The organism is Aeromonas allosaccharophila (assembly GCF_016026615.1).
Classification (GTDB): Bacteria; Pseudomonadota; Gammaproteobacteria; order Enterobacterales; family Aeromonadaceae; genus Aeromonas; species Aeromonas allosaccharophila.
On the sequence record NZ_CP065745.1, the window covers coordinates 568,498 to 683,840 of the forward strand.

The 115,343-nt window shown below is 58.1% G+C and carries 98 protein-coding genes, 3 tRNA genes and 3 pseudogenes (1 of these 104 running past the window's edge); 59 read left to right on the forward strand and 45 right to left on the reverse strand.

Going from position 1 to position 115,343, the window contains the following annotated elements; translation table 11 throughout:
- Positions 1 to 376 precede the first annotated feature (376 nt).
- The 3 genes and pseudogenes from ltrA to I6G90_RS02565 all read left to right on the forward strand — a co-directional run.
- Positions 377 to 2,074, forward strand: coding sequence for a group II intron reverse transcriptase/maturase (gene ltrA, locus I6G90_RS02555; RefSeq protein WP_101325211.1), 1,698 nt, complete (start codon positions 377 to 379; stop codon positions 2,072 to 2,074).
- Between the two features lie 280 nt (positions 2,075 to 2,354).
- Positions 2,355 to 3,516: pseudogene (locus I6G90_RS02560) on the forward strand (IS3 family transposase).
- Positions 3,517 to 3,526: 10 nt separating this feature from the next.
- Positions 3,527 to 4,345: pseudogene (locus tag I6G90_RS02565) on the forward strand (IS3 family transposase); the annotation flags it as partial.
- Between the two features lie 278 nt (positions 4,346 to 4,623).
- Here the strand turns inward: I6G90_RS02565 and I6G90_RS02570 are convergent.
- On the reverse strand, positions 4,624 to 5,547 hold the full coding sequence (locus I6G90_RS02570) for a hypothetical protein (RefSeq protein WP_408628321.1): 924 nt from the start codon (positions 5,545 to 5,547) through the stop codon (positions 4,624 to 4,626).
- A 262-nt stretch (positions 5,548 to 5,809) separates the two neighbouring features.
- On the opposite strand from I6G90_RS02570, the gene I6G90_RS02575 reads away from it, so the two are divergent.
- On the forward strand, positions 5,810 to 6,685 hold the full coding sequence (locus tag I6G90_RS02575) for a flagellar protein MotY (RefSeq protein ID WP_171971590.1): 876 nt from the start codon (positions 5,810 to 5,812) through the stop codon (positions 6,683 to 6,685).
- Positions 6,686 to 6,768: 83 nt separating this feature from the next.
- Here the strand turns inward: I6G90_RS02575 and gloA are convergent, their stop codons facing one another.
- The 9 genes from gloA to I6G90_RS02620 form a co-directional block, all read right to left on the reverse strand.
- Entirely contained in the window at positions 6,769 to 7,182 is a 414-nt protein-coding gene (gene gloA, locus I6G90_RS02580) for a lactoylglutathione lyase (protein WP_005347113.1), read from the reverse strand.
- Positions 7,183 to 7,238: 56 nt separating this feature from the next.
- Entirely contained in the window at positions 7,239 to 7,880 is a 642-nt protein-coding gene (nth, locus tag I6G90_RS02585; RefSeq protein ID WP_088869309.1) for an endonuclease III, read from the reverse strand.
- 13 nt (positions 7,881 to 7,893) lie between these two features.
- Positions 7,894 to 8,655 carry an electron transport complex subunit E gene (locus I6G90_RS02590; protein ID WP_408628305.1) on the reverse strand — a complete coding sequence of 254 codons (762 nt, stop codon included), beginning with the start codon at positions 8,653 to 8,655 and terminating at the stop codon, positions 7,894 to 7,896.
- 15 nt (positions 8,656 to 8,670) lie between these two features.
- Positions 8,671 to 9,303 carry an electron transport complex subunit RsxG gene (rsxG, locus tag I6G90_RS02595; protein ID WP_005359614.1) on the reverse strand — a complete coding sequence of 211 codons (633 nt, stop codon included), beginning with the start codon at positions 9,301 to 9,303 and terminating at the stop codon, positions 8,671 to 8,673.
- A gap of 43 nt (positions 9,304 to 9,346) precedes the next feature.
- On the reverse strand, positions 9,347 to 10,399 hold the full coding sequence (gene rsxD, locus I6G90_RS02600; protein WP_197929614.1) for an electron transport complex subunit RsxD: 1,053 nt from the start codon (positions 10,397 to 10,399) through the stop codon (positions 9,347 to 9,349).
- An 11-nt stretch (positions 10,400 to 10,410) separates the two neighbouring features.
- Positions 10,411 to 13,164 carry an electron transport complex subunit RsxC gene (gene rsxC, locus I6G90_RS02605; RefSeq protein ID WP_197929616.1) on the reverse strand — a complete coding sequence of 918 codons (2,754 nt, stop codon included), beginning with the start codon at positions 13,162 to 13,164 and terminating at the stop codon, positions 10,411 to 10,413.
- 14 nt (positions 13,165 to 13,178) lie between these two features.
- Positions 13,179 to 13,757: an electron transport complex subunit RsxB gene (gene rsxB / locus I6G90_RS02610; RefSeq protein ID WP_005350799.1), complete on the reverse strand. Its 579-nt coding sequence runs from the start codon at positions 13,755 to 13,757 to the stop codon at positions 13,179 to 13,181.
- Between the two features lie 2 nt (positions 13,758 to 13,759).
- Complete coding sequence (rsxA, locus tag I6G90_RS02615) at positions 13,760 to 14,341, reverse strand: electron transport complex subunit RsxA (RefSeq protein WP_005337600.1); 582 nt, start codon at positions 14,339 to 14,341, stop codon at positions 13,760 to 13,762.
- A gap of 181 nt (positions 14,342 to 14,522) precedes the next feature.
- Complete coding sequence (locus tag I6G90_RS02620) at positions 14,523 to 17,666, reverse strand: DUF3427 domain-containing protein (RefSeq protein ID WP_197931143.1); 3,144 nt, start codon at positions 17,664 to 17,666, stop codon at positions 14,523 to 14,525.
- Positions 17,667 to 17,820: 154 nt separating this feature from the next.
- On the opposite strand from I6G90_RS02620, the gene I6G90_RS02625 reads away from it, so the two are divergent.
- The 4 genes from I6G90_RS02625 to rluF all read left to right on the forward strand — a co-directional run bounded on the left by I6G90_RS02625 (position 17,821) and on the right by rluF (position 20,132).
- Entirely contained in the window at positions 17,821 to 18,288 is a 468-nt protein-coding gene (locus I6G90_RS02625) for a hypothetical protein (protein ID WP_197929618.1), read from the forward strand.
- Between the two features lie 163 nt (positions 18,289 to 18,451).
- A complete protein-coding gene (locus I6G90_RS02630) occupies positions 18,452 to 18,757 on the forward strand; it encodes a VOC family protein (protein ID WP_197929620.1) in 306 nt (101 codons plus the stop codon).
- 246 nt (positions 18,758 to 19,003) lie between these two features.
- On the forward strand, positions 19,004 to 19,126 hold the full coding sequence (locus I6G90_RS21375) for a hypothetical protein (protein ID WP_269668393.1): 123 nt from the start codon (positions 19,004 to 19,006) through the stop codon (positions 19,124 to 19,126).
- Positions 19,116 to 20,132 (forward strand): 23S rRNA pseudouridine(2604) synthase RluF, encoded by a 1,017-nt coding sequence (rluF, locus tag I6G90_RS02635; RefSeq protein ID WP_197929622.1) that lies wholly within the window; start codon positions 19,116 to 19,118, stop codon positions 20,130 to 20,132. The genes I6G90_RS21375 and rluF overlap by 11 nt, the downstream gene beginning before the upstream one ends.
- Positions 20,133 to 20,200: 68 nt before the next feature.
- Here the strand turns inward: rluF and I6G90_RS02640 are convergent, their stop codons facing one another.
- Positions 20,201 to 21,472: an MFS transporter gene (locus I6G90_RS02640; RefSeq protein ID WP_197929624.1), complete on the reverse strand. Its 1,272-nt coding sequence runs from the start codon at positions 21,470 to 21,472 to the stop codon at positions 20,201 to 20,203.
- Positions 21,465 to 21,980 (reverse strand): nucleoside deaminase, encoded by a 516-nt coding sequence (locus tag I6G90_RS02645; protein WP_197929626.1) that lies wholly within the window; start codon positions 21,978 to 21,980, stop codon positions 21,465 to 21,467. The genes I6G90_RS02640 and I6G90_RS02645 overlap by 8 nt, the downstream gene beginning before the upstream one ends.
- A 109-nt stretch (positions 21,981 to 22,089) precedes the next feature.
- On the opposite strand from I6G90_RS02645, the gene I6G90_RS02650 reads away from it, so the two are divergent.
- Positions 22,090 to 22,932, forward strand: a complete 843-nt coding sequence (locus tag I6G90_RS02650; protein WP_197929628.1) for a LysR family transcriptional regulator — start codon at positions 22,090 to 22,092, stop codon at positions 22,930 to 22,932.
- Positions 22,933 to 23,002: 70 nt separating this feature from the next.
- Here the strand turns inward: I6G90_RS02650 and rsmS are convergent, their stop codons facing one another.
- Positions 23,003 to 23,158 (reverse strand): pleiotropic regulatory protein RsmS, encoded by a 156-nt coding sequence (rsmS, locus tag I6G90_RS02655; RefSeq protein ID WP_021230652.1) that lies wholly within the window; start codon positions 23,156 to 23,158, stop codon positions 23,003 to 23,005.
- A 95-nt stretch (positions 23,159 to 23,253) separates the two neighbouring features.
- Positions 23,254 to 23,721 carry an acyl-CoA thioesterase gene (locus I6G90_RS02660; RefSeq protein ID WP_040067811.1) on the reverse strand — a complete coding sequence of 156 codons (468 nt, stop codon included), beginning with the start codon at positions 23,719 to 23,721 and terminating at the stop codon, positions 23,254 to 23,256.
- Positions 23,722 to 23,859: 138 nt separating this feature from the next.
- Between I6G90_RS02660 and I6G90_RS02665 the strand changes: the two genes are divergently transcribed.
- Together I6G90_RS02665 and I6G90_RS02670 are read left to right on the forward strand one after the other, a co-directional pair.
- On the forward strand, positions 23,860 to 24,498 hold the full coding sequence (locus tag I6G90_RS02665; protein WP_197929630.1) for a tellurite resistance TerB family protein: 639 nt from the start codon (positions 23,860 to 23,862) through the stop codon (positions 24,496 to 24,498).
- A 153-nt stretch (positions 24,499 to 24,651) separates the two neighbouring features.
- Positions 24,652 to 25,110, forward strand: a complete 459-nt coding sequence (locus I6G90_RS02670) for a GNAT family N-acetyltransferase (RefSeq protein ID WP_197929632.1) — start codon at positions 24,652 to 24,654, stop codon at positions 25,108 to 25,110.
- Between the two features lie 93 nt (positions 25,111 to 25,203).
- Here the strand turns inward: I6G90_RS02670 and I6G90_RS02675 are convergent, their stop codons facing one another.
- Positions 25,204 to 26,619, reverse strand: coding sequence for an aminotransferase-like domain-containing protein (locus I6G90_RS02675; protein ID WP_197929634.1), 1,416 nt, complete (start codon positions 26,617 to 26,619; stop codon positions 25,204 to 25,206).
- Positions 26,620 to 26,741: 122 nt separating this feature from the next.
- Between I6G90_RS02675 and I6G90_RS02680 the strand changes: the two genes are divergently transcribed.
- The 8 genes from I6G90_RS02680 to I6G90_RS02715 all read left to right on the forward strand — a co-directional run bounded on the left by I6G90_RS02680 (position 26,742) and on the right by I6G90_RS02715 (position 33,219).
- Positions 26,742 to 28,313, forward strand: coding sequence for a cytochrome ubiquinol oxidase subunit I (locus I6G90_RS02680; RefSeq protein WP_075113113.1), 1,572 nt, complete (start codon positions 26,742 to 26,744; stop codon positions 28,311 to 28,313).
- Complete coding sequence (gene cydB / locus I6G90_RS02685) at positions 28,313 to 29,452, forward strand: cytochrome d ubiquinol oxidase subunit II (protein ID WP_197929636.1); 1,140 nt, start codon at positions 28,313 to 28,315, stop codon at positions 29,450 to 29,452. Before I6G90_RS02680 ends, cydB begins: the two co-directional genes overlap by 1 nt.
- Before the next feature lie 16 nt (positions 29,453 to 29,468).
- Positions 29,469 to 29,579, forward strand: coding sequence for a cytochrome bd-I oxidase subunit CydX (gene cydX / locus I6G90_RS02690; protein WP_041208534.1), 111 nt, complete (start codon positions 29,469 to 29,471; stop codon positions 29,577 to 29,579).
- A gap of 112 nt (positions 29,580 to 29,691) precedes the next feature.
- The gene (locus I6G90_RS02695; protein ID WP_197929638.1) at positions 29,692 to 30,657 is read left to right on the forward strand and encodes an MBL fold metallo-hydrolase; all 966 of its coding nucleotides are present in this window, start codon (positions 29,692 to 29,694) and stop codon (positions 30,655 to 30,657) included.
- On the forward strand, positions 30,650 to 30,982 hold the full coding sequence (locus I6G90_RS02700) for a hypothetical protein (RefSeq protein ID WP_197929639.1): 333 nt from the start codon (positions 30,650 to 30,652) through the stop codon (positions 30,980 to 30,982). The genes I6G90_RS02695 and I6G90_RS02700 overlap by 8 nt, the downstream gene beginning before the upstream one ends.
- A complete protein-coding gene (locus I6G90_RS02705; protein WP_197929640.1) occupies positions 30,970 to 31,827 on the forward strand; it encodes a DUF692 domain-containing protein in 858 nt (285 codons plus the stop codon). The genes I6G90_RS02700 and I6G90_RS02705 overlap by 13 nt, the downstream gene beginning before the upstream one ends.
- Positions 31,820 to 32,614 (forward strand): HvfC/BufC family peptide modification chaperone, encoded by a 795-nt coding sequence (locus I6G90_RS02710; RefSeq protein ID WP_197929641.1) that lies wholly within the window; start codon positions 31,820 to 31,822, stop codon positions 32,612 to 32,614. The genes I6G90_RS02705 and I6G90_RS02710 overlap by 8 nt, the downstream gene beginning before the upstream one ends.
- Positions 32,611 to 33,219, forward strand: coding sequence for an HvfX family Cu-binding RiPP maturation protein (locus I6G90_RS02715; protein WP_197929642.1), 609 nt, complete (start codon positions 32,611 to 32,613; stop codon positions 33,217 to 33,219). Before I6G90_RS02710 ends, I6G90_RS02715 begins: the two co-directional genes overlap by 4 nt.
- A 97-nt stretch (positions 33,220 to 33,316) precedes the next feature.
- Here I6G90_RS02715 and I6G90_RS02720 read toward each other — a convergent pair whose 3' ends face one another.
- The gene (locus tag I6G90_RS02720) at positions 33,317 to 34,495 is read right to left on the reverse strand and encodes an MFS transporter (protein ID WP_197929643.1); all 1,179 of its coding nucleotides are present in this window, start codon (positions 34,493 to 34,495) and stop codon (positions 33,317 to 33,319) included.
- Between the two features lie 343 nt (positions 34,496 to 34,838).
- Here I6G90_RS02720 and I6G90_RS02725 point away from each other — a divergent pair, with 343 nt between their 5' ends.
- Positions 34,839 to 35,846 carry an HAD family hydrolase gene (locus I6G90_RS02725; RefSeq protein ID WP_197929644.1) on the forward strand — a complete coding sequence of 336 codons (1,008 nt, stop codon included), beginning with the start codon at positions 34,839 to 34,841 and terminating at the stop codon, positions 35,844 to 35,846.
- A 162-nt stretch (positions 35,847 to 36,008) separates the two neighbouring features.
- On the opposite strand, the gene dkgB is transcribed toward I6G90_RS02725, so the two are convergent.
- The 4 genes from dkgB to I6G90_RS02745 all read right to left on the reverse strand — a co-directional run bounded on the left by dkgB (position 36,009) and on the right by I6G90_RS02745 (position 38,476).
- Positions 36,009 to 36,812, reverse strand: coding sequence for a 2,5-didehydrogluconate reductase DkgB (gene dkgB, locus I6G90_RS02730; RefSeq protein WP_197929645.1), 804 nt, complete (start codon positions 36,810 to 36,812; stop codon positions 36,009 to 36,011).
- A gap of 65 nt (positions 36,813 to 36,877) precedes the next feature.
- A complete protein-coding gene (locus I6G90_RS02735; RefSeq protein ID WP_064336428.1) occupies positions 36,878 to 37,174 on the reverse strand; it encodes a putative quinol monooxygenase in 297 nt (98 codons plus the stop codon).
- 181 nt (positions 37,175 to 37,355) lie between these two features.
- Positions 37,356 to 37,718, reverse strand: coding sequence for a VOC family protein (locus I6G90_RS02740; protein WP_069555015.1), 363 nt, complete (start codon positions 37,716 to 37,718; stop codon positions 37,356 to 37,358).
- Between the two features lie 365 nt (positions 37,719 to 38,083).
- Positions 38,084 to 38,476, reverse strand: a complete 393-nt coding sequence (locus I6G90_RS02745; protein WP_182937736.1) for a DUF6404 family protein — start codon at positions 38,474 to 38,476, stop codon at positions 38,084 to 38,086.
- Positions 38,477 to 38,671: 195 nt separating this feature from the next.
- Between I6G90_RS02745 and I6G90_RS02750 the strand changes: the two genes are divergently transcribed.
- Entirely contained in the window at positions 38,672 to 39,574 is a 903-nt protein-coding gene (locus I6G90_RS02750; protein WP_197929646.1) for a LysR substrate-binding domain-containing protein, read from the forward strand.
- 175 nt (positions 39,575 to 39,749) lie between these two features.
- On the opposite strand, the gene glpK is transcribed toward I6G90_RS02750, so the two are convergent.
- Both glpK and I6G90_RS02760 read right to left on the reverse strand, forming a co-directional pair.
- Positions 39,750 to 41,252: a glycerol kinase GlpK gene (gene glpK / locus I6G90_RS02755; protein WP_042057675.1), complete on the reverse strand. Its 1,503-nt coding sequence runs from the start codon at positions 41,250 to 41,252 to the stop codon at positions 39,750 to 39,752.
- Between the two features lie 37 nt (positions 41,253 to 41,289).
- The gene (locus I6G90_RS02760) at positions 41,290 to 42,138 is read right to left on the reverse strand and encodes an MIP/aquaporin family protein (protein WP_042057673.1); all 849 of its coding nucleotides are present in this window, start codon (positions 42,136 to 42,138) and stop codon (positions 41,290 to 41,292) included.
- Between the two features lie 498 nt (positions 42,139 to 42,636).
- On the opposite strand from I6G90_RS02760, the gene glpT reads away from it, so the two are divergent.
- From glpT to I6G90_RS02805, 9 genes are all read left to right on the forward strand, one after another.
- Positions 42,637 to 43,995, forward strand: coding sequence for a glycerol-3-phosphate transporter (gene glpT / locus I6G90_RS02765; RefSeq protein ID WP_075113126.1), 1,359 nt, complete (start codon positions 42,637 to 42,639; stop codon positions 43,993 to 43,995).
- Positions 43,996 to 44,097: 102 nt separating this feature from the next.
- Positions 44,098 to 44,856, forward strand: a complete 759-nt coding sequence (locus I6G90_RS02770) for a DeoR/GlpR family transcriptional regulator (RefSeq protein WP_042012039.1) — start codon at positions 44,098 to 44,100, stop codon at positions 44,854 to 44,856.
- A 316-nt stretch (positions 44,857 to 45,172) separates the two neighbouring features.
- Complete coding sequence (gene glpD, locus I6G90_RS02775; RefSeq protein WP_197929647.1) at positions 45,173 to 46,660, forward strand: glycerol-3-phosphate dehydrogenase; 1,488 nt, start codon at positions 45,173 to 45,175, stop codon at positions 46,658 to 46,660.
- Between the two features lie 106 nt (positions 46,661 to 46,766).
- Positions 46,767 to 47,855 (forward strand): glycerophosphodiester phosphodiesterase, encoded by a 1,089-nt coding sequence (gene glpQ / locus I6G90_RS02780; protein ID WP_197929648.1) that lies wholly within the window; start codon positions 46,767 to 46,769, stop codon positions 47,853 to 47,855.
- A gap of 218 nt (positions 47,856 to 48,073) precedes the next feature.
- Positions 48,074 to 48,556: a serine protease inhibitor ecotin gene (gene eco / locus I6G90_RS02785; RefSeq protein WP_042656084.1), complete on the forward strand. Its 483-nt coding sequence runs from the start codon at positions 48,074 to 48,076 to the stop codon at positions 48,554 to 48,556.
- Positions 48,557 to 48,853: 297 nt separating this feature from the next.
- Positions 48,854 to 49,225 carry a DUF413 domain-containing protein gene (maoP, locus tag I6G90_RS02790; RefSeq protein WP_042656085.1) on the forward strand — a complete coding sequence of 124 codons (372 nt, stop codon included), beginning with the start codon at positions 48,854 to 48,856 and terminating at the stop codon, positions 49,223 to 49,225.
- Positions 49,225 to 50,097, forward strand: coding sequence for an HTH-type transcriptional regulator HdfR (hdfR, locus tag I6G90_RS02795; protein ID WP_197929649.1), 873 nt, complete (start codon positions 49,225 to 49,227; stop codon positions 50,095 to 50,097). Before maoP ends, hdfR begins: the two co-directional genes overlap by 1 nt.
- Before the next feature lie 172 nt (positions 50,098 to 50,269).
- Positions 50,270 to 51,211: a hypothetical protein gene (locus I6G90_RS02800; protein WP_197929650.1), complete on the forward strand. Its 942-nt coding sequence runs from the start codon at positions 50,270 to 50,272 to the stop codon at positions 51,209 to 51,211.
- Between the two features lie 145 nt (positions 51,212 to 51,356).
- The gene (locus tag I6G90_RS02805) at positions 51,357 to 52,547 is read left to right on the forward strand and encodes an amino acid aminotransferase (protein ID WP_042057657.1); all 1,191 of its coding nucleotides are present in this window, start codon (positions 51,357 to 51,359) and stop codon (positions 52,545 to 52,547) included.
- Between the two features lie 106 nt (positions 52,548 to 52,653).
- On the opposite strand, the gene I6G90_RS02810 is transcribed toward I6G90_RS02805, so the two are convergent.
- Positions 52,654 to 53,157 (reverse strand): DUF2062 domain-containing protein, encoded by a 504-nt coding sequence (locus I6G90_RS02810; RefSeq protein ID WP_197931144.1) that lies wholly within the window; start codon positions 53,155 to 53,157, stop codon positions 52,654 to 52,656.
- Positions 53,151 to 53,669 carry a DUF2062 domain-containing protein gene (locus I6G90_RS02815; RefSeq protein ID WP_182933898.1) on the reverse strand — a complete coding sequence of 173 codons (519 nt, stop codon included), beginning with the start codon at positions 53,667 to 53,669 and terminating at the stop codon, positions 53,151 to 53,153. Before I6G90_RS02815 ends, I6G90_RS02810 begins: the two co-directional genes overlap by 7 nt.
- 27 nt (positions 53,670 to 53,696) lie before the next feature.
- Here I6G90_RS02815 and I6G90_RS02820 point away from each other — a divergent pair, with 27 nt between their 5' ends.
- The 11 genes from I6G90_RS02820 to I6G90_RS02870 all read left to right on the forward strand — a co-directional run bounded on the left by I6G90_RS02820 (position 53,697) and on the right by I6G90_RS02870 (position 63,983).
- A complete protein-coding gene (locus I6G90_RS02820) occupies positions 53,697 to 55,898 on the forward strand; it encodes a DNA internalization-related competence protein ComEC/Rec2 (protein WP_197929651.1) in 2,202 nt (733 codons plus the stop codon).
- 104 nt (positions 55,899 to 56,002) lie between these two features.
- Positions 56,003 to 57,766, forward strand: coding sequence for a lipid A ABC transporter ATP-binding protein/permease MsbA (msbA, locus tag I6G90_RS02825; RefSeq protein WP_075113132.1), 1,764 nt, complete (start codon positions 56,003 to 56,005; stop codon positions 57,764 to 57,766).
- Positions 57,766 to 58,767, forward strand: a complete 1,002-nt coding sequence (gene lpxK, locus I6G90_RS02830; RefSeq protein ID WP_075113133.1) for a tetraacyldisaccharide 4'-kinase — start codon at positions 57,766 to 57,768, stop codon at positions 58,765 to 58,767. Before msbA ends, lpxK begins: the two co-directional genes overlap by 1 nt.
- A gap of 123 nt (positions 58,768 to 58,890) precedes the next feature.
- Entirely contained in the window at positions 58,891 to 59,079 is a 189-nt protein-coding gene (locus tag I6G90_RS02835) for a Trm112 family protein (RefSeq protein WP_005347033.1), read from the forward strand.
- The gene (kdsB, locus tag I6G90_RS02840; protein WP_075113134.1) at positions 59,076 to 59,825 is read left to right on the forward strand and encodes a 3-deoxy-manno-octulosonate cytidylyltransferase; all 750 of its coding nucleotides are present in this window, start codon (positions 59,076 to 59,078) and stop codon (positions 59,823 to 59,825) included. The genes I6G90_RS02835 and kdsB overlap by 4 nt, the downstream gene beginning before the upstream one ends.
- 214 nt (positions 59,826 to 60,039) lie before the next feature.
- Complete coding sequence (gene uvrY / locus I6G90_RS02845) at positions 60,040 to 60,684, forward strand: UvrY/SirA/GacA family response regulator transcription factor (RefSeq protein WP_005337448.1); 645 nt, start codon at positions 60,040 to 60,042, stop codon at positions 60,682 to 60,684.
- A 188-nt stretch (positions 60,685 to 60,872) separates the two neighbouring features.
- Positions 60,873 to 62,723: an excinuclease ABC subunit UvrC gene (gene uvrC / locus I6G90_RS02850; protein ID WP_197929652.1), complete on the forward strand. Its 1,851-nt coding sequence runs from the start codon at positions 60,873 to 60,875 to the stop codon at positions 62,721 to 62,723.
- A 211-nt stretch (positions 62,724 to 62,934) separates the two neighbouring features.
- Positions 62,935 to 63,489: a CDP-diacylglycerol--glycerol-3-phosphate 3-phosphatidyltransferase gene (gene pgsA / locus I6G90_RS02855; RefSeq protein ID WP_042057638.1), complete on the forward strand. Its 555-nt coding sequence runs from the start codon at positions 62,935 to 62,937 to the stop codon at positions 63,487 to 63,489.
- Positions 63,490 to 63,670: 181 nt separating this feature from the next.
- Positions 63,671 to 63,746: transfer RNA gene (locus tag I6G90_RS02860), tRNA-Gly, on the forward strand.
- A gap of 35 nt (positions 63,747 to 63,781) precedes the next feature.
- Positions 63,782 to 63,855: transfer RNA gene (locus tag I6G90_RS02865), tRNA-Cys, on the forward strand.
- Positions 63,856 to 63,896: 41 nt separating this feature from the next.
- Positions 63,897 to 63,983 (forward strand) — tRNA-Leu (locus I6G90_RS02870).
- A 204-nt stretch (positions 63,984 to 64,187) separates the two neighbouring features.
- On the opposite strand, the gene I6G90_RS02875 is transcribed toward I6G90_RS02870, so the two are convergent.
- From I6G90_RS02875 to I6G90_RS02895, 5 genes are all read right to left on the reverse strand, one after another.
- Complete coding sequence (locus I6G90_RS02875) at positions 64,188 to 64,364, reverse strand: DUF3606 domain-containing protein (protein ID WP_019445078.1); 177 nt, start codon at positions 64,362 to 64,364, stop codon at positions 64,188 to 64,190.
- A gap of 257 nt (positions 64,365 to 64,621) precedes the next feature.
- Complete coding sequence (locus tag I6G90_RS02880) at positions 64,622 to 68,056, reverse strand: ImpA family metalloprotease (protein ID WP_197929653.1); 3,435 nt, start codon at positions 68,054 to 68,056, stop codon at positions 64,622 to 64,624.
- A 302-nt stretch (positions 68,057 to 68,358) separates the two neighbouring features.
- Complete coding sequence (lpxH, locus tag I6G90_RS02885; RefSeq protein WP_197929654.1) at positions 68,359 to 69,114, reverse strand: UDP-2,3-diacylglucosamine diphosphatase; 756 nt, start codon at positions 69,112 to 69,114, stop codon at positions 68,359 to 68,361.
- Positions 69,111 to 69,914 (reverse strand): DUF4269 domain-containing protein, encoded by an 804-nt coding sequence (locus I6G90_RS02890; protein ID WP_197929655.1) that lies wholly within the window; start codon positions 69,912 to 69,914, stop codon positions 69,111 to 69,113. The genes lpxH and I6G90_RS02890 overlap by 4 nt, the downstream gene beginning before the upstream one ends.
- Entirely contained in the window at positions 69,904 to 70,401 is a 498-nt protein-coding gene (locus tag I6G90_RS02895) for a peptidylprolyl isomerase (protein WP_042655573.1), read from the reverse strand. The genes I6G90_RS02890 and I6G90_RS02895 overlap by 11 nt, the downstream gene beginning before the upstream one ends.
- A 249-nt stretch (positions 70,402 to 70,650) precedes the next feature.
- Here I6G90_RS02895 and cysS point away from each other — a divergent pair, with 249 nt between their 5' ends.
- Complete coding sequence (gene cysS / locus I6G90_RS02900; protein WP_197929656.1) at positions 70,651 to 72,027, forward strand: cysteine--tRNA ligase; 1,377 nt, start codon at positions 70,651 to 70,653, stop codon at positions 72,025 to 72,027.
- 420 nt (positions 72,028 to 72,447) lie between these two features.
- On the opposite strand, the gene I6G90_RS02905 is transcribed toward cysS, so the two are convergent.
- Positions 72,448 to 74,733, reverse strand: a complete 2,286-nt coding sequence (locus tag I6G90_RS02905) for a DEAD/DEAH box helicase (protein ID WP_197929657.1) — start codon at positions 74,731 to 74,733, stop codon at positions 72,448 to 72,450.
- A 328-nt stretch (positions 74,734 to 75,061) separates the two neighbouring features.
- On the opposite strand from I6G90_RS02905, the gene I6G90_RS02910 reads away from it, so the two are divergent.
- Positions 75,062 to 76,198, forward strand: coding sequence for an ISAs1-like element ISAs12 family transposase (locus I6G90_RS02910; protein ID WP_021141311.1), 1,137 nt, complete (start codon positions 75,062 to 75,064; stop codon positions 76,196 to 76,198).
- A gap of 219 nt (positions 76,199 to 76,417) precedes the next feature.
- Here I6G90_RS02910 and I6G90_RS02915 read toward each other — a convergent pair whose 3' ends face one another.
- Complete coding sequence (locus tag I6G90_RS02915) at positions 76,418 to 77,896, reverse strand: hypothetical protein (protein ID WP_197929658.1); 1,479 nt, start codon at positions 77,894 to 77,896, stop codon at positions 76,418 to 76,420.
- The gene (locus I6G90_RS02920) at positions 77,893 to 78,879 is read right to left on the reverse strand and encodes an MBL fold metallo-hydrolase (RefSeq protein WP_197929660.1); all 987 of its coding nucleotides are present in this window, start codon (positions 78,877 to 78,879) and stop codon (positions 77,893 to 77,895) included. Before I6G90_RS02920 ends, I6G90_RS02915 begins: the two co-directional genes overlap by 4 nt.
- 1,203 nt (positions 78,880 to 80,082) lie before the next feature.
- On the opposite strand from I6G90_RS02920, the gene I6G90_RS02925 reads away from it, so the two are divergent.
- A complete protein-coding gene (locus I6G90_RS02925; protein ID WP_197929662.1) occupies positions 80,083 to 81,483 on the forward strand; it encodes an 8-oxoguanine deaminase in 1,401 nt (466 codons plus the stop codon).
- Between the two features lie 113 nt (positions 81,484 to 81,596).
- Here the strand turns inward: I6G90_RS02925 and I6G90_RS02930 are convergent, their stop codons facing one another.
- From I6G90_RS02930 to I6G90_RS02965, 8 genes are all read right to left on the reverse strand, one after another.
- The gene (locus I6G90_RS02930; RefSeq protein ID WP_197929664.1) at positions 81,597 to 82,385 is read right to left on the reverse strand and encodes a substrate-binding periplasmic protein; all 789 of its coding nucleotides are present in this window, start codon (positions 82,383 to 82,385) and stop codon (positions 81,597 to 81,599) included.
- Positions 82,386 to 82,526: 141 nt separating this feature from the next.
- Complete coding sequence (locus tag I6G90_RS02935) at positions 82,527 to 83,270, reverse strand: substrate-binding periplasmic protein (RefSeq protein WP_197929666.1); 744 nt, start codon at positions 83,268 to 83,270, stop codon at positions 82,527 to 82,529.
- 129 nt (positions 83,271 to 83,399) lie between these two features.
- Complete coding sequence (locus I6G90_RS02940) at positions 83,400 to 84,146, reverse strand: substrate-binding periplasmic protein (protein WP_197929668.1); 747 nt, start codon at positions 84,144 to 84,146, stop codon at positions 83,400 to 83,402.
- 71 nt (positions 84,147 to 84,217) lie between these two features.
- Positions 84,218 to 84,727 carry a GDYXXLXY domain-containing protein gene (locus I6G90_RS02945; protein WP_197929670.1) on the reverse strand — a complete coding sequence of 170 codons (510 nt, stop codon included), beginning with the start codon at positions 84,725 to 84,727 and terminating at the stop codon, positions 84,218 to 84,220.
- On the reverse strand, positions 84,724 to 85,728 hold the full coding sequence (locus tag I6G90_RS02950) for a DUF4401 domain-containing protein (protein ID WP_197929672.1): 1,005 nt from the start codon (positions 85,726 to 85,728) through the stop codon (positions 84,724 to 84,726). Before I6G90_RS02950 ends, I6G90_RS02945 begins: the two co-directional genes overlap by 4 nt.
- On the reverse strand, positions 85,721 to 86,659 hold the full coding sequence (locus I6G90_RS02955; RefSeq protein ID WP_058053786.1) for a DUF2157 domain-containing protein: 939 nt from the start codon (positions 86,657 to 86,659) through the stop codon (positions 85,721 to 85,723). The genes I6G90_RS02950 and I6G90_RS02955 overlap by 8 nt, the downstream gene beginning before the upstream one ends.
- Before the next feature lie 188 nt (positions 86,660 to 86,847).
- Complete coding sequence (locus I6G90_RS02960) at positions 86,848 to 87,405, reverse strand: TMEM165/GDT1 family protein (RefSeq protein WP_058053785.1); 558 nt, start codon at positions 87,403 to 87,405, stop codon at positions 86,848 to 86,850.
- 259 nt (positions 87,406 to 87,664) lie between these two features.
- The gene (locus I6G90_RS02965) at positions 87,665 to 87,994 is read right to left on the reverse strand and encodes a translation initiation factor (protein WP_058053784.1); all 330 of its coding nucleotides are present in this window, start codon (positions 87,992 to 87,994) and stop codon (positions 87,665 to 87,667) included.
- A 119-nt stretch (positions 87,995 to 88,113) separates the two neighbouring features.
- Here I6G90_RS02965 and I6G90_RS02970 point away from each other — a divergent pair, with 119 nt between their 5' ends.
- From I6G90_RS02970 to I6G90_RS02980, 3 genes are read left to right on the forward strand one after another with little or no spacing between them, the layout of a single operon-like run.
- Positions 88,114 to 88,341: a FeoA family protein gene (locus I6G90_RS02970; RefSeq protein WP_058053783.1), complete on the forward strand. Its 228-nt coding sequence runs from the start codon at positions 88,114 to 88,116 to the stop codon at positions 88,339 to 88,341.
- 55 nt (positions 88,342 to 88,396) lie between these two features.
- Entirely contained in the window at positions 88,397 to 90,667 is a 2,271-nt protein-coding gene (feoB, locus tag I6G90_RS02975) for a Fe(2+) transporter permease subunit FeoB (protein WP_197929674.1), read from the forward strand.
- Entirely contained in the window at positions 90,664 to 90,903 is a 240-nt protein-coding gene (locus I6G90_RS02980; protein WP_182970782.1) for a FeoC-like transcriptional regulator, read from the forward strand. The genes feoB and I6G90_RS02980 overlap by 4 nt, the downstream gene beginning before the upstream one ends.
- Before the next feature lie 101 nt (positions 90,904 to 91,004).
- On the opposite strand, the gene I6G90_RS02985 is transcribed toward I6G90_RS02980, so the two are convergent.
- The gene (locus I6G90_RS02985) at positions 91,005 to 91,655 is read right to left on the reverse strand and encodes a DUF2913 family protein (RefSeq protein ID WP_197929676.1); all 651 of its coding nucleotides are present in this window, start codon (positions 91,653 to 91,655) and stop codon (positions 91,005 to 91,007) included.
- A gap of 99 nt (positions 91,656 to 91,754) precedes the next feature.
- A complete protein-coding gene (locus I6G90_RS02990) occupies positions 91,755 to 93,050 on the reverse strand; it encodes a DEAD/DEAH box helicase (protein WP_180344079.1) in 1,296 nt (431 codons plus the stop codon).
- A 287-nt stretch (positions 93,051 to 93,337) separates the two neighbouring features.
- Here I6G90_RS02990 and I6G90_RS02995 point away from each other — a divergent pair, with 287 nt between their 5' ends.
- From I6G90_RS02995 to I6G90_RS03010, 4 genes are all read left to right on the forward strand, one after another.
- Positions 93,338 to 93,916 carry an O-methyltransferase gene (locus I6G90_RS02995; RefSeq protein WP_197929678.1) on the forward strand — a complete coding sequence of 193 codons (579 nt, stop codon included), beginning with the start codon at positions 93,338 to 93,340 and terminating at the stop codon, positions 93,914 to 93,916.
- Positions 93,917 to 94,251: 335 nt separating this feature from the next.
- Positions 94,252 to 95,025 carry an amino acid ABC transporter substrate-binding protein gene (locus I6G90_RS03000; protein ID WP_197929680.1) on the forward strand — a complete coding sequence of 258 codons (774 nt, stop codon included), beginning with the start codon at positions 94,252 to 94,254 and terminating at the stop codon, positions 95,023 to 95,025.
- A 57-nt stretch (positions 95,026 to 95,082) separates the two neighbouring features.
- Positions 95,083 to 95,739, forward strand: coding sequence for an amino acid ABC transporter permease (locus I6G90_RS03005; protein ID WP_269668395.1), 657 nt, complete (start codon positions 95,083 to 95,085; stop codon positions 95,737 to 95,739).
- Positions 95,736 to 96,497, forward strand: coding sequence for an amino acid ABC transporter ATP-binding protein (locus I6G90_RS03010; protein ID WP_197929684.1), 762 nt, complete (start codon positions 95,736 to 95,738; stop codon positions 96,495 to 96,497). The genes I6G90_RS03005 and I6G90_RS03010 overlap by 4 nt, the downstream gene beginning before the upstream one ends.
- A 135-nt stretch (positions 96,498 to 96,632) precedes the next feature.
- On the opposite strand, the gene I6G90_RS03015 is transcribed toward I6G90_RS03010, so the two are convergent.
- The 3 genes from I6G90_RS03015 to I6G90_RS03025 all read right to left on the reverse strand — a co-directional run bounded on the left by I6G90_RS03015 (position 96,633) and on the right by I6G90_RS03025 (position 102,916).
- Positions 96,633 to 98,048 carry an FAD-dependent oxidoreductase gene (locus I6G90_RS03015; RefSeq protein WP_042056188.1) on the reverse strand — a complete coding sequence of 472 codons (1,416 nt, stop codon included), beginning with the start codon at positions 98,046 to 98,048 and terminating at the stop codon, positions 96,633 to 96,635.
- Positions 98,049 to 98,060: 12 nt separating this feature from the next.
- Positions 98,061 to 102,518, reverse strand: coding sequence for a glutamate synthase large subunit (gene gltB, locus I6G90_RS03020; protein WP_197929686.1), 4,458 nt, complete (start codon positions 102,516 to 102,518; stop codon positions 98,061 to 98,063).
- Positions 102,519 to 102,709: 191 nt separating this feature from the next.
- Positions 102,710 to 102,916: a hypothetical protein gene (locus I6G90_RS03025; RefSeq protein WP_197929688.1), complete on the reverse strand. Its 207-nt coding sequence runs from the start codon at positions 102,914 to 102,916 to the stop codon at positions 102,710 to 102,712.
- Between the two features lie 213 nt (positions 102,917 to 103,129).
- Between I6G90_RS03025 and I6G90_RS03030 the strand changes: the two genes are divergently transcribed.
- The 8 genes and pseudogenes from I6G90_RS03030 to I6G90_RS21280 all read left to right on the forward strand — a co-directional run.
- Positions 103,130 to 104,059, forward strand: a complete 930-nt coding sequence (locus I6G90_RS03030) for a TIGR01212 family radical SAM protein (RefSeq protein WP_197929690.1) — start codon at positions 103,130 to 103,132, stop codon at positions 104,057 to 104,059.
- Between the two features lie 374 nt (positions 104,060 to 104,433).
- On the forward strand, positions 104,434 to 106,578 hold the full coding sequence (locus tag I6G90_RS03035) for a type I secretion system permease/ATPase (protein WP_042057686.1): 2,145 nt from the start codon (positions 104,434 to 104,436) through the stop codon (positions 106,576 to 106,578).
- The gene (locus I6G90_RS03040; RefSeq protein WP_162491778.1) at positions 106,571 to 108,004 is read left to right on the forward strand and encodes an HlyD family type I secretion periplasmic adaptor subunit; all 1,434 of its coding nucleotides are present in this window, start codon (positions 106,571 to 106,573) and stop codon (positions 108,002 to 108,004) included. Before I6G90_RS03035 ends, I6G90_RS03040 begins: the two co-directional genes overlap by 8 nt.
- A gap of 38 nt (positions 108,005 to 108,042) precedes the next feature.
- A complete protein-coding gene (locus tag I6G90_RS03045; RefSeq protein ID WP_197929692.1) occupies positions 108,043 to 109,359 on the forward strand; it encodes a TolC family outer membrane protein in 1,317 nt (438 codons plus the stop codon).
- Positions 109,360 to 109,493: 134 nt separating this feature from the next.
- Positions 109,494 to 110,246 (forward strand): transglutaminase-like cysteine peptidase, encoded by a 753-nt coding sequence (locus tag I6G90_RS03050; RefSeq protein ID WP_197931145.1) that lies wholly within the window; start codon positions 109,494 to 109,496, stop codon positions 110,244 to 110,246.
- A 3-nt stretch (positions 110,247 to 110,249) separates the two neighbouring features.
- Positions 110,250 to 112,175 carry an EAL domain-containing protein gene (locus I6G90_RS03055; protein WP_197929694.1) on the forward strand — a complete coding sequence of 642 codons (1,926 nt, stop codon included), beginning with the start codon at positions 110,250 to 110,252 and terminating at the stop codon, positions 112,173 to 112,175.
- A 265-nt stretch (positions 112,176 to 112,440) separates the two neighbouring features.
- Positions 112,441 to 113,208, forward strand: a pseudogene (locus I6G90_RS03060) (retention module-containing protein); the annotation flags it as partial.
- Positions 113,209 to 113,241: 33 nt separating this feature from the next.
- Positions 113,242 to 115,343: the start of a DUF5801 repeats-in-toxin domain-containing protein gene (locus I6G90_RS21280; protein ID WP_232254445.1), read on the forward strand. The gene runs 7,309 nt beyond the window's last position; 2,102 of the gene's 9,411 nt are visible here — the first part of the coding sequence; its start codon is at positions 113,242 to 113,244; the stop codon falls past the right edge of the window.

The following is a 115,343-nucleotide window of genomic DNA, read 5'->3' on the forward strand; positions in this document are numbered from 1 at the left end:
AAAGCAATGAGCAATCATTCGGATACACGGAACTCGGCAAGCCCGTCGTGGTGCCCTCGGCAACATCTGGGGCAGGTGAACCACAAGGTGATCTGTTGCCATAGCGGGAATGGGAGGCAGGAAAAAGCGAATGCCGTGCTGTAATGGCGCGGATAGCGGTCAACATGCCGCACCCGAAAGGGGAGCTGACGTCCTGCTGGTCTTCAACTGCGTGAAGACGTGTAAAGCGTCCAATCGTGAATCAGAAAGTTGAGGGAAGGTGCGCTAACACCTCCCCTCTATACCCTTGCGGGGCGACAAGCTCTCCCCGTAAGGGGAAAGTCAGTCTACTCCGCTGGGGTGCTTTCTAACCAAAAGCACTTCGGAGGATAGCAAGATGAGTGCAGTCAAGCTAGCGGCGCAAGCCGTTACTCTGGTCGTACCTGCATCCTCACACCCAACCGACTGGCACAGTATCAACTGGCGTCAGGTACATCGGCAGGTGCGGGGGCTACAGGTACGGATCGCAGAGGCAACCAAGCAACAACAGTGGCGGCGCGTTAAGCAATTGCAACGCCTGTTGGTGCGCTCGTTTGCAGCGCGTGCGCTGGCAGTCAAACGAGTCACCGAAAATCGTGGTAAACGGACTGCCGGCGTGGACGGGGAAATTTGGAGTTCCCCCAACTGCAAATGGCAAGCCATAGGACGTCTGACACGGACTGGGTATCAACCCAGGCCGCTCAGGCGGGTATACATCCCCAAGAGCAACGGCAAACGCCGTCCGCTCGGGATCCCCACCATGAAGGATAGGGCGATGCAGGCGTTATACCTGCTGGCGCTGGATCCGGTGGCGGAAACCACGGGGGATGAAAACAGCTATGGTTTTCGGCCTCACCGATGTACCGCCGACGCAATAGCGCAGTGTTTCACCGTACTGGCGCGCAAAGACAGGGCCCAATGGGTACTGGAGGGGGACATCAAGGGGTTCTTTGACAACATCAGTCATGACTGGGTATTGGCCAACATTCCGTTGGACAAGCTGGTGCTCAGGAAGTGGCTGAAATCCGGATACATGGAGCAAGGGAAACGGTTCGACACCGTGGCAGGCACCCCGCAAGGGGGGATCATCTCGCCGGTGATTGCCAACATGGTGCTGGACGGGCTGGAACAGCAACTGCGATCACTGAGTAAAAACCAGTGGCAGCAACGGCAACTCCAACTCAATTTTGTCAGATATGCCGACGACTTCATCGTGACAGGAAAATCGAAAGAGATTCTGGAGTCGATGGTTCTACCACTGCTCAATGCCTTTATGGCGGAGCGCGGGGTGGAGTTGTCAGCAGAGAAAACGCTGATAACACATATTGACGGTGGGTTCGACTTCCTTGGGCAAAACGTCAGGAAGTATAACGGTAAGCTCTTGATAAAACCGAGCAAAAAGAACGTCTCGACGTTTTTGGGCAAGGTAAAAGAGGTGCTAGACCGTAACAAGATGATCCCGGCTTGGTTGATAGTGCAGTGGCTCAACCCGAAAATTCGGGGCTGGGCCAACTATCACCGACATGTGGTGTCATCACAGACGTTCTCCTATGTAGACCATCGCATCTGGCAAATGCTGTGGCGATGGGCGTGCCGCAGGCACCACAACAAACCCAAAAGCTGGGTGGCCGAGAAATATTTTGGCCGCCAAGGTGAACGGGAGTGGGTGTTCGGCGGTGTGGGTCCGGATGGGGTGATGAATCATCTGTTGCTAGCCAATCAGGTGAGCATCAAGCGACATGTGAAGGTGAAAGGTGACGCCAATCCCTATGACCAGAGTCAGGAAAGCTACTTCGAGGCGCGTCAGTTGGCGAGGCTCAAGGAGAACCGGCTGTGGTTTGGTAAGCTTCGGCTTATCTGGGCGCGGCAGAAGCATCGCTGTCCGTTATGTGGGCAACCGTTTCGGGATAACGACGATTGGGATTTACACCATATTGTCTATAAAATCCGAGGTGGCGGTGATGAGGCCGACAACCTGATGATGTTGCACCCGAATTGTCACCGGCAATACCATACCAAGGTGGACGGAGACAGTGCTGGCGCCGATCTTGAGTAGGCGCTTATGAAGGCTTGAGCCGGATGCGGGGAAACTCGCAAGTCCGGTTCTTAGGGGGGAGGGGAGCGGTAACGTGACCTTCCTACCCGACAAGTTGAACAAGAGTAATATCTTGGCTTGAGTCTTTGACCAAGCCATGAATGGCCGAGATTATATCTCGGCCATTTTTCTTTTTGGCAGTATCGCTGCTTCGTATTAGCACCATGGTCAATTGTAGTGGTCTAATCATCCCGGACACCATTTTAGGTGGTACAGTCGCCACCATGACCTGAGGTGTTCAATGACAAGATTACGTCGCTCATTTACTGCCGAATTCAAACTCGACGCCGCATCCCTGGTGCTCGACCAGGGATATTCTGTCCCCGAAGCAAGCCGTTCACTGGATGTCGGTGAAACCGTGCTTCGTCGCTGGGTTCAGCAACTGCAATCCGAACGAACCGGCACCACGCCTATCAGCAAAGCACTGACTCCTGAGCAGCTGAAAATCCAGGAGCTGGAAGCCCGAATCCATCGGCTCGAGCGCGAAAAGGACATTCTAAAAAAGGCTACGGCTCTCTTGATGACGGACGAGTTCACACGTACGCGCTGATAGACCAATTAAGAGAGCAAGCCCCCATTACCCTAGTCTGCTGCGCTTTCGATGTTCCCACTTCCTGTTTTTACGACTATCTGGCTCGCAAGCGGACGATTAACCGTGAGCGGATACAGCAACGCAGCGAGTTGCGCCTGTTGTTCAAAGCGAGCAGGACTCGGCAGGCAGCCGCGCCTTGATGTCGATGATGCGGGAATTGGGGTATCAGATTGGCCGCTCCAAAGTACGTAACCTGATGAAGGAAGCCGGGCTGGCATCCAGGCAGCCGGGCGCACACCGTTATAATGTGGCACAGTCTGAACGACCGGATATTCCCAATCTGCTGGCCCGCGAATTTGATGTTCCGCAACCTAACCATGTGTGGTGTGGCGATATCACTTACGTCTGGGCCGGTGGTCATTGGCATTACCTGGCCGCAGTGCTCGACCTGCATACCCGGCGGGTCGTGGGCTGGGCGATGTCTGACAAACCTGATGCAGAGTTGGCAATAAAAGCACTTGAGATGGCCTATCAGCAACGGGGTTGCCCATCTGGCGTGCTGTTTCACTCTGACCGGGGCAGCCAATACGGCAGCCGGGCATTTCGGCAACGGCTGTGGCGCTATCGCATGACCCAGAGCATGAGTCTTCGTGGTAATTGCTGGGATAACGCCCCGATGGAGCGGTTGTTCAGAAGCCTGAAGTCAGAGTGGCTCCCGGCAACGGGATACATTGGTCTGCGGGAAGCAAAGAGGGATATCAGTTATTACCTGATGGATTACTACAACTGGCGGCGTCCACATCAACACAATGACGGGATACCGCCAGCAAAAGCCGAGGATCGGCCTAACCAAGTGTCCGGATTTAGTTGACCACTACACACAGACCCTGGGGGTTCACCGAAGTGGCTTCTACGCATGGCTGAAACAGCCTACATCGCCACGCCAGCAGGAGGACGAACGACTGACCGGATTGGTCAGGCAATCCTGGCTGGAAAGTGGTGCTGTCTACGGTTATCGCAAGATCCATCGCGACCTTCGTGACGCAGGGGAGGCCTGCGGCAAGCACCGCGTGGCCAAATTAATGAAGCGGGAGGGACTGCGTTCGCAAACGGGCTATCAACGCCGCAAGGGGCATTATGGAGGCAAGAGCACGCAAGCTGCCCCAAACACGCTGGCACGTCAGTTTAAGGTACCAGCCCCCAACATCTCCTGGGTCACCGACATTACCTACATCCGCACTCAAGAAGGGTGGCTGTACCTGGCGGTGGTGCTCGACCTGTTCTCTCGCCAGATCGTCGGCTGGGCGATGAAGTCACGCATGACGGCAGACTTGGCGGTGGATGCGTTATTGATGGCCGTCTGGCGGCGCAAGCCCAAGCAGCCAGTACTGGTGAATTCGGATCAGGGCAGCCAGTTTACCGGCGGTGAATGGCAGGACTTTCTGAAGGCCCACAACCTGAGTTGCAGCATGAGCCGACGTGGCAACTGTCACGACAACGCGGTCGCCGAGAGCTTCTTTCAGTTGCTCAAACGGGAGCGGATAAAGCGCAGGATTTACGCGACAAGAGACGAAGCCCGCAGCGACGTATTTGATTATATCGAGATGTTTTACAACCCAATCAGGCGTCATGGTTCCAATGATGGGCTGTCGCCGGTAGAGTTTGAAAGGCAGTTTATTTTTCAGCAACAGAGTGTCTAGAAAACCAAGGGCGATTCATCCATACGGATGACGGGGGCCAAACTGAGCCATTCTAGCAATCCCATCAAAAGGAATATGTGACTGATTGCACTAACTCTGTGACAAGGCTGGATTTTTCGGGTGGCAGCGGTTGATGGCAAATCGCAGGTGCAAAAAAGCCCCTTGGCGGGGCTTGGTGCCTGCCAAGGCCTGTGTCGGGATTATCAATCGAACAGTATGCGGCCGCTGTGGCTCGGCTTGACCTGATTGCCATCGATAGGCAGGCACACAATAACGACTTAGAAGCTCATGGCCAGCCCGATGGAGTAGCCGTTGGTGTTGTGGCTGAACATATAGCGGGCGACCAGACGGGTGCGGCTGACGATGATGTCGTATTTGCTGCTGTCGATCTCCAGCCCCAGACCAAGGGAGTTGAGGGAGTTGAACCCGAGCAGGCCGCGTTGCTCGCCGAGGTATTCGGTGCGCGCCCCCTCCATCACATAGCGCAGCGGACGATCGAGCAAGGTCCAGTCAAACACCGGGGCCCGGCGGCGCAGATAGAGGCCGAGGTTCTCCGCCTCGGCGCTGCCGCGCACGCTTTGCGTGGTGTTGCCAAAGCTCTGCAGGTGCTGGTAGGAGTAACGCAATTCGGCATCGATATCCTGGGTTTTGGAAAAGAGCTCGTAGTCGAGCATCAGCGATCCCCCCAGCCCGTACATATTGAGCTGACCGTTATCGAGAAAATCCAGCGAGTAGCCCTTGGTGCGATCCAGCAGCCAGTTGCCGATCCGCAGATCGCTGGCCATGGTGCCCAGCGAGACGTTGGCGATGGGGCGCAGTACCCAGTGACCGCCACGCGGGTCTTCATGAAGAGCGATATCCCAGCCGACCCCGCCCGAGGCGGTCACACTGTTCCATTTGGTCGGGATGGTGCGGCTCTCGGTGCCGTTGCTCACCACAAACTGGGGATCGTAGCGGCTAAAACCGATCGCCCCTTCCAGATAGATGGGCACGGCCTCACTCATGGTGGCACCGCCACCGATCTGGGTCATGTTGAGGGCGGCGGATTGATCGGTACCGCTGCCGATATTGAGGTTGCTGGCGGTGATATCGGGCACCACGGTGAACGTCATCAGCGAGAGCACCGCATTGGCACGATCCTGTGCCCACTCTTGCTCCTGTGTCGCGGCATGGACGGCACTGCCGGATAGCGCCAGCAGCATCGGCAACAACATCTGCAATAAAGAGGATAAAGGTCGGAGCATGCGCGTGGTTCCCGATAAGCGGCCTCTGGCTGTTCTGGTTTTACTGTAGCGAGCTTCCCGTTGGTTGGCACGGGGTAAATGTGGCCAATGAGAGCCGATTGCTGCTGGCTGCCAACGGGGCAAGCTTTTGCCACACACACGGCAGCGCTTTGCAGTTTGTCGCTAAAGCTTGGCGCCTTGCCGCCGATATCTCTTGTGAGATCGTGTGGAGGGCAGGCAATTGAACGCTTGGTTGTTGGGGTTGGTCAGCATATCCGTGAGTATGCAGTTACAGGCTGGGGTCACCGAATTTGGTGCCGGTCTGGATCAATCCGTCTGGCGTTTGACCTCCGATACCCAGATTGAATGCCGCCTCGAGCACCCTATTCCCAACTGGGGCACGGGGGCCTTTGTCAGCCGCGCAGGGCGCAAGATCAATCTCGACTTTGAGCTCAAGGGCAAGCGGCCACAGGCCCAGACCCAGACGGTGAGCCTTGGCATCATGCCGCCGGTATGGCGCCCGGGGATTGCCGGGCGAGAAGTGAGCCAGCTGCGCTTCTATCAGCAGTTCGATGGGCTGGTGGAGGGGCAAACTGCCTGGACCATGCTCGACGAGCTGGAGGGGGGGCGGATGCCGACTTTCCAATATCGGGACTGGTATCGCCAGAACCGCGCGGTGCGAGTATCGCTCTCGTCAGTTAACTTTCGGGTCAAATATCAGGCTTTTATCGACTGTCTGAGCGGGCTCTTGCCCTACAGCTTCAACGATATCGCCTTTAGCGTGCTCACCTACGACAAGAACAGCGATCAGCTCTCTATTCCCTCCAAGCGGCGGCTGGCGATGATCAGCGAGTTTATCAAGGCGGACAAGAGCATCGATGTGGTGGTGATCGACGCCTACAGCGACAGCTACGGCGGCCGCTGGCCGAACCAGAAACTCTCCGAGAAGCGGGCCGATGCCATCAAGAAGGTGTTTGTCGATCTGGGGCTGGAGCCCGGCAAGATTTCGGTGGAGGGGCATGGCGAGAAGCAGCATGTCTCCTCCAACGAAACCGAACAGGGTCGTGCCAAGAACCGGCGGGTGGTGATCAGCATGGGGCGCAACGGCGAGATCTAGCGCAGTCCCCGGCAGAGAGGCATAAAAAAGAGCGCATCTGCGCTCTTTTTTGATCCTGCTATTCGGCAGCGGAATCGGGCAGCTTAGAAGCTGTCACCGAGGCCAGTACCGGCATCTTTCTTGGCGATCAGTTCAATCTTGTAACCGTCCGGATCTTCGACGAAGGCGATGACGGTGGTGCCACCCTTGACCGGGCCCGGCTCGCGGGTGATCTTGGCACCGGCGGCGCGCAGGGCGTCGCAGGTGGCATAGATGTCGTCCGCTTCCAGCGCGATATGGCCGTAGGCTGAGCCCAGTTCGTACTCGCTCACCCCCCAGTTGTAGGTCAGCTCGATCACCGCTTCATCCTTCTCGTCACCGTAGCCGACGAAGGCCAGGGTGTACTTGTACTCGCTGTTCTCGCTCTTGCGCAGCAGCTTCATGCCGAGCACACGGGTGTAGAAGTCGATGGAGCGTTGCAGATCGCCGACACGCAGCATGGTATGCAGAATTCTCATTGCTCAGTTCTCCGGGTTGGTGATGTGTACTGCTTTCAATCTCGGTTGCGAGGCTATCAGTTCTCGGGATAGACCTTCTCTTTGTACTCGCACAGATCCTCGATGATACAGGAACCACAACGGGGCTTGCGAGCCAGACAGGTGTAACGCCCGTGCAGGATCAGCCAGTGGTGGACATCCAGCTTGAACTCGGCGGGCACTACCTTGAGCAGCTTCTCCTCCACCTGATCCACGTTCTTACCTACCGCAAAGCCGGTGCGGTTCGATACCCGGAAGATATGGGTATCGACGGCGATAGTGGGCCAGCCAAAGGCGGTGTTGAGCACCACGTTGGCGGTCTTGCGGCCGACGCCGGGCAGGGCCTCCAGCGCTTCGCGGTTCTCCGGCACCTCGCCGCCGTGGCGCTCCAGCAAGATGGCGCAGGTCTTGATGACGTTCTCGGCCTTGGTGTTGAAGAGGCCAATGGTCTTGATGTACTCCTTGAGCCCGTCCACCCCGAGATCCAGCATCGCTTGCGGGGTGTTGGCCACCGGATAGAGCTTGTCGGTCGCCTTGTTGACGCTGACATCGGTCGCCTGCGCCGAGAGCAGCACGGCGATCAACAGCTCGAACGGGGAGTTGAAGTTGAGCTCTGTGGTGGGATGGGGGTTGTTTGCCCGCAGCCGCTCGAGGATCTCTCTGCGTTTCTGGTTGTTCATGCCTTGCGTCCGATCATAGCTCGGTCGCCCGGACGCGGGCCGGAGCAACGTTGCAGTGGGCCACAGTGGTCGCCTGTTTGCGATCACGCCAGTCGTTGATGGCGTTCTTGGCGGCGATCAGCAGCCCCAGCCCGATAAAGCCGCCCGGCGGCAAAATCGCCAGCAGCAGGCTGGCATCGGCGTGGAACAGCTCGATGCGCAGGGATTTGGCCCACGCGCCCAGCAGCAGCTCGGCGCCATCAAACAGGGTGCCCATGCCGATGATCTCGCGCATGCCGCCAAGTACCAGCAGCACCAGGGTAAAGCCAAGGCCCATCATCAGGCCGTCGAGGGCCGCCAGCAGCGGCGGGTTCTTGGAGGCATACGCCTCGGCGCGGCCGATGATGATGCAGTTGGTGACGATCAGGGCGATAAAGATGCCGAGCGCCTGATAGAGGCCATAGGTGTAGGCGTTCATCAGCAGCTGCACGCTGGTCACCAGCGAGGCGATGATCATCACATAGACCGGGATACGAATATCCTTCGGCACCCAGTTGCGCACCAGCGAGACGGCGAGGTTGGAGCAGACCAGCACCGCCATGGTGGCAAGGCCCAGCCCCAGCGCATTGGTAAAGGTGGATGAGACGGCGAGGGTCGGGCAGAGCCCCAGCACCTGCACCAGCGAGGGGTTGTTCTTCCACAGCCCCTGACTCATCAGCTCCTTGAGCTCGCCCTTGCGGCTTTCCAGCTCGGCAATCGGGGCTGCGCCCGTTTCAATCTGTTCCATCTGGTTCATGATGGCTCGACTCCGTTAGTTCGCCGCCGGACAAGCCGGGGCGTTGCTGAGCAGTTCGGGTTGCTCCTGCTGCAGTTTCAGCAGGTTCTTCACCGCCTTGACCACGGCTCGCGGGGTGATGGTGGCGCCGGTAAAGGCATCGAACTCGCCGCCATCCTTCTTCACCGCCCATTGGGGCTCGTTGTCATGGGTCAGGAATTTTCCGGCAAAGCTGTTGATCCAGTCCGATTTCTTCAGCTCGATCTTGTCACCAAGGCCGGGGGTCTCGTTGTGAGCGAGCACGCGCACGGCGGTGATGGTGCCCTTGGCATCAAAGCCCGCCACGATGCGGATCGCCCCGCTGTAGCCATCCGGCGCGATCGCCTCCAGCGCATAGCCGGTCACCACGCCATTTTTGCTGGCGGTATAGAGGGCCTGCGGCTGATCGCTGCCGAGATACTTCCTGCTGGTCACCTGCTTGCAGCTGGCCACCAGATCGTTGTCATAGCTCCCCTCCGGCAGCAATACCGAGAGGGTCTGCTGCTTCTCCAGCTGCTGCTGGTGGGCGATTTTATCCTTGGTCAGCTCGTTGGTCAGTACCACCAGCGCGGTACAGCCCAGCGCGAACATCGCCAGAATAAGGCCGTTCTTGCGCATGCTCTTTAACATGTCCGGGCTCCGTCAGCTGTGATGGGGGAAAAGGGCAGAAACATCATTGGCGACGAGCTCCATACACTTTTGGGCGAGTCAGGCTGTCGATAAACGGCACACAAAGGTTGGCCAGCAGCACGGCGAAGGCGAACGCATCCGGATAGCCGCCAAAGCGGCGGATGATGTAGACCAGCACCCCGATCAGCACGCCATAGACCAGTCGGCCGCGCGGCGTGGTGCAGGCGCTGACCGGATCGGTGGCGATAAAAAAAGCCCCCAGCATGGTAGCGCCGCTAAAGAGATGGAACATGGGCGTGGCAGTCGCATCCGGGCTTACCAGATAGCCGATGGTGGAGGCCGCCAGCAGGGCACCGAGAATCGCGGTGGGAATGCGCCAGTTGATCACCTTCTGCTGCAGCAGGAACAGGCCGCCCAGCAGATAGCCGAGGTTGACCCAGCTCCAGCCGATGCCGCTCCACCCCTCAAACAGCGGGCCGCTCAGGATCTCGCCGGTGGTGAGCCCCTGAGTCAGGCCGGTTTTCAGGGTATCAAGCGGAGTCGCCATGGTGAGACCATCCACCCCCTGCTTGAGCTGGGCCATGCTGTAGCCGTCGAGGCTAAAGCCGGTGAAGATCACCGACGCGGCATCGCCAAAGCCGAGGCTGTAGGCGCGCACGCTCTCCGGCGGCAGCCAGCTGGTCATCTGCACCGGGAAGGAGACCAGCAGCAGCACATAGGCGACCATGGCCGGGTTGAACAGGTTCTGGCCCAGTCCGCCGTAAAGGTGCTTGGCGACTATGATGGCAAAGGCCGTGCCCACCACCAGCATCCACCACGGCAGCAGTGGCGGCAGGGAGAGACCAATCAGCACGGCGGTGAGCGCCGCACTGCCATCCATCAGGGCAGGCTTGATGGCTCGGCCACGGAGCTTGAGCACCAGCGCCTCGCACAGCAGCGCAGTGACCAGCGCCAGTAGGATCTGGATAAAGGAGCCCCAGCCGAAGAACCAGGTCTGGGCCAGCAAGCCCGGCACACAGGCCAGGATCACCAGCAGCATCAGGGTTCGGGTCTGTTTGCGGTTATGGGCAAACGGCGCAGTCGCAATATTGAACATGAGTCTGTCGATTACCTTGTGGTTGTTCGGTCGGCTGACGGTACATCTTCAGCGGCGGTCTCTGTGGCTCTGGCCGCCTCGGCCGCCAGCTTCTTCGCCTTGGCGCGGGCCACGGCGGCTGCAATGGCCGCTTTTTTCGGATCAACCGGGGTATCAGCCGCAGGGGCGCTCGCTTCAGGCGCGGCATTGACGGCAAGTGGTTGCTCACTGCTGGCTGCAGCGGTTTGCATCGGCTCGGCCGGTGTGCGCTCACCCCCAGTTCCGGCCCTATCTACCTGAGTACCGGCACTCTCTACCTCAGCACTGGTACTTGCGCTCTGTTGCGCCAGCTTTTTGGCCTTGGCTCGGGCGATGGCTGCGGCGATAGCGGCCTTCTTGGGATCGACCGCCTCGCTTGCAGCCGTATCGCTTTGGCTGGTGGTTACTTCGCTCTTGGCTACCGTCTCGTCGCGGGTCTGCGCTCTGGCTGCTGGCTTACTCTCCGCATCTTCAGCACCGGCACTTTCACCTTGCTGCGCCAGCTTTTTGGCCTTGGCACGAGCGATGGCTGCGGCGATAGCAGCTTTCTTAGGATCAACCGCTTCGCTGACAGCAGATGGCGCATCGCTTTGGGTTGCAGCGGATTCGCTGGTGCCTTCGCTTGCAGTCAGATCGCCCTCAGCGCTGTCACCCTGCTGGGCGGCCTTTTTGGCCTTGGCGCGTGCAATGGCAGCGGCGATAGCGGCTTTCTTGGGATCAACCGCTTCGCTGGCAGCAGATGGCGCATCGCTTTGGATGTCTGCGTCGGTTGCCGCACTGTTGGCTGTGCTTACCGACTCGCCACTGGCTTCGGCCTTTTTGGCTTTGGCACGGGCAATGGCGGCGGCAATCGCCGCTTTTTTCGGATCAACCTCTGCCTTTTGCTGATCAGCATCTACCGCAGCCGCAGCCGCAGCCGCAGCCGCAGCCGCAGCCGCAGCTTCGGTAGCCGCAGGCTCGGCGCTATCACCCGCTTGTGCGGCCTTCTTGGCCTTGGCGCGGGCCAGTGCGGCAGCGATGGCCGCTTTCTTGGGATCGCTGGCGGGGTCAACCGCCTCGGCGGGTTGCGCCGCAGCAGCAGTGTCGCTGTTTGCGTTCTCCGCCAGCTTGGCGGCGCGGCGCGCTTCCGCTTCCCGTTTGCGGGCTTCGCGGGCGGCGATCACTGCGCTATTGTCGGGCACGCCCTCGGCGGTGGCGGTAATGGCAGTGATGGGGGCATCCTGCTTGGCCTTGATGCGGGCAAGGGCCGCAGCCACCGGATCTTCCCCGCCAGCGGCGGTCATGGTCTGACGGCGCTGGGCGGCGGCTTCGGCATGACGCGCTTCACGGGCCGCTTTCTCCCGCTCGAAACGGGCCTGCTTGGCCTCGAAACGCTGCTTGGCGCGTTCGGCTTTCTCGGCCTCGGCGCGGGCTTCGCGAATGTCGTCTTTGGCGATCTTGTAGTACTGCACCAGCGGGATCTCGCTCGGGCAAACCCAGGCGCAGGCGCCGCACTCGATGCAGTCCATCAGGTTGAGCTTCTCGGCCTTGTCATACTCCTTGGCCCGGCTGTACCAGTAAAGCTCTTGCGGCAGCAGGGTGGCCGGACAGGCATCGGCGCAGGCACTGCAACGGATGCAGGGCTGCTCCGGGCCGGGGGCGGGCAGTTCGGCCTGCGTCGGCGCCAGCAGGCAGTTGGTGGCCTTGACCACAGGCACCATGGCGTGGGGCAGGGTAAAGCCCATCATGGGGCCACCCATGATCACCCGCTGCTCCGCTTCCGGTTGCAGCTCGAAACGCTGCAACAGCCAGCGCACCGGCGTACCGAGGCGCACCCAGGCGTTGCCGGGCTTCTTGAAGCTGTCGCCGGTGAGGGTGACGATCCGCTCGATCAGCGGCTCGCCGTCGATAATGGCGCGCTTGATGGCAAACACGGTGGCGACGTTGAGCACCATGATGCCGATATCGACCGCGCGGCCCCCCTTGGGTACCTGACGGCCGGTGAGCAGCTCGATTGTCTGCTTGGCACCGCCCGAGGGGTACTTGGTCGGCACCGTCTTGACCAGCACATCTTCATCGGTGGCGTGGCGGGTCAGCTGCTCGATCGCCTCGGGCTTGTTGTCTTCCACCCCGATCAGGGTGAGTTTCGGTTTGAGCAGGTGCTTGAGCACCCTGATGCCATCCATGATCTCGTCGGCGTACTGCTGCATCAGCCGATCATCGGTGGTGATATAGGGTTCGCACTCCAGCCCGTTGACGATCAGGATCTCGGTGAGCTGGCCGCGGCCATCGAGCTTGCTGTGAGTCGGGAACACGGCGCCGCCAAGGCCCGCCACCCCCGCCTGCTGGATGCGCTCGAGCAGCTCGCCCCGCTCCAGATTCCAGTAATCGGGTTTGCCATTGCGCTCTCCCCATTCATCCTCCCCATCCGGGGTGAGGATGACACAGAGATCGCCGAGTCCGGAGGGGTGGGCAACCGTGTGGTTGCCAATCTCGGTGATGGTGCCGGATGTGGAGGCATGCACCGGCACCGTGCGCCCTTTGGCATAACGGGTCAGCGGCTGCCCTTTTTTGACCTTGTCGCCCACCTGCACCAGCAGATCGCCGGCGGGGCCTGCGTGCTGGCGCAGCGGAATGATGAGGCGCGGCGGCAGACCGGCGTCCACCACCGGGCTCTGGCTTGATTGCAGCTTGTTGTCGGCGGGGTGAATGCCACCGTGAAAGTCCCAGAGCGTGCCGGCTTTGATACGTTCGAGTAAGGAATGCATGGTTGCTCCGCTGTTTATTCCACTATCTTGACCGGAATCTTGCCCGGAACATGCACGTTATTGAGATCCCACTTCCAGTTATCGACCGTGGTGGGCACCGGGATCATCTCGATGCAGTCGGTCGGGCAGGGATCAACACAGAGATCGCAACCGGTGCACTCGTTGGCAATCACGGTATGCATCGCCTTGGTAGCGCCGACAATGGCATCCACCGGACAGGCCTGAATGCACTTGGTGCAGCCGATGCACTGATCTTCGTGGATAAAGGCGACCTTCTTGACCGGCACTGCGGCCTCGTCACTGCCCCCCAGTGGCTGGGGCTCGACCCCCATCAGGTCGGCAATCTTGCGCATGGTGGCCTCGCCACCGGGTACGCACTTGTTGATCTGATCGCCGTTGGCGAGCGCCTCGGCGTAGGGTTTGCAGCCGGGATAGCCGCACTGGCCACACTGGGTCTGGGGCAGCAGGGCATCGAGCTGATCGACGATGGGGTCTGCTTCCACATGAAACTTGACGGCGGCAAAGCCCAGGATAATCCCGAACGCCAGCGCCAGCAGGGTGAGCACCAGAATGGCAAAGAGAATATGGATCATGGTTATATCTTGATAAGGCCGGTAAAGCCCATAAAGGCCAGCGACATCAGACCGGCGGTGATCATGGCAATCGACACCCCGCGAAATGGGGCGGGCACATCAGCGGCGACCAGACGCTCGCGCATGGCGGCAAACAGGATCAACACCAGCGAGAAGCCGGTGGCGGCGCCAAAGCCGTAGATCACGCTCTGGATAAAGTCGTGTCGCTCATTGATGCTGAGCAGCGCCACCCCGAGCACCGCGCAGTTGGTGGTGATGAGGGGCAGGAAGATCCCCAGCAGGCGGTAGAGGGTCGGGCTGCTCTTGCGCACCACCATCTCGGTAAACTGCACCACCACGGCGATCACCAGAATAAAGGCGAGGGTGCGCAGATAGGCGATATCCAGCGGCAGCAGGATATAGTGCTCCACCAGATAGGAGCTGGCACTGGCGAGGGTCATCACGAAGGTGGTCGCCAGCCCCATGCCGATGGCGGTTTCCAGCTTGCCGGAGACCCCCATAAAGGGGCAGAGGCCGAGGAATTTCACCAGCACGAAGTTGTTAACCAGCACGGTGCCGATCAATAAAAGCAGGTACTCAGTCATCAATTACCGTCACTGAAAGTCGGGTTATCGGGGTTTGAAGGCGGGCGGTATTATCTGACGTTAGGGCCAGTTAAACAACCGCAAGGCCGCATGGTTATTATGCAACTGGATAATTTAGCCGGGGTTTTGGGCGAGAATCCGGTGGGTTTTGCGCCATATCCCCACCGGGTGAGAAGCCTTACTAACCAACAGCCAGTTTGGCGGCTTCTTTCCACATAAATGGCGGCATCGGAGTAGTGAGACGCCATTTAATGTTCATCGGTTGGCTGCCAGTGTGGGATACGTACTCCACCTCACCAAAGTTCACAAAGCCAAGGGTGCGGCCAAATTCATCTTTGCTCTGCTCGCGGACGAACAAAAACAAGCGCTTACCTTCTGCTCTGTGGTTGATGTAACTCAGCCCCTTACCCCGTTCTGGGCGAGCGCTGTTTTGGCTCTGCCAATGAAACAGCGACTCGTTGATGGCGTAGTCGTGATAACGGGTAGTGGGGGAGAAGTGCTGTTCCGTTTTGTTCAAGGTCACGAACAGCAACTCGATATTTTGCTCTGCGATGAGATAGACCCCTTCACGAGCCGTGGGTTGGTGGGCGAAGGTGGTCGCGCCAAAGCCAACCAGCACCTGCTCTCTGGCATAGCGAGCATGCAGTTGCAGCGGATTACCGGGAAGGTTTGGCATGGCGCTTTGTTCGTGTTGCACCCGGTTGATCAGCATGGGCAACAGATCTGCCAGCTCGGCCCTTAATTCAGGTTGATTGAGTTGTTTCAGGCTGTGCGCCAAGGAGCTAAAGCCAGCAGTGGGGCCGCTTTGTTGCCAGAAGTCGTAATGGCACATCAAGGCCATGCGTGCATCGTGCTCGGCCGTTAAGGTAAAGGCGTCTGCCACCAAGGTTTGTAAGAAGTTCAAGTAATGGAGCGCATCGCAGCCCAATAGCCGGGTTTTGATGGCCCGGGTGTAGAGAGTCGACAACTTCTCATCACTTATTTCAGAAATGGTATGGTTGCTAGCCTGTTTGACCAAGGCGCTCCAATTGCCGCGCTTGTAGATCTCCTCAAGGCTGATATGAGGGTAGAACTTCAAAAAATTCGCCAGCGTCAGCGGTAAATCGCAATCTTGTGAGAAACGGCGGATCAGGCCCATGAGGCGCGAGGTATTGAGGGTCGCCCTCTTGATATTGCTCAGAATGAACTCTTGGGTCTGTTTTGAGAGCTCGATGCGGCAACCCAATGGGGCGTGAGGGAAGCCCTGTTTGATCTCGTGGCTGATCGCCTTATTGGTTTTACCCACCAGAGCCCGGAACTTCTGGGCAAAGTCATACTCAGCACGGGCATTGCCAACAAAGTCCAACACGGTGCAGCACTCTTTATCGCTCGCCAGCCGCAGGCCCCGCCCTAATTGCTGTAAAAAGATGGTGAGGCTTTCCGTTGGTCGTAAAAACAGCAAGGTATCGACTTCTGGGATATCAACCCCTTCGTTGAAGATATCCACCACGCAGAGAATATTGATAACGCCGGTACGCAAATCTTGTTGTTTGCTATACCGTTCTTCTCGGTTATCGCTGGTGAGAATATCAGCCTTGATGCCCTTCAATAAAAAGGACTTGCGCATAAAATCGGCATGTTCACGGCTCACACAAAATTCCAGTGCTTTGATCTTGGTAATATCCGTGACGATCTCATTGAGGCTCTGGACGATTTTCTGTACCCGCTGCTGATTGTGGGTATAGATATTGGTGAGCTCAGTGATGTCATAACGGCCATTTTTCCAAGCCACTTGGCGCAAGTCAGTATCATCATCGATACCAAAATATTGGAACGGACAGAGATGGCGACGATTGATAGCCTCGGGCAAGCGTATCTCTGCTGCGATGACACCACAAAAGTCGGCAAGAATATCACTGCCATCATGGCGCTCTGGCGTTGCGGTTAATCCCAACAGAATGTGAGGTTCAAAGGCGGCGAGCAGACCGCGATAACTGGCCGCCGCAATATGGTGAACCTCATCGATGACGATGTAATCGAAATAGTCTGGGCTAAGACGTAAATTAGCCAGCTGGTTATTCAAGGATTGCACCGAGGCAAATAGCTGACGGTAGTGGGTTGGCACGGCGCCGCCGACTAAGAGTTCGCCAAAATTGGATTGCTTGAGCACTCCGCGGTATGAGGCCAATGCTTGGCGCAAGATCTCCTCTTTGTGGGCGACAAACAGAAACTTGGCGTCGGGTTTGGTTTTCAGAAAACGCGCAAAATCAAAAGCGGAGATCAGGGTTTTCCCTGTACCGGTGGCCGCAACCACCAAGTTACGGAAGCGCTGGTGTAAAGCGCGCTCCATCGCCAATTGTTCAAGGATCTCCAGTTGATGGGGAAACGGCGTGATATCAAAGAAATAGGCAGGACTATTTTTGTCCCCATCCCCACGGGCCTCTTGCAGTGCATGCTGCAATTTTGTACGGCTTTCGAGCTTGCCATCAAACAGTTCAAAATCATCGGATTCCCAATAGGTTTCAAAGGTACTCAGGGATTTCTCGATAATATGCGGGATCTCTTGCGAGGTGATTTTTAGGTTCCACTCCAAGCCGCTAGTGAGGGCAGAGTGAGAGAGATTGGAGGAACCTATATAGCCGGTATGAAAGCCGGTATTTCGGCAAAATAGATAACTTTTGGCATGCAACCGCTCGCGCTGGGTGTTATAGCTGAGTTTGACTTCGGTATTTGGGAGGCTGGCTAAAAATTCAACTGCCTTGGCGTCGGTCGCCCCCATATAAGAGGTAGTAATTACTTTTAATTGGCGGCCGCTGCGAGTGAACTCTTCCAGCTCATGACGGAAAATACGAATACCTGCCCATTTTATAAATGAGACCAGCCAGCAGATGCTATCTGCCGATAATATCTCCCGTTTAATCTCCGATTCCATCGACAAACCCGCATTGCTGCCGCAGAACAGCTCACTTTGCGTTAGACCGGTCAGAGGGAAAATATCCTCAACATATTGCTTTAAATTGGCTGAGATGGGGTTATCTAACTGGTAGAGCGCGGTCAGAATTTTACCCTGACTATCGATGAGGTTCTCGCCAATAAAGTCTGGATCTTGGGTGCGATCCTTTAGCCAAAGCAATAACTGGTTAGCCAGCTCGATCTGCCGTTGCAGCTGATCCTCTCCAGTTACCGAGCCCACCGCATATTCCAAAACCCGGCTCAGAAACCTGGATAACCAAACTGCCGCTTCGGCAGGTTCAAGTTGGCGTTCCCCTACGTAAAAGCGCTCGCGGTCGAGTCGAGATGTCAGCAGTTGAGTAATGAGTTGTTCATAAATACCGCATTGGTGCATCGCACTCTGGCCTTGAACGTTGTACATGAGGGTGGCGAGAAGAGTATCATTTTTTCCAACCAAATCAGTAAGCTGTTGTCGCCTGTTACTCGTTTGAAAATCGCCCCGGTTTTCGGTAATAGAGCGCGGCAGTGACAACCACAGGGAGGTGGTGATGGATCCGGTTTCCTATCTTTTTTCGGCTTATCTCAATCTGGTACAGCAGCAGGTTGCGGATATCTATGGCACCGAGGCCAAGACGCTGGTGGTGCAGTATGAGGGGGAGTCGGTCCCGTTCTCCTTCCAGCTGTGGCAGATCCAGCAGCCGAGCGTTTGTCGTCCCTACCAGCAGGATGTGCGGCGCTTTAGCCAGTGCACGGTCAAGGCGTCAGCCCTGTTTCACAAGCTGTGTGATGACTTGACCCGGCAGGATGACAGCAGCTGGCAACTGCCCAAATTTCGCACCATGTACTGCGCGGCGGCCGTCAGTTATAGACCGATGATTGCCGAGATTGGGGATGCCAAACAGAGTCCGGCCAAGCTGGCGGAGCGCGCCTGCAATCAGGCGATTCTGGCGGCAATGGACAGTGACGATGAAGCCCTGCTGGCCCAGCGTGACAACGCGTGCGCTGCGGTGCAGTGAGGCGGATTTATCTGACCACATCATTTGCGCTCGCTTTGCGCGCCACGGCACACATGGACTTCCCCTTGCCGAGTATGATGGGGTTGCCCGCCGTGGCGGCAACAGTCGGATGCTTGCGGGCATATGTCGGTCACATCAGCCAGATCACCACCAGGAGGTAACCATGATCAGCCATATCGACCATCTGGTATTGACGGTCAGCGATATCGAACGGGCGGTGGGGTTTGGCAACCAGAAGATCAACTTGCAACTGTTGGGGCAGGAGCCGCGTAACCGAGCGCAGGTGGGGTCGGGGGATGTTTGCCTTATCACCCGCTGGCCGCTGGCGCAGGTAATGGCCCAGCTGGCCTGCCACGGGGTGGAGATTGTCGAGGGGCCGGTGACCAAAAGTGGCGCCTGCGGGCCGATAGAATCTGTCTACTTCCTCGACCCGGATCAAAACCTGATTGAGGTCAGCCGCTACCCCTGACCGCGCTGATACCCCCGATGCCTTATGAGCCCCTGATTTTCATTGCCGCTTTGCCGGTTAAATCCTCTCTGTTCCTCCTTGGCGGTATCCTTGTTTAACCCCTTGTGACCGTGATACTGCCCCAATTTGTGCCCTTTGCTGGGGCGATCTGTGAACTATCCGGCGTGCTGGACGGGGCAATATGCTAATGTAGCGGCGTTTTTTGATGGATAAGCTGGCATTGGCCTTTTGTGAAGATGGAATGGTATGCAGAACTTTAACGTAGTGAATTGGCTGATGCAGCAGACAGCCGCCCCGGCGCAGCCGGAACAGGCAATGGCACAACCGGGCGCGGCCCAGATCCTGTGGCAGGTGCCCCATGCTGGCTAACGAATCCATGCGCCTGAACAAATACATCAGCGAGAGCGGCATCTGCTCGCGCCGTGAGGCCGACCGCTTTATCGAGCAGGGCCACGTCTTTATCAACGGCAAGCGCGCCGGGATTGGCGATCAGGTGCAGGTTGGTGATCTGGTCAAGGTCAACGGGCAAGTGATTGAGCCGCGCGAGGCGGACAGTCTGGTCTTTATCGCCCTCAACAAGCCGGTGGGCATCGTCAGTACCACAGAGGCGGGCGAGAAGGACAACATCGTCGACTTCGTCAACCACAGCACCCGTGTCTTCCCCATCGGGCGACTGGACAAGGATTCGCAGGGGCTGATTTTCCTTACCAACCACGGCGATCTGGTCAACAAGATCCTGCGGGCGGGCAACGATCACGAGAAAGAGTATCTGGTGACCGTCGACAAGCCGGTGACCGACGAGTTTGTGCGTGGCATGGCGGCCGGGGTGCCGATCCTTGGCGCTATCACCAAGAAGTGCAAGGTGAAGAAAGAGGCGCCGTTCGTCTTTCGCATCACCCTGGTGCAGGGGCTTAACCGCCAGATCCGCCGCATGTGCGAGCACTTCGGTTTCGAAGTGACCAAGCTCGAGCGCATCCGCATCATGAACGTCAGCCTCAAGGGGCTGCCGGTGGGCGAGTGGCGCGATCTGACCGACGACGAGCTGATCGAGCTGTTCAAGCTGATTGAGGACTCCTCCTCCGAGGTAAAACCGGCGAAGGGTGAAAAACCGAAGGCGGCCAAGGCCCCTGCGGCGTCAACCGCCAAGCCAGGGCAGAGCAAGAAGCCGCGCCGCGATGACGATCACGAGATTGGCGGTCGCCCCAATGTGCCGGGCCCGGAAGCCTTCGAGAAGAAGCCTCCGGTGGGCAAGGTGGGCGCGGGTAAAGGGGCTGCCAATAAAGGCGGCGCCGGAAAAGCGGCCCCCAAGGGTGGCAAACCCGCCGCTGGCAAGCCACGCACCGCTAACGCCGGGCGGCAGAAGAAGGGGCGCTGAGTTTTCCCCCTGAGCGGCGTAAGCCTCACCTTGTGATCCTCAACACAGTCATCCCCAACACACCGGCCTCAGGCCGGTGTGTTGCTTTGGGCCGCAGAGCTGGCCGGGAGGGGAGCAGAAAGGGTTGGCTCGCTGGTGGTAGGTAACTTCATTACGCGAGGGTAGTGGCGCGGGTCGAGGCGCACTACCAGCAGGCTCATCATCAGCAATCCTCCCAGTTGCCACTGCCAGGCGGCCGCGAAGTCGCCCGCATAGTGATAGAGTCGCGCCGCCACCCAGGGGCCGGTGGCCGCCAGCATAAAGCCGAATCCCTGCATCAGGGCGCTCAGGGTACCCGCGCGGCGCGGGTCGGGCAGGTGATCCAGCGCAATCACCATGATCAGCGAAAAGCTGCCGCCAAGACCGGCGCCGCACAGCATGCACCAGAGAATGGGGGCACTGGCTGGTGCCAGCCAGAGGCCGCCAAATCCCGCCAGCTGCATGGCGATGGCAAGGCCCATCCAGGGTCGTCGGTCCATCTTTCGGGCTGCCAGCAGTGGCAGGCCAAGGCCGCTGGCGTGCGCCAGCGCCAGCCACGCCACCAGCTCGCCCGCCTGCGCGGCGCTCCACCCTTGCGCCATATAGGCGGGAGCCAGCCAGGCCACCACGATGCCGTAGCCGCTGTTGATGATGCCAAAGCAGACGATCAGCAACCAGCTGCGGGGCAGGGCAATCAGCCGCTGCTCGCCGTCGGGAATCGCGACCGCCGCGGCCCGTGGCAGACGCACTTGCCACCCTAGCCAGACGAGGGCCAGCAGCACCGGCAGGCTCCAGAGCGCCAGTGCCCGTGACCAGTCGAGGCTGGCCGCCAGCCGTGGCGTGAGACTGGCCCCCAATGCCCCGCCCCCCATCATGCAGGCGGAGAAGATCCCCATCACCAGCGGCACCTTGTGGGCGAACGCTTGCTTGATCAGTGCCGGTAGCACCCCCTGCACCAGTGCCGACCCCAATCCACAGAGCGCTGCGCTGGCGATCAGCAAGGCGCCGCTTTGGGCATCGAAGCGGATGGCGCTGCCAATGCCGAGCAGCAGCAGGGCCGCCCCCAGCAGTTGGCGCGCACTGGCGCGCCGACGCAGGCTGGGGGTTAGCAGCACGCCAATCCCGATGAGCCAGAGCGGCAGCAGGGTGAGCCAGGCGAGAGTGTCCATCCCCAGTGCCAGCCGCTGGTCAATGGCTTGGGCCAGCGGGCCGATGGCGGTGAGAAAGGGGCGCAGGTTCAGGCCAATCAGGATCACCAGTACCAGCAGGGCGAACTGCTGGCTGCGCGCTGCTGCCGGTTCGGTGGCAGCGCTCTTACTCATGGTCATGGCTCTGCGGCTCGGAGCCGTAGAGATCCGCGGCCGTCAGGGTGACGGCCAGTTTGACCAGCGGCAGCGGTTGCGGCGCAAGGGGCAGCCCCAGCGTTTGATAGGCGGCGGTGCTGTCAAAGCCGAACGGGGCCGCATCGGCGTTATCAAAGGCGTAATAGACGGCGGCGATGCCGTTCATCACCAGCGCACCGAGGCACATGGGGCAGGGGTGGCCACTGGCATAGACGATGGCCCCCGCGAGCGGTCCGCTTTGGCTTGCCTTGCGTAGTGCTTCCAGCTCGGCGTGACGGGTGGGATCCCCATCCAGATGGATGCCGTTGACCGCGCTCGCCACCAGTTGGCCATCTCGCACCAGTAGGGCTGCGAAGGGGCGACCGCCCTGCTGATGATTTTCTCTGGCCAGTTGCACCGCCTGCTCCAGCCACTGTCGGTGAGTCTGGAGTGAGGTTGATGGAGTGAGCGATCGAGGAGGGGTAGACGCTACAAGAGGCTGTGACATGGTGACAAACCCTGATTTGACGGAAGAAACGCCAGCCTAGCGGGGGCTAAAGTCATTTTGAAATTAAATGATAGAATGGTTGTCAGTGGTTTTGTAAATGGAGTGCTCCATGCTGGATCCCCTGTTACTGCGCAGTTTTGTCGCCATTATCGATACCGGCAGCTTCACCCGGGCCGGTGAACGGGTCCATCTGACCCAATCCACCATCAGCCAGCAGATGCGCAGGCTCGAACAGCAGATCGGCTGCCCGCTGCTGGATCGCGCTGGCCGTCAGGTGGTGGCGACGGCGGAGGGGGAAAAATTGCTGGGGCTGGCCCGCCGCATTCTGGCGCTGCTGGTGCAGGCCGAAGAACAAGTGACGGAAGGGAGCGTGGCGCTCAGCCTCGGGGTGCCGGAGGATTTCGCCGCAGGAGCCATCACCCCTGTGCTGGCCGCCTTTGCCCGCGACTACCCCGAGGTGCGGCTGGAGGTGCAAAGCGGCCTGAGCCACCACATCTGGCAGCGTTTTGCGGCGGGGGAGCTGGATCTGGCGCTGGTCAAGCAGGTGCGCGGACAGGGCTCGCCGCTTGCCAGCTGGAGTGAGCCGCTGGTGTGGGTCGATAGTCGCGACTGGCCCGCCCGGGAACGGGATCCGCTGCCGCTGGTGGTGTTCCCTAGCGAGGGGCTCTATCGGCGGCAGATGACCGAGGCGCTCGATGGCCTTGGCCGGCGCTGGCGCGTCGCCTATGTCAGCGCCAGTCTCGCCAGTTTGCAGGGGGCGGTGAGTGCGGGCATCGGCGTGAGCTTGCTGCCCAAACGGCTGATGCCCGCCGATCAGCTGGCCCTGACCCAGTGGCCCAAGGTGGCGCCGGTGGAGCTGGCGCTGCATGCCGGGGTAAGCGGGGGCGAGCCGCTCAGCCGCCTGAGTGCAGCCCTGATCGCCCTTTGTGACGAGGTGATGGGGCCGCAATGAGTGACGACGCGGGGAAAGGTTTGGGCGGGAAGAGAAGGCGACGAGAAGCGAGACAAAGGGCAGGATTGGATTAGAGATCCTTCCCCTCCGCCAACTTGCGCTCGTAATCCTGTTTCACAATGGCCAGCGCCGCCAGCACCAGCTCGGGGGCCAGCTGGTTGGTTTCCAGTAGTTCAATCAGATCCACCGCGAGTTTCACCTCGGGCGGGGCAGTTTCCAGTGACATGGGCAGTTTTCCGGTTGCGGGAAGAAGGGGGATTATACAGGGGCGCCGCCTTAGGCCGAAAGCGCCCGCTATGTCGGGCAGGGGAATCACCAAGGTTAGAGGTGCTGGCGCATCTCTTTGTCGATCTCCTCGCGCAGGGCAATCAGCTTTTTGGCGTACTGCTGCAACTGCAGATCGTTCTCGCTCAGCGGCTGCCACTGGGGCACCGGGGTCGGTTTGCCCTGCTCGTCCATCGCCACAAAGATGATGATGCAGTGGGTGGTCTTGTGGCGCTCGGTCTCGGTGGGGTGGCGGCTGTAGACATCCACCGCCAGATGCATGCTGGTGGTGCCGGTGTGGATCACCTGAGCGTGCACCTCTACCAGCTGGCCAATCTGGATGGGGCGCAAAAAGCGGATCCCCCCCACATAGACAGTCACCGCATAGCCGCCACACCAGCCAGCGGCGCAGGCGTAGCCTGCCTGATCGATCCACTTCATCACCATGCCGCCATGAACCTTGCCGCCGAAATTGACGTCAGAGGGTTCGGCCAGAAATTGCAGGGTCAGTTCGCGATTGGGCACAGTCACATCCTTATTGCCTGAAGAGTTTCCCTGAGCTTTGCCCTATCGCGCTGCCCGGTCAAGGGTTCATCCCCGATTCAGGGGGGCGGGGTCACTATCTTGCTCTATCGACGCGAACATAGCCGCAGGAGTGACACCATGAAACAGATGCTGGAACAGTTGCTGGGGGCTGGCAAAGGCTGGCTCAACGAAGGCGGAGACAAGCGCAAGGGGCAGATGCAGGGGGCGCTGGCCGGTGGCGCGCTGGGTCTGCTGCTGGGCAATAAAAAAGTGCGCAAATATGGCGGCACAGCGGCTGCCGTGGGTGGCGCTGCAGCCCTTGGCGGGCTGGCCTTCAAGCTCTATCAGGATTGGCAGGCCCAGCAGGCGGCGCCCGCCCAGCCCACTCATCCCATCAGCTCTCTTGAAGGCAATGCGCTGGATGCCCGCGCGGCGCTTTTGGTGCGCGCCATGGTGGCGGCAGCCCGGGCCGACGGTCATATCGACGGCGCCGAGCGCCAGAAAATTCAGGAGTACCTGACCGAGCAGGGCCAGAGCGATGTGGCCCGCTGGATTGACGCCGAGCTGGCCCGTCCCCTCGATCCCCACGCGCTGGCGCGGGAAGTGACCGACATGGAGCTGGCCACCGAGGTCTATCTCGCCTCCCTGCTTGCCATCGAGGTGGATCACTTTATGGAGCGCGGTTATCTCGACGAGCTGGCGCGCGCCCTCAAGCTTGATGACAACCTGAAAGGAAGCATCGAGCGGCAGGTGGCCCAACTTAACGCCCCCGCCTGATACCCTCATCGCCATGGATTGCCGATAACGCCCCGCTCAAGGGGCGTTGTTGTTTCTGCTGCCCGTAAAAAGATGCGGATGAGCCTATTTGGATTGCGGGGCACAGCCCCTAAGATGGCGCAGAGAGACCACCATTTTTGCAAGGAGCAACCGTTGGAGATACGCAAGGCAACCGCACTGGATATAGACGCCATTGTCGAGCTGAATCGGCAGATTGGAGAGCTCCACCATCAGCACTATCCCGAGGTGTTCTGCCCCCCTTCGCCAGAGGAGCGGGCATTTTTGCTGAGCGCCATCGGTGCGGAAGGGCGTCTGTTCTGCGTTGCCGAGCAGGATGGCAGGGTGATGGGCTTTTTGACGGCGCGGATCGATATCAATGAGAGCGTGCCGTTTCTCACTCGTGCGCCGATTTGCCGCATCGGCTCGGTGGTGGTGGATGAGCAGCACCGCTCTCGCGGGATTGGCAAGGCGCTGATCGCCCATTGCGACCAGTGGGCCAAGGCCCGGGATGCTTACCAAATCCGGCTGGAGGTGATGGCCTTCAACGAGCGAGCCCAAGCGCTCTACGAGGCGCTGGGCTTCAAGGTGCAGTCGCAGATCATGGCCAGATGATCAGTTTCTGATGACGAGCCAAGGCGCGTCACTCCCCAACCACAAAGGCCCGTTACGGGCCTTTGTTCGTTTCGCCAGCGGCTCTGTGCCACGTTACTTGTCACCGAGTTGTGCGGCAATCAGCGCCGCCAGCCGGGTGAGGGCCTGCTCCAGCTGTTCGCTCCAGGGATGGGAGCTGTTGAGGCGCAGGCAGTGGTTGTGTTGCCCCTGACTGGAAAAAAGCGCGCCGGGGGCCACTGAAAAACCGCTGCCAAGGGCTTGGGCGTGCAGGGCGCGGCTGTCGAAATGGGCAGGCAGCGCCAGCCAGAGGAAGTAGCCGCCATCGGGGGAGGAGATCCGCACCTCGTCCGGCAACAGCCGTTGCAGGGCCGCCCGCATCTGCTGCTGGCGCTGGGCCAGGGTGTGGCGCAGGCGGCGAAAGTGGGCATCGACCCCGCCCTGGCGCAGCATCTCGGCCAGCGCCAGCTGGCTCGGTACATTGGTGGAGAGGGTGGACATCAGTTGCAACCGTTGCACCCGCTCGGCATGGGGCCCCGCCACCACCCAGCCGACCCGAAAGCCCGGCGCCAGGCACTTGGAAAAGGAGCTGCAGAGCAGGCTGTCGCCACGCTGATCCCAGTGCTTTATGGGCTTGGGGCGCTCGCGGCCAAAGTAGACCTCGGCATAGACATCATCCTCCACCAGCGGCACCTTGTGGGCGTTGAGCAGCGCCATCAGCCTCTGTTTGTGGCCATCCGGCATGGTGTGGCCCAGCGGGTGCTGCACATTGCCCATCAGCCAGCACGCCTTGACCGGAATGTGGCTCAGGGCGTCGGCCAGCAGGTCGAGATCGATACCCACACCCGGGATCACCGGGATCTCCACCGCCTTGAGTTTCAGCCGCTCGATGGCCTGCAGGGCGCCATAGAAGGTGGGGGACTCCACTACCACCCAGTCACCGGGCTCGGTCAGTACCTGCAGGCTGAGGGAGAGTGCCTCCATGGCGCCGGTGGTGATGATGATCTCCTGCGGATTGACCGCCACCCCGTCGCTGGCGTAGCGCTGGGCGATGGCGCGGCGCAGCGCTTCGTTGCCGGGGGGCAGGTCGGCCACTGTGCTGAAGGGATCGAGTTTGCGCATGCAACTGGCCAGCGCCCGCCCGAGCTGAGGATGGGGGAACAGGGTCGGGTCGGCCACCGACATGCCAAGGGGCACGAGATCCCGCGATTTGCTCGCCTGCAACACCTCGAACACCAGATCGTTGATATCCACCGAGCCGCTGTAGTGGGTCTGGCTCGGGGTGTGCTGCACGACCTGTGGTGAGGCGGCTTTGACGTAGTAGCCGGACTGGGGGCGGGCGAGGATCCGCCCCTGACTTTCGAGCAGTTGATAGGCCTGCAACACCGTCATGGGGCTGAGCCCGTGGGTCTTGCAGCTCTGGCGAATGGAGGGGATGCGCTCCCCCGGTTGCCAGATACCATCGTCGATCTGGCTTTGCAGGCGGTCGGCCAACTGCTGGTAAAGGGACATGATCTGGATCAACTGTTATAGGTGTAATTCAATATAACTGCATCTGTTATAGGTGTCATGCTCCGTGATGTACTTGTCACGCACGAAACGTGCAAGGCAAATACAACAAAAGAGAGTGACGCATGATCAATCCGGATGACGTGGTCAGCCTGTCTCGCCTGCAATTTGGCGCCACGGCCCTGTTCCACTTCCTGTTTGTGCCCCTCACGCTGGGGCTGTCCTGGATCCTGGTGATCGCCGAGTCGGCTTATGTGATGACCGGCAAGGTGATCTATCAGGACATCACCCGTTTCTGGGGCAAACTGTTTGGCATCAACTTCGTCATGGGGGTCACCACGGGGATCACCATGGAGTTTCAGTTTGGCACCAACTGGGCTTATTACTCCCACTATGTAGGGGACATCTTCGGTACCCCGCTGGCCATCGAGGGGCTGATGGCCTTCTTCCTCGAATCGACCCTGGTGGGGCTCTTCTTCTTCGGCTGGGACAAGCTCTCCCGCGGCAAGCACCTGCTGGTGACCATGCTGGTGGCGCTCGGCTCCAACCTCTCGGCACTGTGGATCCTGATCGGCAACGGTTGGATGCAAAACCCGGTGGGGGCCGAGTTCAACCTGCTGACCCAGCGGATGGAGCTGGTGGATATCGCCGCCGTGCTGTTCAACCCGGTGGCGCAGGTGAAGTTCGTTCACACCGTTGCGGCGGGCTATGTGGCCGCCTCCATGTTTGTGATGGGGGTGAGCAGCTGGTATCTGCTGCGCAAGACGGAAGTGCAGTTTGCCCTGCGCTCTTTTGCCATTGCCTCCGGCTTCGGGCTGGCGGCCATCCTCTCGGTCATTGTGCTGGGGGATGAGTCTGGCTATCGCACCGGCGAGGTGCAGAAGGTGAAGCTCGCCGCCATCGAGGCGGAGTGGGAGACCGAGCCAGCCCCGGCTTCCTTTACCCTGTTCGGCTTCCCGGATCAGCAGGCGGAAACCACCCACGCAGCCATCAAGATCCCGTATCTGATGGGGATCATCGCCACCCGCTCCATCGACGAGGCGGTAACCGGCCTCAAGGATATCAAAGTGCAGAACGAGGCGCGCATTCGCAGCGGCATGGTGGCGGCCGAAGCCCTCGACCAGATCCGGCAGGGCGATGACACCCCGGCCAACCGTGCCCGCTTCGAGCAGCACGGCAAGGATCTCGGCTACGGCATGCTGCTGACCCCCTATGCCAGCAATATCGCCAAGGCCGGTGAGGCGGAGATTGCCAAAGCGGTCGATGACTCCATCCCGCCAGTGGCGCCGCTCTTCTGGGGCTTTCGGGTGATGGTGGGGCTTGGTGTCACCATGCTGGGGCTGATGGTGGTGAGCTTTGTCCAGCTCTGTCGCAACCGGCTGCAAGACTCGCCACGGCTGCTCAAGACCCTGCTCTGGAGCATTCCGCTGCCCTGGATTGCCATCGAGGCAGGCTGGCTGGTGGCCGAACTCGGCCGTCAACCCTGGACCATCAGCGACGTGCTGCCGGTCTCGGCCTCGGTCTCTTTGCTTCAGCCGGGCCAACTCTGGTTCAGCCTGATTGCTATCTGTTCCATCTACACCCTGTTGCTGGTGGTGGAGCTGTTCCTGTTGCGCCATGTGATCCGCAAGGGGCCCGCCATTCTCCATACCGGCCGCTACAGCGGTGAACAACCCGAACTTGCGAGGATCGCCTGATGGATTACGCAACCCTGAAACTCATCTGGTGGGCGCTGGTGCTCTTCATGATGGTCGGTTTTATCGTGATGGATGGCTTCGATCTCGGCATCGCCATGCTGCTGCCGGTGGTGTCGAAAGATGACGACGACCGCCGACTGGTGATCAACAGCGTGGGGCCGGTGTGGGAGGGCAATCAGGTGTGGCTGATCGCCGGGGCCGGCGCCCTGTTCGCCGCCTGGCCGCTGGTCTATGCCGCCGCTTTCTCGGCGCTGTATATCCCCATGGTGGTGCTGCTGCTCGGGCTCTTCCTGCGTCCGGTCGGCTTTGACTATCGCAGCAAGCTGGCCGATCCGGTGTGGCGCCGCTGGTGGGATCGGGCGCTGGTGGCCGGTGGTCTGGTGCCTGCCTTGATCCTGGGCGCAGCCATTGGTCTGGTGATGGAGGGGCTGCCGTTTCGCTTCGACACGGCGCTGCGTCTGCACTACGGCGCGTTTGACTTCCACTGGGGCTGGCTGCTCTCGGTGCTGGCTACCGCTATCAGCCTGTTGCTGCTGCACGGCGCCAGCTTCTTGCAGGCCAAGGTGACGGGCACCCCTGCGCTGCGCTCACGGGGCATCGCCATCCTGCTGGCCCCGCTGGTGACCCTCTGCTACCTGCTGGCCGGCTGGCATCTGGTGGATCTGCAAGGGTTTCAGCTGACCGGTGTGGGCACACAACCCTTTGACCCGAATGCCGCTATCAGCCCGCTGATGAAGGGGGTGATCCCCCACGCCGGTGGCTGGCTGCGCAACTATTTTGACTATCCGCTGCTGTGGCTGGTGCCGATCATCGGGGCGCTGGCGCCGCTGGTGAGCGGGATTGCCTCCTGGCTGGCGCGGGGCCGAATTGCGCTGCTGGCCAGCGCCATCGCCTGCGCCACCATGCTCTGCTCGGTGGCCATCGCCCTGTTCCCCTTCGTGCTGCCCTCATCCCTCGATGCGGTCAGCAGCCTGACCCTGTGGGACAGCACCTCCAGCTACAAGACCCTGGCCATCATGTTCGGCATCGTGCTGGTGCTGATGCCGGTCAACCTCGGCTACACCGGCTGGGTCTACCGGGTGGTGCGCGGCAAGCTCGACCGTGCCCGCATCAGGCGCGACGGCCATCAACTCTACTGACCATAAGGAGGACTCCATGTGGTACTTCACCTGGATACTGGGGCTCGGCTTTGCCCTGTTGCTGGGGCTGTGCAACCTGCTCTGGCTGGAAGCGCGCTGGGAAGCGGCTGACCGCGACCAGATCTGATCTGCGGGGTTGCCCCGCATGCCCGGTCGGGCTGCCAGTGGCGCAGCCCGACCACCCACCCTGCCACTTCACTGACAGTCGCGGACTGTCACTCAACCGACAGGTAATCAATATGAAACAGACATTGAAAGCGGTGGCGCTGGCCATCGGCTGCGCCCTTGCCGCCGCGCCGGCGGGTGCCGCCAGCCAGGGCGTACAACTGACGCCACTGGACAAGAACTTCACCCTGCAGGTGCTCGGTAGCGGCGGCCCTATCTCCGACGATCAGCGTGCCTCCTCCAGCGAGGTAATCTGGTGGAAGGGGAAATCCCGCATCCTGATCGATGCCGGTGGCGGCGTCTACCTGCGCTTCGGTCAGGCGGGGGCCAAGCTCGAAGAGGTCGATTTTATCGGCATCACCCACTTTCACACCGACCATGTGACCGACCTGCCCGCCCTGCTCAAGGGGGCCTACTTCTTCGAGCGCAGCGATCCGCTGGATCTGGCGGGGCCCGAGGCAGGTTCGGCCTTCCCCAGCATGAGCGGCTACTTTGACGCCCTCTTCAACAAGGAGAAGGGGGCTTATGCCTACCTGAGCGGCTTCAAGGATGGCACCGATGGTCTCTTCCCCATCACCCTGATTGATGTCCCCTATCGGGGGCCAAAACCCCACACCGTCTATCAGCAGGATGGGCTGACCATCACCGCGCTCGGCATTCCCCACGGTGACGTGCCCTGTCTGGCCTACCGGATCCAGAGCGCCGAAGGGAGCATCGTCATCTCGGCTGATCAGAACGGTTCCAACCCCGCCTTCCTCGATTTTGCCCGGGGCGCCGACATTCTGGTGATGCCGCTCGCCATCCACGAGGGGGCCGATCCGGTCTCCGCCTCGCTTCATGCCAAGCCCTCGGTGGTGGCCAAGATTGCCGCCGAGGTGAACCCCAAGCTGCTGGTGCTCAACCACTGGATGGGGTTGGGGCTGAGCCGCAAGAGCGAGGCGCTCGACATCGTCAAGTCGCAGTTCCTCGGTCAGGTGATTGCCGCCCGCGATCTCTCCAGCTACCCCGTTTCATCCGTCAAGGAGTCCACCCATGAGTAATCCAAGCAGCAACAAGACCAACAAACTGACCCTCTCCATCGCCATGACCAGCATGATTGCCCTGACCCCGGGGCTGGCGCTGGCGGCCACCCCGAGTGATGCGCCGGTAAAAGCCGCCCCCAGCGAACAGCTCGGCGGCAAGTGTGCGGCGGGCAAGTGCGGCACCGAGAAGCGCTTCGAGAAGCAGGCTCTCGACAGTGACCCACAGGGGCGGCTGGTGCGTGCCCGCGATGGCAAGTGTGGCGTAGGGGGAGAGGGGATTGATGGCGACAGGTCCGGTTCCAACAACGGCAGCAAGATGACGGAGGGGGTATGCGGCCAATAAGCTCCCGCAGTCGGGGGATCGGGCTGCGCCAGGAGCATCTGGATGCGCTCTGCTCCGGCCCCGTCCGCCCCGGTATCGACTTTCTCGAGCTGGCGCCGGAGAACTGGATGGCCATCGGCGGCGCCAAGCGGGCGCAGCTGCATCAGCTTGCCGAGCGTTACCCGCTGGTAGCCCACGGCCTCAGCCTCTCTCTCGGCGATTGCCAGCCCCTCAACCGTACCCTGCTCAGCCAGATCCGCACCTTTCTGGATGAGTTCGGCATCGAGATCTACAGTGAGCACCTGAGCTTTTCCCGCGACCAGCAGGGGTATCTTTACGAGCTCTTACCGGTACCGCGGCAGTGGGAGAATATTCCCTATCTGGCCGAGCGGATCGCGCAGGTGCAGGAGGCGCTGGCCCGTCCGCTGGTGCTGGAAAATATCTCCTACTACCACGGCTATGACCACGAGATGTCGGAGGAGGATTTTCTCGCCGAGCTGGTGGCGCGCAGCGGCTGCGAGCTGTTGCTCGATATCAACAACGTCTTTGTGAACAGCCGCAACCACGGTTACTGCCCCAAGCGGATGATTGCCGGGCTGCCGAGCAATGCGATCCGCTACTTCCATATCGCCGGTCATCTGGAAGAAGCGGATGGCACCTTGCTGGATACCCATGGTCGTCCGGTTTGTGAGGAGGTGGTGGCGCTGGCCCGTTATACGGTGCAGACCCATGGCCTGCGTCCCCTGCTGCTGGAGCGGGATCACCATCTGCCACCGCTGGCAGAGCTGGAGGCCGAGCTGGCGCGGGTGCACGGCGCCTGTTGCGAGGCGATCGACAGTCAGGTGCGGGAGGTGCGTTATGGATAGACGGTTATCTCTGATCACCGCGCCCAAAACGGCGCCGCAGCGGATGCAGCAGCAGACCGCCTGGCTGGCGAGCCAGGTGCGGCTGCCGCAGGATGGCATCGCCAGCCACTATGCCCGCAGCGTGCGCGCCAATGTGGAGTCGGTGCTGGAGAGCGCTTTTCCGCTCATCCACGCTCACTGGGCGCCGGTGGACAGAGGGCTGCTGGTGGAGGGCTTTGTTATCCAGCACGGCGCCGAGGCCCCCGAGTTTCACCATATCGCCACCGAGTTTGTCCGCTTTGTGCAGCATCGCCACGGCGAGGGTTCCCTCAACTGGCCCAGGCAGCGGCTGGCGCTGCTGGAGTACGAGTGGGCCTGCCTCTGTGTCGAGATTGACCAAGGGGTGGTGCCGCAAGTGTTGCCGGGGGAGGAGGTAACGGCGGAGAGTTCGCTTGTGCTCAATCCCACCCTGCAACTGCTTGAGCTCCCCTTTGCCATCCGTCGCAGCGGCGTAGTGCCGACCCGGCAGGGCAACCACTTCTATGGCCTGTTTCGCAGCCCGGATCATCAGGTGGTGACCCAACGGTTGCGCGAATGGGATGTGGCGCTGATCCAGCTGCTGCAACAGCAGCCGGGGATCACCCAAGCCGCATTCCAGCGACAGGTTCAACAGGTTCGCAGCGACTTTGATCTGATCGAGTGGGCGCGCCATTTTCACCGGCTGGGTCTGTTGACCCTGCCCGTCGGCGAGCGCCAGTCTAGCACTCCCTTGCCCTCATTTAGCAAACACCAAGGAGAATTCCCATGAACAACACCCTGATCCAGTGGTACGAGCGGGCGGTGGCCCAGTGCAAGCGGCTCGATTTTCTGGCCCTGCTGGCCATTCGCCTCTATCTCATTCCGGTCATCTATGTGGGGGCCCACTCCAAGGTGATGGGTTTTGCCGGCACCGTCGCCTGGTTTAGCGCACCGGTCTCGGAAGGGGGGCTCAACCTGCCGTTCCCGACGCTGCTCGCCTTTCTGGCGGCGGGCACCGAGGTGCTGGGCTGCATCTGCATCGCCCTTGGCCTCTTTACCCGCATCATGGCCATTCCCACCATCTTCCTGATGAGCGTGGCGAGCGCCATGGTGCACTGGAAGCACGGCTGGGATGCCATCGCCACCGGCAGCATGGAGGCCACTGTGCGCCTCAACGGCTTTATCGAGTGGCTGGCCGCCAACTTCCCCGGTCGCTACAACTACATCACTGAGCTCGGGGATCCCGTGATGCTCAACAACGGGATGGAGTTTGCCGCCACCTATTTCGTGATGCTTCTGGTGTTGCTGGTTTACGGCGGTGGCCGCTACGTCAGCCTCGACTACTGGCTCAAGCGGGCGGTGAACAAGGGGGCAGTGGTTTCCCGCACGGCATAACAACTCACAAAATAACAGAGCGTGAAAAGAGACGAGCGGCAGAAGCCGCTCGTTTTTATTTGATGAAGGAAGAGACAGTGCGACCTGCTGGCGCAGCTTATGCCTGACAGGCGGCGAGTCGGACGGCTTCGCGGCGCTCGCTGACATGGGTCAGCCCGTAGGCCAGCAACACGATAAGGGCACCGATCCAGGGGGTGTGCATCAGGCCGAGGTGCTCCACCACCAAGCCACCGACCACAGATCCCAGTGCAATGCCGACGTTGAAGGCAGCGATATTGAGGCCCGATGCCACATCTACTGCGTTGGGTGTATGGCGTTCGGCTTGCTGCACCACCAGCACCTGCAGACCCGGCACATTGCCGAAGGCAAAAGCGCCCCACACCAGCACGGTCAGTACCGCCAGTACCGGATGGGGGGCGGTGAAGGTGAGGGCCAGCAGCACCAGCGCCAGACCGGCAAACAGCAGCTTCAGCGCTGGCAGGGGGCCCATCTTGTCGGCCAGCTTGCCACCCCAGATATTGCCGATGGCAACCGATACCCCGTAGACCAGCAAGATCAGGCTCACCGCTCCGGCGCTAAAGCCGCTCACCTGCTGCAGGATGGGGGCGAGGAAGGTAAAGGCGGTGAAGGCGCCGCCGTAACCGAGGGCGGTTTTGGCGTAGACCAGCAGCAGCGGCTTTTTGGTCAGTACAGAGAGCTGTTCGCGGATGGTCGAGGCCGCCCCCTTGGGCAGGTTGCTCGGGATCAGCAGCAAGCTACCCACCATGGCGACGAGTCCCAGCAGGCTCACCACCAGAAAGGTTTCGCGCCAGCCAAAGACCTGACCAATCCAGGTGCCAAGCGGTACGCCGGTCACCAGCGCCACGGTGAGGCCGCTGAACATGATGGCGATGGCGCTCGCCGCCTTCTCTTTGGCCACAAGACCCGTGGCGATGGTGCTGCCTACCGAGAAGAAGACCCCGTGCGCCAGTCCGGTGAGGATGCGGGCCACAATCAGGCTCTCGTAACCGGGGGCCTGCCAGGCCAGCAGGTTGCCGGCGGTAAAGAGCGCCATCAGCCCCACCAGCAGCCACTTGCGCGGCACCTTGCCGGTGAGCGCCGTGAGCACGGGGGCGCCGATGGCCACGCCAAGGGCATAGAGGCTGACCAACAGGCCCGCCGAGGGGAGCGAGACATTGAGCTGCTCGGCGATGGTGGGGATAAGCCCCACAATCACAAATTCGGTGGTGCCTATCGCAAAGGCACTCAGGGTAAGGGCAAATAACGCCAGTGGCATAACAACTCCTTGGTTAGGGACTCCCGACGGGAGAATGGCGCCAGTATGCCGATGCGATTTGTTGGCAAAAATGACGGCAACATCAAATTACTTTTGCCAAATCAGCAGCAATGACACTGAGTGAGATGAGATGTTGTTGCCCGCTGTGCGAGCGCAACGCAGTGATCTGCCTCGCAGAACGGGCTAAGTGCTGTTCCTTTTCTGAGCTTGCTTAAGCTCCAGTACAAGCTGGCCGCCATAGGGTTGTCCCTGTTAAACCCGTGTGTGTTGAATCCATGTGCGCCGGTGGTGTCATGGCCGCGCGCTTTCATCTACAGGCAATATCCAGCTGACAGGTAACATGATGACATTGAACCGACTCTCCTCTCTTTTGCTGCTGTGCGGCGCCTTTGCGGTACAGGCTGGCCAGAGCGATCCCCTCTCTGCCTGGAATGACACGGCAGCCAAGCAGGCGATCACCCGCTGGGTAACCAATGCCACCGATCAGCAGCAGGCCACTTTTATTCCGCCCGAGAAGCGCCATGTGGTGTTTGACAATGACGGCACCCTCTGGCCGGAAGCGCCCATGACCTATCAGCTGCAGTTTGCGATGGACGAGATCAAGCGCCTGGCGCCGGAACACCCGGAGTGGAAGGCCGACCCCATCGTCGCGGCAGTGCTGAACAATGACCTCAAGGCCGTGGCCGAATCGGGGGAGAAGGGGCTCGCCAAGCTGGTGGGGCTGACCCACAGTGGCATGACCACCACCGAGTTTGCCGAGCGGGTCAGCCGCTGGGTCAACCGCAGCAAGGATCCCCGTTTTGGCTGCCACTACGATCAGCTCGGTTATCTGCCGATGAAGCAGCTGCTGGGGTATCTGCGGGACAATGGCTTTCAGACCTGGATTGTCTCCGGCGGCGGCATCGACTTTATGCGGGTGATGTCCGAGCAGATGTATGGCATCCCGCCCCAGCAGGTGATTGGCTCTTTTACCCTCGGTGAGTTTGCCCTGAACGGGCAGGGCAGCGAGATCCGCAAGACCATGAATGGCGCTTTCTTTGATGACGGCAAGGCCAAACCGGCTGCCATCCACCTCTTTATGGGACAGCGCCCTGTGGCGGCCTTTGGCAACAGCGATGGCGACGTGCCCATGCTGCAATACACCTCGACCAACCCGGATTACCACACATTTGGCCTGCTGGTGCACCACACCGATGCCAAGCGCGAATACGCCTACGACAGCCATCCGCCAGCCAGCGGCAAGCTGATCGACGGGCTGGCGCAGGCAAAAGCGCGGGGCTGGGTGGTGGTCGATATGAAATCAGACTGGAATCAGGTGTTCGATCCGGCTCTCTGCCAGAACGCGCCCTGATTGCGTGAGCTGCAGCTGGCGTCAACAGGTTGGCTGGAGGTTCAGCAAGCGCGGCAACGCGTGAGGCAAGAAAAGAGACAGGGAGAGCATGATGCTCTCCCTGTTTTATCTGGCTGGTCGGCAGAACCGGCCCTTTTTCGCGTTAGTCTCACGCCTTTCGCGTCAGTCCCATGCGGGGGCAAAGTCGGGATTGGCGCAGCGCTCGCCCCGTTCCAGCGTGGCGATGGCGGCCATCTCCTCACTGCTCAAGGTGATATCGAGCGCGGCCAGATTGGCAGCCTGATTCTCCCGCTTGGTGGAGCTCGGTATCACCGCCATGTTCTGGGCCAGTAGCCAGGCCAGCGACACCTGCGCCGCCGATACCCCGTGGCGTTTGCCAATCTCCATCAGCAGCGGTTCGCTCAGCACCTTGCCATAGGCGAGCGGCATATAGGCGGTAACGGCGATACCGTGGGCTTTGCAGAACTCCACTACCTTGCGGTTTTGCAGCAGAGGATGAACCTCGATCTGCTGGTGGGCGATGGCCCCCGGCCCCAGAATATCGATGGCTTCTTTAAGCTGGGCCACGGTGAAGTTGGAGACCCCGATCTTGCGGGTCAGGCCCTGTGTTTTGGCCTCGGCCAGCTGCTCCAGATAGACTGCCATCGGCACCTCATCCTTGGGGGAGGGCCAGTGGATCAGCGCCAGATCCAGATAGTCTGTGCCCAGTTTTTCGAGGCTCACCTCAAGGCTCGGGATCAGCTTGCCCGGGCCAAACTCGCTGGTCCACACCTTGGTGGTCAGGTAGATCTCGTGGCGGGCAACAGTGCTGCGGGTCAGCACGGCGCCGACCTCGGCTTCGTTGTCATAGATCTGGGCGGTATCGATATGGCGATAGCCCAGCTCCAGGCCGTTGGTCAGGGTGGCAAGCAGCGGCTCGCCCTTCAGGCGGAAGGTGCCCAGACCCATGGGTGGCATATTGATCATCTCGTTCCTCAATGGGGTGGTGGTTGGCCCTTGATGGGCTGAATGGTAAGCGGCGCAAGGGCCAGTCAGGCGCCCAGCGGCTGATAGCGGCGAATGGTGCTGCTGGCAAACCAGGGCTCGGCCTTGGCGACAAATTCGGTAAAGTGGGGCTGACCCTGATGGGCGGTGAGGGCCGCTTCGCTCTCCCACACTTCGTAGAGCATCCAGCTGTGTGGATTGTCCAAGTCTTGGTGCAGCTGATAGCGCTGGCAGCCCGCCTCTTGCAAGGTGGCCGCAATCAGCGGCTCAAGGGCGGCGCGAAACTGGGCGGCGAATTCGGGTTTGGCTTCAAGCTGGGCAATCACAATCACGGGTGATGACATCTGAACCTCCTTGGCAAAAACGAAGGGTCAGTATGCCTGCCGTGACTTGCAGGAAACAGGGCGCTGGTCGCAAAACAGTATTGAGGGGAGAGCAGCAATCCTGTAGCCAGAAATACATGGCGCAAGTGCCATGGTGGCATGGAATCAAAGAGAAAAGGGGCGGACGTACCGCCCTGTATCATCAGGCGTGGGAAGGTTCTGACCAGACTGCAAATTCATTGCCGCTGGGCTCAACGAAGTGGAAACGGCGGCCACCGGGGAAGTCGAACAGTGGGCGACTGATGGTGCCACCGTGTTGGCTCACCTTGGCTTGAGTTGCTTCAATATCGGCGCTATAGAACACCAGCAGTGCGCCACCCTGAGCTGTCTGGTTGCACTGATCAGCCCGATAGAATCCGCCATCCAGCCCCTCATCGGCAAAGGCGCAGTAGTCGGGGCCGTAATCAACAAACTGCCAGCCAAATACGGCCTGAAAGAAGGCTTTAGTTGCGGAAAGATCTCGCGCTGCAAACTCTACATAGTTCAGTTTTTCATGGACGTTCATAAAGTGATGCTCCCTGCTGATGTATTGGGCATGATGGCAGAGATAGCTGCGCCAACCTACTGACACTTCTTACGTTTTTTCTGGTCTGCTTCTCACGAGAGCGCTGCTACGATATGGGGCTTGAGCAACAAGGCTGCGGATGTGCTGAAGGGAATAAAAAAAATAAGTGGAACCGGATCCTTGCTGCGCTGGTAAGTGCGCCAACTGCAGTTGTGGCGGCGAATTATACGGTAGCCGAGCAGTAGACTATGGATGAAAACAGTCAGAGTAAAAATGACGATAGAATCCAGCAATTGAAGACCCCATTCAGGTAAAAGGTGGGTTGTACAGGTATGGATGCGTCATGTCTAGACCCGTATGGAAATTCATTCCCTCTCAGGTTGCTCATGTGAGAGTTGCTCAGGTATCTGCCCTAACTGCTCCCACGAGGTCAATCCAAGCTGTCGGCGCCTCAGCCAGAGCCTGATTAAGGTGAAGAGGCCAAATATGCCAGCGAACACGGCTGTGTTGAACAGGGCTGATATTGGATCCTTCTCCTCTGGGCGCCAGACGAAAATCCACATAATCAGACCCCAAATTGGTGCAATAGAGAGGCCTGCACAGATGAAATTGACAAACCAACCGGCGTAATAAGGCGGTTTGACGGCACAGCCTAGTTTACGCAGCAATTTGAATAACCACGGGTTGTAGTCGAACTCCTTGATGCCCTTGTCAGCCAGCTCCTGATGGGCGGCGGCCAGCCGCGCTTCAAATGTCATGGTATTCATCCTTGTGAAATAAGTGGTGCCATACGGTGCTTTTCTGGCTGCATTGTACTGACAAATCGCGGGCATGATGTGGGCTCGCGGTCACGTTCTTCTCTGTAGAAAAAAAAGAACTGTCCTTACCGTACGCTTGCCAATCCACAGCTCCTGCGCCTATAAAGGCCCATTACTCTTGTTCGGATAACAGCAATGAAGACCCATTCTGATGAACTGACCCTGTTTGTGGCGGTGGTGGAGGCGGGCAGTTTTCGCCAGGCGGCGGAGAACCTCGGCATGGATAACTCGGTGGTGAGCCGTGGCATCAAGCGGCTGGAGGAGAAGCTCTCCACCGTGCTGCTCAACCGCACCACCCGCCGAGTCAGTCTGACCGAGGAGGGGAGCTGGTTCTATCAGCGGGCGGTGAAAATTTTGACCGAGATGAGCGAGGCGGAGGGGCATCTGCTGATGCGCCGGGAGCAGCCGGAGGGGATCTTGCGGATCGATGCCGCCACCCCGTTTATTCTGCACCGGTTGGTGCCGATCATCGGCGAGTTTCGCCGCCGCTACCCTGCCATCGAGTTGCAGCTGCACAGCTCGGAGGGCTTTATCAATCTGATGGAGCGGCGGGTGGACATGGCCATCCGCATCGGCGAGCTGACCGACTCCTCCCTGCGGGCGCTGCCGCTGGGTCGTTCGCGGCTGCGGCTGCTCGCTTCCCCCGGCTATTTGAGCGAGCGTGGCACCCCGCGCCAACCGGCGGATCTGCTGAGCGGTCACGAGCTGCTCGGCTTTTTGCATCCCGATCACCTCAACCACTGGCCGCTGCTCAGTGCCGAGCAGGGGGATCGCTTTGCCATCACCCCCAGCCTGCGTGCCAGCAGCGGCGAAACCTTGCGCCAGCTGGCGTTGCGGGGGCAGGGGATCGTCTGTCTGTCGGATTTTATGACCGGGCAGGATCGGGAGAGCGGGGCGCTGGTGGAGGTACTGGCCCGCAATAACAGCGGCGCCTCGCGCCCCATCAATGCGGTCTTCTACTCCGATGCCCAGAGGGATATCCGGCTGCGGGTCTGGCTCGATTTTCTTAAAGAACAGCTGGGCAGCCACTCACTCTGATGCGGTGAGCCCGGATGCGCGATGGGTGCCCGCGCAAGGGCGTTGGCGCAGCATATGTGCACCATTCAGACGGCGCCCAGCTGGCAATGTAACAGACTGCCGGGAATGTAAAAAAGAGGCCGACATTGCTGTCGGCCTCTCTGGTTTTTATCTCAACGGGATATCGGTTGCCCGATCACTCCTCTTCAGCCCAGCGGCGTGAACGCTCGACCGCTTTCTGCCAGCCGCTGTAACGTTTGGCGCGATCTTCTCTGTCCATCTGCGGGATGAACTCGCGGTCCACGCTGAACTTGTCTTCCAGCTCGTCGGAGCTCTTCCAGAAGCCGACGGCCAGACCCGCCAGGAAGGCGGCGCCCATGGCGGTGGTCTCGATGCGAGTCGGACGTACCACCGGGGTGTGCATCATGTCAGCCTGGAACTGCATCAGGAAGTCGTTGGCCACGGCGCCGCCGTCTACCTTGAGGGCTGCAAGCTTGATGCCGGAGTCCTGCTGCATCGCATCCAGCACATCGCGGCTTTGATAGGCGATGGATTCCAGCGCGGCACGGATGATGTGGTTGCGATTGGCGCCACGGGTCAGACCGACCATGGTGCCACGAGCATACGGATCCCAGTAGGGCGCGCCCAGACCGACGAAGGCCGGCACCAGATAGACGCCGTTGGTGTCACCCACCTTGGAGGCGAAGTAGTCGGTATCGCGGGCATCGTGAATGATCTTCAGCTCGTCACGCAGCCACTGGATGGTGGCGCCACCCATAAACACCGCACCTTCCAGCGCGTAGTTCACTTCCCCTTTCGGGCCGATGGCGACGGTGGTCAGCAGGCCGTTATTGGAGCGAACTGGTTCGGTGCCGGTGTTCATCAGCATGAAGCAGCCGGTGCCGTAGGTGTTCTTGGCCATCCCTTTTTCAAAGCAGAGCTGACCGAACAGGGCAGACTGCTGGTCACCGGCAATACCGGCGATGGGGATGCGGGAGCCGCCGCCACGGGTGGTGTAACCGTACACTTCGGAAGAGGGTTTCACTTCCGGCAGCATGGACATCGGGATGCCCAGCTCGTCCAGCATCTTCTCGTCCCACTTCAGGTCGCGGATGTTGTAGAGCATGGTACGGGAGGCGTTGGTCGGGTCAGTGACGTGTACTTCGCCATTGGTCATCTTCCAGACCAGCCAGGTGTCGATGGTGCCGAACAGCAGCTCGCCGTTCATTGCCTTCTCGCGGGCACCTTCCACGTTGTCGAGGATCCACTTCACCTTGGTACCGGAGAAGTAGGCATCCAGCACCAGGCCGGTGTTGTCACGGACGTACTCTTCCAGACCGCGCGCTTTCAGCTCTTCGCAGATGGCGGCGGTACGGCGGCACTGCCAGACGATGGCGTTGTAGATGGGCTTGCCGGTGGCTTTTTCCCAGACGACGGTGGTTTCACGCTGGTTGGTGATACCGATGGCGGCGATCTCTTCGCTGCGCAGGCCGCTCTTGGCCAGCACTTCGGTAAAGACGGAGGATTGGGTCGCCCAGATCTCCATCGGGTCGTGCTCTACCCAGCCCGCTTTCGGGTAGTGCTGGGTAAATTCGCGCTGTGAGGTCGCGACTATGTTGGCGTCCTGATCAAACACGATGGCGCGGGAAGAGGTGGTACCCTGGTCCAGAGCGACGACATATTTCTTTTCTGCAGACATGATGTTCTCCACGTTTATTTTCTACGTTGGGGCCGTCTTACGCGGCAGCCTCTTCTTTGGTGGTTTGGGTAGCTTGCTCGGCGGCGGCAACACGGTTGCCCGGGACGCAGGGAGCCAGCACTTTGACATACAGAGCGGTACCAAGCTGGGCACCAACGATGGGGCCAAGGATCGGAACCCAGAAGTAGGGGTTGTCACGACCACCGGTCAGGGCGACATCACCCCAGCCAGCAAAGAACGCGAACAGTTTCGGACCAAAGTCACGGGCCGGGTTCATGGCAAAACCGGTTAACGGGCCAAGGGAGGCGCCGATCACCGCGATCAGGATACCGATCAGCAGGGCGGCCGCGAATCCTTTGGGGGCGCCGTTGTTGTTGTCACCCAGTGCCATGATGCCCAGCATCAGCACGGCGGTGATCACCAGCTCGACGGCGAAGGCTTGCATGTTGGTCAGCAGGGCGTTCGGGTAGGTGGAGAAGATCCCGGCGGTGCCGAGGCTTTCGACGCTGCCGCGCACCACGTTATGGGTCACTTCCCACTGGGTGAAAAGGTTACCATAAAGGAAGTAGACAAGGGCCGCGAAGCAGAAGGCACCGGCCATCTGGGCGATGATGTAGGGCACTACCTTGCGCTTGTCGAACCCGCAGAAGGTCATCAGCGCCAGGGTAACAGCCGGGTTCAGGTGGGCACCTGAAATACCGCCGGTCACATAGATGGCGATCGCGACGCCCAGACCCCAGGTAATGGAGATTTCCCATTGTCCGAAGTTGGCGCCTGCCAGCACCAGAGCGGCGACACAGCCGACGCCGAAAAATATCAGCAAGCCGGTTCCGATAAACTCGGCGATGCATTCGCCAAGCAGGGTATTGGGTCTTTGTATGCTCATATCTTTATTCCTTATATCCACCCGTAGAGGCCATAGAGGTTTAATGTTCCGTTTTTCATTTTTGTGTCTATCCGTTGCGGCCGAAAACGTTTCCTTGTTGTTTTTGTGTCTTGCGCAAACGTTATGCTCGTTTGCGCTCGTTATCGGACGAGAGAGAAAATAAACCTTCCCGCGAAATTCACCATCCCCCTGCCATGGGAAATGTGGACAAGATCCCACTCATTGCTAAGAAAATGTGACGTATAGCAACTTGATGGCGGCAAGATACCCCTAATGGGGTACTCTCTATCCCTTGTCCGGCAAGGGTTTGAGGCAGATGAGTAACTGCTCATTTGGAACTTTTATTTGTAATAAAAATGAAATATTTGAGCATGCATCACAGATTAAATGAGCGCATATGAGCACAATGAGCTCGCTTACGAATCAGTGGACTCACATGGTTCGTCGGAATGGTCAGGGCATCCTCAACCGCCCATAACAACAATAAGGAAGCAGAACATGCTTAGTCTCTTCAGGCCTGCGGCGCACATCGACAGGCTCCCGGCTGACAAGGTCGACCCCTTCTACAAACGCATGCGTTGGCAGGTGTTCTTCGGGATCTTCTTCGGTTATGCCGGTTACTATCTGGTACGGAAAAACTTCAGTCTGGCGATGCCCTATCTGGTCGAGCAGGGCTTCTCTCGTGGCGATCTGGGTCTGGCCCTCTCCGGGGTGTCCATCGCTTACGGCTTGTCCAAGTTCCTGATGGGGAACGTCTCTGACCGTTCCAATGCCCGTTACTTCCTCTCCGCCGGTCTGCTGCTCTCGGCCGGTATCATGTTCATGATGGGTACCATGCACTGGGCAACCTCCAGCATCGCCATCATGTTCGTACTGCTGTTCCTGAACGGTTGGGCACAGGGCATGGGCTGGCCGCCCTGCGGTCGCACCATGGTGCACTGGTGGTCACAGAAAGAGCGCGGCGAAGTGGTTGCGGTCTGGAACGTGGCGCACAACGTGGGCGGCGGCATGATTGGCCCGCTGTTTATCCTCGGGATGGGCTGGTTCAACGACTGGCGCAGCGCCTTCTATGTGCCTGCGGCGGCGGCAGCAGCCATCGCGGTGATCGCCTTCTTTGTGATGCGTGATACCCCGCAATCGGTCGGTCTGCCTCCTATCGAGGAGTACAAGGACGACTATCCGAAGGATTACAACGCGAGCCATGAGCAGGAGTTTTCCGCCAAGGAGATCTTCGTCAAGTACGTGCTGCACAACAAACTGCTGTGGTACATCGCGATTGCCAACGCCTTCGTTTACCTCATTCGTTACGGTGTGCTGGACTGGGCGCCAACCTACTTGAAAGAGGCCAAGCACTTTACCGTCGACAACTCCTCCTGGGCTTACTTCCTCTACGAGTGGGCCGGTATTCCGGGCACCCTGCTGTGTGGCTGGATCTCTGACAAGATGTTCCAGGGCCGCCGTGCGCCAGCCGGTATCCTGTTCATGGTGCTGGTGACCGTGGCTGTGCTGGTCTACTGGTTCAACCCGGCCGGCAACCCGACCGTCGACATGATGGCGCTGGTGGCTATCGGCTTCCTGATCTACGGCCCTGTCATGCTGATCGGCCTCTATGCCCTTGAGCTGGCACCGAAGAAAGCAGCCGGTACTGCGGCAGGTTTCACCGGTCTGTTCGGTTATCTGGGCGGCGCTGTGGCAGCCAACGCCATGCTGGGTTATACCGTTGACCACTTCGGTTGGGATGGCGGCTTCCTGGTGCTGACCGTATCGTGCGTGCTCTCCATCATCCTGCTGGCGATGACCCTCAAACACGAGAACATTGCCGTTGCGGCCAAGAAAGCGGCTGCCAATAAGGCATAAAACGTGATCGTCAGCTTATTGATCCCAAAGGGGATCAGGTAAACTGCCAAAAGGCCCCGCATCTGCCGGGGCCTTTTTTCGTTTCATCATCGGAGTGCAAGCGTGAAGCAAACCCAACGACATCTGGAGATCCTGGACGTCCTGACGCGGCAGGGATTTGTCTCGACCGACGATCTGGTGACCCACTTTGACGTCAGCCCCCAGACCATTCGCCGGGATCTGAACGATCTCGCCGAACAGAACAAGATCCGGCGCCATCATGGCGGTGCCTCCCTGCATTCGAGTACCGTCAATACCGCCTACAGCGCCCGTAAAGTGATGCAACTCAAGGAGAAAGAGCGCATCGCCCGCGAGGTCGCGGCCAATATTCCCGACGGTTCATCGCTCTTTATCGACATAGGTACTACCACCGAGGCGATCGCCCGCGCCCTGCTCGATCACCGGGAGCTGCGCATCGTCACCAACAACCTCAACGTGGCCAGCATCCTGACGGCCAAGGATGACTTCACCGTCATCATCGCCGGTGGCGAGATCCGCAACCGCGATGGCGGCATCGTGGGGGAGGCGACCCGCGACTTTATCGGTCAGTTTCGCATGGACTATGGCGTCATCGGGATTTCGGGGATCGACAACGACGGCTCCCTGCTCGATTTCGACTATCACGAGGTGAAGATCGCCCAGGCCATCATAGCCCACTCCCGTCAGGTGTTCCTGGCCGCCGACCACACCAAGTTCGGTCGCAATGCCATGGTCAATCTGGGCAATCTCAACCAGATCCACGCCCTCTTTACCGATCAGGAGCCACCGGAAAAGCTGACGCGATTGATGGCGCAACACCAGATCGCCTGCCACATCTGCTGACGGCTGAAGAGGCCAAGGCTGTGCCGGTCGCCCGTTCGGGCGGCCTCCTTTCTGTTCCTGCTCCCATTCTCGCGCTCATGTCACCCCTTTATGGGTATTGCCAAAGCCACTCTCTAGCCTGGCTCTTTTGGCTATTCACTCGCCACTTTTAGCCTGATCCCTGTCGCTCACCTGCTGTACCACTTTTGCCCCCTCTGGCGGGCTGTGGCGATCACACTTTCGCCATAAAATGTTCGTTTGTTGTATTTTCATGTTCTAAAATGAGCGAAATCAAACATTGCTGTTATGGCAATCATAAAAATGAAAGTAGGTGAACATGAGCGAACATTATGATCTGGTCGTCGTCGGTGGCGGCATCAACGGGGTCGGCATCGCAGCCGATGCGGCAGGACGGGGTCTGAAGGTTGCCCTGTTTGAGGCGCAAGATCTCGCCTCTGCCACCTCCTCCAACTCCAGCAAGCTGATCCACGGCGGTTTGCGCTATCTCGAACATTACGAATTCCGGCTGGTGAAAGAGGCGTTGGCGGAGCGTGAGGTGCTGCTCGGTATGGCGCCTCACATCGCCCGTCCGATGCGTTTTCGCCTGCCGCACCGCCCGCACCTGCGTCCGGCCTGGATGATCCGTGCCGGCCTGTTCCTGTATGACAATCTGGCCAAGCGCGACAAGCTCAAGGGGAGCTGCGGCGTGCGCTTCCTGCCGCAAGATGGCTTGACCGCAGGGATCAACAAGGGGTTTGAATATTCCGATGCCTGGGTTGACGACGCCCGGCTGGTGGTGCTCAACGCCATGATGGCCCGTGACAAGGGGGCCGATGTGCAGACCCGCACTCGCTGCATCAAGGCGGTGCGCGGATCCAAACACTGGACGCTGACGCTGGAGCGGGAAGGGGGCGAGCAGTTCACCGTCACCTGCCGTGGTCTGGTCAATGCGGCCGGCCCCTGGGTCAAGACCTTCTATGACGAGAGCCTGAACGAGAAATCCCCCCGTGGCATTCGCCTTATTAAAGGCAGCCACATGATAGTGCCGCGCATCCATGAGCGCGAAGAGGCCTATATCCTGCAAAACGAGGACAACCGCATCGTCTTCGTCATCCCTTATCAGCAGGACTATTCGCTGATCGGCACCACCGATGTGGAACACCACGGCAGCCCGCGGGAAGCGAAGATCAGCGAGGCCGAGATCAGCTACCTGTGCAAGGTGGTTAATGCCCACTTCACCCGTCAGATCGCCCCGAAAGATGTGATCTGGACTTACGCCGGGGTGCGCCCGCTCTGCGATGACGAATCTGATTCACCACAGGCGGTGACCCGCGACTATACGCTCGAACTTTCTGGTGAATCGGATGGCGCACCGCTGCTCTCGGTATTTGGCGGCAAGCTCACCACCTATCGCAAGCTGGCGCAGGCCGCCTGCAACAAGCTCAAGCCCTGGTTCAGCCAGATGGGGGATGACTGGACTGCGACCAGCCGGTTGCCCGGTGGCGAGTTCGACTGCTCGGTGCGCGAGCTGGCCCGCGCCTTTGCGCTGGAGTTTGACTGGCTCGACGATCGCAGCGCCCTGCGCATTGCCGAGGCCTATGGCGCCCATGCCCGCCTCTGGTTGAAAGAGGATCGTGGCATTCACTTCGGTGGCGGTCTATACGAGTCGGAAGTGCGCTATCTCATCGAGCGGGAGTGGGCCTGTTCACTGGACGATATCCTCTGGCGCCGCAGCAAGCTGGGGCTGCGCCTGAACGAGTCAGAGCAGCAGATGCTGAGCATCTGGCTCGACCAATATCATCACGCTCTGCGCAAGGCGAGCTGATGTGTGACGGTGGGCAGTGCGCTGCTGCCCACCGCGTTCTACCGTAAATATGCAACAAACCTCTGATAGAACAATTACCTACACACAATAATAAAGAGCCTCGCCTATGAAAAAACTCGCCGTTTCCCTCATCGCCTTGAGCCTTGGGGCATCCCTCTCATTACCCGTGTTTGCTGCCGATGAAGGCAAGGTGGTGATTGCCCACCGTGGCGCCTCCGGCTATCTGCCCGAGCATACCCTGGAATCCAAGGCGCTGGCCTATGGCATGGGGGCCGATTATCTGGAGCAGGATCTGGTAATGACCAAGGATGACCAGCTGGTGGTGATGCACGATCACTTCCTCGATGGCATCACCGATGTGGCCGAGCGTTTCCCCGGTCGTGCACGCCCGGACGGCCGTTATTATGTGGTGGATTTCACCCTGGACGAGGTGCGCTCCCTGCGCATGACCGAGCCGTTCCAGCTGGTGGATGGCAAGCAGCTGCCGGTCTATCCGGCCCGCTTCCCGCTGTGGAAGTCGAACTTCAAGATCCACACCTTCCAGGAGGAGATCGAGATGATCCAGGGGCTCAACAAGAGCACCGGCAAAAACATCGGCATCTACCCGGAGATCAAAGCACCCTGGCTGTTCCGCCACGAAGGCAAGGATATCTCCAAGGCGGTGCTGAAGGTGCTCAAGGAGTACGGCTACACCGGGAAGGATGACAAGGTCTATCTGCAGTGCTTCGATGCCGATGAACTCAAGCGCATCAACAGCGAGCTGATGCCTGCCTTAGGGATGGATCTGAAACTGGTGCAGCTGATGGCCGAGACCGACTGGAACGAGACCATGGTTTACGATGCCAAGGGCAAGGCGATCCCCTACAACTATGACTGGATGTTCAAGCCGGGGGCGATGAAAACCATCGCCAGCTATGCCGAAGGGATTGGCCCGTGGAAACCGATGATCGTCACCGAGCCGGGCATTTTGGGCAAACCGGTCTTCACCGGCATGGTAAAAGAAGCCCACGCGGCGGGTCTCAAGGTGCATCCTTATACCTTCCGTCAGGATGAGGGGCAGATCCCTGCCTATGCCAAGGACTTCACCGATCTGCTCAACATCTTCCTCTATCAGGCCGATGTGGACGGGGTGTTCAGCGACTTCCCCGACAAGGCGGTAGCCGTGATCAAGGCCCATGAAGGGGCGGCTAAATAACGAAGTGGTGTCATTTGAATGTGAAGCGAGGCCAGTTGGCCTCGCTTTTTGTTGGAGGTTCCCGCAACGGGAGTGTGCGCCCTGTCAGAAAATAGCCAGATCACGTCATGGTGTGCCGGATCTGCATCATTTTACGCACTTTTTACGTAGCAGATCGCTGGCATGAAATCAGCGGAGCGGTTAGTCTAGCGGCGTTGAACCAACCCCATGAGGTACAGATGAAAGCCGTATTGCGTTTTAGCCTGCTGGGCGCCTTGTTGTTGGGTGGCCATGCCTTCGCCGCCGAGCCGAAAAAATTTGATATCAGCATGTTCCCAGCCGCTGACGTGAATCAGGAACGTGTGGTGATCCGCCTGCCAGAAGTCGAGAAAGAATCCGACATGATGGTCGAGCTGCAGGTCGGTAAAAAGATGATGGTTGACTGCAACGTACCGCGTTTTGCCGGCAACCTGGAACAGCACAGCGTCAAAGGCTGGGGCTACAACTACCTGCAACTGGGCAAGGTCTCCGACCCCATCACCACCCTGATGGCTTGCCCGGATGCCCAGCAGAAAGAGACCTTCGTCCAGATCTACGGTCAGGGCTTCTTCGTGAACTACAACTCCAAGCTGCCGTTCGTGATCTACGTGCCGCAGGAGTATGAAGTGCGCTACCGCCTGTGGCGTGCCGACAACCTGGCCCAACCGGCCATGATTGAGTAAGCATGTTTGAACCCAGGGTTCAGCTGGTTCATCTGATGTGACAAATAAAGCGCCGTTTGGCGCTTTATTTTTACCTGAATTGTCCGGGAAATGACGTGAAATCGGGCTGTACGTTTACATAAGTTTATTATTTATCAACGATTTTTGTGTGCTCGGCCACAAAATCGGCGCCAGCTATGGGGCAAAGTGACTTCGATAAAAGATATTTATTAATATAGTGAGAAAATTGATTTTGCACTCGGCGATGGCCTGATGATACTTGCCCGCAAAGGTCAAACTAACCAGAAAAAGAGCACTATGAGCTTCGAATCAGACAAGCGTTTCAACGACTTCAAACATTTTCCCCGTGGCCTGCGTCGCAGTGGTGAATTCACTGTGGCCGAAGCGGACAGTCTGGAAAAGTATGGTACCGCCATGCTGGCTCTCTATCAGGGCAATCTGACTCCCCGTGACGATGTCGAGTCCGCCTTCGTCGAGCAGGTCAAATCCGGAGCGGCCGGTGCCAACCCCCATGCCAAGGTGTGGTTCAAATACCTCAAGGTGATCGGTCCCAAGCGCGTTCATCGCCTCTGCACTGTCGTTGGTGGTGCCAGCGAAGAGAGCAGCGGTGGTGCCAGCTTTGATGTCGGTGGTGGCAGCGGTGGTGGCAGTGACGAGTCCATCGATTAATGGATACCGAGCTGCTTCGGACCTTTATCGAGGTCAGTAAGACCCGGCACTTTGGCCGGGCTGCTGAAAATCTCTACCTGACCCAGTCGGCGGTGAGTTTCCGGATCCGCCAGCTAGAGCAGCAACTGGGTGTCAGTCTGTTTGCCCGTCATCGCAACAATATCCGCCTGACCGCCTCCGGTGAGCGTCTGTTGCCCTACGCAGACGCCATCTTGCATACCCTCGGTCGTGCCAAGCAGGATGTGGCGCTCTCGCCGGGATTCAGCCAGCAGTTGGCCATCGGCGCGCCCGCGGTGTTCTGGGAGCTCGATTTCAACGACTGGCTCAATCACATCTATGCGCTGGCACCCGGCTTGGCGGTGCGGCTGGAAACGGCTTCCCGCGAGCACCTCTGCCGCCAGTTGCTGGAGCGCTCCCTTGATCTGGCCCTGCTCTCCGAGCCCACCAAGATCGACGAGATAGCCCTGCATCCCATCGGTGAGCTGGTGTTCGAGCTGGTGAGCCGGGATCCGGCCGCCAATGCCGACAACCTGATGCAGATGCCACACATCCACCTCGATTGGGGCACCAGCTTCGAGCCGCAGCCCAGCCGCTTGCAGAGCCTGCAAAAGACTCCGGTGCTGCACTCCAGCTCCGCCAGCATGGCGTTGCAATTCGTGCTGGCCAATGGCGGTGCTGCCTACCTGCCACGGCGGATGGTCAGCCCCTTTCTCGAGAAGGGAGCGCTCCATCTGGTGGAGGGGGGACAGCCGCTGAGCCGTCCGCTCTATCTCGCCTATCTGGAGAAATCCGATCGCCGGGAGCTGATCGATCAGCTGCTGACTCTGCCACTGGGTTGGCACGATGCCGAGCTGCACCTCAACGTCGAATAAGCATCGCGTGTTATCCAAGCAAGAGCCCACCCCCACGGTGGGCTCTTCTGTTTGGGGAAAATTGCAGGGAGCAAGGTCACGTAATTGGCGCGGGAGGCTTGGCGTCATCGGCCTGTAACGGTACCTTTTCAGGCTGTTTATCCGATTGAGCACTGACAGGGATGGATTGTAATTGATCGACTTTAGTCACCCCGAATGGCGGGCGCTGGCGCAGCAGTTGCTGAGCCATTCACCAGTGGTGATCCGTGGCCGCCAGTGGCAACCGCTGGTGGGGCTGCTCAAGGATAACCAGCTGCTGCTCGCTCATGGCAGCCACAGCTATGAGCTCACCCCGGCCGGACGGCGCTATCTCACCCGAGAGCTGATGCTGGCCGAGATCGCCACCGCCCCCCCCGAGCCTGAGGAGTGGTTGCATGCTCAGGGCTGGCAATTGGGGGAGCAGGTCAACGAGCGGGTGCTGGCGGCGCTCTATCGCAAGTCAGAGGTGAACTTCACCCCCAACGAGCAGATCGATTTTGAGGACAAGGGGATCCGGCTCTGTGCCGATCAGCTGTTGCGCTTGCGCGCCGCCCAGCCGTTCAGCCTCTTTTTCAGCGGCGGCACCTTAATCGATGCTGCGCCCTGGTTGCAGGCGCTGGGGGAGGTAGCCCTGCCCGAGCGTACCTTGGCGGGTCTTGGCAAGATCCTGTGGGGGGAGGGGAATATCGAGCGGGTGATCACCACAGACAGCGTCGGCGCCTTTGCCGAGTTGCCTCTTGAACCCGGCACCTTGCTGATATGGGCGCCCCCATCGGCTCCCCTTGCCTTGCAGCAGGTGGTGGCCGCCTTGCCCCCCAATGTGCTGTGGAGTCATCTTACTGCCCTCGACCCTGGCGGGGTGGATCGGCTGCAGGCGCTGGCCCAGCGCTTGGGTCGTCCGGCCAGCTGGTGGTTGCCCCGTGATCTGGCCCCCATCCTCAGCGCGTATGCCCAACCTTTGACGAAGGCTCGGCCGTGGGAACCGAGCCGGATCCCCAAGTCATTGTTAGCAGTTTGTAGCGGTTTGGTTGAGTCCAATGGTGGTTTGTCGGCCGAGGTGTGCGCGCTGGCGCCAGCGTGGCATGCCGTTGGTTGAAATTGGCCTGAAAGCGAGCCAAAAAGCGGTTTTCCCCCATTGAACGCGGTGATATAAAGTGTTGACGAAGCGCTCGCCAGATGAGCGCTTTTGTTTATCAAGCCGCTTTGCCACCCAACGAACTCAACGGAATACAGGGAATACCATGTTTGAAAAGGTTGTTGCCGCCCCAGCGGATCCGATCCTGGGCCTGACCGAAGCCTTCCGCGCTGACTCTCGCAGCCACAAGATCAATCTGGGCGTAGGGATCTACAAGGATGAGTCCGGTGCTACCCCCATTCTTCATTGCGTCAAGAAAGCCGAGCAGAAGCTGCTGACCGACGAGAAGACCAAGAACTACCTCGGTATTGAAGGCAATATCGAATATGGCCGCATCGTGCAGCAACTGCTGTTCGGGCAACATTCTGCGCTGGTTGCCAGTGGCCGCGCCAAGACCGCGCAAGCGCCGGGTGGTACCGGTGCCCTGCGTATCGCGGCCGAATTCGTGGTGCGCAACGGTCTGGCCAAGACCATCTGGATCTCCGATCCCACCTGGGCCAACCACGTTAGCGTATTCCAGGCCGCGGGCCTGACCGTCAAGTGGTACAAGTACTACGACGCAGCCACCAAGGGGCTCGACTTTGCCGCCATGCAGGCTTCGCTGGCCGAAGTGCAGCCGGGTGAGCTGGTGCTGCTGCACGGCTGCTGCCACAACCCGACCGGTATCGACCCCACTGCCGAGCAGTGGCGCGCACTGGCCAAGCAGAGTGCTGCCGCCGGCTGGTTGCCGCTGTTTGACTTCGCCTATCAGGGTTTTGCCCGTGGTATCGAAGAGGATGCTGAAGGTCTGCGGATCTTCGCCGAGTGCCATGATGAGCTGCTGGTGGCGAGCTCATTCTCCAAGAACTTCGGCCTCTACAACGAGCGGGTCGGCGCCTTCACGCTGGTCAGCGCGACCAAAGAGATCGCCGATGTGGCCTTTACCCAGGTCAAGACAGTGATCCGTGCCAACTACTCTAACCCGCCGTCACACGGCGCCGCCGTGGTCACCGCCGTGGTGAGCGATCCGGCTCTCTATGCCGAGTGGGTCGAAGAAGTGGCTGCCATGCGGGTGCGTATTCGCGAGATGCGCGAGCTGCTGGTCGAGAAGCTGGCTGCCCTCGGCGTGAGCCAGGATTTCAGCTTTATCCGTGAGCAAAACGGCATGTTCTCCTTCTCCGGTCTCTCCAAGGATCAGGTTGAACAGCTCAAGAGCGAGTTTGCCATCTACATCGTCGGCTCCGGCCGGATCAGCGTGGCCGGTATTACCCGCGCCAATATCGATCCCCTGTGCGAGGCCATCGCCAAGGTGCTGTAATCGCATCGCCTTGCGTTCTGGCACTATGCCATGAAAAAGCCCGTCACCTTGGTGACGGGCTTTTTTGATCGCCAACGGCTGATCGCCAAACAAGGGGAAGGGCGACTCAGCGGAGGCGGGCGCCTTGCCACCGTTTGCGCAGTTGCAGCAGCAGCGCGGTCAGAGCGCTGCCGCTCAGGGCGGTGAGTACCGCCAGCAGCAGGCTGCCGAGCAGGAAGGGAGGCACCAGGGTGGCCGCTTCCTGCTCCAGCCAGTGGAGGGTCCAGGTGAGGTGGAAGGGCTCCGGCGTTTTGTGCAGCACCAGACAGCCGGTGCGATAGGCGTAGAGATACATGAATGGCAGGGTCAGCGGATTGTTGAACCAGACTGCCAGCAGCGCCAGCGGCAGGTTGAGGCTGAATGCTAGCGCCAGCCCGACTGCGATGAGCGAGTGCATCGGGATAGGGAACCAGCAGGCGAAGATCCCGGCCGCTACCGCGCCGCTCAGGGCGCGGGTGCCCCCTTGCCAGAGGGCCGGGGCAAGCAGCCGTTCACCAAACAGGGCAAACCACTTCTGCTGGCGCAGGGTGTCGGGATCGAGCTTGAAGCGGGCAAACCAGCGACTCAGCATGCGCGGGCCATCTTGCGTTTTTGCCACTGGCGCACCGTGCTGATCCGCCAGAAGGTACGGATCAGGGTGTAACCGATAAGGGAACTCAGCAGGGCCAGGATCAGCGATCCCAGCAACAGTGGCGGCGCTACTGTGCCCAGTACCGAGACCAGCCAGTCCCAGGTGAACTCAATCTCTATCTGCTGCGCCGAATGTCCCAGCAGCTGGCAACCCACCAGATAGGCGCCATAGAGCAGGGGCGGCATGGTAAAGGGGTTGGAGAGCCAGACCAGCGCCACCGAGAGCGGCAGATTGACCCGGCACAGGATGGCGCCACCGGCGGCCAGCAGCATCTGGCAGGGGAGTGGCACCCAGGCCATGAAGAGGCCCACCGCAAATGCTCCGGCGGCTGAGCGGCGGTTGAGGTGCCAGAGGTTGGCATCGAGCAGCAGTTTGCCGAACAGCCGCAAGTGCTTGTGTTCTTTCAGGGTTTGCTGATCGGGCATCCAGCGTTTAATGAGTCGTTTGGGCATATTGAAACCTTGCTAAATACTTGCTCCATGGATCTGCGTCTGTTGTCGTTTGCCCTGGGGGCAAGCTCCTCACTGCTCTGGCCATGGTTACCTTCACTCGCATGGGGGGGCCTGTTGCTGTCCCTGCTGATCCCCCTTGCATATTGCCGTGCCTGGCGGTGGCTGTTTCTCCTGCTCGGCATCCTATGGATGCAGGCCAATCTTGCCTATCGGCTGGCCTGGCTGGAGCGATTGGGCGATCAGACGAGCCACATGATAACCGCACAGCTGCAAAGTGCAGAGCCCGAGGGGGATAAATTTGTCCGACTGCTGCTGCAGGTGAGCACCCTCGACGAGCAACCGGTGACACCTGAGCCCCTGATCCGGGTCAATGCCTATCAGGCGTTGCCCGCCATGACTGTGGGCAGCCGGATCACGCTGGTGACCTCGTTGAAACCGGCTCACGGCCTAGCCAACGAGGCGGGGCTGGATGGGCGGCGTCTGCTGCTGGGCAAGGGGATCACCGCCACCGGCAATTTGCGCCGGGTGATCGACATTCATCAGGCTGCACCGGGCTGGCGCGAACGCTGGTTGGACGCAGCGACCGATAGTTGGCGCACTCTTGACCATGCACCCTTGTTGGCGGCCCTCACCTTTGGCGAGCAGAGCGGCATCACGGATGCCCAGTGGGAGCTGTTTCGCGGTAGCGGCCTGACTCACATCATCGCCATTTCAGGGCAACACATCGCGCTGGTGGCGGTGCTCGGGTGGTGGCTGGGCAGGCTGTTTGGCCTGCGCGGCGCCATTATCACCTCTCTGCTATTTGCCGCCGTCTACAGCGCATTGGCGGGGTTTGCGGTGGCGACCGAGCGGGCCCTGATCATGGTGCTGGTGTGGAGTGTGCTGCGCTGGAGTCGGCGGGAGTGGCCGGCCTGGCGCATCTGGCTGTGGGCCTTTGTGGTATTGACCCTCTGGGATCCCTTCGCCCTCTATTCGGCCGGTTTCTGGCTCTCGTTTCTGGCGGTGGCCATCCTGCTGCTGGTGGGGTATGTCCACGACAAGCCGGGGCTATGGCAGATCCAGCTCTGGCTGCTGCTCGGTCTGCTGCCGCTGCAACTGGCGTTGTTCGAGGGGATAGCGCCCCTTGCCATGGTGATCAACCTGTTGGCGGTGCCGCTCTTTTGTATCGCCATCATACCGTTGGCGCTGATCGGTGTGCTGTTGGCGCCGCTCTCCACCTCGCTCGCCTATGGCCTGTTCTGGCTGGCGAATCTGGGGCTCGGTTGGGTGCTGACGATCCTGAATTGGCTTTCCGAACAACTGCAACTGTGGTGGCCACTGCCCGGCTGGTGGCTGCCGCTCTGCACCCTGCTGTTGCTGCTCTGGTTCGCCTCGCAGTGGCGCCCGGCACGCTGGCTCTGGCTACCGGGGGGTTGTGCGCTGTTGCTGGCGCTCTGGCCTTCCCCGGTTCGCTGGCAACTGCGGGTGCTGGATGTGGGGCAGGGGCTGGCGGTGCTGATCAGCAAGGGGGATCGCGCCATCCTCTATGACACCGGCGATCGCTATCCCGGCGGCTACAACATGGCGGATGCGGTGATCCTGCCCCAGCTGAGCCATCTGGGGATCCGGGTCATCGATCGCCTCATCATCAGCCACAAGGATCGGGATCATGCCGGCAATCGCAAGCGACTGCTCAGCGCCATGCCGGTGCGTCACGAGCTCTCCTCTTACCCCTTTAGCGAGGGAACGACGCTCTGCCAGCGTGGGCAACAGTGGCGCTGGCAAGGGCTCGCATTTACGGTGCTCTGGCCAGAACGCCCCGGCGGCGGGCACAATAACGATGGTTGCGTGGTGCGTATCAGCGATGGCGAGCGCAGCGTGCTGCTCAGCGCCGATATCGAGCGGCAGGCCGAGCAACGTCTGGTGGCGCTGGCGGGGGAGGGGTTGGCCAGCACCTTGCTGGTGAGCCCCCATCATGGCAGCCGCACCTCCTCCACGCCCCCGTTTGTCGCGGCGGTGGCAGCGCAGGAGGTGATCCACAGCACCGGTTTTATGAATCAGTGGGGCTTTCCCCGTCCCGATGTGGTGGCCCGCTATCGGGATGCCCGCCAGTGGGTCACCGGCCTGCAAGGGGCAATTCTGGTCGAACCCACCGCAGCGGGATTGAAAGTGACTGCCGAGCGCAATCAGGGCCCCTGGTACCGGCGTGGTGGCGAGTGGTGGCGGCCGAGAGTGTGGTTTGAGCAATAATCCGTCATTTCCGCAGCGGATGGATTCTATATCGGTGGCGACGCTTGGTGTAATCCTGCGCTTTGGCTAGAATAGCCCGTCATTTCCATTACTAACGGCTATTCATGCAACAAGAAACCTCACAAGAGAGCTGGCCTGTATTCCGACGCCTGCTCGGTTATGTCCGTGATCGCAAGCTGGGCCTGGTCGGTGGCATCATCGGGATGCTGGGCTACGCTGCCGTGGATACCACCTTTGTCTACTCCATCAAGCCGCTGATCGATCAGGGCATTAATGGCAACGACAGCACCGTCTTGAAATGGATGCCCTTCTTCGTTCTCGGCATCGTGGCCCTGCGCGGTGTTGCCAACTTTCTCTCCAACTACTGCATGGCCTGGGTTGGCAACCACGTAGTGATGCGTCTGCAGCAGCAGGTGTTCAATCACATGGTGGCGATGCCGATGAGCTTCTTCGACCGTCAGAACACCGGTCACCTGCTCTCCAAGGTGACTTATGACGCGAGTCAGGTCTCCTCGGCGGCAAGCACCACCCTGGTGACCCTGGTGCGGGAAGGGGCGACCGTGGTCGGCCTGCTCGGCCTGATGTTCTGGCACTCCTGGCAACTGTCGGTGATCTTCCTGGTGGTTGGCCCGCTGGTGGGCATCATCATCGGCCTTATCAGCCGCCGTTTCCGCCAGATCAGCCGTCACATCCAGCAGGCGGTAGGGGATATCACCACCTCCACCGAGCAGATGCTCAAAGGGCACAAAGAGGTGCTGATGTTTGGTGGCCAGAAGGTGGAAGAGAAGCGCTTCTTCCAGGTCAGCAACAACATGCGTCAGCAGACCATGAAGATGGTCGCCGCCGATGCCATTGGCAGCCCGGTGGTGCAGATGGTTGCCTCCATCGCGCTGGCTGCCTTCCTCTACGTCGCGACCATTGACAGCGTCAAGTCAACCCTGACCGCCGGTACGTTTACCGTCATGATCACCTCCATGATGATGCTGCTCAAGCCGCTGAAAAGCCTGACCGACGTCAACAACCAGTTCCAGCGCGCCATCACCGCCTGCCACAGCCTGTTCGGCCTGCTCGACAGCGAGCCGGAACAGGATACCGGCACTCTCACTCTTGAGCGTGCCCGCGGCGAGATCGAGTTTCGCAACGTCACCTTCACCTATCCGACCAAGGATACCCCGGCGCTGCACAACGTCAGCTTCAAGGTGGAGGCGGGTAAATCGGTGGCGCTGGTGGGCCGTTCCGGCTCCGGCAAGAGCACCATCGCCAGCCTGCTGACTCGCTTTTATGACATCGACCAGGGCGAGATCCTGCTGGATGGCGTGAATATCCGCGAATACAAGTTGAGCGAGCTGCGCAAGCAGTACGCGCTGGTCTCCCAGCATGTCCACCTGTTCAACGACTCGGTGGCCAACAACATCGCCTACGCGGCAGAAGACAAGTACAGCCGCGACCAGATTGTGCAGGCCGCTCGCATCGCCCATGCCGACGAGTTCGTCAGCAAGATGCCGCTGGGGTACGACACCGTGGTTGGTGAGAATGGCGCGTCCCTCTCCGGCGGTCAGCGCCAGCGAGTCGCTATCGCCCGCGCCCTGCTGCGCGATGCGCCGGTTCTGCTGCTGGATGAGGCCACCTCGGCCCTCGATACCGAGTCCGAGCGCCACATTCAGGCGGCCATCGACGAGCTTTGCAAGGCCCGTACCTCGCTGGTGATCGCCCACCGCCTCTCCACTATCGAGAAGGCGGACGAGATCCTGGTGATCGACGAAGGCCATATCGTCGAGCGCGGTAACCACGAAGCATTGATGGAGCAGCGTGGCACTTATGCCCAGCTGCGTGCCATTCAGTTTGGTAACGCGGGAAACAAGGCCTGATGCTGGAACGGCTCTGGTATGCAAAGAGTGGCTGGCGCTGGTTGCTGGCCCCCTTTGCCCTGCTGTTTGCCATCATCAGCGGCACCCGCCGCTACGCCTATCGCCACGGCTGGCGCAAGGGGTATCGCGCCTCCTTGCCGGTGATCGTGGTGGGCAATATTTCGGTGGGCGGCAACGGCAAGACGCCGGTGGTGGTCTGGCTGGTGGAGCAGTTGCAAGCTCGTGGCTATCGTCCCGGGGTGGTGAGCCGTGGTTATGGTGGCAAGGCGCCCCATTACCCGTATCGGCTCGATGCCGCCAGCACCACGGCGCAGGCGGGGGATGAGCCGGTATTGATTGCCCGGCGCTGCGGCTGTCCGGTAGTGGTCGCCCCGAAACGGGCCGATGCGGTACGACTGCTGGAGCAAAGCGGTGAGGTGGATATCATCATCACCGACGATGGCCTGCAGCACTATGCGCTGGCCCGCGACATCGAACTGGTGGTGGTGGATGGTGCCCGCCGTTTCGGCAACGCCTGCCTGCTGCCGATGGGGCCGCTGCGCGAGCCGGTCACTCGTCTCAAGCGGGTGGATGCCATCATCTGCAACGGCGGCGAGCCGGGCAAGGGGGAGTACCCCATGCAACTGGTTGCCGACACCCCGCGTCGGGTGTGCGACGATGCACCGCTGGCCGCCCCCTTGTCGGGTCCGGTTGATGCGCTGGCGGGGATCGGTCATCCGCCCCGCTTCTTTGCCACCCTTGAGGGGCTCGGCTACCAGCTGGATCAGCAGGCAGCCTACGGCGATCATCACCCCTTCGATCGGGATGAGCTGGTGGGCCGCTTTGCCTGCAAGCCGCTGCTGATGACCGAGAAGGATGCGGTCAAGTGCAGTTCGTTTGCCCTAGAAAACTGGTGGTATCTGCCGGTGAGCGCAGAGTTGCCCGCCTCCTTGCTCGATACCCTGCTGCACAAGCTGAGCACGAGTGGAAAGGCGCAAGGCGTAACCAAGACACAAGATTAGTCTCTCTCGCCTGAGCGGGGGAGAAGTGGACCAATAGCGGTCCCGTATGGAATATCTGGTTGCTCGACATCCATCGCTGGCGTGATGAAGCCGCCAGCGCGACATCGTTGAAGGAGTATCGTTTTGGCTTTGGACATCAAGTTGCTCGACATCATCGCCTGCCCGGTCTGCAAGGGTAAGCTGCATTACAACAAAGCAGTTCATGAGTTGGTCTGTCGCTTCGACAAGCTGGCCTATCCGCTGGAAGAGGGGATCCCGGTGCTGCTGGAGAACCGTGCCCGTCCGCTCAACAGCGATGAGCTGCCGTCATGAGTTTCGTCGTCGTTATTCCTGCCCGCTATGCGTCAACCCGTCTGCCGGGCAAGCCGCTGGCGGATATCCATGGCAAGCCCATGGTGCAACACGTGGTGGAGAAGGCCCTGCAGTCGGGTGCCGATCGGGTGATTGTCGCCACTGACGATGCCCGGGTGCAGCAGGCGCTGCAGAGCACCGGCGTCGAGGTGTGCATGACCTCACCGGATCACCAGTCCGGCACCGAGCGTCTGGCCGAGGTGTGCCGTCACTACGGCTTTGCCGCCGATACCATCATCGTCAACGTGCAGGGGGATGAGCCACTCATTCCGCCCACCATCATTCGTCAGGTAGCGGACAATCTGGCCGCCGCCACGGCGCCGATGGCGACCCTGTCGGTGCCGATTAAGGATGCCGAAGAGGCGTTCAATCCCAATGCAGTGAAAGTGGTGACTGACAAGGATGGCTACGCCCTCTACTTCAGCCGCGCCAGCATTCCCTGGGATCGGGATCGCTTTGCCAACAGTCACGAGCAGATTGGTGACCACTACCAGCGCCATATCGGCATCTACGCCTATCGCGCCGGCTTTATCCAGCGTTACGTAGACTGGGCACCGAGCGTGCTGGAGCAGGTCGAGGCGCTGGAGCAACTGCGGGTGCTCTGGTACGGGGAGAAGATCCATGTCGCCCAGGCCCTTGAAGCGCCGCCGGTCGGGGTGGATACCCAGGCAGATCTGGAGAAGGTACGCGCATTTTTGGCCAAGTGATGGCCACTGCACGAAAGTCATGAAAAACGGTGTCGCAAGGCACCGTTTTTTGTTTTGAAAATTTATATAATTATTTGATTTTAAACGCTAAACATGGGTTTTCTCAAACTTTTGGCGCGCATGGTTTGCCAAAGCGACGAGTTTGGTTATGATGCAAGACGCCCTGTTAACCCTAACCGGGCGGCAAAAAACGAGATAAAAACGGGGTGTTTGGGTGATAAATGTATTCCTGGTCGATGATCATGAGCTGGTGCGTACAGGGATAAGACGCATTCTTGAAGATGTACGCGGGATCAAGGTGGTGGGCGAGGCACAGAGCGGCGAGACCGCAGTTACGTTCTGTCGCCAACACCATCCGGACGTGATCCTGATGGACATGAACATGCCGGGTATTGGTGGTCTGGAAGCGACCCGCAAAATTCTGCGGATCCGCCCCGATGTGCGCATCATAGTGCTGACCATTCATTCAGAAAATCCGTTCCCTACCAAGGTGATGCAGGCGGGCGCCGCTGGTTACCTGACCAAGGGAGCTGCCCCTGACGAGATGATCCAGGCGATCCGGCTGGTGCACTCCGGTCAGCGCTACATCTCCCCGGAGATTGCCCAGCAGATGGCCCTCAGCCAGTTTGCCTCCGCTGACGAGAACCCCTTCAAGTCCCTCTCCGAGCGCGAGCTGCAGATCATGATGATGATCACCAAGGGGCAGAAGGTGACCGATATCTCCGAGCAGCTCAACCTGAGCCCGAAGACGGTTAACAGCTACCGCTATCGTCTGTTCAGCAAGCTGGGGATCAACGGTGACGTGGAACTGACCCATCTGGCCATTCGCTATGGCATGCTGGATGCCGATACCCTGTAATCGGGTGGCGTGTGGTCATAAAGGCGGCGAGTGCCGCCTTTTTGCTTTTTGCCGGCCTGGCGCAGTATGCTCTGTGCCGTCTTCTGCTTTCATCCGTTGAGCCGAGTTGCCGATGAGCCTCTCTTTCGATCTTCCGTTTGCCGCGATCCCCCAGATCCAGCACCTCGATCCCCGTTGCCGGAGCCAGCATGACCTCGTCTGAACCTCTCTTCGACAGCAAGGCGTTTCTGAGCGCCGTCACCCATCAGAGCGGTGTCTACCGCATGTATGACAGTGGTGGCACCGTGATCTATGTCGGCAAGGCCAAGGATCTGAAAAAGCGGCTCGCCTCCTACTTTCGCACCAACGTCGATAGCATCAAGACCCGCACCCTGGTGCGCCAGATCGCCGATATCCAGGTCACTGTCACCCACACCGAGACCGAGGCGCTGATCCTCGAGCACAACCTGATCAAGCAGTATCAGCCCCGCTACAACGTGCTGCTGCGGGACGACAAATCCTACCCCTGGATCATCATCACCGCGCACCAGCATCCGCGCATCGGCGTCCATCGCGGTGCCCGCAAGATCAAGGGAGAGTACTTCGGCCCGTATCCCTCTGGCGGTGCGGTGCGCGAGAGTCTGCACCTGATGCAGAAGATCTTCCCGGTGCGCCAGTGCGAGGATGCGGTCTATGCCAACCGCACCCGTCCCTGTCTGCTCTATCAGCTCAAGCGCTGCGCCGGCCCTTGCGTAGCCGGGCTGGTGAGCGAGGCCGAATATGCCCAGCAGGTGGAACTGGCCAAGCTGTTTCTGGCGGGCAAGAACCAGCAGGTGATTGGTGAGCTGGTGGGCAAGATGGAGTCCGCCAGCGGCGATCTGCGCTTTGAAGAGGCGGCCCGCTATCGGGATCAGATCCTGGCGCTGCGCCGGGTCACTGAACAGCAGTCGGTGAGCGGCAACGTGCTGGACGAGCTCGACGTGGTGGGGGTGGCCTTCGAGCAAGGCGCTGCCTGCATCCACGTGCTCTTTATTCGTCAGGGCAAGGTGCTGGGCTCGCGCAGCTATTTCCCGAAAGTGCCGACTGACACTCCGCTCGAGGAGGTGGTGCAATCCTTCCTGCTGCAGTTTTATCTGTCGGGGCAGGGGGGGCGGCAGATCCCGAGCGAGGTGCTGCTGGATGTGGCCCTCGAGGACGAGAGCGTCATCGCCGAGACCCTGAGCCAGACTGCTGGCTACAAGGTGCGGGTGGTGAGCCGTACCCGCGCCGAACGGGCCCGCTTTATCAAGCTCGCCTCCATCAACGCCGAGACGGCGCTGCGCTCGCGGCTTGCTCACAAGAGCACCATGACCGCTCGTTACGATCAGCTCGAAGAGCTGCTGGAGCTGGAGCGCCCCATCGCCCGCATGGAGTGTTTCGATATCTCCCACACCATGGGGGAGCGCACCGTCGCCTCTTGCGTGGTGTTCAACCGGGAGGGGCCGCTCTCATCGGAATATCGTCGTTTCAACATCGACGGTATCACCGGTGGTGATGACTACGCGGCGATGGAGCAGGCGCTGGAGCGCCGTTTTGGCAAGCAGCAGGAGCTGGACAAGGTGCCGGACGTGCTGTTTATCGACGGTGGCCTCGGTCAGTTGCGCCGCGCCGAAGAGATCCTGGCGCGCCAGTTGGAATTCCTCGGTGGTAAATACCCGCTGCTGGTGGGGATTGCCAAGGGGGTCACCCGCAAGGCGGGGCTGGAGACCCTGATCATGGGAGAGAGCCACGAAGAACTGCACTTGCCGGCAGATATGCCCGCTTTGCACCTGATTCAGCATATTCGCGATGAATCTCACCGTTTTGCCATTACCGGCCACCGGGCGCGGCGTGCCAAGGCCCGCACCAGCAGCAGTCTGGAGGATATTCCGGGGGTGGGGCCAAAGCGGCGTCAGGCGCTACTCAAATACTTGGGCGGCCTGCAGGAGGTCAAAAAGGCGAGCGTGGATGAGCTGGCCAAGGTGCCCGGCATCAGTCAGGAGCTGGCCCAGACCATCCATGATGGCTTGCACGGCGCCTGAACAGGTTTTAGGCGCAGCCAGCAGCCAGGAAAAATCGCTAACTCCTTGATGCACAAGAGCCGTGACGCGGGGGGGCCGTAAATGCCATAATGGTCCCGCATCTTGAGAAGATTGATGGATTAAGAAGACCAGGACGGGCGCCAGTGCGGTTGCATCGCAAATCGGCTTTGGCGCACTATGTAGCGACGTACAAGAAGTGGCTGAAAAAATAATGACAAACATACCTAACCTGTTGACGTTTTTCCGGATTTTGCTCATTCCCGTCTTCGTCATCCTGTTCTATCTGCCTTACCAATGGTCCTATCTGGCGGCTGCCCTCATCTTTATTCTGGCCGCTGCCACCGACTGGTTTGATGGCTATCTGGCTCGCAAGCTCAATCAGTCCACCGCCTTTGGCGCCTTCCTCGACCCGGTTGCCGACAAGATCATGGTCGCCGCCGCACTGGTGGTTATCGTCGAACACTACAACACCATCTGGGTCACCATCCCCGCCATGACCATGATTGGCCGCGAGATCATCATCTCTGCCTTGCGTGAATGGATGGCCGAACTTGGCAAACGCTCCTCGGTGGCGGTCAGCTGGATTGGCAAGTGGAAGACCATGATCCAGATGGTGTCGCTCACCGGTCTGATTTGGCAATACAACGTCTGGATGGTGTGGCTCGCCTACGTGATGCTCTATGTCGCCACCGTGCTCACCTTCTGGTCGATGTTCCAGTACATGAAGGCGGCCTGGGGCGATCTGACCCACCACGCCAAGCTGTGAGTCACCCGCGCCGCAAGGTGAGGTTTCCGCTGATTTGATGCAGGAAACGGCCAAAGGCGCTAAAACTGTTCAAAAAGGGCAAAAAATGCCCGAACGATCAGGTAATTAAATATTTCTGGTTGACTGGGCGAGGAACATCGCTAGAATGCGTCCTCGTAGTCAGGCAGTCAGCCAGACCAATGCGGGAATAGCTCAGTTGGTAGAGCACGACCTTGCCAAGGTCGGGGTCGCGAGTTCGAGTCTCGTTTCCCGCTCCAAATTCAGACATTAGAGAGCCAACTCTCTTTTGCATGGCGCGTTAGCAAAGCGGTTATGCAGCGGATTGCAAATCCGTTTAGTCCGGTTCGACTCCGGAACGTGCCTCCATATTGACAAGCCCGCCACGCGAGCTTGATACCGATTGCGGTGCCCGAGTGGTGAAATCGGTAGACACAAGGGATTTAAAATCCCTCGACGTTCGCGTCGTGCCGGTTCGATTCCGGCCTCGGGCACCAGTTATTAAGTAAAGCAATCAAAGAGTTACAAAAGGCCACTAGAAATAGTGGCCTTTTTTTGTTTTTGCCGAAATGGTGGTGATTTCAAACCACAACTTCTTTCGCCAGCGTACTGGGCGCTTTGTCGGAAATAGATGCTGTTAAATAGATGTCAGAAAGAGAAAGCCCCGCGAGCGGGACCTGGTCAGTGACGGGGTGATGCCCTCACTTCTTGAGGTGTTTTCTGATCGCCTTGCCAGAGGTGCCGACTGCCTTGACCGCCCGTTTCAGCTGGACTTCGGTGCACTCGAACATTTTGATCCACTGCTTCATCTCATAGGGATCGTTGACATTGATCTTCTTGGCATCGAACGGGTGAGCGACCGCATTGCTGTCAGGCATACAAACCTCAACTTGTTGAAATAGCTGGCGAGAAAGACGTTTCTGCCTGAGCGCCATCATCCTCTCAATTGGCAAGGGGCAAGGTGACGGGGTTCACACAACCTTGTGTCCTGTTGCAGGCCAGCAGGTTTGCTTTGCTGATCTGTGAGCGACCACCACTTATTCCACCCTCTTCACAGCATCAACAACGGGGCCAGAGGCCGGATAAACAACAAGCGCCCTACCGGCGCTTGTTGTGTTTATCGCAATGACCGGATTCAGGGGGTAGGGCAGACGCTTGGCGAGCCACTGTTACGCGGCCAGAGGGTGGCCCCGTCGCTTTCGGAGAGCGGCAGGAATGTGACGCCTTCGCTCATGTTGGCTGGGGGCAGGTCATCCTCCAGCACATACATCCCCATCGGCAGGCTGCTATAGCGCTGGTTGGCCTGCACCTGAGCGACCGCGAGGCTTGAGTAACGCAGGCCGAGCAGATCGAAGTGATTGCGCCAGTCCCGGCCGGTGAGCCGACTTAACGCAACCAGCATAAAGTCATTGCCCGGTATGTCGCGCACCTGTTTGCCGCGATAGACCGTATGCCCCGAGTAGGGGAACAGGCTAAAGCCAAGCGTATCCTTGCTGGCATTCCACTGCGCTTCATTTTCGGCTGCCGCGCCGAAGATCCGTGAATGCTGATAGAGCAGGGTGAAGATATTGAAGCCATCGTTCAGCCGGGTGCCATCAGTCAGGATCATGCGGTGGGCGCGCAATGCCATCTGGATATAAAACGCCATGCGATAGCCGTTATGGACCGCGTAGGCATTGCTCTTCCAGGGGGCTTCGTAGCGACTCTCGCCGGTATCGAGCACCTTGCAGTTGGCCCCGAGCACGACGCGGTTGCCACTCTTGTCCCGCACCTGCGCTGCATCAGACATGAACACATAGAAGAGATCCTTGTGATTCATGTGTCCATCCTTGATGGGCGCCGTGTTGCCATCCCGCAGATAGTGGGCGCGCCACTTCACCACATAAGGGAAGATGTTGTTGGAGTTTTCCCCCGCCCGGCTGCCGTAGCCACTCCAGTTGTCGGCATCGCCTGCCGCAGCGTATTGCACGTTCAACCGGTTGGTCTGCAGGTTGTGGCCCAGTTCGTGATTGTCGAGCCAGCCGGTCGGACTGATGCTGCCGGAAGAGTCCCACGGGTTGCCGCTGCAACCGCTGCCGCAATGGGCATTCTGGTCATAGTTGGCATGCTGGATGATGGTGCGGGTATGAAGTGACTCATCGAGACAACCCTCTCCCAGCAGTGCCACGCAGGCGTTTTTCACATCTGCAGGCAGCGACTCATCGAGCCCCTTGCCCTGAATTTTCAGGCCCGCCAGAGTGTAGACGCCATTGATGTGATCCCGGGCGATGCTGTCGAGCAGGGCATTGGTGTCGGGGATGACGCCGCCCACTGCATTGGTGAAGCGATCCCGACGCAGATGCTGTTCGGCGCCATCGGCCCGCAGATCGATATGAGGCAGCTCGGTTTGCGCCAGCCGCTCGTTGAACTGGCGGATCTGCTGCTCATCACTGAAATCCATGATGGCCGGATGACGGGTGATGCCCGTGGCGCTCACCTGGACGGCCAGCGACTCGGCCCCCCCTTCCAGATAGAGGTAGATAGGGCCGCCATAAGGAGAGGTGAAGGTGACGCTGCCCCCCTTTGCCAAGATCAGCCGCCCGGTGGTCAGCTCCAGCGGCGCCCGATAGACCTTCTGCTCATAGGCCCGATTGGTGTTGGGCCTGTGGTAGTTGAGCCGGACGGTAGCGGACACATCGGCGTTATCGGTGCGTCTCAGGGTGATGCTTTGTCCCGGCAGGGCATACCAGCCGGTGGTGGTCCACTGCCCGCTGTAGGGAACCGCAATGCGGCGGCTGTCGGTGAGCGTCGCGGGGTAGGCATAGTGAGCCGCTTGTCCCTTCACCACCTTGCTGCGATCGGTGACGTACTCCCCCAGATCGGGTTGGGCTGGGGTACGGGTGCGGGCATAGCTCACCAGCCAGTCGGCAAACATCGCCTGCTGCCAGGATTGATGCTCATCCCAGGCAATGGGGTAATCGATGGAGGCACGGTATTTGTCGGCCAGCAGCAGGGTGGCGGGCAGCAGTGTCACGCCGTCACGGGCAAATGGGCTGATCCCGGCCTTGTCGAGGGTGATAGCCGCATTTCTCAGCCAGTCGGCCCCCTGCTTGAACTGCTGGTTGAAGCTTTCCGAGCCACTGCAATTGATAAAGTTGCCGCCGCAGCTATCGAGCCACTGGGTCGTGAAGTTGCGATCCTGAAGGTTGCCAAGCAGGGTATCGACCGCCATCAGCTGGGCGTCGGGTGTCATGATGCTGTTCACTGCCAGACTGCTGGCTCTGAGTTTTGACCAGTAGTTACCCCAGGTGACCAGCCCCATATCGAGATAGAGGGGGTTTAGCAGCGGGCTGGCATCGCGCCGGTAGTTGGAGAGCAGCAGCGGGATCCCGGCCGCTTTGGCCTTGGCGATCGCCTGTGCGATCCCCTGATACCCCAGCCCCTGGCGGTCGATATCGCTGATCACGATAAGCTCCGGCGCCATGGTGTCGATGCAGTCACTTAGCGCCTGATAATCGCAGGTATTGGCCGGGTTGATGTTGTGCTTGTCGGGATAGATCGCCTTGAGCCAGTCCCGCACGCCCTCGTTATGGGGAAAATAGGCGCTATCGGCGCGGCTTGGCATCTGGGCGGTGAGGATGCGCAGGCCATCACTATCCTTGCCCCGGGTCAGCCAGCCAATCAGGCCCTTGAGCAGCGCCTCGCTCTGCGGGGTGCGGTCAACGGAAAACAGGTTCGCCCCCATGGCGGCCTGACGGTAATCGGCTTGCTCGGAGACCATCACCAGACCCCGGATCTCGCTCTCCCCCTTGCCATTGATGTTGGAGGGGAGCAGGGTCACCGTGCTCTCCGGCTGGAAGCTGGAAAAGGTGATGGAGTCGTGGCTCGGGTTCCAGCTGATCTCTGCCATCCCCTGATAGAGGCTGCGAACCAGCTCGGTACGGTGTGCTTCACTGTCGGCAATCACCGAACGGGCATGGGCGATCAGGGATTGCTCGCTGGCAAGGGTGTGATCTTCACGGGCAATCGCATTGGCTGCATCGCTGATAAAGCGGGCCGAGATCTGACAATCGGCACGCATGGGCGCGGTGGTATAGGTGTTACCCGTCAGGGTGCCCTCACACCCTGCGATCTGCGCCAGCACGAACCCGCTCTCGGGCTGCACGGTGAAACGGCCCTGCTCACCCGCGTTCAGGCGCAGGGAGTCGGGGCTGAGCGCGCCCCCCTGAGAAGCTTGGGTGGTGGCGTTGAAATAGAGGGCGGCACTCTCCTGCGTGAAGCTGGCCGAGATCTGGCAATCGCTGCGCATGGGGCCAGTGGTATAGGTGAGGCCGTCCAGGGTGCCATCACAGCCGGTTATCTCGGTCAGGGTGTAACCGCTGTCAGCCTGTACCGAGAAGCGCCCCTGTTCACCCGCCGCCAACCGTAGGCTGGTGGGGGTCAACTGTCCGCCCGGGCTGCTCTGGCTGGACGCCTCGAAATAGTGGGTATCCGTAGGGGGGCGGATAGGGGTCTCTTCCTGTTCGCCATCACCGCCGCCACAGCCTGTGATCAACAGCACCAGTAAGGGGGTGAGAACCGTCTTTTTCATTGTTTGATACGTTCCTTGTGTTACGACGGGTGGGGGAGCCGGTAGTCTAATTAGCAGTCTTGCTTGCTTCAACATTGATTGAATGTTTAATTTTCTTTATTTTCAGTGTCTTGCATGCTTTTTGACCGGTTTGTTGCCGCTTTTGACGTTGCTGGCGCAGCAGAACCGGCACGGATCGGACGAGCACCCCATCGGCACAGGCCATACCAGCCTGAGCTCGTCGTGATACGTCGGTTCACCGGGTTTACAGGGGGTGATGCCGGGCCGCAGGTTTTGCCTGCAACCCGCGCAGGGGGGGGATGTCAGGCGGATGGGTGAGCGGCGGGGTCGATCGTTGCCAGCTCCCGCATTTCCAGCCGCTGCTCGCCGGGGCGGCAGATCAGCACCGAGCCTTGCTCGAACCAGTCTCCCAGTACGATGCGGCGGGCGGAGTGGCCATCGAGGGTGAAGTCGTGGATGGCGGGTCTGTGGGTGTGGCCGTGGATCATCATCCGGCAGTCGTGGGCGCGAAGGGTGTCGTCTACCGCCGCTGGCGTCACATCCATGATGATCTGGCTCTTGTGGGCGTTCTCCATCTGGCTCTGGCCGCGCATCTTGCAGGCGATGGCCTGACGGCGGGCGAGCGGCAACTGCAAAAAGAGCCAGCGCAGCCATTTCAGCTGGGTGATGCGACGAAACTTCTGATACCCCTCATCCAGGGTGCAGAGCAGATCGCCGTGGCTGAGCAGCACCCGCTCGCCATAGAGTTCGATCACGCAGGGATCTCCCAGCAATGTCATCCCCGCCCGTTTGGCAAACTGCTGGCCCAGCAGAAAGTCGCGGTTGCCGTGGATAAAGTAGATGGGCACGTTCTGCTGGCTCAGGGCCAAGAAGGCGTCGGCCATCTGTTGATGGAGTGGATTGGGGTCATCGTCGCCAATCCAGAATTCGAAGAGATCCCCCAGCACATAGAGGGCATCGGCGCCGGGGGCGTCGTGCTCGAGAAAGCGCACCAGTGCCGCGGTCATATCGGGCCGCTGGGCAGAGAGGTGAATGTCACTGATAAAGAGGGTGCTCATGATGTGGGGGTCGGGCTCTCGGTCGAAACAGGGCAAACAGGAGTGGCAGAGATAGTGGAAAACACAGGGGACGAAGGTTGCACGACAGGCACCATCGCCGCCGCGCCAGTTGAGGTATGAATATCGTCACGGGATGGCGGCTGCCATGACAGCTCGGCCAGATTGCGCCCCTCCAGCGTCAGCAGGGCGGCGTAAGGATCGCCAGCCAGCCCCAGCAACCGGCACATCGCCGCTTCCCCTTTCAACCCTTGCTCAAGGCGCAGACGCAATACCTCCCGATAGAAGGCATCACCAAAGTGTTCGAGCAAAGCGGCCATCAGGGTGAGGTGGCGCCAGCCGTTCAGCGTCTCGATGGGGGCAGGGGTCACGTAAAGCTCCAGCGGCCAGCTGGCGATGCGGTTATCGCAATCGCTATCTGCACAGTGCTGGTCGAGACAAGGAAAGCTGCGCTCCAGCAGCCAGATATTGTCGCCCTTGGGGCTCGCCTGCCAGCCTTGCTCTGCAAAAGTAGCGGCAAACGCCGCCGGATTGGGATGCTGGCAGAGAATATCGAGATCGCTGCCCGGCCGATCGAGGCCGATGGCCAGCGTGCTCACCAGCGCCATATCGGCGCACTGCGCTGCCAGCGCATCCCACACACCGGCTGTGAGCAGGGCATGGGCCGAACGCTGGCGTTCGTTGCCGTAGGCCAGATAGTCGAGGCGGCGCCAGTTCGCTCTGGCGCTGGCGGACGCAGATGGAAAAACTGCGGCCGGGGCCGCAGTTTCATCCGTGCCGAGTTGGCAAAGATCAGTCAGCAAGGGTCACCTTGGTGATAACCACATCTTCGGTCGGCACGTCTTGATGCATGCGGCCGTAGTTACCGGTTTTGACACCCTTGATCTTGTTGACCACATCCATACCTGCAGTCACTTCACCGAATACGCAGTAGCCGAAGCCCTGGGTGGTGGCGGATTTGAAGTCGAGGAAGTCGTTGTTGTTCACGTTGATGAAGAACTGGGCGCTGGCAGAGTGCGGCTCGCTGGTGCGGGCCATGGCGATGGTGCCGACCTTGTTGGACAGACCGTTGGCCGCTTCGTTCTTGATGGGAGCGCGGGTATCTTTCTCTTCAAAGCCGGGGGCATAGCCGCCGCCCTGGATCATGAAGCCGTCGATGACACGGTGGAAAATGGTGTTGTCGTAGTGACCGTCACGGCAGTATTGCAGGAAGTTGGCCACGGTTTCCGGGGCTTTTTCAGCGTTCAGGGTGAGGGTGATGTCGCCGTGATTGGTGTGCAGAGTGACCATGATATGTCCTTTCATACTTTTGAACGAAAAGTGAGCAAGCGACAGGGCGCTTGCGGGGTGTGGCATAAAGTGGTGGCAATTCTAGCCCATCAAGGGGCTGCGGCATAGTGTTGCAGAAAGTGCTGCAAAGGGCGCATCCAGTGCCAGAACATAGGCGGCAGGCGGGATTGGCCATATTTTCCGCCTCGTTTTCTGCCCTTGAACGGGGTATTATGACCAACCATTTTACTCACAGGCAGTGGTTATAAGATGCTGAAGATATACAACACACTCACTCGTCAAAAAGAAGAATTTAAACCTATCCACCCAGGCAAGGTGGGCATGTATGTGTGTGGTGTCACCATCTACGATCACTGTCATATCGGCCACGGCCGCACCTTCGTCGCCTTTGATGTGGTGGCTCGCTACCTGCGTTACGCCGGTTACGACCTGACCTACGTGCGCAACATCACCGACGTGGATGACAAGATCATCAAGCGCGCCGCTGAAACCCGCGTCACCTGTGACGAGCTGACCGAGCGTCTGATTGGCGATATGCACGCCGACTTCGACGCCCTCGGCATGGTGCGCCCGGATATCGAACCGCGCGCTACCCAGCACATCAGCGAAATCATCGAACTGGTGGAAAGCCTGCTCGCCAAGGATCACGCCTACGTGGCCGATAACGGCGACGTGATGTTTATCGTCGAATCCTACGCCGACTACGGCAAGCTCTCCGGGCAGGATCTGGAGCAGCTGCAAGCCGGTGCCCGCGTTGACGTGGTCGATGCCAAGCGCAACCCGCTCGACTTCGTGCTGTGGAAGATGTCCAAGCCGGGCGAACCGACCTGGGAAAGCCCCTGGGGCCCGGGCCGTCCTGGCTGGCACATCGAGTGCTCCGCCATGAACTCCAAGCACCTTGGCAACCACTTCGACATCCACGGCGGCGGCTCCGATCTGCAGTTCCCGCACCACGAGAACGAGATCGCCCAGTCCTGCTGCGCCCACGGTGGTGACTACGTCAACACCTGGATGCACAGCGGCATGGTGATGGTGGATAAAGAGAAGATGTCCAAATCCCTTGGCAACTTCTTCACCATCCGCGACGTCTTGGCCCACTACGACGCCGAAACCGTCCGTTACTTCCTGATGTCTGGCCACTACCGCAGCCAGCTCAACTACTCGGAAGATAACCTGAAGCAAGCCCGTGCCGCGCTGGAGCGCATGTACACCGCCCTGCGCGATCTGCCGCTGGCCCCTGCTGCCGGTGGCGACGAGCAGGTGGCTCGCTTCAAAGAGGCGATGGACGACGACTTCAACACCCCAGAAGCCTACTCCGCCCTGTTCGATCTGGTGCGCGAGATCAACCGCCAGAAAGCAGAAGACATCACTGTTGCCGCTGGACTCGGTGCCCGTCTGCGCGAGCTGGGCGCCGTGCTCGGCATCCTGCAACAGGATCCTGACGCCTTCCTCAAGGGTGACGAAGCGGATGATGAAGTAGCCGAGATCGAGCGCCTGATCGCCGAGCGCAATCAGGCCCGTGCCGACAAGAACTGGGCTGCGGCCGACGCCGCCCGCAACCGTCTCACCGAGATGGGTATCGTGCTGGAAGACAGCGCCGGTAAAACCAGCTGGCGCCGTGCCTAAGGCCAGTTGCCCTGTTGCTGGCAACAGGTTGAGAAAATAAAAAAACCGCAGCCTTTGGGCTGCGGTTTTTTATTGTGGCCTGCCGAAGCCTCGGCATCCTGCGGTCTGATCCCCTCGCCCTGGGGGAGAGGGTTAGGGTGAGGGGGGCTAATGTCATTCTCCGGCAGGATTCCATTCAACGTCTGGGATAACATGCTGGGCTCGGAGAGCGCCATCCCGGCAGCCTGCGCGCCGCCCTCTATGAGACGCTAACCACCTATCCCGCCGCAGGGGGAGAGCAGTGCAAGGGGTTGGGGAAATAGTTTTTTAGTTGGGATAGCAGTGTGTTTGGGGAATAGAAATAAAAACCGCAGCTCAAGGCTGCGGTTTTCATGTTATCTCATTTAATTAAAATAAAGAATATGTCTAATACTTACAATCTTATTTTGCTATCCAGCTTAATTCCTTTCTAATAAAGCTATCCTTACGAAGTGCTTCTTTTAACATGGGGATATTAACTATGACTTTAGAACCTTCGTTAGAAAAACTAATACATTTAATATGTTTTTTTATTATCTCGCTTGCCGCTAATCTAGAAAAACCATAGTCTTGTAAAGCTGCCTCCCTCATATCCATCGTCCCATACTCTAACAATGGGGCAAGATTGCAACCAGCTGCGGACTCACCAAAAACTGCTTTGCTTAATTGATAAAAGTGAGAGCAACGGCTTTCAAGCTCAAAAGTCACTTCATTTTCAATGCAAGAAATTGTTTCAATTATCTTTTGGTTTAAATGAATTGGATTTTTTTGATCAAAATCAACCCAGCGATAAGTTTCTGGATCTCTAACGGTTTTCCCATATTTAATTCCATTATCAATGATTACGGAAAGGGGAGACCCCATAAGCCAAGAGTAAACAACATTAATTAACTGGTCTGCGGAGTTATCTGTAGATCTGATTTTATAAACCTCGTTAATTGTTCTGATGTATTTTGAAACATCTTCTCTCGAATAAGACTTTAATATGTTTCTCGGGTCTCTAGAGTATTGATGAGCTCTAGATTGTAGGTCGCTATCGAAAGTATGATTGCTTGAGAATGCAATAGGATCAATATCAGATATTTTTTTACGGACTAAATGGGCCAAGGAAGAGTCTATTATCTGACCCCTTATTTTTTCACTGAAACCGCTGAGTAGACTACCTAATTCACCATTATTTTTATAGTTAAGGACTTCCGAGAGTATTAATGCACTTATCTCTTTAATGTTTTTATCTGGAGATATTGTTTTCCCGTCAAGATAGTTAAGTATTTTCCTATGCTTAGAAAGTAAGTTAATGAATCCATCATTAATATCTACTCCTGCACTTTCTTTAGCCCGTATTTCTACAGAATCCCAAATATTATCTTTTTCACCAATGCAAAATATGTTTCCAGATAGTTCATTGCGATACCGCCCTGCTCTGCCAGCTAGATTCCAGAAGTCTAGGTTACATTTTTCGGCATCATTAAGTGTGCTTTGAGTAAATGGGTATATAAAAACATTTTGTGTAGGGAGATTAACACCTTCTAATAGTGTTGATGTACAGAATATGTACTTAATCTTTTTGCTAGCATATAAATCCTCAATGCGCTTTCTAATAAACGTTGGCAATGAACCATTGTGTAATGCTATGCCATAGCGTAAATACTTCGCGAGTATAAACTCTTTATGTACAAACTCTGAAATGAATTTTGCTTCATCTATAAGGTCTATGTCATCTGTTTCATGCAGTTGTCCATTTGCTATCATATAGTCAATGAAATGCCCGCATTTTTTAACGCATTCTATTTTACTAGAGATGTAAATAAGATTTGAATGTGAGAAACGGCCAATTGAGCTAATGAGCTCAAAACCATTGTTATATTTTGTTTTGGGGGAGAACTCGAAGGTTTCTCTTTTTACAGTGTCAAAATATTTAAATACACCATTGACTAAGTTTGAAAAATAAAGATTTTGAGTAACCGGGCTTTCTCTAACAACTAAGCTTTTTGCATCTTCATTTAGGCCAAATGTTTTAAAAAACATTTCTGGATTTGATATCACAGGACTGGAAAAAACCAGCCTGACGTTTGGATAAAAATCTAGTGTTCGTCGGATAACTTTGAAAAGAGTTATTGCTCTGTTGTTTTTTCGATCAGCTAATTTATGTGCTTCATCAATAAATAGTACGTCAACGCTGACATCTGTACCTGAGTTTTCAAATAAAAAGTTATTATATCTTTCTTGAGTGAAGATAAGAATGTTTTTACTGCTTTTATTAAAATTAGAAACAGCTTTGGTCACATTGACGTTGCTAATTCCTCTATCTGTGAGCATTCGTCTAATGTCAATTAGATATTCCTCAAGAAGAGCTTTAGTTGGGAGAATAAAAACTATGTTATTAACGGATTTAATAAGATCTATGGCTGTGTTTTTAATTAAAAATGATTTACCTAGTGATGTTGGACCAGAAAAACTAAAATGCCGATTGTTAATTATAGCGTTGTAAATTTCAAATTGTGCATTTGTGAATATATCTGAGGTGTTACTTATCTTTTGGTTGATTTTTCGGTAATTACTGGTCAGTTCAATACTGACAGGAAGATGCAAACGTTGGTCGACAAATTTATTCTCAGCAGAAAACAGACCAAATTTATTTAAGACAGATTTTATAACTAGCTGGCAGCTTGGTTCATTTCTATACAATTCATATAAAGATGCTATTATTTTTAATGATAAACTTCGGTGTAAACTCAGGGCGAGATCGTGAACATTTTGTTAAAAATTAAAAATAGTTTTTTGCCTACAAAACAAATACTTATAGGCCTGTGATATGCAGTTAACTTTATAGTCAGGATCGCCTTCACACTTTTTAATCGTCACTGCACGTCATTTCAGCTCAAAAAATGCGCATGAAATCCAAAAAATGATAATTTCCATGATTTCCATAGTTAACAATTTGCTCACATCCTCACCCTGAAATTTGACCTGGTGATCCGGCTGTGATCTCATGCTCCTTTTCAGGAGTGCTCTCATGTCTATTGATGCCGTTTTCGCTCAGTTCTTCGACAATATTCACGACCCTCGCCAGCATGCCAAGATTTATTATCCCTTCTACGATGTCCTGTTTCTCACCGTCTGTGCCGTGATCGGCGGGGCTGAGGGCTGGGAAGATATTGAGGATTTCGGCGAGGTTCATCTTCCCTGGTTTCAATCCAAGGGACTGTTTAAAAACGGCATTCCTGTCCATGACACCATTGCCAGGATCATCTCCGGCATCAAACCAGAGCCGTTTCAGGCCGCCTTTGTGCGGTGGACTCAAGCCATTAACCAGCACACCGATGGCGCCCTGGTCGCTATCGATGGCAAAACCCTGCGCAGTTCCTATGACCGTGAGGATCGAACGTCGACCATTCACATGGTCAGTGCCTATGCCGCCGCCAATAAGCTGGTGCTCGGACAGATAAAAACCGACGCCAAGTCCAATGAAATTACCGCTATTCCCGAGTTGCTGGCGCTGCTCGACATCAAAGGCTGCCTGGTATCCATCGATGCGATGGGGTGCCAGACCGAGATCGCCGAGACCATCCTTCAGCAAGGTGGCGATTACTTATTGGCCGTCAAAGGCAACCAACCCAAGTTGTTCGAGGCGGTTCGACAGGCCCTCGCCCCGCTGGCGGCCACCCCGTTATGCGCAGAGACGATGACGCTTGAGAAGGCTCATGGCCGCATCGATGGTCGTGAGTACCATGTCATGGCGGCGGGCGAGTTGGCCGCCCAGTTTCCTCATTGGAAACAGTTGCACAGCATTGGCGTGGCCATCTCCTATCGCGTTGAAAATATGCAAAAAATTACCATAGAGCAGCGTTATTTCATCAGTTCCAAAGCGTTGGTGCAGGATGAGTTTGCGCGAGCGGTGCGTGGGCACTGGGCCATCGAAAATAGCCTGCACTGGGTGCTGGACGTCACGATGGGCGAGGATGATTGCCCGATTTATCGCGGTGATGCCGCAGAGATTTTGGCGTGCATCCGGCACATGGGGCTGAACATGCTCAGGGCCGAGACTTCACGCAAGGCGAGCGTAAGACGGAAGCAAAAAATCGCAGGAATGAGCAGTGAATATCTGGAAACGGTACTCAATGCGGGTCTCAAAAAACTGGGTGAAATTTAACAAAATGTTCACGCTCTCACCCTGGGTGTAAACTGTCATCTGAATTAGACAAAAAGTCGGAATACTTTAATAACTGGTGATATTCTTTAGTTGTAATTTCATTGGAGTTACTACCATTAAATCTATTAATTGATGTTGTTAGACATAGCTTTTCATATTTATGGTCAAAGTCATCGCTATTCGCAATGCGTGCACAGATATAATTTACGGCATTGACGTTCATTCAAGAATCCCCTCCATAATATCTGCTATTTCATTGCTCTTATTAACTGGCATTACATATAGGCTTACATTTAGGCCGAAAGTAATCGATTTCAATACTTCATCATCTATATTATCTATCGCTTGCTGAACTATGCTTTTAATTGTCTCTTCAATGGGGTTATTATTTGATGGTGAGCAAGATTGCATATTCAAACAGTGCATTATAGCTAAATTACTAATGAACTCATTCTGTTCACTAAATAAAGCCTTATACAATAGCTCACATTCTTCATGGCTGTACTTCATATTTAAAAATGAGCGTTCAGCTATCAGTTTTGAATTGAAAGAATATTTTGTAATATTTTGAATCATGTCATTTAGTGATTGGTTTAATTTTTCAATCAATGCTCCTTCACCTCCAAAACTTGAAACTATGAACTCAAGGCCATGTTCGGAGTCATTTAAAAGATGTACATGATGATAGTGAGAGTGGTCTATGTAGGTAGAGTATATATGAGGCGCGTTTAATACCGATTCAACCACGCGACTTGATAGTAATTTATATGCCGGTTGCCTATGCTTTTGATCCCTCAATACCTTTAAGGCTGATGACGCCAGTACAGTGCTATTTAAAGCTTTATCTGCGTGCCCTAACACAAAACCAAGTTCACTGGTGAGTGATCTAGCAATCGGATTTAAGTTGAAATGTGGGAATCCTTTATCAACGGGGACTAAAATTGATATTGAGATGTTACTATTAATGTTAATCGTTGAAATTTGTTTGAAATGGTTTTTAAAACTCGTATCTAGGGTTATTTTGCTTGGTTGATCTGAAAAAACTCGAGAATTAAAGAAAAGATTCAAGTCATCGAAATTTATATCAAAAAGAATATCACCAGAGAGATCATTTCCTTCTTCATTGGTCGTTAAAATTGAATAAGCTATAGGGATGTCTGTTGACTCCTGCCCAATAACAAGTGAGCCAGATATACCATTGTAATCAGAGCTTTTCTCAACGAGCTCAGGATGTGGGTTGCTTTGAATATTGAAGTAACATTCAGAACCATCAATTTCTGGAGCATTTAAAAGTAAGCGTAATGGGGTATTTTGCTTTGCTTTATAGCCAAAGGATATGAAATTGCCATTGTTTTCTACAAGTTTACCTAACCTTAATGGCGTGTAACTTTTCTCTTGTACTTGAATTATGGCAATATCTTTGTTTTGTAGGCCATAAATTTTTTGAGGAGTTAACTTTACATGTGCGTGTTTATTCAATGTGATATGAGATGTGCATAGCTTAATATTACACTGTTTGCAACAATCACTAACACCATCATTATAAGGCTCACACTGATTTGATATATGGCATACCCCATGTTTAGAGCCAATGACGTATGAACTATCGTCAGCGCTAGATTTGAAATGATAGCCACTTGATTCAGAGGTTGAATCGGAAAGATTAGTTATGATTTTCACCACATTTTTTCTACTCATAGCAAAACTCTATTTACACCATTCTCTGGATAGGTGATTGAAACTTTATATCCTTGAACCACACATTGTTCATACATTGTAGTTATTAGCTCATTCTTACTGCTCATGTGTATTTTGGCATTTTTATTGAAGTTTATTATTCTGCATATGGTTTTGTTGTTAGGATGATTATGACGGCTTTTATCTGCGCAAATGATGTAGTCAGCATATCCTATTAACTCTAGTAGCTCAGAGTTTGTGTTTTTTTCGCTGGCATGATGGGATAATTTGACTGCATTAAATGATATATTAGGCATGCCTTTTGACTTTAATGCTTGGATGATATCGCTTGGGTGGCTATCACCAAGAAACAATACGTTATATTTTTCGTATGTAAGAATGAAGGATATGCTTGACTTATTAGTGATGGAGGTGTCTTCGATGAATAAATCATTGTTGTTTTTTAAATCTAAAAGAGATTCATAAATAGATTTTTCAATTTTACTCGTTACTGATATTTTTTTGTTTTGTTGTTTCTTTTTAGCTTTTTCATTTAGTCGGTCAAGTATGTCATTGTTTGGCGTAAGAGCTGTTAGAGTTATATCACTGAAGGTTAAAGGAGCGTCTTCATATTGAAATGTTTGAAAGTCAACCCCTAAATCATAAAGTGACTTTTGAAGTTCCCTATCTTGTCTAAAGGAAATTTTTTTATTGTTAGTGTCATTTTTTAAAATTCCTTCAATCAAATCAAGACTGTTAAATATTAATTTTTGTATAACCACGCCATCAGCCATAAGATATTTGTAACCACCAATGTGATCATCATCATTATGTGTGACGATTGCGATATTGATTGGCTTCCCATTTAAAATTTTTTTAAGATTTTTTGTTAGTTGTCGGCGAATTCTGAATGATTCAGGCCCAGAATCAACCAAGATTATGCTTTCGCCACAAGTAACCAGTAGGCAGTCACCGTGCCCTGCGTCAATAATATCTATCTTCATTTTTTTACTTATTCTAAATAAAAATCTGACTAGGTTAAGTTTGTTTATGTTCACTGCTCTTTGTTAGTAAACATCCCATAAATTAAATTATAAATGTGTAATTTGATGCTCAAAGAGTTAAGTTATTATCACAGCTAAATACTTACTGTCGGGCCTTCAATATAAAGGCGTTTCCCGATAGGGATATGTGCTGCTTGCTAGCTCTACTCACCATGATTTTTTCACCGATATAATCATGTCGATGATACCTGTTGCATAGGTTCGACAATCTGATCTCGCCACGGGGGGGGCGAGGGGTTGGTTTAGAGATAACAGCTCTTCCAATCACGGCTCCGCATAGGCAGATGGGGGTTAACGGGCATCGGGGCAGTGCCCTTGCAGCTTGCGTTGCGTAGCCATGCCTAAAGAGGTTAGCGACCCCTCACCCTAACCCTCTCCCGCAAGGGGAGAGGGAATGGTTACCGCGGACGATTACGCTGCGCTAATCGACCCTACAGCCGAAGCCATGCCAACGCTGCTGGCGACTCCTCACTCTCTCCCGCAGGAGGGTTACCATGGTGCAATGCGCTGCGCTTATTGCACCCTACCGCTCTCCCGCAAGGGGAGAGGGGATGGTTACCGCGGACGATTACGCTTCGCTAATCGACCCTACTCGACCCGATTCAACCCGAATCGACCTTACCCATTGCCTCAGCATCCCCCGCGCATGGGGGCATGGGCACAGCCACAAGGGCTGACGGGCAAGCCGTCGAGGGTGCAACCCTCGGGCCACGGCGCAGGGGCGGGAGTCCGGCTGGACGCCGCTAAAGTTGCTACCGCCCCTGATTGTCGCTACCAGATTGCGCCGTTGACCATTGATCACGAGAAGGGGGCCAACAGGCGCCGCTGGATATCTTACGGATTCATTGAGCGCTTAACTATGGCGGCCATCACGCAACTATCAGAAACCAGAGGTTTTTTTGCGCTGGCGCACACTTTTCGGACTGGGTGTTCAATCAATTGCTGTCGGGGCTGGGTACTGGCAGGGCGGTGGGGTAACCCGAGAGGGGAGGGGCTATCACCTTGATTTAAAACGAGGCTCACAGATTTTTTGCCATCGCCGGGTAGACTGGGGCCACTGCGGCGCTGCGCCGCCTCTGGATCAGCAGACAGGGTATAACTGAGCTGGCTCACCCCTATGTATGACTGATGGAGGCGCCGGCCATGTCCGCTACCCGTATCTGGATTAAAAACCCCCTTGCCACCTTTACCCCCGAGGCCGTCGATGGTCGCGGCGGGCTGGTGATTGAAAACGGCTTGATCAGCGAAGTGCTGGCGGCGGGCCAGCATCCTGCCCGGCCGTGCGAGCAGCTGTTCGATGCCCGCGATCATGTGGTGCTGCCGGGCCTTATCAATACCCACCACCACTTCTACCAGACCCTGACCCGCGCCTGGGGGCCTGTGGTCAATCAGCCGCTCTTCCCCTGGCTCAAGACCCTCTATCCGGTGTGGGCCAGATTGACGCCGGATGGTCTGGCGCTGGCGAGCAAGGTTGCGATGGCGGAGCTGCTGCTGTCGGGCTGCACCACGGCTGCGGATCACCACTACCTCTTCCCGCGCGGGATGGAGGAGTCCATCGATATTCAGGTCGAGACGGTACGTGAGCTGGGGATGCGCGCCATGCTGACCCGTGGCTCCATGAGTCTGGGCGAAGATGAGGGAGGCTTGCCGCCGCGCCATACGGTGCAGGGGCAGCAGCAGATCCTCGATGACAGCTTGCGGCTGGTGCGCCAGTACCACCAGCGCGGCGCCGGGGCGCAGATCCAGATTGCCTTGGCCCCTTGCTCCCCCTTCTCGGTGACCGAGGAGATCATGGTGGAGAGCGCCAAGCTCGCGGCCGAGCTCGATGTACGGCTGCACACCCATCTGGCGGAGACGCTGGATGAGGAGGCGTTCTGCCTCGAACGCTTTGGTCTGCGCACCGTCGATTATCTGGAGAAGGTAGGCTGGCTGGGGGAGCGCACCTGGCTGGCCCACGGCATCCACTTCAATCCGGACGAGATTGCGCGGCTGGGGGCGGCGGGCACCGGGGTGTGTCACTGTCCGGTCTCCAATATGCGGCTCGCCTCCGGCATCTGCCCGACCCTGGATCTCGAAGCCGCCGGTGCGCCGGTGGGGCTGGGGGTGGATGGCTCGGCCTCCAACGATGCCTCGAACCTGATGCAAGAAGCCCGTCAGGCGCTCTATCTGCAGCGGCTGCGCTACGGCGCCGAGCGGATCACCCCGCGCAAGGTGCTGGAGTGGGCGACCCGTGGCTCGGCCAAGTTACTGGGGCGCGGCGATCTCGGTGAGCTGCTGCCCGGCAAGCAGGCAGATCTGGCGCTGTTCAAGCTCGATGATCTGCGCTTTAGCGGCAGTCACGACCCCATCGCGGCGCTGATCTTGTGCGGCGCCGAGCGGGCCGATCGGGTGATGGTGGGCGGCAAGTGGCGGGTGGTGGATGGCGCCATCGAGGGGCTGGATATCGAACGGCTCATCGCCCGTCACAAGGTAGCCGCTGCGGCGCTGGTGCGTGGTGAACGTAAAGGACTGTGTGAGTCACCAGAAGTGGGCAACCCAAGGTGAATAGCCCAAGGAGAGGGCTCGACAACAACGCACAAGCCGTGCGCGATTGAGTGTGTCGAGCCACAAAACCAGAGGGGCCCATATCGGGCCCCTCTGTATTGGCGGTGTGCGAGCTAGTTGGTTTTCCCGGTTTTGGCCTGTTCAGTGTTGGCGGGCGCAGGCGCCGGGAAATATTTGCTGTGCAGCAGCGGGTATTCGCTGCTGGCCAGCACCTGGGTCAAGCCGGTCTGGAACTCTTTGACCAGCGCATCGCTCACCGGATGGCTGAAGGCGAAGCAGAACTGCTCCGAGCTCAGCACCCACTGCTCCTTAAAGCGGGCGGGGTCGAGTTTTTGCTCGACGATCAGCTGCTCCATGGTGGTCTTGTTGGTGGAGACCAGATCGACCCGGCCGGAGGTGAGCATCTTCAGCGCCTGTGCCAGCCGGTTGGCGGCCATCAGCCTGGTCTCGTCAAAGCCGTTGTTGAGCAGCAGTTGCTCCCCCACATCGGCCCGCACCGCCCCGATATTGAACGCCTTGGCATCGTCGAGCTTGGTGATGGTGATATTGCGCTCGGCCAGCCCCACCAGCACGATCTCGGCATACCCGATGGGACAGGCCCACTTGAACAGGGGGTCCCGCGCCTGGGTGCGAGCGGTGGAGAAGAGTACCGCATTGGGCTTTTGGGTCAGCAGGTAGTAACCGCGCGCCCAGGGCATGATGGTGATGGGTTGCGGCGGGGTGTTGGTCTTCTGCCACACCAGTTGCAGCAGCTCGACCGCGAGGCCGGTGGGGGCGCCGCTGGCGTCGGCGTAGTTGTAGGGTTTGTACTCTTCGGTGAGGTAGTGCAGTTTGCCGAGCTCAGGACTCGCCTGTGCGAGGGTGGCCAGCAGCGCCCCGGCCAATCCAATCCATGCTTTCATTTTTGCCATCCTGATCAAGGGAATATCATGCTCAAGTGTGACCAAGCTGGCCGATTTCGCCAAGGCGACGGGGCATGTTTGGTAATAAAAGTGCCGGCGCTCGCTGCCATCCCGCGCCATCTGTCGGTAGCGATCAGGGCGTTAGCGCAGCGACAGGTATTTGGTTTGCAAGGCCGAGAAATCCGCTGACGCGACGACCCGGGTCAGCGCCTGCTGAAAGAGGGCGACCTCGCTGTCGGGCACCTGACGACTGAAGGCGTAGCAGAGCGGGGTGGTATCCAGCACGAAGGCAACATGAACGTCATCCGGCTTGAAGCCGAGCTGTTGCAGGGTTTGATAGCCCACCAGTTTGTTGGTCGCAAACAGATCGGCGCGGCCGGAGGTGAGCATTTTGGCCGCCTGGGTGAGCCGGTTGGCTTGCATCAGTTGGTGCTCATCGATACCGCGATCGAGCAGCAGTTGCTTGGAGACGGTGGCGCGCACCACCCCGATCTTGTAGTGGCCAAGCTGCGCTGCCGAGTCGAGGGTGATGTTGTCACCCTTGCGCCCCAGCAGCACAAACTCCGAATGGTCGATGGGGCAGGCCCACTTGAAGAGCGGCTCCCGCTGCGGGGTACGGGCGGCGGCAAACAGCACCACATTGGTTTTTTGTTGCAGCAGGTTGTAGCCACGGGCCCAGGGCAGAATGCGGATTGGCTGGGGCGCCATGCCGCGCGCCTGCCAGATCAGTTGCAGCAGCTCGACCGACAGACCGGTGGGCTGGCCCCGTTCGTCACTGAAGTTATAAGGGGGGGATATTTCGCTGAGGTATTCGAGTTTGCCCGGATCCGCCTGAGCGAAGGTCGTCCACAGGAGCAGCAGGTGAATGAAGTGCCATGTTCGCACGGGAAAATCCTTGCCAATCAAAGATGTTGGTCAGTTTGACTGCTCGCGGCGGGAATAGCTAGCCACCTCTATTGCATCTTTCATCCATAAAATGGGCAGCGCCTTGCTGCCCATCGGGTGAGTGAGTGCTCAGCGCACCGGCAGGTATTTGGCCTGCAATTTGCGAAACTCTTCCGAGGCGAGGGCGCGGGTCAGGGCCTGCTGAAAGAGGGTGATCTCGCTGTCAGGCACCTGACGGCTGAAGGCGTAGCAGAGCTGCTCGGCGCTCAGCACCATGGCCACGTTGAAGTCGTCGCTATTGAGCTTCAGTTCGCGGATGGCGTCATATCCCGCCAGCTTGCTGGTGGCGAGCAGATCGGCGCGACCGGAGAGCAGCATCTTCAATCCCTGCGACAGGCGGTTGGCCGAGATGATGTTGTTGTCATCCATGCCGTTGTTGAGCAGCAGTTGCTCGGCGGCGTCCGAGCGCACCGCGCTGATCTTGTACTGACTCATCTGATCCACCGAGTCGAGAGTGATGTTTTGCGCTTTGCGGCCCAGCAGGATGTACTCCGAGTAGCCGATGGGGCATACCCACTTGAAGAGATCCTCCCGTGCCTGGGTGCGGGCGGTGGAGAAGAGCACCACGTTGGGTTTCTGGGTTAGCAAGTAATAACCGCGCGCCCAGGGCAGGATGCGTACCGGCTGGGGCGCCACGCCGCTGTGTTGCCAGATCATCTGCAGCAGATCGACCGCAAGGCCGGTGGGCTGGCCTTGCGGATCGCTGAAGTTGTAGGGGGGGTACTCTTCGGTGAGGTACTCGAGCTTGCCCAGATCAGCCCGGGCCACCGAGGCCCAGCAGAGCAGTAACAGATGACAGATCAGCCATATCCTCATTGGGAACATCCTTAGCGATCAACCTTGTATTGAGTGTGACCATGAACAGCGTAAATAGCCACTCACTGCCATTACCAGCGGGCGCGGGTCTGCCCGATGGGCTGGTAGGCCTCGTCCCGCAGCCCCACCAGCAGAGTCTTGCCATCCGCTTGCAGCCGGAATTCGCCGTAGCGGGCCGCTTGATACTGATCCCCCGTGCCCTCTTCAAAGAAGTAGGCGTCGGGGCCAATCTGCCACTGCCGCTCGCTCTGATGCACCTGCAATAGCCGCTCATCGCTGGCGAGCCGATCCGGTTTGCCAGCGGCAACCAGACTGGCCACCTGATGGGCATCTAGGCGGATCACCAGGGTGTCGCGACCCTTTTCACGGGCATCGCTGCTGGCCAGCTCGCGGGCAATCTCATAGTTCAGCCGCATGTAATCCCCCTGCATCAGGGAGCGGGGATCGACCGGGGCGAGTCGCAGCAGCACCACTTCGCCGCTGCTCATGGCGCGCTCATAGCGCCAGACGGTGGTATTGATGCCCGCCACGATGGCAAGGCCGCTCAGCAACAGGGCGAGCTGTCGGGTGACGGGTTTCATGAGTCGCTCCTTGCCGCGAAGGTGGTGAGCAGCTGGCGGGTACCCAGCAGCAGGATGCCGGAGCCCAGCAGCAGCCAGGATTTGGTCATCAGGGTGAGCCCCAGCTCGTAGTAATAGAGCGAGCCATAGCCGAGCAGCAGCAGGGCAGAGAGGGTCATCAGCCCCAGACTACCGGCATAAAACCCGAGGATCAGCACCAGTGCGCCCGCCCCCATGCCGGGGATGATGGCGCTGATCAGTACCAGCGGCAGGCCAAACAGCAGGGGGAGTTTGAGTTTCACCATCACCGCCAGCAACAGGGCGGCGCAGAGCAACGGATTGAGCCAGAGCGGCAGGCGCGACAGCCCCAGCTCGTCCAGCATGCTGCTGCCGCTATCCCACAGCGGTTGGTGCAGACGCCCCAGCACCAGCAGGGAGAGGGCCAGCCCCAGGGTGATGGAGTGGTAGAGCTGGTGGCGCTCTGGATCGCTATCTGCCCTTAGCCAGCAGAAGGTGATGGCCGCCATCACCAGCGGCAGCGCCAGCAGTTGCAGCCCGAGGCAGGCGAGACCAAGGGTGAGCAGCAGGGCTGCCGCCACGCTGTGAAACAGCCGCACCAGCCAGTGATCGAACAGCACGGCGATGGCGAGCGACAGCAGGCACAGACCGAACCAGAGCAGGGCGTGATGGAGATCCAGCTGATCGAGCAGGCCATAGAGCAGCCAGGCATCGGCCGCCAGGGTGAGTGCCAGCACGAACTGATCCCAGAGATCGCCGCGCTGGCTGCGATTGAGGGCGTAGGCTCCCGCCAGCAGCACAGCCCCCAGCAGCAGGGCGCTGTTGGCCTCGTGGGTCAGCTGTTCGAAGGTGAGAAACAGGAAAAAGAGCAGGAACAGGGCGGCAATCCAGCCCACCAGCCCCAGCATAAAACGGCTCGACCAGTGGGGCTGGGTGTCACGGGGCATCTCCCCTTCCACCAGATTGGCCTGTTGCAGCGCTTGCCAAAGGGTCAGATCACTCATGAGACCTCCGTTGTTGTTGCAGCCAGCGGGCGGCGGTGACAGAAAGACCGATGGCGATCAGGCTCAGCAGCAAGAAGCCGTTGATGTCGGGTTCCATCCATTTACCAAGGGTGGCGAGGATGACGGCAATCAGACTGAGGCACCCCATGGCGAGTCCGGCGATAAATCTGTGGTGCCACAGGGCATAGGCCGCGGCGAGCCAGCCAAACCAGAGTGGCCACACCAGCGGGGAGGCGGCATCAAACAGCGCCAGCAGGGTGAGCAGGGTGGCCCCCAGACCCGCAGCCAGACCCGCCAGCCAGCTTGGCATCAGGCGCCAGCGGGCCGGTGCCAGCAGAAGCAGACCCCAGAGGGCGGCGTTGAGCAGGGTGAGGCACCAGCCCAGACCCTCTTCATCGAAGGTAAAGAAGAGTGCGAACAGGCCGAGCCGCCAGTAGAGCACCAGCGCCAGCTGGCCGAGCAGCCAGCTCAGGGTCCAGAGTAGCGGGCTTTGGCCAAATACCGCCAGCGGCACCAGCATCAGCGCCCAGGTGGCGAACAGTTGCCAGGGATCGGCGCCGGTCTGGTAGGTCTGACCCACCAGCGCCAGCAGGGCGCCGATATTGAGGGCGACAGCGAGCAGCAGCGCCTGACGGGGAGTATCCCCCAGTGGTTTGCGCCACAGCAGAAGCAGCATGGCGAGCAGTGGTGCCTCCAGCAGGGCGAGGCGGGAGACCCGGCCCAGCTCTTGCCAGTTGAAGGCGACGAAGAAGACCAGTCCGGCCCCGATGCAGAGGGCTCCGAGCCAGAGCAGCAGCCGGTCAAACAGCCACTGCCAGCGCGCCGGAGGGGGGGGCAGATCGGTGAGGGTCAGGGCGTCCGCCAGCTTCTCTGGTGCCAGCCGTCCTTGTTTGACCCATTCGAGTAGCGTCTCTCTTGATACGTTGTGCATGGGGGGACTCCACGAGGTTTGCCCCATTATGGCATGAGGCACCCGCAATCGTGCACTGCACCTTGGCTGTAAGGCCGGTGGTTGCGACAGCGGGTTACGTAACAAACAAAACAGCAAACAAAGCAACAAATAAGGCAGCAAACAAAAAAGCCCTCCGAGGTGGAGGGCTTGGTCAGCGGAAAAGGCGATCAGGCAAAGATCAGGGTGCTCACCCCGAGGCCGACGAAGAGGATGGCGCAGGCGATGCGGATCCCCTTGAGCGGCAGCTTGTCTGCCCCCAGCTTGCCGATCAGCACCACCGGCACGTTGGCCAGCATCATGCCGAGGGTGGTACCGGTGATGACCTGCACCAGCGAGTCATACTTGGCGGCCAGCAGCACGGTGGCGATCTGGGTCTTGTCCCCGATCTCGGCGATGAAGAAGAGCACGAAGGTGGCCATAAAGGGGCCGTATTTATCCAGCGAGCTCTCCTCGTCATCCATCTTGTCCGGCACCAAAATCCAGATAGCCATGGCGATAAAGGCGATGGCGACCAGATAGGTCATTATCTTGGGATCGAGCCAGCGGCTGATGAACTCGCCAATCCAGGCGGCGCCCGCATGGTTGAGCAGGGTAGCCGCCAGCATGCCGGCGATGATGGGCCAGGGCTTGCGAAAACGGCAGATGAGGAGCAACGCCAACAGCTGGGTTTTATCGCCGATTTCGGCAATGGCGACGCTGAGGGTTGAGGTTAACAAGGCTTCCATAAAGATGACCGGGGGACGGAATTGTTATAAACCAAAGACAAGCCTGCGCCATCCGTCCCCGGTATTGGCACTGGCCCGTCAAAGGTCTTGTCAAATCCATGACTGGCATGGATCACCCTGACCATGGTGAGTTGGCACCAAGTATGTTGATCAGGATCGCAGAGCGGTATTCATGCAAAGGATGGAACCGGCGTGCGAGACTACTCCCCCTCGATGGGAGCGGGCATTCTAGGGAAAAACCGCATGGGTGACAAGGGGATCAGCCCCCCACCAGCTTGACGCTGAAACCGGCTTTCTCCAGCTCGGCCTTGATCAGGTCCCGTTTATCCCCCTGGATCTCGATAACCCCCTCTTTGATACCGCCACCGGTGCCGCATTTTTTCTTGAGCAGGGTCGCCATGGCTTTCTGCTGATCGGCGGGTACGCCATGAATGGTGATCACCCCGGCGCCCTTGCGCCCCTTGGTCTCGCGGCGAATGCGCACGGTGCCGTCTGTGGGGAAGGGAGAGGCGGATTGGGGAGCGCTCTGCTCCTTGATCATGCCGCCATCCGTGCTGTAAACGAGGCGGCTGTTGTTGTCGTGACTCATGGCAATACTTTATCGGTTAGCTAAGCGGAGTTTGATTTTACTCAAATAAAAGTTGAAGACACAGCTTATAATGCCCCAAGTAAAAGCGAATTATTATTGTTTAACTTCAGGAGTCAGTCATGGTACTCACGCAGTTGTCGCCGGGACAGAGTGCTCGCATCAAGAATATGAACCAGTTGGCACGGCCGCTGCGTCGCAAGCTGATGGTGATGGGCCTGCTGCCCCAGACTGAAGTCATCTATCTGCGCTCCGCCCCCTTGGGGGACCCGCTCCAGATCCAGTGCCAGGGGATCTGCCTCTCCATGCAAAAGAGTCTGGCACAGCAAATCGAGGTCGAGCTGGTATGAAACACACCTCACAAAACAATCGTCTTGGTCAAAACACTATCGAGGTCGAACCGGTATGAATTACTCCCTGGTAACGGTAGGTAACCCCAATAGCGGCAAGACCTCACTGTTCAACGCCCTGACCGGCGCCCGCCAGCAGGTAGGCAACTGGAGTGGTGTCACCGTCGACAAGAAGATGGGTGAGTTCAGCGCAGGTGAACATCACTTCAAGCTGATGGATTTGCCCGGCATCTATAGCCTGGCCAGTCAGGATGGCAGTCTGGACGAGCAGATCGCCAGCCGCTTTGCCCAGGGCCAACAGCCCGACCTGCTGCTCAACGTCATCGACGCCGCCAATCTGGAGCGCTCCCTCTACCTCACGCTGCAACTGCGCGAACTGGGCCTGCCCATGGTGGTGGTGCTCAACAAGCTGGATATCCTGCAAAAGCGCCGTATCGTCATTGACGAGAGCAAGCTCGGCAAATCCCTCGGTTGCCCGGTGGTGGCTCTCTCTGCCCACAACAGCAAACAGGTTGCCGCCTTCAAGCAGCAGATCCGGCAGTTTATCGGTCAGCCGCAAGCGGCCTTGCAGCTCGATTACGGTCACTCTCTTGAAAACGATCTGGCGGAGCTGGAGACCCTGCTCGCCCCGCACCACCTCACTACCCGTGGTCGCGCCCTGCGCCTGCTGGAAGAGGATCCGGTGATGCAGGAGACCCTGCTGCCCGGTCAGCAGGCCGCCGCCCACAATGTGGTCGCACGCGCCCATCAGGGGCAGGATATCGATCTGCAACTGGCGGATATCCGCTACGGCCATATCCACCAGTGGGTACAACAGGCGCGTCAGCAAAAGGGCAAGCTCACCGAGGCCCAGAGCGAGTGGCTGGATCGAGTGCTGCTCAATCGCTGGATTGGCATCCCCTTCTTCCTGTTTGTCATGTACCTGATGTTCCTGTTTGCCATCAACGTTGGCAGCGCCTTTATCGACTTCTTCGACATCATGGGCGGCGCCCTGTTTGTCGATGGGGTGCACCACCTGCTGGGGCTGGTCAATGCGCCAGAGTGGCTGGGCGCCATTCTGGCTGATGGTTTCGGGGTCGGCTTGCAGACCGTTGCCACCTTTATTCCGGTGATTGGCTGCCTCTATCTGTTCCTCGCGGTGCTGGAGAGCTCCGGCTATCTGGCCCGCGCCGCCTTCGTGGTGGATGCCCTGATGCGCCGCCTCGGCCTGCCGGGCAAGGCGTTCGTGCCGATGCTGATGGGCTTTGGCTGTACCGTTCCCTCGGTGATGGCGACCCGTACCCTCAACTCCGAGCGGGAGCGGCTGATGACCTCCGCCATGGCACCCTTCATGTCGTGCGGTGCTCGTCTGCCGGTTTACGCCCTGTTTGCTGTGGCCTTCTTCCCGGAATCGGGCCAGAACCTGGTGTTCGGTCTCTACCTCATCGGTATTGTGGTGGCGGTGCTCACCGGCCTGTTGCTGCGCAATACCCTGCTGCCGGGCAAGAGCGACTCCATGCTAATGGAGATGCCGGATTACGAGTGGCCGCGTCCGGTCAACGTTGCCATCAAGACCTGGCAGAAGCTCAAATCCTTCGTCTTTGGCGCCGGTAAAACCATCGTGCTGGTAGTCGCCGTGCTGAGCGTGCTCAACTCGCTGGGTACCGATGGCAGCTTTGGCCATCAGGATCAAGAGGGCTCGGTACTGAGCAAGATAAGCCAGGCGGTGACCCCGGTGCTGCACCCCATCGGTGTGCGCGATGATAACTGGCAGGCCACGGTCGGCATCGTCACCGGTATCTTCGCCAAAGAGGCGGTGGTCGGTACCCTCAACAGCCTCTACGCCGGTGCTGGTGGTGAAGAGGAGGAGAGCGAGTTCTCGCTGGTGGCCAGTTTCCACGAGGCGATCGACGCCGTGGCGGCCAATCTGGCGGAGATCAACCCGAGCGACCCCATGGGATTGTCTGTCGGTGAGCTGGATGATCAGCAGGCAGCTGCCGAAGCGCAGGAGGTCGATGTTTCCACCTACGGCAACATGCAGACCCACTTCGACGGGGCGGCCGGTGCCTTCTCCTACCTGTTGTTCGTGTTGCTCTACATGCCTTGCGCCGCCGCTATGGGCGCACTGGTGCGCGAAACCGGTCGCCAGTGGGCGCTGATGACGGCGGTATGGTGCAACTACATGGCCTTTATGTGCGCCACCGTCTTCTATCAGGTGGCCACCTTTGCTGCTCACCCGGAGCAGAGCCTGTTCTGGATCGTCAGCTACGGCCTCTCTCTGGTGCTGCTCTGGTGGGCCGGGCGCCGTCACGGTGACATCGTGGCCCGCAAGGTGGTGACCTTATGATCCTGCGCGAGCTGGGGGATTACCTCGCCGCGCAGCAGAAGGTGAGCCGGCGGGATCTGGCTCGCCACTTCCACACCTCGGAAGATGCGGTGGAGGCCATGCTCGGCGTCTGGATGCGCAAGGGGCGGGTCATCAAGCGTGAGAGCCGGGTCTGTGGTGGCAGTTGCTGTGGCAAGAGCGAGGAGGTGATGTTCGAGTGGTGTGACACCGGCCAGATTGGCATCAAGATCCGCTAAACGACTACCAGACCTCATCACCGAAGATCGAACAATAAAAAACGGCAGACCCTGCTTTAAATGAGGGCCTGCCGTTTTTTTATTGCTTCACACTGACGGGATCAGGCGCTCTGACGAGCCTCGCTCAGCAGTGCCAGCGCCGGTTGGGCGTTGTCCGGCATCAGCCGGTAGGCCTTGTGATGTTTGACCAGGGTGGTCTTCTTGTTGCCCTGGCTCAGCAGCAGCCCGTGCTTGAAGGCCGTCTCGGCCAATACCTTCTCGTCACCGCGCACATAGAGGGTGAGGGGTTTGACAAGCTCACCCGCTTCGATGTGGCCCTGATACTCGCTATGGCTGATCACCAGACTCGCCTGACCGCCCGATTGCAGGCGCAGCTTGGCGTTCACCTCGCTCTCGGTCAGCACCAGCCAGCCTGCCGCTGCCAGCTCTTCCAGCAGGGCCGCCAGCTTGGCTCCCAGCTGCTGCGGATTGGTCATGGCGCACTGGTACTGGAAGGCGATGCGCTCCAGCAGCCCCTTGAGATCGGCGCCCGCTCCCAGCGTGCGGCCAAGCTGTACCCAATCTTTTAAATCTTCCATCACCAGACGGGAGAAGCGTTTCTCCTTGAGGGAGTCGGCCATCCAGGTACAGAGAAAGTGGCTCTCTTGCGCCGGGGTGCGCTTGCCCGCTTTTTGTTCGGCGGTGCGAGCCAGTTCGGCCAGGCTCTGGGTGGCCATCTCGAACAGGGCCTGATTATAGGTAGGAGAGGTCATAAGCAATCCTTGAGTTGACCACCACAGGTCAACACCGATGACAGAGATAGCAAAGGCGCCAGTGGCGCCTTTGCGGTTCAATAGAGCTGCCTGCGCGCCTTATTTCGGCTGACGGGGCTTCTTGGCCGCGGCCAGACGCTTGAGGCGCTGACCCTGCAGCTTGGCTTCGGCCATCACCTGGGCCACGGCGTTATCTTCACGCTGCGGGCGCTTGCCGAAGCGACGACGCTCCTGCAGCTGTTTGATCAGCTCGTCACGGCTGCTCACCTCGTAGCCCGGCACCATGATGCGGCGGATCTTCTGGCCGATCAGGGCCTCGATCTCCAGCAGGGTGCGCTCCTCTTCACGGCTGACGAAGGAGATGGCCATGCCGCGCTTGCCGGCACGACCGGTACGGCCGATGCGGTGCACGTAATCTTCCGCCAGGAACGGCAGATCGTAGTTGACCACGTATTCCAGGCTCGGGATGTCCAGACCACGGGCGGCCACTTCGGTGGCGACCAGTACCCGCACCTTGCCTTCCATGAATTCGCGCAGGGCACGGCGACGGTTGCCCTGGGCTTTCTCGCCATGGACCACGGCGGACTTGATGCCGTCGAGGTTCAGCTCCTCGACCAGCACATCACAGCTCTCGCGGGTACTGGCGAACACCAGCACCTGCTGCCAGTTCTGCTTGCCAATCAGCTCGGAGAGCAGCTCGCGTTTGCGCTTCTGCTCGACCGGATAGACGGTGTGGCTGACGGTGTCGGCAGTGGAGTTCTGCTTGTTGACGCTGACGATCTGCGGGCGGTCCAGCATCAGGTTGGCCAGCTTCTTCACCGCGTCGGAGAAGGTGGCGGAGAACAGCAGATTCTGACGGGTCTTGTTGACAGCTTGCAAGATCTTCTGCACATCGGCACTGAAGCCCATGTCGAGGATGCGATCCGCTTCATCCAGCACCAGACACTCGACGCCGGAGAGGCTGAGGTTGCAGGCGGTAAGGTGTTCGAGCAGACGGCCCGGGGTTGCCACAATGATGTGAGCGCCCGCTTTCAGCTTTCTGGCCTGCACGTCCTGCTTGCCACCGCCCACGATGGTGATGGTGGTGATATCGAGATACTTGGCGAAGTCATTGATGTTGCTCGCCACCTGAGCCGCCAGCTCGCGGGTCGGGGTCAGGATCAGCACCCGGGCGTTGGAAGGCTGGGCCGGGGCCGGATTGTCTACCAGACGCTGCACAATGGGCAGGGCGAAGGCGGCGGTCTTGCCGGTACCGGTCTGGGCGCTGGCCAGCACATCGCGGCCACGGCGAATGGCCGGGATCGCCTGTTGCTGCACAGGGGTCATCTCCTGATAACCGCAATCTGAGACAGCACGCAAAATCTCGGGGGCAAAATCGAACGATTCAAATCTCATAATGGGTTCCTGTGTTCCAGCTGGGCTGTGTTTGGCTTGGTTAGCTCGGCATGAGCGAGACGGAGGTTGTAACCACCGACGGCTGCGCCTGACATCAAGTCAGAGAGTGAGCCGGAAAATGGCGGGCGCGAAGTGTAACAGATAGACGTCACAAATTCTGCCTCAAATGGTTGTCATTTTCTCATCCTTTGCGCTCGGAATGGCGTTTAAAAGCAATCATTTGACTCCCAAAGGCCAAACCAAGAGGATAGATCGAGCGGTTTCTGGCATGGACGAAAGGGATATCGATGGAACTGGAACAGTTAAAACGCCAGCTGGAGCAGCTTGGTGAACGCAATGACAGCACGCAGCAGGCACGCCACCGCAAGCTGCTCAATATCACCCGCGACACGGGGGAGTTGCTGTCAGTGCTGGTGCATACCCGCGGGGCGCAGGCGGTGCTGGAGATCGGCACCTCAAATGGTTATTCCACGCTTTGGCTGGCAGAGGCGGTGCGTCGGCTGGAGGGTCATGTCACCACCATCGAGCTGGATGAGGATAAGCGCGTGCTGGCTCATAACAACTTTCAGCTGGCGGGACTGAGCCCCTGGATCACTTTGCTGGCAGGGGATGCGGGCGAGCTGTTACCGACCTTGCCGCAAGCCGGCTATCAGCTCATCTTCCTCGATTCGGATCGTCAGCACTACCGGGCATGGTGGCCACAGATCCGCCGCCTGCTGGCGCCCCGTGGCTTGCTGGTGGTCGATAACGCCATCTCCCATCGCAGCGAGATGGCGGAGTGGATGAACGAGGTCGGGCAGGATCCGGCCTTTGCCACCTCGCTGGTACCGGTCGGCAAGGGGGAGTGGCTGGCGGTGTGTTTGTGATCAGGTGATGGCTCGAATTTGGTATCGGGCTGGCAGTGTGTTTTTTTATCATGAATAAACAGTGTGTCCCGCAATCAGTAGCGAATGTGGGACTGCTTTTTCGTTATTCATTATTTCACTAAACATCCTCATATTTCATGGTTTGGCAACGGGAACCACCGCGTTATGTTTCGCTGGTGCCGCCAAGTGCAATCGTTAATTGGCAGTCATCGTATATGTGGCGTGACCCGATTAAATGGTGCTGGCAGCAGCAGGATTCAAAATAATAATTGCATGGTAATCCGGATTATCGTTGGCAAGCGTGCTGGATGTTTACAAATATAACGAGGTGAATAATGAAAAAACTGCACTCCCTGTTTGTGCTGGCAGCCCTTCCATTGGCTTTGATGACATCGGCGCAAGCCCAGTCTAGCCTCGCCGCTATCCAGAGTGCCGGTGCGATCAAAATCGGCACTGAAGGCGCCTATCCTCCGTTTACCTATCACGACAAGAGCGGCAAGCTGGTCGGCTTTGATGTGGAGATTGGTGAGCTGATTGCAAAAGGCCTTGGGGTGAAGCCGGAATTTGTCGAAGGCAAGTGGGATGGTCTCATCGCCGGGGTGGATGCCCAGCGCTACGATCTGGTGCTCAACGAAGTGGCCATCACCCCGGAGCGGCTGAAAAAGTATGATTTTTCAGATCCCTACATCACCTCCAAAGCGGTGATTGTGGTGCACAGCGATAATCACAGCATCAACAGCTTTGCGGATCTGAAGGGTAAAAAATCATCCCAGTCGCTGACCAGCAACTTTGCTCAGCTGGCGAAATCATCGGGCGCCGAGGTGGTCGCTACCGAGGGCTTCAACCAGTCACTGCAGCTGGTGCTGACCGGGCGAGTGGATGCCACCATCAACGACAGCCTCTCTTTCCTCGACTTCAAGAAACAGAAACCGGATGCCAAATTGAGGGTGGCGGCGACCGAGGCGAAGGGGGATCAATCGGCAGTGTTGCTTGCCAAGGGACAGCCGGAATTGCTGGCCGCCATCAATCAGGCACTGCGCACTGCCAAACAGGATGGTAGCTACCAGAAAATATCTCTTAAATATTTTGGTACTGATGTCTCGCAATAATATTGCCGGAAAATAATAACTAGCGAGGTAATTAACGTGCCAGCCTGGTTGCAGTTAATGATCGACTCTTTTTGGCCCCTGCTTAGCGCGGGGCTTATTTTTACCGTGCCACTGACCCTGATCACCTTTGTCTTGGGAATATTGCTCGGCTTGCTGGTGGCGCTGGCCAGATTATATGGCCCGACACCGCTGGTAGTGCTGGTCCGTTTTTATGTCTGGCTCATTCGCGGCACACCGCTGCTGGTCCAGCTCTTTCTGATTTTTTATGGCTTGCCAAGTGCCGGCATTGTGCTGGATGCCTTCACCGCCGCGGTGATCGGGTTCACCCTCAACATCGGCGCCTACAGCTCGGAGATCATCCGCGCCACTCTGGCTGCGATCCCGAAAGGGCAGTGGGAAGCGGCCTATTCGATTGGCATGAACTGGCCCCAGGTGATGTGGCGGGTGATCCTGCCGCAGGCGGCGCGCATTGCGGTGCCACCGCTTTCCAACACCTTTATTTCGCTGGTGAAGGACACCTCGCTGGCGGCAGCAGTGACCGTGCCCGAGTTGTTCCAGGCGGCCCAGCGGCTCGCCTCCGTCACCTATGAGCCGCTGATCCTTTACATAGAGACGGCCATCATCTATCTGATGTTCAGCTCGGTGCTCTCCACCTTGCAAGACCGGCTGGAACGCAAGTTGACCCACAAAGAGACCCGGGAGGTCGCCCTATGATCTTGTTGCGTGGTATCGAGAAGCAGTTTGGCGGGCAGCGGGTGCTCAAGGGGATCGATCTTGCCATGGTGGCGGGCAGTGTGACCGCCCTGATTGGCCCCTCAGGCAGTGGCAAGAGCACCCTGTTGCGCTGCGTCAATGTGCTGGAGCGGCCGGATGCAGGGCAATTGGTGCTGGGGGGAAGCGAACTGGATTTTTCTCACCATCTACCCCGCCAGAGCGTGCTGGCATTGCGCCAGCAGACCGGCATGGTGTTCCAGAATTTCCAGCTGTTTCCGCACATGACGGTACTGGAAAACGTCATAGAGGGGCTGCTAACCGTGCTGAAGTGGCCAAGGGCTAAAGCGCAGACGCGCGGCTTGCAACTGCTCGACAAGGTGGGGCTCAGGCACAAGGCCGAGGCGGTGCCTACCACCCTCTCCGGAGGTCAGCAGCAGCGGGTTGCCATTGCGAGGGCGCTGGCGCCATCGCCCAAGGTCCTGCTCTGTGACGAACCCACCTCGGCGCTGGATCCCGAGCTTGCCCAGGAGGTGGTGACCGTGCTGCGCCAACTGGCCCGGGAGGGAACCACCATGCTGATTGCCACCCATGATTTGCGGCTGGCCGCCCAGATAGCGCAGCAGGTGATCTTTCTGGAGGCGGGTGAGGTGGTGGAGGCTGGCAGCGCACGCCAGATGTTCACCACCCCCAAGCGGGCACGTACCTTCGAGTACATCTCTACCCTCACCGAGCGGTTGCCGGAGAGCTGGAGCATCTAGCAGCTCCCCGGACGAGGTGGATGGAGTGATAAGTGGCAAGCTGCCAGCGAGAACTCCGAGCCTTAAATTCCGAGTCTGAAAAGCAGAGCCCCGCACTGGCGGGGCTCTGTTTTGCGTTGACTGAGGAATAGCAGGTTAGACAGCGAGGTAATCCATGATCCCTTCGGCTGCCTTGCGCCCCTCATAGATGGCGGTCACCACCAGATCGGAGCCGCGCACCGCGTCGCCACCGGCGAACACCTTGGGGTTGCTGGTCTGGAAGGCATATTCCGCCTGCTCACGCGCCTTGATGCGATCCCGGTTGTCGAGCTCGATGCCGAACTCCGCCATCCAGGGTTGGGGGTTGGGCTGGAAGCCAAACGCCATCACCACCGCATCGGCGGCCAGCACCTGCTCTGAGCCCTCGATGACCACCGGATTGCGGCGGCCATTGGCATCGGGTTCACCCAGCTCGGTGCTCACCACCTTGATGCCGACGGTGCGACCGTTGGCATCCAGCTCGACCGCCACCGGTTGCAGGTTGAACATGAATTCAACCCCCTCTTCGCGGGCATTTTTCACCTCCCGCTTGGAGCCCGGCATGTTCTCCTCGTCGCGGCGATAGGCGCAGATCACCTTGTCGGCCCCCTGACGGATGGCGGTACGCACGCAGTCCATGGCGGTATCGCCACCGCCCAGCACCACCACCTGCTTGCCAGCGAAGTCGATGTAGTCGGCTTGCGCCTTCTCGAAGCCCAGCAAGCGGTTGGCGTTGGCGATGAGGTAGGGCAGGGCGTCATAGACGCCCGGCGCCTCTTCGTTGGCAAAGCCGCCCTTCATGTACTTGTAGGTGCCGACCCCGAGGAAGACCGCATCGAACTCGCCGAGCAGGTCGGCGAAGGTGATGTCCTTGCCCACTTCGGTCTCGAGTCGAAACTCCACGCCCATTCCCTGGAAGATCTCGCGGCGACGCTGCATTACCTCTTTTTCCAGCTTGAAGGAGGGGATACCGAAGGTGAGCAGGCCGCCAATTTCCGGATACTTGTCAAACACCACCGGGGTGACGCCGTTGCGTGCCAGCACGTCGGCACAGGCGAGACCCGCCGGGCCGGCGCCGATAACGGCGACCCGCTTACCGGTCTTGACCACGTTCGAGAGATCGGGCTTCCAGCCCATCTCGAACGCCTTGTCGGTGATGTATTTTTCGATGTTGCCGATGGTCACCGCGCCGAAGCGATCATTGAGGGTGCAGGAGCCCTCACAGAGGCGATCCTGCGGGCAGACTCGACCACACACTTCCGGCAGGCTGTTGGTCTGGTGGGAGAGCTCCACCGCCTCCAGAATGCGCCCCTCTTTGGCCAGTTTCAGCCAGTTGGGGATGTAGTTGTGGACCGGACACTTCCACTCGCAGTAGGGGTTGCCGCACTCGAGGCAGCGATCCGCCTGCATCTGTACCTGCGGCTGATTGAAGGACTCGTAGATCTCCACAAACTGGATTTTGCGGATCTTGAGTGGCTTCTTGGGCGGGTCGACCCGCTGGACATCGATAAACTGAAATACGTTCTGGCTCATAGGGTTCCCTCCTTATTGCGCCTGGATTCTGAGTTCTGCACTGGAACGGCTGGTGTGACCCAGCAGCGATTTCACGTCGCTGGACTTGGGTTTGATCAGCCTGAACTTGGGCACATAGGAGTCGAAGTTGGCCAGGATCTCCTCGGCGCGCGAGCTGCCGGTCTCATTGAGGTGCGCCGTGATGATGCCGCGCAGGTGCTCCTGATGGATGGCGAGATCCGCCACGTCCAGCAGTTCGACCAGCTCGGGGTTGGTGCGCTTGGCAAAGTTGCCGCACTCATCGAGCACGTAGGCAAAGCCGCCGGTCATGCCCGCCGCGAAGTTGACGCCGGTCTGACCGAGCACGGTGACGATGCCGCCGGTCATGTATTCACAACCGTTGTCGCCAATGCCCTCGACTACCGCCAGCGCGCCAGAGTTACGCACCGCGAAACGCTCGCCAGCGGTACCTGCGGCGTAGAGTTTGCCGCCGGTGGCGCCGTAGAGACAGGTGTTGCCGATGATGGCCGCTTCGTGGGATTTGAACGCCACGCCGACATGGGGCTTGATCACCAGCTTGCCGCCGGTCATCCCTTTGCCCACGTAGTCGTTGGCATCACCGGTGAGAATCATCTCGAGGCCACCCGCGTTCCAGACGCCGAAGCTCTGGCCTGCTGTGCCGTTGAAGTGCACCTTGACCGGATCCGCAGCCATCCCTTGGTTGCCGTGACGTTTGACGATCTCGCCCGAGAGGCGCGCACCCACCGAGCGGTCGGTGTTGCGAATATCGTAGCGGAACTCGCCGCCGCTTGAGGTCTCTACCGCTTCCAGCAGATCCGCGACCATTTGCAGGTTGAGCGGCCCCTTGTCGAAGGTGGGGTTGTGCTGCTGGCTGAACAGGCTGGAGCCTGCCGGAGCGACCGGACGAGCCAGAATACCGGAGAGATCCAGCTTGGCCTGACGGGCGGTGAGGCCGGGCAGGGCCTCCAGCAGATCGGTGCGGCCGATGAGGTCGGTCAGCTGGGTGACGCCGAGTTGGGCCATCAGCTCGCGGGTCTCCTCGGCGATGAACTTGAAGTAGTTCATCACCATCTCCGGCAAGCCGGTGAAGTGCTCGCGACGCAGCTTCTCATCCTGAGTGGCAACGCCGGTGGCGCAGTTGTTCAGGTGGCAAATACGCAGGTATTTGCAGCCGAGCGCCACCATGGGGCCGGTGCCAAAACCGAAGCTCTCGGCGCCGAGGATAGCCGCCTTGATGATGTCCAGACCGGTCTTGAGGCCGCCATCCACCTGCAGCCGCACCTTGTGGCGCAGGCCGTTGGCGACCAGCGCCTGTTGGGTTTCGGCCAGACCCAGCTCCCACGGGGAACCGGCGTATTTGACCGAGGTGAGGGGACTCGCGCCAGTGCCGCCGTCATAACCGGAGATGGTGATGAAGTCGGCATAGGCCTTGGCCACGCCGCAGGCGATGGTGCCCACGCCAGGTTCTGAGACCAGTTTCACCGACACCAGACAGCTCGGGTTGATCTGCTTGATGTCAAAGATGAGCTGGGCCAGATCCTCGATGGAGTAGATGTCATGGTGCGGCGGCGGTGAGATCAGGGTCACGCCGGGCACGGAATAGCGCAGCTTGGCGATCTGGGCGGTGACCTTGTCACCGGGCAGCTGGCCCCCTTCGCCGGGCTTGGCGCCCTGAGCCACCTTGATCTGCACCACATCGGCGTTCATCAGGTAGTGGGGGGTGACGCCAAAGCGACCGGAAGCCACCTGCTTGATGCGGGAGTTCTTCTCGGTGCCGAAACGCTTGGGATCTTCGCCCCCTTCACCGGAGTTGCTCTGACCGCCGAGACGGTTCATGGCGACAGCCAGTGCCTCGTGGGCCTCAGGGCCGAGGGCGCCGATGGACATGGCGGCGGAGTCGAAGCGGGGGAACAGCTTGTCGGCTGGCTCCACTTGATCCAGCGCGACCGGATTGTTGACCTTCTTCAGCGCCAGCAGATCGCGCAGGGTGGCAACCGGGCGCTCGTTGACCAGACGGGCGTACTCCTTGTAGTCGGCATAGTTGCCGGAGCGCACCGCGGTTTGCAGGGTTTGCACCACATCCGGGTTGTAGGTGTGGTACTCGCCGCCGTGGACGAACTTGAGCAGGCCACCGTGGGCGAGGGGTTTGCGCACCAGCCAGGCCTGACGGGCCAGATTGTGCTGATCCTGCTGGATGTCGGCAAAATCGGCACCCTGAATACGGCTCGACACACCGCGGAAGCAGGTATCGACCACCGACTTGGCCAGACCCACAGCTTCGAACAGCTGGGAGCAGCGGTAGCTGGCGACCGTGCTGATGCCCATCTTGGACATCACCTTGTAGAGCCCTTTGTTGATGCCGTTGCGGTAGTTGACCATGGCCTGGCGCAGGGACATGGTGAGCACGCCCTCTTCAACCTGTTTGGCCAGGGTTTCGTAGGCCAGATAGGGGTAGATGGCGGTCGCGCCAAAGCCCAGCAGCACCGAGAAGTGGTGCGGGTCACGGCAGCTTGCGGTCTCCACCAGAATGTTGGCGTCGCAGCGCAGGTTGTTGTCCACCAGGGTGCGCTGCACCGCGCCCACCGCCATGGCGGCCGGGATCGGCAGGGTGTCGGCGCTGATATCGCGATCCGACAGCACTAGCAGCACGGTGCCACTCTTGGCGGCGGTTTTGGCCTCGTCGCAGATGCGCACGATGGCTGCTTCTAGCCCCTCTTCGGGCATGAAGTTGAGGCTGATCACCTGATGACGGTAGTACTCCCCTTCCAGTGCCAGCAGCTGGTGGAAGTCGGAATAGAGCAGGATCGGCGACTGGAACAGCACCCGGTGGGCGTGGCCGAAGGTCTCGTTGAAGACGTTCTGCTCGCGACCGATACAGGTCGCCAGCGACATCACGTGGTTTTCCCGCAATGGGTCGATGGGCGGGTTGGTCACCTGGGCAAACATCTGGCGGAAGTAGTCATAGAGGGTGCGCGGGCCGGAGGAGAGCACCGCCATCGGGGTGTCATCCCCCATGGAGCCCACCGCTTCCTGACCATTCTCACCGAGTACCCGGATGATCTGATCCAGCTCCTCGAAGGAGTAGCCAAACAGCTTCTGATAGGTCTTCAGCTGGTCGTCGGCAAATTCGCGGCGGCCGGTCTGGCTGTCGTCCATCTGCTCAAAGGGAACCAGTCGGGTGCAGTGTTTGTCCATCCACTGCTTGTAGGTGTGGCGGTTCTTGAGATCGTCATCGATCTCGAAGCTGGTCCACACCTTGCCGTTGCTGGTATCGACCACGAACAGCTCGCCCGGGCCGACCCGGCCCTTCTCCAGCACTTCGTCCGGGGTGTAGTCCCAGGTGCCGACTTCAGACGCGAGCGTGATGAACTTGTCCTTGGTGATGACATAGCGGGCCGGACGCAGGCCATTTCTGTCCAGCGCGCAGGTGGCATAGCGGCCGTCGGTCATGACGATACCGGCAGGGCCATCCCACGGCTCCATGTGCATGGAGTTGAAGTCGTAGAAGGCGCGCAGGTCGTCATCCATGTTCGGGTGCTTTTGCCATGCTGGCGGGATCAACAGGCGCATGGCGCGGAACAGGTCCATACCACCGGCGAGGAAGAGATCCAGCATGTTGTCGAGGCTGGAGGAGTCAGAGCCGGTGGTGTTGACGAAGGGGGCTGCTTCCTGCAGATCGGGAATGAGCGGCGTCGCAAACTTGTAGCTGCGTGCCTTGGCCCACTGGCGGTTGCCGGCGATGGTGTTGATCTCGCCGTTGTGGGCCAGATAGCGGAACGGTTGCGCCAGTGGCCAGCGTGGGCTGGTGTTGGTGGAGAAGCGCTGGTGGAATACGCAGATGGCCGCCTGCATGCGGATGTCGGCGAGATCCAGATAGAAGCGCGGCAAGTCCACCGGCATGCACAGCCCTTTATAGACGGTGACCAGGTTGGAGAGGCTGACGATATAGAAGTAGTCGTCGTTGATGCGCTTCTCGATACGGCGGCGCACGATATAGAGGCGACGCTCCAGATCCTGTTCAACCCAACCTGGGGGGGCGTTGACAAAGACCTGTTCAATACTGGGCAGGGAGGTTTTGGCGATGGGGCCGAGCACATTGGTATCGACGGGCACTTTGCGCCAGCCGACCAGACTCAGGGTCTCTTTTTCCAGCTCCTCGTCGATGATGTCGCGAGTGGCTTGCGCCAATACGGGGTCGGGGTTGAGAAACAGCATGCCGACCGCGTACTTGCGGCCAAGGTGCCATCCCTTCTCTTCGGCGACCGCGCGATAGAAGCTGTCGGGTTTTTGCAGCAGCAGACCGCAGCCATCGCCGGTCTTGCCATCGGCGGAGATCCCGCCGCGGTGCTGCATGCGAGCCAATGCTGACATCGCGAGACGAACAAGCTTGTGGCTGGCTTCCCCTTCCATGTGGGCCAACAGGCCGAAGCCACAGTTATCCCTCTCCAGCTTTGGATCATATAGTGACATTGCATTTCTCCCTTGCTCGGCCTTGCATCGCACAGTCATCACCTGACTGCATAAATTGCGATTGGCTCTTGTGGTTCCGTCTGCCTGACGTGGCGAATCTCCAAACTAATGGGATTTTCTAACGAGGTCAATCGCAGGTCGGGTTTGTCTTTGTGGTTACATTCGCATAACAAAATGTTGGATTGGAGGGATTAATTGGCTGAGGTGCTGCGGTTGTTCTGCATAAGTTGATTTTGTTGGTTAAATATATCGCCATTGAAAGGTTCAATGGTGCGCTCAGCGACTGTGGGTGAATGTAGTAATTTTACCAACCCGACGTTGCCGACAGCGGAAGGGATCACATTTTCAATATCCCATGCTTGCAATTGTGTGCTGTCGGGTCTCTTTGAAATTTTCATTGTTCAACAGTGAGTTATCGGGTCTCATTTTCATATGAACGTTTACTGTTGGAATGATCAACGATCTGCCAGACTCCATTTTTTGCGCTTTTTCTCTATATTTATTCAAATTTGACCGGATATTTATATGTTTTGCCCCCTTCGCTAGCTTGATCCAGCTCAGCCCCTGTTTTGCGCAAGCTCGTACAATGACGCTCCTTTAGCGGAGGTGTCATGCAGTTACACGAACTCGTCAATACATTCGGTCAGGATCTCAAGCAGCGTCACGGTCAGAAGATCCACAAACTCTCTATCCACGGTGCCTTCACCTGCCCGAACCGGGACGGCACCCTGGGCCGCGGTGGCTGCACCTTCTGCAATGTCTCCTCTTTTGCCGACGAGTCGGCCCAGCAACTCTCCGTGGTGCAACAACTGCTGGCACGTCGCGACGAAGTGACCCGTGCCAAGCGTTATCTCGCCTACTTTCAGGCCTATACCAGCACCTATGCCGAGGTCGAGTATCTGCAGCGCATGTATGAAGAGGCGCTGTCGGTGAGCGATATGGTGGGGCTCTGTGTGGGCACTCGCCCCGATTGTGTGCCCGATGCGGTGCTGGATCTGCTGGCGGGCTATCAGGCCCGGGGTTACGAGGTGTGGCTGGAGCTCGGGCTGCAAAGCGCCAACGACAAGACCCTGCAACGGATCAACCGCGGCCACGGCTATGCCGCCTATGTGGATGCGGTGACGCGTGCCCATCAGCGTGGCATCAAGGTATGTGCTCATCTGATTGTTGGCCTGCCGGGCGAAGTGCCGATGGACAGCCTCGATACCCTGCGTCGCATCGTGGAGACCGGCGTTGAGGGGATCAAGCTGCATCCGCTTCATGTGGTTGAGGGCAGTACCCTCGGCAAGGCGTGGCAAGCGGGGCGGCTTGAGGTATTGACGCTGGAGCAGTATGTGGAAGCGGCTGTCGCCATGATCCAGCACACGCCGCCGGAGGTGGTGTATCACCGGATCTCGGCATCGGCGCGCCGTCCGACCCTGCTGGCGCCGGTCTGGTGTGAAAATCGCTGGACGGCCATGGCGGACATTGCCAAAGCCCTCTCATTGAGCGGCCCGCAAGGTCACGCGCTGGGAAGACCCTTCATACTTCCTGACCTATAATTGAGTGCGTAGTTATTATTTTTACAAAAAACAGAGGGTTATATAAAAAAGTTCATACCGTAAACTATAGTTTTGGTACGTTTCGGTTGATATAGTGATGCGCCATAAAAAATGACGTTATCAATTAACATCGGCATTCACTCAGGTTAGCGTGTTAGCATGACATCAATGAAATCATGCTTTACCAATAATGAATCATGCTGCAATTGTTTCCTCGCGGGTAAATATGGGGAAGGTTGCGCTTTATCCAGACCGGTTTATCTACTGAACAGGCACCTCAGTGGGAGTGTGACTCGGTGTTGAGAGTCGCTATTGCAGGATAATATGAGTGGTTATTCCTCGTGTCGGCCTCATTTATGCAGTGACAGGATGCTATGCAAGCAGAAACAAGTCGTATTGATGAGTTATTGGAGTGTCTGGTCTTCTTGACCCGTTTTTATGGTGTGCCCAACAGCCAGGATGCCCTGACGACCGGGTTGCCACTGGTCTCCGGACGCCTGACTACCGCACTCTTTTGCCGTGCTGCCGAGCGTGGCGGATTATCCGCCCGTGAAGTGATCCAGCCACTGGCCGATATCTCTCCCTTGCTGCTTCCTTGCGTATTGCAGATGCGCAGTGGTGGCGCCTGTATTTTGCTGGAGTGGAACGAAGATCGCAGCCAGGGGAAGGTGATCTTCCCGCAGGCCGGTGATGCCGCGCAATGGCTGACGGCTGCCCAGTTGGGTGATGAGTATCTGGGTCGCCTCTTCTATGTGAAGAAGCAGTTCAAGTTTGACGAACGCTCGCCCAAGGTACTGGAAACCCGTGATGGCCACTGGTTTTGGAGCACCTTGTTTGAATCCCGCGGCATCTATCGCGATGTGTTGATCGCGTCCATTCTGATTAACCTGTTCGCAATAGCCAGCCCGCTCTTCACCATGAACGTCTACGACAAGATTGTACCCAATCTGGCGTTTGATTCGCTCTGGGTGCTGGCGGTCGGGGCCATGGTGGTCTTTACCTTCGATTTTGTGATGCGACAGCTGCGCAGTTACTTTATCGATATCGCCGGTAAAAAGTCCGATGTGCTGCTGTCGGCCAAGATTTTCGCCAAGGTAATGGGCATGCGGATGGAGTCTCGTCCCGCCTCTACCGGTGCTTTCGCCAAACATCTGCAGGAGTTTGAATCGGTGCGGGAGTTTTTCACCTCCGCGACCGTCTCGACGCTTATCGATCTTCCCTTTGCCGTCTTCTTCCTCTTTATCATCTGGATGTTTGCCGGCGTGATGGTGGTGGTGCCCATCGTGGCCATGCTGATCCTGGTCGCCTACAGCTTCTATATACAAGAGCCGCTCAAGCAGTCCATCGAAGAGGGCTCGCGTCTGGCCTCCCAGAAAAACGCCAACCTGATTGAAAGTATTTCCGGGCTGGAAACCGTCAAGATCTTTGGCGCCGAGAGCATGTTCCAGCATCGCTGGGAACAGGCCGTCTCCCATATTTCCACCTGGGGCGTGCAGACCCGCCGCATTACCAACTCCATGTCATCGCTGGCCAGTTATATCCAGCAGGTGGTGACCGTTGGGCTGGTGATCGTCGGTGTTTACCAGATATCCGAGGGCTTGGTCACCATGGGGGGGATGATTGCCGCCGTGATGCTCTCCAGCCGTGCGATTGCGCCCATGGTGCAGCTCTCCGTGCTGTCGACCCGCTATAACCAGGCCAAGTCTGCGTTGGATATTCTGGAAAAAATCATGCAAACCCCGGGGGAGCAGGAGGAGGGCAAGCAATATATTCATCATCCGGTGATTGCCGGTCGCATTGAATTCGAAAATGTCTCCTTTAAATATCCGGGAATGGAAACCAGCACCCTGCACAATATCAATTTGCGTATTCAGCCGGGCGAAAAGGTGGCGATTATCGGCCGGATTGGTGCAGGCAAAACGACCCTTGAAAAATTGCTGATGGGACTGTATCGGCCGACCGATGGTTCGGTACGCATCGATGGATTTGAACTGGATCAGCTGCCCTCGGCGGTGATCCGCCGCAATATCGGCTGTGTCCCGCAGGATGTCATCCTGTTCTTTGGTTCGGTGCGAGACAACATCATGCTGGGAAATCCCCTGGTGGATGATGTGAGGGTCTTGCGCGCTGCCAAGCGGGCGGGCGTCACCAACTTTACCAACCGCGATCCCAACGGGCTGGATCGGCAGATTGGCGAGGGGGGCCGTCAGCTCTCCGGTGGCCAGCGTCAGGCAATCCTGCTGGCGCGTGCCCTGCTCAATGATCCCCCCATTCTGGTGATGGATGAGCCGACCTCCAACATGGACAACCAGTCCGAGATGCAGGTGAAACAGGAGCTGGCTCGACTCGGCCCGGAAACCACCTTGATCCTCATCACTCACAAGACCTCGATGCTGGATGTGGCGTCACGGGTGATCGTCATCGAACAGGGGCAAATTGTTGCTGATGGCCCCAAAGAGGCGGTGTTGCAGCAGTTGAAGGAAGGCAAGGTGCGTGTGCAGGAGGTGTCTCATGGTTAAGGGGATCATGAGCTGGTTCAAACGCAGCAAAAAGGCGCCTTCCGGCGATGTATTACCGGCACCCGAGCATCTGGAGTTTGTCGATGATGGTGCAGCGGCTGTACTGCTGACCACGCCGACCGGTGCTCGTATCCTGCTATGGTGCTGTTTCCTCTTTTTCATGAGCGCCATCGTCTGGGCTGCCTGGGCCGAGCTTGATGAAGTCACCGTGGGTCAGGGCAAGGTGATCCCGTCCCGCCAACTGCAGGTGATCCAGAACCTGGAAGGGGGGATCGTCAAAGAGATCTTCGTCAAGGAGGGTGACATCGTTGAAAAGGGGCAGCCACTGCTGCGCATCGATGACACCCGTTTCCGCTCCGATTTTCGCGAGCGTGAGCAGGAGGTGGTCACCCTGAAAGGGGATGTGGCCCGTCTGCGCGCCGAGATGGCCAGTGTCGAGGTGAAAAATGAGCCTGCGCTGGGATGGCGTGAACAGGTGGTAGTGGGAGAAGCACCTATCCAGTTCCCCGATGGTTATGAAACCGTCTTTGCCGAATATGCCAACCGTGAGCGCTCGGTACAGCGGGATCGTCTGAATAACCTGAAGAACCAGCTCTATATTCTTGGTCAGCAGATCGAGCAGAAAGAGCAGGAATTGATCGAGCTGAATGCCAAAATCCGCACCGTGAACCGCAGTGTGGATCTGGCCAGACAAGAGCTCAATATTAGTCGTCCGCTGGCGAAAGAAGGTATAGTGCCTCAAGTGGAGCTAATCAAGTTGGAGCGTCAGGTCAACGAGATGCAGGGGGAGCTGGAGAGCAACCGCCTGCTTATCCCAAAACTCAATTCGGTGTTGCGTGAGACCATCTCCAAGCGCAACGATATTGCGCTGAAGTTCAGGGCAGACTCCCAGACCGAACTGAATGAGAAGCAGGGGCGGCTTGGCCAGTTGTCAGAGGGGCAGGTTGGCTTACGAGACAGGGTGGATCGCACCAGCGTGATCGCACCGCTTAAAGGCACCATCAAAAAGCTCAAGATCAACACTCTGGGCGGCGTGGTTCAGCCCGGCATGGATTTGATGGAGATCGTGCCGCTGGAGGATACCTTGTTGGTGGAGGCCAAAGTATCACCGAAAGATATTGCCTTCCTGCGTCCAGGGCTGGAGGCCATCGTCAAAATTACTGCCTATGACTTTACAATCTATGGAGGATTGCATGGCAAGGTTGAACAGATAAGTGCGGACTCGATCCAGGATGAGGAGGGGAACTCCTTTTATCTGGTTCGGGTGCGTACCGAGAAGAGTTACTTGGGCGATGAGCTTAACGCACTTCCCATCATCCCCGGTATGTTAGCCAGTGCTGATATCATTACTGGTAAAAAAAGTGTCCTAGACTATTTGCTGAAACCCATATTAAGGGCAAGGCAGTCGGCACTGAGAGAACGATAAGCCAACAATCTAAAAAACAAAACATGACTGGAGATAACATGAAAAAAACGATTGTTGCCATGCTGGTCAGTGGCATCACCCTGATCCCCGGCCTAGGTCAGGCTCAGACTCTGGAAGAGTCGGTGGCACAGACACTCGCAACGCATCCCAAGATCAAGGAAGCGTTTGATCTTTATCAGGCACGCCTCTATCAGCATGATGGAGCAAAGGGTGGCTATTATCCTACGATCGATCTGCGTGGTGGCGTAGGCTATGAAAAAACTGACAGTCCTTCGACAAGAATTAACCCTAAAAGTGATGACTCCATGACTCGTAAAGAGGCAGGACTGAGTCTGCGGCAAATGTTGTTTGATGGCTTTGATGTCAGCAACAACGTATCCAGAACAGAAGCTGAAGCCAATGCCCAGCGTCTGGCGATGATCTCCGAGGCAGAAAACACCGCGCTGCGGGTGGCTGAGGTGTATCTCAATATGCTGCGCCAGCAGGAGATCCTGGAGCTCTCCAAGCAGAACTTGGAAACCCACGAACAGATCCGCAGCGACATCAGCAAACGGACTGATTCTGGGCTGGGTTCTACCGCTGACCAGACCCAGATCGATGGTCGTGTTGCCCGAGCCTATTCGAACCAGGCTGCTGCCGAGAACAACTATCGCGACGCAGAGAGTGAATTTATTCGTGTCGTGAACGAGGTTCCCAAAGATCTGGTACAGCCGGTTCCCAATACCGAGCTTATCCCGACCAGTCTCGATACTGCTCTGAAAACGGCGACCGAAGTCCACCCGACCCTGCTCTCCTCTCTGCAGGATATTGAAGCAGCCAAGTATCAGCATGAAGGCGCCAAGTCCGGTTTCTACCCCAATGTGACATTTGAGGTAGACCAGAACTGGAATGAGGATATCGATGCCGTTCCTGGCCGTAACGATGATCTGACCGCCATGGTGCGGATGCGTTACAACCTGTTCCGTGGCGGTTCTGATGTGGCAGAGAGCAATGCAACATCGGCGCTCTACTCTCAGGCGAAAGACATTCATCTGAATGCGTTCCGCCAGGTGGAGGAAGGTACTCGTCTGGCCTGGAACGCGAAAGAGTCGCTGGCCAAGCAAAAAACCTTCCTGAAAGAGCATGTTGACGCCAGCTACGATACCGTACAGGCATACAAGAAGCAGTTTGGCTTGGGTCAACGGACGTTGCTGGACGTATTGAACACCGAGAACGAATTGTTCGAGGCGCGTCGCAGCTACATCACTGCCGAGTATGATGCACTGCTGGCGGACTATCGCATTCTTAACGCGACAGGCAGCCTGCTCAATGCATTTAGCGTCAAACAACCCGCTGAATGGCAGGCCAAGCAATAACCGTTTGCCCATGATCCAGCCGGGATGATGGACGCCATCATGGTGACTGCTGCTTGCAGTCACCATGTTTGGCTAAAGCAGGTGGTTGCACGGGTTTGAGGAGTGCAGCAGCAATAATGCAGCAGGAATATGATGTGACACTCCGGCGCGGGATCGGTGGCAGATGGTGTTATCTCCTTAATGAATGGAGATACCGATCGCTACGTGCTCTGCGCCACTCCTTATGGATCCTGCTGTTACCCTTCTCACTGTTGCTCTGTGCCAGTCAGCCTTTGCCACAAGAAGATCTCAACTTGATCAAGCGGGCGGAGCAGACTTATGGCGTCAGAGCCGGCAAGCGTGTTACCAGTTGGCGTATGCTGGTCATGGAGACGAAGGGCAGGGCACTGAGCGAAGAAAAAAAGCTCGAACGGGTAAATAATTTTTTCAATCGGATGCGTTTTATTGACGATATCAAGTTGTGGCGTAAGAAAGATTATTGGGCAACCCCGTTGGAATTTTTGGGGGCAGCCGGGGGAGACTGTGAAGACTTCAGTATTGCCAAATATTCAACTTTGCTTGAATTGGGTATCCCGGATGAAAAAATGAGGATGGTGTACGTCAAGGCGCTCGATTATAACCAGTTTCATATGGTTGTTGCCTATTACGAGACGCCATCATCGGTCCCGGTGATCCTGGACAATCTTATCGGTTCTATCCGTCCGGCAAGTCAACGTCGGGATCTGGTACCTATTTATAGCTTTAACGGTAGTCACTTGTGGTTGATGAAGGCGCGTGGCCAAGGGGAACTGGCTGGTCAATCATCTCGCTTGGGATTATGGAATGATTTACGCAATCGCATGACATCGGGGCGATTGGCTCGGCCTGTGGTGAATTTGGATGATTAACCTATGACGCTCTATCGACAGTTATTAGCCACCATGCTGCTGCTGTTTGGATTGTTATTTGCGGCCACATACTGGGTGCAATTCAATTCAACCCGCACTTATCTGGCGCAGCAACAGGAAACAACGGTCATCAATACGGCAACCTCACTGGGGCTTGCTCTCACCCCCTATCTGGAGAATGGTGACAAGGTCGGTGCCGAGTCGGTGATCCAGGCCATCTTTGATGGCGGCTATTATCGACTGGTTCGCCTCGATCTGCTGGCATCAAAGGATGTTATCGAGCAGGAAAATACCAACACCATTCAGGGTGTGCCGCAGTGGTTTATCAATTTGGGGCTGTTTCCCGAGGTATCCAACGAGTCAATTTTGACGTCTGGCTGGCTGCAGCTTGGAAAATTAAAAGTGGTTGGCCATCCGGGCCAGGCTTATTACGAGTTGTGGCGCGGAATGAGCGAACTGGCGAGCTGGTTTCTGGTCGGTTTCTTGATCACCACGATTTTGTTGATGAGAGCACTTAATTACTTGCTCAAGCCACTCAAACAGATCTGTGAACAGGCAGTCGAGATTGAGCTGCACCATTTTGGTCATACGATACCGGAGCCTAACACCCATGAATTGAAGCAGGTCGTTCAAGCGATCAATACCCTATCAGGCAAGTTGGCGTTGCAGTTCAAAGAGCAAGCCGATGAGGCCGAGAAATTGCGTGAACGGGTTTATGTCGATGCTGTGTCTGGCCTTGGCAACCGCGCCTATTTTGTAGGGCAAGTGAACGCATGGATAGCGGAGGCTGGTCAAGGTGGTGTCATGCTTGTTGCGGTCGATATGCTGGACGATATCTATCGTGATGAAGGCTTTGCGGCCAGAGACAACATGGTCAAATCGATCGCACAGGCCTTGAAAGAGCAATTAAAAGGGTGGGATGGCGCAGCCTTGGCACGGATATCTGCGACGGAATATGCGTTGCTATGTCCAACCGACGACCTCACTCAGCTCAAGGAGTTGGCTGAAGTGATTAATAGCCGCATCGCCGATCTGGTGGTGAATCCAATGGGCGAAGGCGATGCGCTCTCCGTCATCGGTATTGCCGGTCGTGATGGTAATGATGATCTCTCTGCCTTGTTGACCAAGGCCGATAATGCGCTTGGCAAGGCGCGCAATGAACGCCGCGGTGCTGTCGTGATGGAAGGGGGCACCGAACAAGGTTTGATGGGGCGTTTGGCCTGGCGAGATTTGGTCCAAGATGCCATCTCACGGCAACTCTGGCGTTTCAAAGCCCAACCAGCTTGCCGATTCGATAATGGCGCCAGGTTGCATGCCGAGCTGTTTGCCTCTATCTCCCGTGATGGCACAGACTATTTTGCTGGCCAGTTCTTGCCCGCAATTGAACAGTTCAAACTGGGTGGCGAGTTTGACCAGGCGGTTCTCGATGCCTGCGTTCCTTTATTACAAAAGCAGTCTGATCTGGTGCTTGCGATCAACATCACTGCTGGCTCGCTCTGCTCGGATGAATTTTTAACCTGGCTGACGGGCTATCTGACCGATAATGCTGAGTTGAAAGAGCGGTTGCTATTCGAAATACCTGAAGTCGCCATCATGAAGCATAAAGATAACGTCGCTGCATTGGTGGGCACTTTGCAGGCACATGGCTTCCAGTGGGGGGTTGACCACTATGGTCGTCACTTCCAGTCGCTGGGTTATCTGGAGGAGTTGTCGCCAGCTTATGTCAAGGTCGACCATGGTTATACCAGCCAGGTTATGGAGCCGGGAGCTGACACCTCATTCTTGGCCGCAGTGTGCCGAGCTGCGCACAATGCGGGTGTGACCACCATTGCGACCCGTGTCGAAGATCAACATCAAGTCGAGTTGCTCTCCAAGTTGCATATCGATGGTTATCAGGGATTTGTTCACCCCGCCTTCCCATTGTCTTGAATAAGATGCCATAAAATGGCCCCGAATGGGGTCATTTTTATATCTATCTATTCTCTTTTCTCCATCTTTATATAATCAAAGTACACGTAGTGCTGAATGGGGCTGCCTATAGAGCTCTGATTTATATTGAAAAAACTGAACTCTTCGATTTTTTTCCGTGTACCTGTTCGATGCAGATCGAAATGCATACATTTTTGCAACGGAACAGAACGCTATCTCCTTCTACCGTATAGACATCAAGATCTGTCACGTTGGAGCAATGGATATGCGTACCCAAATTATCGACAAGTCCGTGGTTGTCTCAGCCATCGAAGGGAATGTGGAGATTGTGTTGGCTGATGGAAGCAGCCGCCCTCTGCAAAAAGGTGAAATCCTCCAACCCGGAGCCAAGTTGACCATAGCGGATGATGCCAAGCTGGCACTTTCCCCTTATGACGACACACCTGCACAGAATTCATCTACGGGTTCCGAGTCGGTTGAACCTGGTCAACCGCAAGGAGCTTCGCCCACCGAAGGCGCCCCTTCCGATATTGCGGCATTGCAGCAATCGATTTTGCAAGGTGTGGACCCTACTCAGAATTTTGAGGCTTCTGCAGCTGGTGGTGCTCCTGCTGCCGGTGGTGGTGGCGGTATTGGAGGCGTAGCCGGAGCGAGTGGTAATGGTGGCTTTGTCACTATCGATCGAACTGGTGATGCCACGATAGCGGCTGCAGGGTTTGATACCACCTACGATACGGCGGCTGTCATCAATGAAAATCAGGCCGAAGATTTAATTCTTGAGAATCAGCTTGATGATTTGGGTGAAACCGTCGTGACTCTCGAAGACTCTCAGGTCAGCGGGAATCTGCTCGAAAATAGCACCAATCCTGACGGACCAGCTGATGCCTCTATCGTTTCATATGACTGGGGTATCAACATCGGTGTGCCTGCTGGAGTTGCTGCCACTATTACTGGTGTGGGCACGCTGATCATCAATCCGGATGGGAGTTATACCTTTACGCCAGCACCTAACTATGATGGTGCCGTTCCCCCAGTGAATTATCAAGTGACTGATGGCCAGGACACAGTGACTTCAACACTCGTTATCTCCATCACACCGGTCGATGAAGAGGTGGGGCTTGGAGGGCTTGCTCTGGAGGGGGGCGAGGTGCTGGTCAGTGATGCTAATCTGGCTGATGGATCCACTCCTGATACTACAGCGTTGACCCAAGGTGGCGCGTTTACCTTCAATGCACCGGACGGCGTCCAGACACTGGTGGTCGGTGCGATCCAGTTGATCAGCAACGGCACCGTTGTTGCGCTGCCTTTATCTATAGAAACGCCGCTGGGCAATGTATTGCAAATTACCGCAATCACCTACGATCCCGTCACAGGTAACGGCAGTGTCTCCTACAGCTATACCCTTCTTGATAACGAAACCCATCAACAGCCCGCGTTTGACCTGCAATTAGGTGAGAGCCTCACGGTGACCTTGACCGATGATGACGGTGATACAACCAGCGCAACGCTGGATATCGTTATTCAGGATGATGTGCCCACCCAAAGTGTGAGCGTGGCCGAAGAGGCCAATGTTGGCGGACTGTCAGTCAGTCTGGACGAGACGGTTGGCGAAGGGGATACCTACAATGGAAGCGATGTGGATGATGGCTACGTCAGTGACGATGTGACTGATGCATTGGCCCAAGCCACAACGGCGATTGAAGGCGGACTGCAGTCACTTTTTACCAGCAGCGGCAGTTACGGGGCTGACGGCGAAGGCAGCACCACCGGTAGCTTCAGCTTTGTCGGGATTGGTGAGGCGGGGGTAGCAACCAACCTGTCGGCCACCGATGGTGGTGCGATTACCCTAAACGCCGTGAGCGCGACCGAGTTGCAAGGGATAGATAGCGACGGCAATGTAGTGTTCAGCATCAAGATTGTGGTGGTGGATGGGGTATCCCAACTGCAGACCACCCAGTTTGAGGCCTTGTCTCACGGTAACACCGATCTGTTTGATGAATCACTACCACTGCTGCTCAGTGGGCAGAACAGTCTTGGCCTGCAATACAGTGTCACCCGGGTGGATGGAGATGGCGACAGAGTAACCGACAGTGCCACCGTCAGTCTGGTGGCTGGCGAGCGCTCGGTGTTCAGTTTTGATGATGATGGTCCGCGTGCCGGGCTGGCAGAGAAAGCACCGGGTCTGGGTGCAACCGTGGATGAAAGCTTGGTCAGTCTGGGTGGTGTTGGCGGTGACGGAGTGGCCAGTGCCACCCTGAGCGCCGCCAATGTGCAGGCCCAGTTCAACCCGGCCTTCGGAGCCGACGGGGCGGGCAGCATCGGCTACAGCCTGGCGCTGACTGGCAGCGACGTGGCTAGTGGTCTGTATGCGGTTGACCCGCTGGCCGCCAACGGCCAGGGCGCGGCTATCGTGCTCAATCAGGTGGGTAACGTCATCACTGGCAGCGCCGGTGGGGTGGACTACTTCACCCTGACCATCGACCCGACCACCGGGGAAGTGACGCTGGAACTGCTGGACAACGTCTGGCATGGCGACACTACCAGTGCGGATGACAGCGTGGCGCTGAGCGTGGACGAGGGCGTGCTGACATTAGTGCAGACCGTGACTGATGCCGATGGCGATCGGGCCAGCGCGTCTGTGGACCTGGGCGCCAACGACGTGTTCCGCTTTGAGGACGATGGCCCGCGTGCCGGGCTGGCAGAGAAAGCGCCGGCTCTGGGCGCGACCGTGGATGAAAGCCTGGCCAGTCTGAGCGGTGTGGGCGGCGACGGAGTGGCCAGTGCCAGCCTGAGTGCGGGTGACGTGCAGGCACAGTTTGTGTCAGCCTTCGGGGCGGATGGGAAAGGCAGTATCGGCTACAGCCTGGCGCTGACCGGCAGTAACGTGGCGAGCGGCCTGTATGCAGTCGACCCGCTGGCTGCCAACGGCCAGGGCGCGGCTATCGTGCTCAATCAGGCGGGTAACGTTATCACCGGCAGCGCCGGTGGGGTGGATTACTTCACCCTGACCATTGACCCGACCACCGGGGAAGTGACCCTGGAACTGTTGGACAACGTCTGGCATGGCAATACCAGTAGTGCAGATGACAGCGTGGCGCTGAGCGTGGACGAGGGCGTGCTGACGCTGGTGCAGACCGTGACTGATGCCGATGGCGATCGGGTCAGCGC

Coding starts and splice junctions, on each gene's coding strand:
- ltrA (WP_101325211.1), top strand. CDS start 377: ATGAGTGCAGTCAAGCTAGCGGCGCAAGCCGTTACTCTGGTCGTACCT.
- I6G90_RS02570 (WP_408628321.1), bottom strand. CDS start 5,547: ATGCTGCTGGCGCTATCCGGCAGTGCCGTCCATGCCGCGACACAGGAG.
- gloA (WP_005347113.1), bottom strand. CDS start 7,182: ATGAGAATTCTGCATACCATGCTGCGTGTCGGCGATCTGCAACGCTCC.
- nth (WP_088869309.1), bottom strand. CDS start 7,880: ATGAACAACCAGAAACGCAGAGAGATCCTCGAGCGGCTGCGGGCAAAC.
- I6G90_RS02590 (WP_408628305.1), bottom strand. CDS start 8,655: ATGAACCAGATGGAACAGATTGAAACGGGCGCAGCCCCGATTGCCGAG.
- rsxG (WP_005359614.1), bottom strand. CDS start 9,303: ATGTTAAAGAGCATGCGCAAGAACGGCCTTATTCTGGCGATGTTCGCG.
- rsxD (WP_197929614.1), bottom strand. CDS start 10,399: ATGTTCAATATTGCGACTGCGCCGTTTGCCCATAACCGCAAACAGACC.
- rsxC (WP_197929616.1), bottom strand. CDS start 13,164: ATGCATTCCTTACTCGAACGTATCAAAGCCGGCACGCTCTGGGACTTT.
- rsxB (WP_005350799.1), bottom strand. CDS start 13,757: ATGATCCATATTCTCTTTGCCATTCTGGTGCTCACCCTGCTGGCGCTG.
- rsxA (WP_005337600.1), bottom strand. CDS start 14,341: ATGACTGAGTACCTGCTTTTATTGATCGGCACCGTGCTGGTTAACAAC.
- I6G90_RS02620 (WP_197931143.1), bottom strand. CDS start 17,666: ATGCACCAATGCGGTATTTATGAACAACTCATTACTCAACTGCTGACA.
- I6G90_RS02625 (WP_197929618.1), top strand. CDS start 17,821: ATGGATCCGGTTTCCTATCTTTTTTCGGCTTATCTCAATCTGGTACAG.
- I6G90_RS02630 (WP_197929620.1), top strand. CDS start 18,452: ATGATCAGCCATATCGACCATCTGGTATTGACGGTCAGCGATATCGAA.
- I6G90_RS21375 (WP_269668393.1), top strand. CDS start 19,004: ATGCAGAACTTTAACGTAGTGAATTGGCTGATGCAGCAGACAGCCGCC.
- rluF (WP_197929622.1), top strand. CDS start 19,116: ATGCTGGCTAACGAATCCATGCGCCTGAACAAATACATCAGCGAGAGC.
- I6G90_RS02640 (WP_197929624.1), bottom strand. CDS start 21,472: ATGAGTAAGAGCGCTGCCACCGAACCGGCAGCAGCGCGCAGCCAGCAG.
- I6G90_RS02645 (WP_197929626.1), bottom strand. CDS start 21,980: ATGTCACAGCCTCTTGTAGCGTCTACCCCTCCTCGATCGCTCACTCCA.
- I6G90_RS02650 (WP_197929628.1), top strand. CDS start 22,090: ATGCTGGATCCCCTGTTACTGCGCAGTTTTGTCGCCATTATCGATACC.
- rsmS (WP_021230652.1), bottom strand. CDS start 23,158: ATGTCACTGGAAACTGCCCCGCCCGAGGTGAAACTCGCGGTGGATCTG.
- I6G90_RS02665 (WP_197929630.1), top strand. CDS start 23,860: ATGAAACAGATGCTGGAACAGTTGCTGGGGGCTGGCAAAGGCTGGCTC.
- I6G90_RS02675 (WP_197929634.1), bottom strand. CDS start 26,619: ATGTCCCTTTACCAGCAGTTGGCCGACCGCCTGCAAAGCCAGATCGAC.
- I6G90_RS02680 (WP_075113113.1), top strand. CDS start 26,742: ATGATCAATCCGGATGACGTGGTCAGCCTGTCTCGCCTGCAATTTGGC.
- cydB (WP_197929636.1), top strand. CDS start 28,313: ATGGATTACGCAACCCTGAAACTCATCTGGTGGGCGCTGGTGCTCTTC.
- cydX (WP_041208534.1), top strand. CDS start 29,469: ATGTGGTACTTCACCTGGATACTGGGGCTCGGCTTTGCCCTGTTGCTG.
- I6G90_RS02695 (WP_197929638.1), top strand. CDS start 29,692: ATGAAACAGACATTGAAAGCGGTGGCGCTGGCCATCGGCTGCGCCCTT.
- I6G90_RS02700 (WP_197929639.1), top strand. CDS start 30,650: ATGAGTAATCCAAGCAGCAACAAGACCAACAAACTGACCCTCTCCATC.
- I6G90_RS02705 (WP_197929640.1), top strand. CDS start 30,970: ATGCGGCCAATAAGCTCCCGCAGTCGGGGGATCGGGCTGCGCCAGGAG.
- I6G90_RS02710 (WP_197929641.1), top strand. CDS start 31,820: ATGGATAGACGGTTATCTCTGATCACCGCGCCCAAAACGGCGCCGCAG.
- I6G90_RS02715 (WP_197929642.1), top strand. CDS start 32,611: ATGAACAACACCCTGATCCAGTGGTACGAGCGGGCGGTGGCCCAGTGC.
- I6G90_RS02720 (WP_197929643.1), bottom strand. CDS start 34,495: ATGCCACTGGCGTTATTTGCCCTTACCCTGAGTGCCTTTGCGATAGGC.
- I6G90_RS02725 (WP_197929644.1), top strand. CDS start 34,839: ATGACATTGAACCGACTCTCCTCTCTTTTGCTGCTGTGCGGCGCCTTT.
- dkgB (WP_197929645.1), bottom strand. CDS start 36,812: ATGATCAATATGCCACCCATGGGTCTGGGCACCTTCCGCCTGAAGGGC.
- I6G90_RS02735 (WP_064336428.1), bottom strand. CDS start 37,174: ATGTCATCACCCGTGATTGTGATTGCCCAGCTTGAAGCCAAACCCGAA.
- I6G90_RS02740 (WP_069555015.1), bottom strand. CDS start 37,718: ATGAACGTCCATGAAAAACTGAACTATGTAGAGTTTGCAGCGCGAGAT.
- I6G90_RS02745 (WP_182937736.1), bottom strand. CDS start 38,476: ATGACATTTGAAGCGCGGCTGGCCGCCGCCCATCAGGAGCTGGCTGAC.
- I6G90_RS02750 (WP_197929646.1), top strand. CDS start 38,672: ATGAAGACCCATTCTGATGAACTGACCCTGTTTGTGGCGGTGGTGGAG.
- glpK (WP_042057675.1), bottom strand. CDS start 41,252: ATGTCTGCAGAAAAGAAATATGTCGTCGCTCTGGACCAGGGTACCACC.
- I6G90_RS02760 (WP_042057673.1), bottom strand. CDS start 42,138: ATGAGCATACAAAGACCCAATACCCTGCTTGGCGAATGCATCGCCGAG.
- glpT (WP_075113126.1), top strand. CDS start 42,637: ATGCTTAGTCTCTTCAGGCCTGCGGCGCACATCGACAGGCTCCCGGCT.
- glpD (WP_197929647.1), top strand. CDS start 45,173: ATGAGCGAACATTATGATCTGGTCGTCGTCGGTGGCGGCATCAACGGG.
- glpQ (WP_197929648.1), top strand. CDS start 46,767: ATGAAAAAACTCGCCGTTTCCCTCATCGCCTTGAGCCTTGGGGCATCC.
- eco (WP_042656084.1), top strand. CDS start 48,074: ATGAAAGCCGTATTGCGTTTTAGCCTGCTGGGCGCCTTGTTGTTGGGT.
- maoP (WP_042656085.1), top strand. CDS start 48,854: ATGAGCTTCGAATCAGACAAGCGTTTCAACGACTTCAAACATTTTCCC.
- hdfR (WP_197929649.1), top strand. CDS start 49,225: ATGGATACCGAGCTGCTTCGGACCTTTATCGAGGTCAGTAAGACCCGG.
- I6G90_RS02805 (WP_042057657.1), top strand. CDS start 51,357: ATGTTTGAAAAGGTTGTTGCCGCCCCAGCGGATCCGATCCTGGGCCTG.
- I6G90_RS02810 (WP_197931144.1), bottom strand. CDS start 53,157: ATGCTGAGTCGCTGGTTTGCCCGCTTCAAGCTCGATCCCGACACCCTG.
- I6G90_RS02815 (WP_182933898.1), bottom strand. CDS start 53,669: ATGCCCAAACGACTCATTAAACGCTGGATGCCCGATCAGCAAACCCTG.
- I6G90_RS02820 (WP_197929651.1), top strand. CDS start 53,697: ATGGATCTGCGTCTGTTGTCGTTTGCCCTGGGGGCAAGCTCCTCACTG.
- msbA (WP_075113132.1), top strand. CDS start 56,003: ATGCAACAAGAAACCTCACAAGAGAGCTGGCCTGTATTCCGACGCCTG.
- lpxK (WP_075113133.1), top strand. CDS start 57,766: ATGCTGGAACGGCTCTGGTATGCAAAGAGTGGCTGGCGCTGGTTGCTG.
- kdsB (WP_075113134.1), top strand. CDS start 59,076: ATGAGTTTCGTCGTCGTTATTCCTGCCCGCTATGCGTCAACCCGTCTG.
- uvrC (WP_197929652.1), top strand. CDS start 60,873: ATGACCTCGTCTGAACCTCTCTTCGACAGCAAGGCGTTTCTGAGCGCC.
- pgsA (WP_042057638.1), top strand. CDS start 62,935: ATGACAAACATACCTAACCTGTTGACGTTTTTCCGGATTTTGCTCATT.
- I6G90_RS02875 (WP_019445078.1), bottom strand. CDS start 64,364: ATGCCTGACAGCAATGCGGTCGCTCACCCGTTCGATGCCAAGAAGATC.
- I6G90_RS02880 (WP_197929653.1), bottom strand. CDS start 68,056: ATGAAAAAGACGGTTCTCACCCCCTTACTGGTGCTGTTGATCACAGGC.
- lpxH (WP_197929654.1), bottom strand. CDS start 69,114: ATGAGCACCCTCTTTATCAGTGACATTCACCTCTCTGCCCAGCGGCCC.
- I6G90_RS02895 (WP_042655573.1), bottom strand. CDS start 70,401: ATGGTCACTCTGCACACCAATCACGGCGACATCACCCTCACCCTGAAC.
- cysS (WP_197929656.1), top strand. CDS start 70,651: ATGCTGAAGATATACAACACACTCACTCGTCAAAAAGAAGAATTTAAA.
- I6G90_RS02910 (WP_021141311.1), top strand. CDS start 75,062: ATGTCTATTGATGCCGTTTTCGCTCAGTTCTTCGACAATATTCACGAC.
- I6G90_RS02915 (WP_197929658.1), bottom strand. CDS start 77,896: ATGAGTAGAAAAAATGTGGTGAAAATCATAACTAATCTTTCCGATTCA.
- I6G90_RS02920 (WP_197929660.1), bottom strand. CDS start 78,879: ATGAAGATAGATATTATTGACGCAGGGCACGGTGACTGCCTACTGGTT.
- I6G90_RS02925 (WP_197929662.1), top strand. CDS start 80,083: ATGTCCGCTACCCGTATCTGGATTAAAAACCCCCTTGCCACCTTTACC.
- I6G90_RS02930 (WP_197929664.1), bottom strand. CDS start 82,385: ATGAAAGCATGGATTGGATTGGCCGGGGCGCTGCTGGCCACCCTCGCA.
- I6G90_RS02940 (WP_197929668.1), bottom strand. CDS start 84,146: ATGAGGATATGGCTGATCTGTCATCTGTTACTGCTCTGCTGGGCCTCG.
- I6G90_RS02945 (WP_197929670.1), bottom strand. CDS start 84,727: ATGAAACCCGTCACCCGACAGCTCGCCCTGTTGCTGAGCGGCCTTGCC.
- I6G90_RS02950 (WP_197929672.1), bottom strand. CDS start 85,728: ATGAGTGATCTGACCCTTTGGCAAGCGCTGCAACAGGCCAATCTGGTG.
- I6G90_RS02955 (WP_058053786.1), bottom strand. CDS start 86,659: ATGCACAACGTATCAAGAGAGACGCTACTCGAATGGGTCAAACAAGGA.
- I6G90_RS02960 (WP_058053785.1), bottom strand. CDS start 87,405: ATGGAAGCCTTGTTAACCTCAACCCTCAGCGTCGCCATTGCCGAAATC.
- I6G90_RS02965 (WP_058053784.1), bottom strand. CDS start 87,994: ATGAGTCACGACAACAACAGCCGCCTCGTTTACAGCACGGATGGCGGC.
- I6G90_RS02970 (WP_058053783.1), top strand. CDS start 88,114: ATGGTACTCACGCAGTTGTCGCCGGGACAGAGTGCTCGCATCAAGAAT.
- feoB (WP_197929674.1), top strand. CDS start 88,397: ATGAATTACTCCCTGGTAACGGTAGGTAACCCCAATAGCGGCAAGACC.
- I6G90_RS02980 (WP_182970782.1), top strand. CDS start 90,664: ATGATCCTGCGCGAGCTGGGGGATTACCTCGCCGCGCAGCAGAAGGTG.
- I6G90_RS02985 (WP_197929676.1), bottom strand. CDS start 91,655: ATGACCTCTCCTACCTATAATCAGGCCCTGTTCGAGATGGCCACCCAG.
- I6G90_RS02990 (WP_180344079.1), bottom strand. CDS start 93,050: ATGAGATTTGAATCGTTCGATTTTGCCCCCGAGATTTTGCGTGCTGTC.
- I6G90_RS02995 (WP_197929678.1), top strand. CDS start 93,338: ATGGAACTGGAACAGTTAAAACGCCAGCTGGAGCAGCTTGGTGAACGC.
- I6G90_RS03000 (WP_197929680.1), top strand. CDS start 94,252: ATGAAAAAACTGCACTCCCTGTTTGTGCTGGCAGCCCTTCCATTGGCT.
- I6G90_RS03005 (WP_269668395.1), top strand. CDS start 95,083: ATGATCGACTCTTTTTGGCCCCTGCTTAGCGCGGGGCTTATTTTTACC.
- I6G90_RS03010 (WP_197929684.1), top strand. CDS start 95,736: ATGATCTTGTTGCGTGGTATCGAGAAGCAGTTTGGCGGGCAGCGGGTG.
- I6G90_RS03015 (WP_042056188.1), bottom strand. CDS start 98,048: ATGAGCCAGAACGTATTTCAGTTTATCGATGTCCAGCGGGTCGACCCG.
- gltB (WP_197929686.1), bottom strand. CDS start 102,518: ATGTCACTATATGATCCAAAGCTGGAGAGGGATAACTGTGGCTTCGGC.
- I6G90_RS03025 (WP_197929688.1), bottom strand. CDS start 102,916: ATGAAAATTTCAAAGAGACCCGACAGCACACAATTGCAAGCATGGGAT.
- I6G90_RS03030 (WP_197929690.1), top strand. CDS start 103,130: ATGCAGTTACACGAACTCGTCAATACATTCGGTCAGGATCTCAAGCAG.
- I6G90_RS03035 (WP_042057686.1), top strand. CDS start 104,434: ATGCAAGCAGAAACAAGTCGTATTGATGAGTTATTGGAGTGTCTGGTC.
- I6G90_RS03040 (WP_162491778.1), top strand. CDS start 106,571: ATGGTTAAGGGGATCATGAGCTGGTTCAAACGCAGCAAAAAGGCGCCT.
- I6G90_RS03045 (WP_197929692.1), top strand. CDS start 108,043: ATGAAAAAAACGATTGTTGCCATGCTGGTCAGTGGCATCACCCTGATC.
- I6G90_RS03055 (WP_197929694.1), top strand. CDS start 110,250: ATGACGCTCTATCGACAGTTATTAGCCACCATGCTGCTGCTGTTTGGA.